Here is a 113,562-nt window from a genome sequence, read left to right as displayed (position 1 = left end):
CGGCGAGCGCCAGTTGGGCAGCCTGGCCACGGTGGCCCGCGAAGGCCTGGGCGGCCCCCGCGCCGACGGCAAGGCCCTGGCCGCAGGCGACAGCCTCGGCTGGCTGGCCGATGGCGCACGGCCACGCACGCTGCCGATGCCCAGCGAACGGATCATGGACTGCACCGGCGAAGCGCGCCTGGAGCTGATCCTCGGCGCGCAGATCGGCGACTTCCCGGCCATGAGCCTGTTCGATGCGTTCAACGGCGACTGGCAGGTGGATACCCGCGCCGACCGCATGGGCGTACGTCTGCTCGGCCCGCGCCTGGAATGCCGGCAGCAATCGATGATCTCCGAAGGCATCGCCCTGGGCGCGGTGCAGGTGCCGCCGGACGGCCAGCCGATCGTCCTGCTCAACGACCGGCAGACCATCGGCGGCTATCCCCGTCTCGGCGCCCTCGCCCCGCTGGCGCTGGCGCGCCTGGCGCAATGCCTGCCAGGCCAGCGGGTACGGCTGCTGCCGACGGTGCAGGAGGCGGCGCACCGCGAGCATCGACGCCTGCTGGCGGCCTGGGACGCATAAGCGGTTTTTTTGAACGGCGCCGTATGGCGAGCGTCCACCGCACACTCGTCCCGTCCGGAGGTCCGCCATGCCCAGTCGCCTGTCACTGATCGCCGTCCTGCTGTTGCCCCTGGTCGTCCAGGCCGAACCCGCTGATACCCGCGCCCTGCTCGCCGACAGCCTGGCCGACAGCCAGGCCCAGGTGGAGGCAGCCGAGCAAGCCATGCGCCGTTCCGAAAACAAGGCGGTGCAGCTCTATGCCAAGCGCGTACTCACCGAACAGCAGGAGTTCGACCATCAGTTGCGCGCCCTGGCCGGGGAAAAGGCCTTGGCGCTGCCCTCGCCGCGCCAGACCGAACGGCAGGCCGCCGCTCCCGGCGGCTTCGACGAGCGCGGTTTCCTCGACGCGCAGATTCGCCAGCAGGACCGTCTGGTCGCACGCTTCGAGGGAATCGCCCGAAACTCCGCCGATCCCGACCTGCGCCGCTTCGCCGACGAATGGCTGGCGCGCTTCTACCACCACCGCGAACTGGCCGACCAGTTGCGTAGCGGCCGCGCCGACTGAGCGCCGCGACCGCCTTGCTCAGTGCCGCGCGAGGACCTGCCGGGCGCTCTGGCGAATCACCCCCCAGCGCTTGGGATCGTCCTGCAGCATGGCGCCAAGCAGGTGCTTGGCCTGCTCGAAACTGATGTGCGGCGGCAGCGGCGGCACGTTCGGGTCGGTGACCACCTCCAGCAACACCGGGCGGTCGGCGGCGAAGGCCTCGGCCCAGGCGGCGTCGATATCCTCCGGGCGATCCACGCGGATGCCCTTGAAGCCGAGCATGTCCGCATAACGCGCGTAGGGGAAATCGATCACTTCCTGCGCCGGGCTGAACTCCGGGTCGCCGGCCAGGGCACGCTGCTCCCAGGTCACCTGGTTGAGATCGCCGTTGTTCAGCACCAGCACGATGAAGGTCGGCGAGTCCCAGCGCTGCCAGTACTGCTGCACGGTGACCAGTTCGGCGTTGCCGTTCATCTGCATGGCGCCGTCGCCGACCATCGCCACCACCGGCCGCTGCGGATAGGCGAGCTTGGCGGCGATGGCGTAGGGCACGCCGCTGCCCATGGTCGCCAGCTTGCCCGACAGCGAGCCGAGCATGCCCGGGCGCATGCGGATGTCGCGGGCGTACCAGTTGGTATGCGAGCCGCTGTCGCCGCAGAGAATCGCATCGTCCGGCAGTTGCTCCGACAAGGAACGGAATACCCGCTGCGGGTTGATCGGGTCGGCTGGCTCTTCGGCCTGGCGCCGGGCTTCCTCGCGACTGGCCGTCACCGCCCGCTCGACCCGGCGGCGCCAGGCGCCGTGCTTTTTCTGCTCGAGCAGCGGCAGCAGGCGCTCCAGGGTTTCCCCTGCATCGCCGAGCAAGGCCTGATCGATCGGATAGCGGATACCGATGTTGCGCGGATACAGGTCGATCTGCACCGCCCGCGCCTGGCCGGCCTTGGGTAGGAACTCGCTGTAGGGGAAAGTGCTGCCGACGATCAGCAGGGTGTCGCAATGCTCCATCAGCATGCTGCTGGCGCGGGTGCCGAGCAGACCGATGGAGCCGGTCACGTACGGCAGGTCGTCGGAAACCGCCGCCTTGCCCAGGAGCGCCTTGGCCACTCCGGCGGCCAGGCGCTCGGCGACCGCTTCCAGTTGCCGGTGCGCGCCCAGGGCCCCGGCACCGGCGAGGATCGCCACGCGCCGGCCGCGATTGAGGATCGCCGCGGCGGCTTCCAGGTCGGCGTCGCGCGCGTAGGGTCGCGGCTGGACGAAGCCCACCGCCGACATCACGTGGCCGTGCTCGTGGGGCTGGCGCTTCGGGGCCGCCATCTGTTGCACGTCGTTGGGCACGATCACCGTCGCCACCTGCCGCTCGCCGACCGCCACGCGCAGGGCTCGGTCCAGCACATGGAGCAGTTGTGCCGGGCTGACCACGGTCTCGACATAGGCGGAAACGTCCTTGAACAAGCTCTGCAGATCGACTTCCTGCTGGTAGTCGCTGCCCAGCGCGGTAGCCGCCTGCTGGCCGACGATGGCCAGCACCGGCTGATGATCCATGCGCGCGTCGTAGAGCCCGTTCAGCAGGTGGATCGCGCCCGGCCCCGAGGTGGCGAGGCACACCCCGACCTCTCCGGTGAACTTGGCGTGGGCGCCGGCCATGAAGGCCGCCATCTCCTCGTGGCGCACGCGGATATAGTCGAATGCCTCGGCGCGCCGGCCCATGGCGCCCATGATCCCGTTGATGCCATCGCCGGGGTAGCCGAAGACGCGCTTCACCCCCCACTGGCTCAAGCGTTCGAGCAATTGATCGGCAACCGTGCTGGACATTCTCGCCTCCTGGTCGTGTCTGGGGTCGTACCAGTGAGGACTGGCGCCGCAGGCGAGGGTTCAAGGCAATCGAGCGGCGGTGCCGACGGCGAAATCGACTGAACTGTCGGCGCGGGCGACCGGCCCAAGGGACAGGGCCCGCATGGGCGCAATCGCCAGGAGGTGCCGCCATGACCCGCGCCATCAACGATCCCGGAAACGAAGACCCCGGTTCCCTGCTGGAAACCGACGCCGACGCCCTGCTCGGCGGTGCCGCCGCCCAGGCGCCGGAAGAGCGCTGCCGGCTCGCAGCCCAGGCCTGCATCCGCGCGTGCGAGCGCTACCTGGCGCTCTGCATCGAGTCCAGCAGGGAACAACGCCAGCACGCCGGCGACTGCGCCGACCTCTGCCGCCTCGCTGCCCTGCTGCTGGAGCGCCGCAGCCCATGGGCGCCGGCCGCCTGCGAGCTGGCGGCGCGCTATGCCCTGGCATGCGCGGAGCGTTGCGATGGCGACGAGCCGCTGGAGCGCGAATGTGCGGGTGCCTGCCGGCGCTTCGTCGAGGCCTGCCGGCCATTGTTGCCGGCCTGAGGCTGGCCATTTCTGCCGTCGTGGTCTTGAGTCTGAATGTGCTGGGCAAGCTGATTTCCTTGCCTGCCCCGGCTTCTCGTTTCGCCTTCCCAGGCGAGCCCCTTTTGCAAGCGTCTGTACGGACCGGAGACATAGCGGACAGGTGTGCGGAGTTGCCGGAGAAAGACCACGAGAGACGCCATGAGCCTGAGAGAGGAGTTCATTTCGAAGTCCTGATCCGTAGGGCGAATAACGCCACGGGCGTTATCCGCCGATGTCGCGGATAAGCGGCGGATAACCGCGAGCGGTTATTCGCCCTACGGAGCTGGAGCGGCAGCCGGCGTTTCCGGAGGCCTGTAGGGCGAATACCGCCACAGGCGGTATCCGCCAATACCCCGGATAAGCGGCGGATAAACGCAAGTGCCTATTCGTCCCGCGACAACCACGCCATCACCGCCCGGTTCACCCACGGCGGAGACAACTGCCCAGCCCAGTACAGCGCCGTGAACAACCCGCCCACCGGCCGGTGTACCCGCCGGCTGTGCGCCTGCCGCCAGGCCGCCTCGGCGATATCCTCGGCGTCCAGTCTCAGCCCCAGGCGACGCAACACCGGCGGTCGGTAGGTCTGCCCGGCGACCATCGGCGTGCGGACGAACGGCGGCATCAGGTCGGCGACGCGAATCCCGTGGCGGCGCCATTCCAGCTCCAGCGCCTCGGTGAGCCCGCGCACGGCGAACTTCGAAGCCGAGTAGACGGCCATCTCCGGTACGCCATAAAGCCCCGATGCCGAGCCCATGTTGAGTACCTGCGCCTGCGGCGTCGCGCGCAGGAACGGAAAGGCCGCGTGACAGCAGTTGAGGACGCCTTGCAGGTTGATCGCCAGCAACCGCGCGTGGTCCTCCAGGGCGACCTCTTCGAAGCGACCGAAACGCAGGATGCCGGCGCAGTTGAACAGCAGGCGCAGGCGGCCATCGGCACAGAACTGCGCAAGCGCCTCGCCGACCGCGTCGGGCTCGCTGACGTCCACGGCACGCTGCCAGGCGCCCGGCAGTTGCGCGGCCAAGCCGCGCAACGCCTCGGCATCGATGTCCAGCAAACCGACCCGCCAGCCCCGGCGGTGGAACAGTCGCGCGCTGGCGGCGCCGATCCCGGAGGCGGCACCGCTGATCAGGATGTTCTGCACTGGCCGCCCTCCGCGCTGCATTCGACGACGAACGCCGCCGCCTCGTCCAACGCCCGGTCGGCGCTGGCCAGCACGCCGGCATGGGCCTGGAACACGTGCCAGCAACCGGCGTAGCGCTGCAATCGCACCGCGACGCCCTGCTCGCCGGCCCGTTGCGCCAGGCGCAGGCTGTCGTCGCGCAGCAGTTCGTCCTCGCCGACCTGTACCAGCAGCGGCGGCAGCCCCGCCAGGTCGGCATGCAGCGGCGACAGGGCGGCCGAGCCTGGCTCCGCGTCGGCCGGCAGCAGCAGGCGCACCGCGCTTTCCAGCCAGGCCCGCGACAGCAGCGGGTCGCCGGCCGCTGGCGTGTGCAGGCGCTGGCAGCTGAGGTCGGTCCAGGGCGAGAACAGCAGCAACCCGGCCGGCAACGGCAAGCCGCGCGCCTTCAGCTCCAGGGCCAGGGACAGCGCCAGGTGGCCGCCCGCCGAGTCACCGGCGAGCAGCAGTCGGCGCGGCGAATGGCCGGCCTCCAGCAATGCCAGGTAGACCGCCAGGGCGTCGTCGCGGGCGGCGGGGAACGGATGTTCCGGGGCACGCCGGTAGTCCACCGCGCAAACCTCGGCGGCGCAGCGCCGGGCCAGGTGCGTGGTGATCGCCCGGTGGGTCGCCGGCGAGCCGATCAGGTAGGCGCCGCCGTGCAGGTAGAGCACCCGGCGCCGCGCCTCCACCCCGCGCGGCCGCAACCACTCGCAGGGCACGCCGGCGAGGCTGCGGCGCTCGCGGACGACGCCGCCGGCGTTCCGCGTCGCCAGGCTCAGCCCACGCAGCACGCCGCGTTGCAGCGCCACTGGCATGGGCGGACGAACCAGCCCGCGGAACAACAGGCGCAGGCAGCCGCGCAGGAGACCGGCGCGCAGGCGTTGCGGCGGCGACATCAGGGGCGCTTCAGCGGGCCAGGTCATAGTCGGCAAGCTCCGGCCGGCGCGTACGCCAGCGATAGACGAAGGTGTAGCCCGGCCAGTTGTTGGTGTTCTTGCCGGCGGCGGTCTTGTACCAACTGTCGCAGCCACGCTCCCAGACGGTGTGGCGCAACCCCTGTTGCACCTCCAGGTTGAAACGCCGCTGGACCTCGGGCTTCACGTCGAGGTAGCGCAGGCCCTGCGCCTGGAGCTGGCGCAGGCAGCCGAGCACGTAGGGGAACTGGCTTTCCAGCATGTAGACGATGGAGTTGTGGCCGAGGTTGGTGTTCGGCCCGTAGAGGATGAACAGGTTGGGGAAGCCGCTGACGCTGATGCCCTTGTAGGCTTCCGCGCCATCCGCCCAGGCCTGCCGCAGGTCGCGTCCGTCGAGGCCGAGGATGCGCATCGGGGCGAGGAATTCGGTGGCGGCGAAGCCGGTGCCGAAGATGATCGCGTCGACCTCGTGCCGGCGGCCGTCACGGCCGACCACGGCGTCTTCGGTGACTTCGCGGATGCCCGTGTCGACCAGTTCGACATTGCTCCTGGCCAGCGCCGGGTAATAGTCGTTGCTGATCAGGATGCGCTTGCAGCCCAGTGGGTAGTCGGGGACCAGCCGCGCGCGCAGTTGCGGATCGGCGATCTGCCGGTGCAGGTGGCGACGGAAGCTCAGCCGCATCACCTTCATCAGCGCCGGGAAGGTCGCGAAGGCGAGCATCCGCGATTCGTGGTGCAGGTACTTGAGCCCCCGATCCAGACGTTGCAGCCACGGCCAGCGCGCCTTCAGGCGGCGTTCCCAGTCGGCGTAGGCGCGATCCGGCTTGGCGATCACGTAAGGCGCGCTGCGCTGGAACAGCGACAGGCGCCGCACCTGCGGGGCGATCCGCGGGACGAACTGGATGGCGCTGGCTCCGGTGCCGATCACCGCGACCCGCTTGCCGGCCAGCTCGACCTCGGCGTCCCAGTTCGCCGAGTGGAACGCCGGACCCTGGAAGCGCTCCAGGCCGGGCAGGCGCGGCAGCAGCGGCCGGCTCAACTGGCCGGTGGCGCAGACCAGGGCCCGTGCGCGCAGCGTCTGGCCATCGCCGCAGCGTACTTGCCATTCGCCGCTGCCGGCGTCGAAGCGGGCCTCCTCCACCTCGCAGTGGAAACGGATCTTCTCGCGCAGACGGTACTTGTCCGCGCAATGCCGCAGGTAGTCGAGGATTTCCGCCTGCGGGGCGAACTTGCGCGACCAGTCGGCCTTCGGCTCGAAGGAAAACGAGTAGAGATGCGAGGGGACGTCGCAGGCGGCGCCCGGGTAGCGGTTTTCCCGCCAGCAACCGCCGACGTCGGCGGCCTTTTCCAGGATCAGGTAATCGTCGATGCCTGCCTGTCGCAGGCGGATCGCCAGGCCGAGACCGGCAAAGCCGGCGCCGACCACCAGCACCCGCAAGGGGGCTTCAAGGCGGGACTCGTTGTGCATTGTTGTGCTCCCGTTTGTTGCTTGCCACGCCGTCCGGCGCGATTCCGCCCAGCGGCAGATGGCAGCATCCTAGTTCGCCGGGGCGACTGGCGTTATGGCCGGGCCGGACATAAAGTTGTGATTTTCGGTCAACCCCGGACGCCGCCATGCCCACTCCGCCCTGGTCTCCCCGCCGCAGCGCCATCAGCGCGCACCTGCTGATCCAGTTCGGCATCGACCGCGGCCTCGGCCTGGAGCAGTGCCTGGCGGGTAGCGGCCTGGATATTCGCCTGCTCGGCGATCCCTCCGGGGAAATCGACGCGGCCCAGGAACTGAGCGTCGTGCGCAACCTGGTCCGGCACCTGGGCGACGCCTGCGCGCCGGGCCTGGCGGCAGGCCTGCGCTATCACCTCAACGCCTATGGCATCTGGGGCTTCGCCCTGCTCAGCAGCCCGACCTTCCTCAGCGCCGCGCAACTGGGCCTGCGCTACCTCGACCTGACCTTCGCCTTCCATGGCATCCGCCTGGAGGTACACGGCGACGAAGCGCACCTGGTGCTCGACGACACCGGCATTCCCGAGGACCTGCGGATTTTCCTCCTCGAACGCGACGCCGGTGGCGTGCTGCGCATCCAGCGCGACCTCACCGGGCAGCGCCTGCCGATCCTCCGCGCCGGCTTCCGCCGCCCGCCGCCCGCCGACCCCACGCCCTACGTGCGCGAGCTGGGCCTGTGCCCGGCGTTCGGCCAGGCGGATAACCGGGTGGTCTTCGAGCGGCATTTCCTCGACCTCCCGCTGCCCGGCGCCAACCTCGAGGTGGCGCGCGCCTGCGAGGAGCAGTGCCGCGCCCTGCTCGCCCGCCGCCAGGTGCGCGGCGGCCTGGCCGGACGCATCCGCGACCGCTTGCTGAGGACGCCCGGCCACTTGCCGGACATGCAGACCCTAGCCATGGAACTGCACCTCACCGTGCGTACCCTGCGTCGCCGCCTGGACGACGAGGGCAGCAGCTACCGCCTGTTGCTCGACGAGGTGCGCCAGGCCCTCGCCGAAGAGCTGCTGGCCACCGGCGCGATCCGCCTGGAGGAGATCGCCGAGCGCCTCGGCTACGGCGAGGTGTCCAACTTCATCCACGCCTTCAGGCGCTGGAAAGGCATGACGCCGCGCCAGTATCGCCAGCGGCGACGACTCGGCGCGATGCCCTGAGCCGCTCCGGGCTTATTCCACGAAGGCAGGACGCCAGCGCTCGATGTTCGTTTCGCCGCCGCCTGCCAGCGGCTAGATTGGCCGTTCACGCGCGGCATCCGGCGGCGCGGCAGCGGAGGCATCTCCGCTGGCAACGGGAGAACGACACATGGGTTGCCAGCAACACGCATGGCCGGCGCACGCGCCGGAGCAGGTCGAGGCCGAGGTCAACTATATCCGCGACAACGGCCAACGGCCGGTCGCCTACACCTATCCGGCCCCCGCCGGGACGCCGCAGCGCAGCGCGCTGTTGCAGCCGACCCGGGTGGCGATCCGCAATGCGCGTCTGCTGGCGCAACCGGCCAGCCTGGAGCGCGAGGGTTTCCAACTGGTGCGCGAGGCGAGCGCGGTGGGCGATTTCGAGGATGAAGCCCAGGTTCGTGAACGCTACTACCCGGAAAGCATCGCCCTGCTCCGCCGCCTGACCGGCGCCGCCGAGGCGGTGATCTTCGACCACACGGTGCGCGTCGACCAGGCCGGGCGCGAAGAACGCGGCCTGCGCGAACCGGTGCGCTACGTGCACAACGACCAGACCCTGCGCTCGGCGCCGCGCCGGGTCCGCGATCACCTGCCGGCGGAACGCGCCGAACGGCGCCTGGCCGGACGCTTCCAGATCGTCAACCTGTGGCGTCCGTTCGGCCACCCGGCGCAGCGCGCGCCGCTGGCGTTGCTGGACGCCCGCAGCCTGGCGTTCGACGACCTGGTGGCCAGTGACCTGGTGTACCGCGACAAGGTGGGCGAAACCTACTCGGTCAAGCCCAACCCGGAGCACCGCTGGTACTACTACCCGCACCTGCTGCCGGAGGAAGCGCTGCTGCTGAAGATCTACGATTCGCGGGAGGACGCGCAGGCCCGCCTCGGCGCGCACACCGCCTTCGACGATCCCTGCACCCCGGCCGATGCGCCGCCGCGGCAGAGTATCGAACTGCGTTGCCTGCTGTTCTTCGACGAATGAGTCAGGCGGGGCGCAGGCTGATCCAGTAGTCGCTGTAGCGCAGCACGCGGATCGGCAGGCTGCGCCCGAGCATGTCCAGGGACGTGTGCATGTCGTCCAGCGGGAACAGACCGCTGACGCGGTTGCCGGCGATCTCCGCGTCGAGCTGGAGGATGCCTGGCAGATAGGGCCGGAAGGCCTCCGCGACCCAGGCCAGGGAACGGTCGTGGACCTCCAGCCAGCCGCTGGCCCAGGCGTCCTCTCCGGCCTGCATCGGGCCCTGTTCGAGCAGGCCGCCGGCATCGAACAGCAGGCTGCGCCGTGCCGCCACCACCAGTTGGCGTCCCTCGCCGGTGGTCAGCCGCGCGCTGCCGCGCAGGGTCACCAGGCGGATCGCCCCGCGCTCCTCGGCAAGCAGCAGGCTGCCGCTGGCGCAGTCCACCCGTCCGGAGGCGCAGTCGAGGGCGAAGGTGCCGCGCGGGTCCTCCTTCACTTCCAGGCGCAACGCGCCGCGCCGCAGTTCCAGGCGTCGCTGGGTGCCGTCGAACAGCGGCCGCGCCTTGCTCCGCGCGTTCAGGCGCAGGCGGCTGCCGTCGGCCAGCAACCAGTCGCGGCGCTCGCCGGTGCCGGTCGCCAGTTCGCCGGGCAGGCCCATGCCGGCCTGGACCCAGCGCTCCAGGCCGGCGCCGCCGGCGAGCAGGACGAACAGCCCGAGGGCGCCGCCGACGAAGCGCCGGCGGCTCGACGGCTGCTCCAGGGCGCGCAGCACGGTAGCGCTCGGCTGGCCGCGCCAGGGCGAGTCCTGTAGCGGCGCGAGGCTGCCAAGCAGTTGCCGGAACACCTCGGCATGCTCGCTCGACAGCGCCTTCCAGCGTTCCAGGGCATCGCCCTCGGCGGCGCTGAAGTCGCCGGATTGCAGGCGCACCATCCATTCGATGGCCTCCTCGACGATGCGTTGCCGTTCCGGCTTCTCGCTCATTCCTGGAATCCCCGGTAGCAGCAGTGCAAGGCATCCTTCATCAACTGGTGGATGCGCCCCAGGGACAATCCGAGGCGTTCGCCGATCTGCACGTAGGTCAGGCCTTCCAGCTGACTCATCAGGAACACTGCGCGGGCCTGCCCGGACAGGCCGTCGAGCAGGCGGTCGATGGCTTGCAGGCTCTCGATCAGCATCCACTGCTCGTGAGGCGACGGCTGCACCGCCTCCGGCGCCTCGGCGAGGATCTGCAGGTAGGCGCGCTCCAGGTCCTTGCGCCGCCAGCTCTCGTACATCAGGCGTTGCGCGATGGTCGCGAGGAACGCCCGCGGCGAGCGGATCGACGCCGGGTCGGGGAGCATCCAGACCTGCAGGAAGGCCTCGGCGGCGAGGTCTTCGGCGCTGTGGCTACAGCCGGTCTGGTAGGACAGCTTCTTGCACAGCCAGTCGTAGTTCTGCTGGAACAACTGGGCGATCAGGGTGTTCTTGATGGAGCCTTGGCTATCCATGGTAAGCGTTCGCTGCTGGCAGGCCACGCCACGGATAGCGGTAGTGAGCCTGGAGGTTGAGGAACGGCGCCCGGGGCTGTTCCCGTGGCGCGCGGTAGGGAATCAATCGAGGCGCTCCCGGCAGTCCGCCGTGCCCGCCGCCGGCCGCTGCGCGGACAGCCAGCCGCAGGCGGCGGCGCCGAGGATCAGCGCGGCGCCCCACCAGGGGAGCGCGCGCACCGCCACCTGGTCCACCAGGATCGCGCCGATGAAGGCGCCCAGGGCCACGCCGAGCTGGATCGCGCTGGTGTTGAGGCTGATCTGGATCGCCGCGGTGTCCGGGCTGAGTTCCACCAGGTATTTCTGGATCGCCGGCCCCGGCGCCATGTTGAACACGCACCAGAACACCACCGCGCCCAGCAGCAGCGGCAGGCCGCCGGTGGCGAACGGCAGCAGGACCAGGGCCAGTGCATGCAGGAGCAGGAAGGCGACGAAGGTGGCCGGCCCCGGCCAGCGGTCGGCGGCACGTCCGCCGAGCAGCGCGCCGAGGATGCCGCCGCCCCCGTAGACCAGCAGGACCAGGCTGATGGTCGGTTTGTCGAGGGCCATGCTGCCGACCAGGAACGGCACGATGTAGGTGTAGACGGTGAACTGGCCGGTCATCTGCAACAGCGATGCCAGGTGGGCGAACGGCACCCGGCCCCGGGCCAGCGCCCGCAGTTGCTCCGCCGGGGCGATGCCGGGCGCGCCGGGGATGGCCGGCAGCAGGCGCAGGAGCAGCGGCAGGCCGAGCAACGCGACCCCGGCGAGCAGCAGGAACAGGCTGCGCCAACCCCAGAACTCGCCGATCAGGGTGCCCAGCGGTACGCCCAGCACCAGTGAGGCGACGATGCCGGCAAACACCAGGCCGATCGCCCGGCCGCGCCGTTCCGGTGCGACGATGGCCACCGCCAGGGTGATCGCCACCACCACAATGACCGAGGCACTGGCCGCCACCAGCAGCCGGCTCGCCAGCAACAGGGCGAAGCTCGGCGCGGCGGCGCTGGCCAGGTTGGCGCCGACGAACGCCAACAGCGCGCCGGCCAGCAGGCGGCGGCGCTCGATGCCGGCGCTGAGGTAGACCAGCAGCGGGCCGAGCAGCGCATAGACCAGCGCGTACAGGCTCATCAGCAACCCGGCCCGGCCCTGGCTGACGGCGAAACTGGCGGCCAGTTCGTCGAGCACCCCGGCCACCACCAGTTCCACCGTGCCGACCACGAAGGCCAGTCCGGCCAGCAGCCAGACGCCGACCTCCGCCCTGCTCCGTTCAGTCTCGCCCATGGCTGCGTGCCTCCCCGTCGATGGCGTAGCGATAGCGCCCGAGCATGACCAGCAGCCCTGCCGCCACGCCGAACGCGCCGAGCAGGACCAGCGTCGAGCCCGCGTAGGAGTCCGCGCGGTCGTAGAAGTAACCCAGCAGCCAGGACCCCAGGCTGATGGCGATGGCGAAGGTGAAGGGCTGGATCGAGCCATAGATCACGCTGAAATGGCGCAGGCCGAAGTAGCGGCTGACGAAGTACTGGGTGGTGCCGGTCTCGCCGCCGGCGCCCAGGCCGATCAGGAACACCGCGCCCCAGAGCAGCGCCGGCGGTCCGCCGAGGAGCAGGAGCAGCAGCCCGATAGCCGCCAGCACGGCGAACGGCAAGGCGATGCGCGGGGTGTCGTAGCGGTCCAGCAGGTAGCCCAGCGCCGGTTGCGAAACGATCATGCCGACCCACAGCGCCGCCAGCACGTCGGTGGCGACCTCCCGCGACAGGCCGTGCTCCTGCAACAGCGGCACGCCATGCACCATCACGCCGGTGACGGCGAACACGCCGAGGATCAGGTTGCCGACGATCAGCCAGAAGTCCGCCGAGCGCCAGGCCTGGCCTGGCGTCGCTCCGGGCAGCGCGCCGGCTGGCGGGCGCCGCGCCTGCGGCAGGTCGCCGGGCCGCTCGCGGAACAACGCGTAGAGCAGCGGCAGCGCCAGCAGGCCTTCGAGCAGGCCATAGACGAGGAAGGTGGCACGCCAGCCGAAGGCGTCGATGCAGGCGCTGCCCAGGTACAGCGCCAGTGGCCCGCCGACGCCGAAGCCGAGTCCGAGGATGCCGTAGGCTGCGCCGCGACGACGCTCGAACCAGCCGCCGAGAATCCGCGCATAGGGAATGTTGCCCGGCGTCAGCAGGCCGAGCAGCGCGAACAGCAGGTATAGCTGCCAGCCGCTGCGCGCCAGCGCCAGGCTGGCCAGGCACAGGGCCAGCGCGGCGGTCAGCGGCAGGACCAGGGCGCGCGCGCCCCAGCGATCCACCAGCCAGCCCTTCAGCGGGCTGCTCAGGGCTACCGCCAGGCCCAGCAGGGTCACCGGCAGTGCCGACTGGCCACGGTCCCAGTCCAGGTCGGCGGCGATCGGCTCGATGAACAGCGAAAAGCTGCTGATCACCAGCCCGGTGGGGCCGAAGATCACCCCCACTACCGAGGCCAGCAGCACCCCACAACTGGCCACGCCGAACTCGCCGACGCCAGGCGCCGCCGGCGCGACGTCCTCCATGGCCTCGCGGGCGACGCCGCTCATGCGTCGCGCCTCAGACGCTCGATCAGTTGGCGGCGCAAGCGGATGTCCTCGGCGTTCTCGGTGGTGGCCTCGAGCTGGACGATCTCGATGCCGGCGCGATGAAAGGCCAGGATCTGTTCCGCCACCTCGCCGACGCTGCCCACCAGCACCCCGGCGAAGCTGCGCTGCACGGTATTCGCCACCCATTCGCGCAAGGCCTCCGGCTCCAGCCGGGCGAGCCGGTCGCGCTCGCCGTCGCGGGCGACCTGCGGCGATGCCGCCAGTTCGTCGAGGGGCCGTGCCAGAAGCAGTTCGAAAGCGGCCTGGCGGTAGTGCTCGGCGATGTCCAGGGCCGCCGCCGGACTGTCGCCGAGGATCACCTGGAAGTGCTTCCAGAACTTCAGCCGCCGGCCCTGCTCCGCCGCCTCCTCGTTCAGCCTGCGCTTGAGCTCCGCGGTCTGCGTGGGGCTGGCGAAGTGGCCGGCGTAGACGTCAGCGAAGCGCACCGCCAGGCGTTGTGCCTGCGCCGAGGAGCCGCCAACGGATAGCGGCGGGCGCGGCCGCTGGATCGGCAGGAAGCCGCTGCCGGCGTCCTCCAGCCGGTAGAACTCGCCGTGGTAGTCGAAGGGGTCGCGGCTTTCCAGGGCGCGGGTGAAGACCTCCAGGTACTCCACGGCGCGCCGGTAGCGTTCGTCCTTGTCGGCGAAGTCGCCGTCGCGGCGCACGTCGGCGTCGCTGGAGCCGATCACCAGATGTACGCCGGCGCGCCCGTTGGACAGGCCGTCGAGAGTGGCCAGGGCGCGCGCGGCAACGGTCGGCTGGGCGCTCCCCGGTCGGTGCGCGACGGTGGCGCGCAGGCGCGGCGCCGCGGCCAAAGCCCAGCCGGCGACCAGCCAGGGGTCGGGCCAGGCAGCGGAAACGGTGAACAGCGCGCCGTCGAGGCCGTCCGCCTCTTCCAGGCGGGCCTTCTGCTGGATGTCGAAGGCACTCACCGCGCGACTGCGGGTGTCCGGCAGGAAACGCGCGGCCTGGCGGGCGAAGGCACTGTCGCCGATGACCGCGGAGGCGCGCACGCCGCCGCGCAGTTCGATGCTCATGGTTCGTCCTCCTTAGAAGGTGTAGGCCGCGCCGAGGTAGTAGAAGACGCCGTTGAAGCTGATCTGCGAGGCATAGGTGTCGTACTGGTTGAAGCCGAGGTAGGCGCTCTCGGCCGGCAGCTTGTCGGGCTTCACGTCGAACAGATTGTTGGCCCCGGCGCTCAGGGTCAGGTTGCGGCTCGCCGCATAGCGCAGGGCGACGTCGGTGATGTACTTGGGCGAGTTCTCGAAGCGGTTGAAGACCGTGGTCGAATAGGCATGCTCGCCGGTGTAGTAGTCCAGTTCGGAAACCGTCTTGCTGTAGCGCGTTTCGCGCAGGGTCAGGCCCCAGCGCCGGTAGCTCCAGTCGGCCTGCAGGCTGACCTGGCTGCGCGGCGTGGAACTGGTGATCCAGGCCTGCTGCTGGTCGTTGAGCAGCGGCTGGCCGTTGCGCCCGCGATGATTCCTGACCAGCTTCGTGCGATTGACGTTGGCGCCCAGGCGCCAGTCGATCCGGCCCCACTCGCCGAGCCGGGTCAGGTAGCTGGCGGTGAGGTCGAGGCCGTGGGTACGGGTGTCGGCGCCGTTGGTCATGTAGTGGGTGCTGACCTGGGTCAGTCCGGCCGGGATGCTGATCCCGCCGGCGCGCAGCGCATCGATCGCCGGCTGTCCGGAATAGGTGGCACCGTCGACGATGCGGTCGCGGATCTCGATGCGATAGGCGTCGATGGCCAGGTTCAGGTCCGGCAAGGGATCGAGCACCAGGCCGAGGTTGTAGCTGATCGACTTTTCCGGCTCCAGGTCCTCGGCGCCGAGCAGCCTGGCCGCCGGCGAGTTGACCGCCAGCAGGCCGCTGGCGATGGTCGGCGAGACGCCCAGGCTGGTGTAGTTCTCCTGGGCCAGCGACGGCGCGCGGAAGCCGCTGCTGATACTGGCCCGCGCCGATACCTCGGGGCTGAAGCGGTAGCGGCTGGCGAGCTTGCCGTTGGTGGTGCTGCCGAAGTCGCTGTAGTGCTCGTAGCGCGCCGCCGTCTCCAGTTGCCAACCCTCGCCGAGGGCGGTGGACAGGTCGAGATAGGCGCCGAGCACGTCGCGGCTCCACTGTCCGGCGCTGGCCGGCGCCTGCCCGGGGAGCGCCTTGGAACCGCCGTTGTAGTAGGACCAGGGATCGCCGGCCTCGACCTCGTAGAGTTCGCGGCGTTGCTCCAGGCCCCAGGAGAAATTCAGCGGCGCAGGCAGCCAGGCGAGGTCGAAGTCGCGGCGCAGGTCGAGATTGTTGGTCCACTGGGTGGCCTTGTAGCGCGCCAGGTCGAAGGAGCGCGGCGAATCGCCGGTCTCGCCGTAGAGGGCGAGGTTGATCGAATGGTCCATGCCGATCTCCGGGCGGTCGGCGCCGTAGGTCGAGCTGAGGTCCCAGTCCCAGGCGCCGAACAGCTCGCCGCCACGGGCGCCGAGGGTCAGCGAATAGTCGTCCTCGTCGCTGGTGATGCGCGGGGTGAAGCCGTTCGGATAGAGCCGCGGCGCCAGGGACGGCAACTGGTAGATCTGCGCCGAGGACACCGAGCGATGGGTATAGGTGGCGAAGCTGTACAGCTCGACGTTGTCGTCCAGCGCCACGCCGGCGTTGTAGGCCAGCGCCTGGCGGTGCAGCGAAGGGTCGCCGATGGACGGGTTGCCGTAGCGCCCGGTGCGCTGGTCGATGCCGGCGCGGATGGTCCGCGCCTGCTCGCGGAACTGCGCGCTGAGGTTGAGGAAACCGCTCTCGCCGAAACGCAGGCCGCCATTCACCCCGCCGTTCTGGGTCAGGCCGTCGCCATCGCCGTAGCGACCATTGTCGTAGGCGAGCCGGCCGCCGTGGTCGGCCGACGTGAGGATGACGTTGATCACCCCGGCGATGGCATCCGAGCCGTACTGCGCCGAGGCGCCGTCGCGCAGCACCTCGATGCGCTCGATGGCGGCGAGCGGGATGGTATCCAGGTCGACCCCGGTGGAGCCGCTCTGCAGCCCGCCGCTGACATTGATGTTGGCGGTCTCGTGACGGCGCTTGCCGTTCACCAGCACCAGCACGTGGTTGGGACTCAGGCCGCGCAGCGACTGCGCGTTGGTCAGCGCCGAAGCGTTGTAGGCCTGGGCCTGGCGCGACAGCGAGGGCAGCAGGCGCACCAGGGCGTCGCGCAGGTCGCCGCTGCCACTGTCGCGCAATTGCTCGGCGCTGACCACATCGATCGGTGCCAGGCTCTCGCCGGCCTTGACATCGGCCTTGCGGGTGCCGGTGACCACCACCGTGGCCAGGGTCCCGGCGGGCTTCGCCGCCGGCAGCGCGGCATCCGGCGCCGTGGCGCGTTGCAGGCTGAGCACGCCGGCGGCGCTGCGGCTGTATTCCAGGCCGCTGCCCCGCAAGGCCCGCTGCAGCGCCTGCTCGACGCTGTAGGAGCCCTGGATCGCCGGTGCCGGCAGGCCCTCCACCAGGTGCTGGTCGAAGGCGATCGGGGTGCGACTCTGGCGGACGATGCTCAGCAGTACCTGGGCCAGTTCGCCGGCCGGGATGTCGAAGCGCTGGATCTCGGCGCGGCTGGTGGCGCGGACCTCCTCTGCCGCCGACTCGCCGGGCTGGCCGAGGCAGGCCAGGCCGACCGCGCAGAGCACGGGGACGAGTCGAAGACGTGGCGAACGCGGGTTGGGCATGGTCGGTTCATCCTTGAGCGGTTGCGGATGCCACCGAGTGCAATTGCCCGTACCGATTTTCAGCCGCGCGGCAGACCGATTGCGCATAAGGTTATGCCTCGCCCTCCCGCGCCCGGCAGCGCCAGACGCTGACCGGGATTTCGCTGACCTGTCCGTCGGCCTGCATGCGCCGCTCGGCGATCCGCCCGAGGCGGACGAAGAATTCCTCCAGGCGCGTCGCCGGCACCAGCGGTGCGAAATAGGTGCCGAAGGTGGCGGCGTGGAAACGCTGGTACTCGGCGGAGTCGGCGACGCGCAGGGCCGCCGGGCGGGAGACGATGGAGTCGACCCGGAAGTGCCGTTCGACGCGTTCGCGCAACGCCTCCCGGCCACGGGTGCGGGTGCCCATCGGCAGCAGCCCGGCTTCCGCGTAGAGCGCCGCCACCCGTTCCGGCGCAGCCAGGCCCATCTCGACCAGGGCCTGGGCGACCAGGTCGTCCTCGCCGCCGAGGCCATCCTCGGCGAACGGATGGTGCGAGGTGAACAGGAATACCCCCTGCGCCTCAAGGTGCCGCGCGACCCACCGGAACAGCCGCTCTTCGTCGGGATACAGCCAGTGCAGCACGGCGGTCATGCTGATCAGCTCGAAGCGTTCCGCCAGCGGCGGCAGGTCGAGCAGGTCGCCCTCCAGCAGACGCGCCTCGACGCCAGCCCCGCGCAACTGCGCGCGCGCCTGCTCCAGGCGCAGCGGCGAACGCTCGATGCCCCACAACCGTTGCAGGCCGGGCCAGCGCCGGGCGCCGCCGAGCAGCAGCGAGCCGATGCCGCAGCCGAGATCGAGCAGGCTGCGCGGCTCGATGCCGGCGCGGTCGAGCACCCAGTCCTGGTCGCGACGTTGCAGCAGTTCGCTGGAATCCTGGTAGCCGTCCAGGCTGCGCGCCTGTTCAATGATCGCGTTCATGTACGCCTGCTCCTTGGTTGAGGCTGTCCGCCGTGATGGTCCATACGCAGCCGTGGCCTTGCGGCTCTTCGTAGAGCCGCCAGTCGGCGCGGCAATCGCTGGCGGCGACGAACGCCGACAGCAGCTTGGTGCAATAGGTGCAGGCCGACTCCAGGGTGATCGGCACGCCTCGGGCGCGGGCGCGCTCGCGGTAGTCCCAGATCGCGCAGTGACGGTTGTGGAATACCGCGCGCCCGTCAGCCTCGGCCTGCACCTCGAAACGCGAACCGTAGAGCGCGGCCTGGCGTGCCAGGCGGTCGGCGGCGCTGGCCGGATCGCCCCGTCCCGCCGGTTCCAGCGCGCGATAGATCCGCGCGGTGGCGCGCGCCCAGTCGTCGAGCCGGTAATCCGCCGGGCGCGCGACGATGAACTGTTCGATCAGCGCCTGGGCGCGGAAGAACACCGCCTGCCAGGCTTCGGCGCGCAGGTCGTCGGTCGCCGGCAGATCGGCGAATATCCGCGCGCTGGTCGCCACCCAGTCCCCCAGGTCTTCACGCCGATGGCGCTCGGCGAGGTAGGCGGACATCGCCGCGTGCACCTCGAACACCCGCTGTCGCCAGAGCGTCGCCTGCGCCGCCGGATCGCGTTCGACGGCGCTCATCGGAGCGCCTCCCGGTGGCTGGCGAGAAACCCCAGCAGGTGCTCCAGCACCGCGTCCGGGGCGTCTTCGGGGAGCATGTGGCTGGCGCCGATGGCGGCGCCCTCGACCTGCCCGGCCCAGGTCTTCCAGATTTCCAGCGGATGCTGCCCGGCGGCGTAGGGGCGTTCCTGCCAGAGCACCTGGACCGGGCATTGCAGGCGCCGGCCGGCGTCGCGATCGGCCTGGTCGGCGTCGGCATCGACGCCCACCGCGGCCCGGTAGTCCTCGCACATCGCATGGCGCACGGCGGGGTCGCGGAACGCCCGGCGGTAGCTTGCCAGCGCCTGCGGGTGGTAGATGTCGCGGCCCTGGGCCATGCGTCGCAGGGTGTAGTCGAGGAAGTGCTCCGGATCGGCGCCGATCAGGCGCTCCGGCAGGTCGTACGGCTGGGCGAGGAGGAACCAGTGGTAGGCGTTGAGGGCGAAGGCCTTGTTCACCGCCGCCCAGTTGTCGAGGATCGGCACCACGGTCAGCGAGACGAAGGCCGCGACCGCCTGCGGATGGTCCAGCGCCAGGCGATAGCCGACCCGCGCGCCGCGATCGTGGCCGATCACCGCGAAGCGTTCGAAGCCGAGCTGGCCCATCGTTTCCAGTTGGTCGCGGGCCAGCGCGGCCTTGGAATAGTCGGCGCCCTCCTCGTCCAGCGCCCGCGATTCGCCATAGCCGCGCAGGTCGGCGAGGACCACGCTGTAGTCCTCGGCCAGGCGCGGAGCGATGCGGTGCCAGGCCAGGTGGGTCTGCGGATAGCCATGCAACAGCAGCAGCGGCGGGCCGCTGCCCTTCACGGCGACGCGGAGGCGCGCGGCGGAGGTGTGCAGGGTCAGGTAGTCGAAGCCGGGCAGCAACGGATCGGTGCTCATGGGCGGCGCCTCACAGGATGATGCTGATGCGCCGCTGGGCGCTGATGGTCTCGTGGTCCAGGCGGATCTCCCGCGAGACGATGCGCAAGCCCTCGGGACCGTCGCGCAGGACATGGCTGGCTTCGCCGACGAAGTTCCAGGCCTCGCGGTTGCGGAACTGATGGACGACGAAGTTGCTGCGGCTGCTGACCAGTTCGCCCTCGACCCGCTTCAGCCGCACGTTGCCCACCAGGCGGCGGGTGCGCGAGCGCGGCTGCTCCATCCAGGTATGCCCGCCGAGGATGCTGTCGACCCGCTCGCGCAGGCGCACGTGGTCGTCGTCGATGATGTACAGGCTGTCCTCCGGCGCCTGGCCGGCCAGTTGCTCCTGCAAGGGCAGCACCCGGTAGCGTGCGGCGCGCTCGAACAGCGCGAACCAGGTATCCAGCAGGCGGTCGTCGAGCAGTTCGGCTTCGGCGACGAGGAAATCGCTGACCCGCGCCAGCAGGTCGCTGTCGGGACGGGACAAGGCAAGGCTCATGAATATCCTCCGGGAAGAAAGTGCCGCTCAGAGGCTGATGTCGACCCCATGGCGGGTCAGCCAGCGGTCCAGGTTCAGCAGGTAGGCCAGGCCGGCGGTCGGGCTCGCCGAGGCACGCGGGCTGGGCAGCGGCGTGCCCTGTTCGAGAGCCTGGCGGACCCGCCCGGCGTCCACCAGTTCGAACAGCGGCGAGCGGCCGTCGTCGAGCAGGCGGCCGACCCGCTCGCGCAGCAGCGCCAGGTAACGTGGGTCGGGGTTGGCCGGGAAACCGCTCTTGCGCCGCTCCAGGATCGCCTGCGGCAGGTGCCCGCGCAGGGCCCGGCGCAACAGGCTCTTGCTTTCCCCGGCGACGCTCTTCAGCGCCCAGGGCAGGTTCCATACGTACTCCACCAGGCGGTGGTCGCAGAACGGCACGCGCACTTCCAGGCCGACCGCCATGCTCATCCGGTCCTTGCGTTCGAGCATCGCCGGCAGCCAGCGGCTCAGCGCCAGGTAGGCGACCTCGCGCTGGCGCCGCTGGGCGGCATCCTCGCCATCCAGTCGCGGCACTTCGGCGAGGGCCTCGCGGTAGCGCGCCCGGATGTATTCCGGCGCCGCCACCCGTTCGGCGACCTCCCGCCGCAGCAGTTGCCAGGGCCCGCTCTTGCCGGCCAGCCAGGGGAAGCCGTCGTGTGCGAGGGCGCCCGGGTCGTGGAAGAACGGGTAGCCGCCGAACACCTCGTCGGCCGACTCGCCCGACAGTGCCACCGTGGTGTGCTCGCGGACCTGGCGGAACAGCAGGTAGAGCGAGGCGTCCAGCTCGCCCCAGCCGGGCAGGTCGCGGGCCTGGAGCACCGCCTCGTCCTGTTCCAGCACCTCTTCCGGGGCGACCAGCACGGTACGGTGCGGCGTACCGAGGAAGTTCGCCGCCAGCTGCGCATAGGGTTCGTCCCAGCTGCTTTGCCAGGGCGTCGGGACGAAGCCGCGGCCTTCGCCGGGGAAGTCCACGGAGAAGGTCGGCAGGCGCCGCGCGTCGCCATCCAGCGCGGCCACCGCGAAGGCGCTGATGGCGCTGGAGTCGAGCCCGCCGGAAAGCAGGCTGCCCAGCGGGACGTCAGCCACCAGTTGCTCGGCCACTGCCTCGCGGAGCAACTGGCCGGCGCGTTCGGCGCTGTCCTCGGCGCCCTCTTCGTGACGTTCCGCGCGCAGCGCCCAGTAGACCAGCTCGCGCACACCATTGCGGTCGAAGCGCAGCGCCTGGCCCGGCCGGACCTGGCGCAGGCCCTTGTACAGGCCGTGGCCGGGAGTCGGCGCGGTGGTCAGGGCGAACAGCTCGGCGATGCCGCTGGCGTCGAGCACCGGGTTGGCCTCGGGGTTGGCGAAGATCGCCTTGGGTTCCGAGGCGAACAGCACGCCTCCGGCGGTCGGGTAGTAGTACAGCGGCTTGACCCCGAAGCGATCGCGCACCAGCCACAGGCTCTGCTCGCGCTCGTCCCACAGGGCGAAGCCGTAGATGCCGCGGAGCCGGGCGAAGGAAGCCTCGCCCCATTGCAGATAGGCGCGCAGCACCACCTCGGTGTCCGAGCGGGTACGGAAGACCTGGCCCAGCGTCTCCAGCTCGGCGCGCAGCTCGCGGAAGTTGTAGACCTCGCCGCTGTAGGTCAGCGCCACCCGCCCGCCCGCCTCGGCAAGCATCGGTTGGGCGCCGTTCTCCAGGTCGATGATCGCCAGGCGCCGATGGCCGAGCAGCGCGTGCCGCGACAGCCACAGGCCTTCGGCGTCCGGCCCGCGCGGGGCCAGGGTACGGGTCATGCGTTCAAGGATGCTGCGCTGCTCGCCGAGGTCGCGGCTCCAGTCGGTCCAGCCGGTGATTCCACACATGGATGACGTTCCTTGCAGTGACCCTTTATTCCCCGCGTAGCCAGGGCGGCGCGCAGGGATCTGCAGGGAGCGATGGTTGAAGACGGCTCAGACGGCCACGGCGAGACGCCGCAGGGCGGCGGGCTGCTGCCCGAGCCGGCGGCTCCATTCGCGCCAGAAGCCGCGGTTCTGTTCCTCGTCGACGTGGCGGCGGGTTGCCGGTCCCATGCCGCGGGAGAAATCGCTGTAGCCGAGGGCGGCGTGGGCGTAGGCGCGCTGACAGGATTCGAGGATCTCGACGTCGTCGGGGGTGCCGAAACCGCCCGGGCCGATGAACGAGATCAACCCATTGATCCGCGCCGCCCGCTCCTCGCGCGTCTCATCGGCGAAGCCGGCGCCCCATACGGTGACGCTGACCTCATCGGCGGCGGTCGGGAAGAACGAGCGGATGTTCAGGCCGAGGATGTCGTTGATCACCAGGTTGGGAAAGATGAACAGGCTTTTGTTGGTGTGGGCGATGTCCTCTGCCCGCGCCTGCCCGAAGCGTTCCACCAGGCGTTCGAACTTGGCGGCGATGGACGGCTTGAGCGCTTCCGGGAACAGCGGGCTCCAGTAGGCGATCGGCCGTCCGGTGGACGGCGGGCCGCTGATGATCAGCGCATGGCCGTTGCCCAGCGCCTCGCCGCGACCGTGGCGCTTGTGCGACTCCGGATCGGTGCCGAGGCTATTCAGGTATTCCAGGTAGCGCTTGTGGGCGAACGGCAGGTGGTAGGCGTCCACGCCGTTTTCCGCGAGCAGCTTCCAGTTGGCCTTGATCGAATGCTCGAAGCCGCCGGGAATGATCTCCAGTTCCGCCTCGGACTGGTCGCAGATCAGGTCGATGTAGTCCTTCGCCTGGCCCAGGTAGGTTTCCAGGGACGCTTGCCGGGCGCCGTAGTGGATGAACAGGAAGTTGCGGTAGACCGCGTGTTTCACCCGTGTCAGGGAAAGCTCCGGATGGCATTGCCCGGCGTGCTGGTAGGCGGCCTTGTCCGGCAGGCCGATCAGGCTGCCGTGGCTGTCGTAGGTCCAGCCATGGTAGGGACAGGTGAAACGCTGGCTGTTGCCCTGGCGCTCGGCGCAGACCTTGGCCCCACGGTGCGCGCAGGCGTTCAGGTAGACCGCCGGCTCGCCATCGACGCGACGCTGGATGATCAGGTTGCGCCCGCCGACGTCGCGGGTGATGAAGTCGCCGGGCTCGCGCAGCTCGCTGAGGTGGGCGGCATACAGCCAGCTGTCGTCGAATATCTCGTGCAGTTCGCGCCGGTGCAGTTCCGCGGAAACATAGGCCTGGCGCCTGACCCGGAAGTAACTTGCGTCGTCGGTCTCGATATATTCACTCACCGCCTAACCTCCGTGTAACGTTGACAACCCGGCAACGGGGACGGAGGAAACCTAGCACGGGGAAAATCAATTCCGGCAGACTATTTATTCATTAGCTAATAACTCGTAACCCCATGAAAAAAGACAAAATAATTATTTCCCTCGGCGACTGAAAATTCGTCCCTCTCATTGCACTCATGCTTTTATGAGGGGTCGCCCCGTTCAACTCTTCAGGTTCACCAGGTCGAGCAGGTCGGCACCGGCCTTGATCTCCTGCAGGACGATTTCCGAGCGGATGTCGGTGACGCCGGCGGCGCGGTTCAGCTTGTTCACGATGAAGTCCGAATAGTGCTTGAGGTTGCGCGCCCGGACCCGTAGCACATAGTTGGTGGCGCCGGTCACCACATAGGCGGTGACCACCTCCGGCCAGTCCCGGACCCTGGCGATGAACGCCTCGTGCCAACCCTCGACGTCCTGGCGCAGCGACACATGGACGATGGCTTCCAGCTCCACGCCCAGTCGCTCGGCATCCAGTTCCACCGAGTAGCCGCGGATGATCCCCTCGCTTTCCAGCAGGCGCAGCCGGCGCAGGCAGGCGGATGGCGAGAGGGAGACCTTCTCCGCCAGGTCCTGGTTGCTCATCCGCCCGTCCTGCTGCAGGTGACGGAGAATGCGCAGATCGATGGCGTCCAGGGACATGTGCAGTTCCTATCAGAATGAATAGCTATCTTCGAATTTTGTGCGAATAGATTGCCATACGACCTTGCATTTCGCACGAAAATTCTCCGAAATCTCGTTCATTATCATTCGCTGGATTTCCGGAGAAAAACAATGACTTCGCTCCGCTACTGGGACATCAGTCCCGCCCTCGACCCGAACACGCCGACCTGGCCCGGCGACACGCCGTTCCAGCAGGAATGGGCGGCGCGGCTGGACGAGCAGTGCCCGGTCAACGTCGGCCGGATCACCCTTTCGCCGCATACCGGCGCCCACGTCGACGGCCCCCTGCACTACCGCGCCGACGGCCTGCCCATCGGCCAGGTGCCGCTGGACGTCTACATGGGACCGTGCCGGGTGATCCACTGTATCGGCGCTAACCCGCTGGTGACCCCCGAACACCTCGCCGGCCAGCTCGACGACCTGCCCTCGCGGGTGCTGCTGCGGACCTTCGAACGGGTCCCGGCGAACTGGCCGGAAGGCTTCTGCGCTATCGCTCCGGCCACCATCGAGTGCCTCGCCGAGCGCGGCGTCAGGCTGGTCGGCATCGACACCCCGTCGCTCGACCCCCAGCACTCCAAGACCCTCGACGCCCACCACGCGGTGGGCCGCCACGGCATGGCGATCCTCGAAGGCGTGGTCCTCGACGACGTGCCCGCCGGCGACTACGAACTGCTCGCCCTGCCGCTGAAATTCACCCACCTCGATGCCAGCCCGGTGCGTGCCGTGCTGCGCGCCCTGCCTACCGCGGAGTAACCGATGACCACTCGTGACGACTGCCTGGCGCTCGACGCCGGCGATCCCCTGGCCGACCTGCGCCAACTGTTCGCCCTGCCCGACGGCGTGATCTACCTCGACGGCAACTCCCTCGGCGCCCGCCCCCGGGCCGCCGTGGAGCGCGCCGCCGAAGTGGTCGCCGCGGAATGGGGCGAGGGCCTCATCCGCAGCTGGAACAGCGCCGACTGGCGCGGCCTGCCGGAGCGCCTCGGCGACAAGCTGGCGCCCCTGATCGGCGCGCGCGCTGGCGAAGTGGTGATCACCGACACCACCTCGATCAACCTGTTCAAGGTGCTCAGCGCCGCCCTGCGGATCCAGGAGGAAGAAGCGCCAGGGCGCAAGGTGATCGTTTCCGAATCGAGCAACTTCCCCACCGACCTGTACATCGCCGAGGGCCTTACCGACATGCTCCAGCGCGGCTACCGGTTGCGCCTGGTGGATGGCCCGGAGCAACTGCCGGCGGCGATCGACGCGGATACCGCGGTGGTGATGCTCAGCCATGTCAACTACAAGACCGGCTACCTGCACGACATGCGCGAGGTCACCCGCCTGGTCCACGAAAACGGCGCCCTGGCGATCTGGGACCTGGCCCACTCGGCTGGCGCGCTGCCGCTGGACCTGCACGCGGCCGAGGCCGACTACGCCATCGGCTGCACCTACAAGTACCTCAACGGCGGCCCCGGCTCGCCGGCCTACGTGTGGGTCGCGCCGCGCCTGCGCGAGCGTGTCTGGCAACCGCTGTCCGGCTGGTTCGGTCATTCTCGCCAGTTCGCCATGGAGCCGCGCTACCAGCCCGGCGAAGGCATCACCCGGTTCCTCTGCGGCACCCAGCCGATCACCTCGCTGGCCCTGGTCGAATGCGGCCTGGATATCTTCGCCCGGACCGACATGCAGCGCCTGCGCGACAAGTCGCTGGCCCTCGCCGATCTGTTCATCGAATTGGTGGAAAGCCGTTGCGAACGCTTCGGCCTGACCCTGGTGACCCCGCGCGAGCATGCCCGGCGCGGCAGCCATGTCAGCTTCGAGCATGCCCAGGGCTACGCCATCGTCCAGGCCCTGATCGACCGCGGGGTAATCGGCGACTACCGCGAGCCGGGCATCCTGCGCTTCGGCTTCACCCCGCTGTACACCCGCTTCGTCGAGGTCTGGGATGCGGTGCAGGCGTTGCTGGAAATCCTCCAGAGCGAAGCCTGGAAAGAGCCGCGTTACCAGGTCCGGCACAAGGTGACCTGAGCCCCGCTCGCGCGGGCCGCGCCGGTATTCCCGGGGCGGCCCACGAACACCCACCGCTCTCGCGCACAGGAGCCCGCGACCGGCACCCGCACATCGCCACCGACGTTCCCTCGGCAATTCATAAGAACCCCAATAAGATTCCAGAGGACATCCAGATGAACGACCCCCAGGGCTTCGAGGCCATCTCGCGCCGCGAACAGGGCCTGCAACGGCGGCTCTCGGCCGCGCAGATGAGCATGATCGCCATCGGCGGCGCCATCGGCACCGGCCTGTTCATGGGCAGCGCCTTCGCCATCGGTTTCGCCGGCCCCAGCGTCCTGCTCAGCTATGCCATCGGCGCGCTGATCACCCTGCTGCTGATGGGCTGCCTGGCGGAAATGACCGTGGCCCATGCCACCCCCGGCTCGTTCGGCGCCTTCGCCGAGCACTACGTCGGCCCGCTGGCCGGGTTCCTGGTGCGCTACGCCTATTGGGCGGCCATCGTCCTGGCGGTGGGCACCGAGGTCACGGCGGTGGCCATGTACATGAAGTACTGGTTCGCCGGTATCCCGGAATGGGTCTGGATCATCTCCTTCTCGACCCTGCTGATCGGCCTGAACGCCAGCAGCGTGAAAGCCTTCGGCAACTTCGAATACTGCTTCTCGACACTGAAGATCGCCGCCATCGTCGCCTTCATCCTGCTCGGCGCCTACCTGGTGTTCGGCTCCGCCAACCCGGCCTACGGCGTGCACAACTACAGCGCCCACGGCGGCTTCTTCCCGCACGGCCTGAAAGGCATGTGGATCGCCGTGGTGGTGTCGATCTTCAGCTATCTCAGCGTGGAGATGATCGCGGTCGCCGCCGCCGAGGCCGAGCATCCGGAACAGGCGGTGAAGTCGGCGTTCCGCTCGACCATCGTGCGCCTGGTGGTGTTCTACCTGCTGACCCTGGCGCTGATGCTCGCCATCGTCCCCTGGGACCAGGCCGGGCAGAGCCAGAGCCCGTTCGTCACGGTGATGCAGGCGATCGGCCTGCCCGGCGCGACCGGCGTGATGAACTTCGTGGTGCTGGTGGCCGCGTTGTCGGCGATGAACAGCCAGCTCTACATCACCACCCGGATGATGTTCAGCCTGTCGCGCGCGGGCCACGCGCCGAAGGGCCTCGGCGAACTGAGCCGCCAGGGCGTGCCGCTGAACGCGCTGCTGCTGTCGAGCGTCGGTATCGCCCTGGCGACCCTGCTCAACCTGGTCTACCCCGAGCAGTCCTTCACCCTGATGATGGCGGTGTCGATGTTCGGCGCCCTCTTCACCTGGCTGATGATCTTCTTCACCCACCTCTGCTTCCGCCGCCACCGCGCCCGCCACGGCGGCGCGCCGCTGGCCTTCCGCATGCGCCTGGCGCCCTGGTCGACATTGCTCGGCCTGGCGCTGATGGCGGCGATCCTGGTCACCACCTTCTTCACCGAGGCGTTCCGCATGACCCTGGTCTTCGGCGTGCCGTTCCTCGCGCTGCTCAGCGCACTCTACCTGGTCTTCGTCCGCAAGCCCGGCAGGGATTGTCCAATAGAACGGGCAACGCCCTAGGCGCTCTCCGCCCTGCGAACCTGGCGCGCACGGCAAACTCCGACCGGCGCGCCCTTTCCGGACCGGGCGGTTCCGTTTCCCATACCTTTTCCGTCGCACAAAAAGCATTACCCGCCGGCCGCCGCGACTCCGTAGCGTAGTGCCCAACCGGACGTTCCGGCCCGCGGCGCGCCGCGGCCGGCGCGCTCCCGTCAGGGACGAAGTGGCGGCACGCCCAGCCATCGAGCGCACTGCATCGCTCTGCCCTGTGGGGACGCAGACGTCGTCAGCCATGAGGGGAACACGATGCATCCGACCTTTTCGCGGATCCTGCTGGCCGCCGCGCTGGCCAGCGCCGGCAGCCCTGCCGTCGCCACCGAAATCCAGCTCGAGCAAGGCTGGAACGCCGAGCAACGCGCCTCCTGGTACGACGCCTCGCTCGGTTCGCGGCTGCTGCCGCTGGCCTGGGCCCAGGCGCTGGAGCGTCCGGACAGCGAGGAGCGCCTGTTCTCCGAAGACAACGCCCGGCGCCTCGGCTTTCCCCTGCGCAACTGGCAAGGCGGCGAACTGCGCCTGCCGCGCGGCTTCGCCCTCGACCAGCAGGACGACAGCCAGTTCTCCGACACCCGCCTGCGCTGGAAAGCCCGCCAGTCGTCCAGCGAACCCTGGGTCGGGCTGAATTGCGCCGGCTGCCACTCCACCGACATCAGTTACCGCGGCAGCGAACTGACCGTCGACGCCGGCGCCACCTTGGCCAACGTCCAGGCGATCTTCGACGAAGTGCTCGCCGCGCTGCGCCGCACCAGCGACGACGGCGACAAGTTCGCGCGCTTCGCCGGCAACGTCCTCGGCAGCGAGGACAGCCCGGCCAACCGCGACCTGCTGAAGGCCGCCCTGGCCAAGCGCGCGGCGCTGATCGACACCCTGCTGAGCATGTCCGCCACCGACCTGCAACCCGGCCCGGGGCGCCTCGACGCCACCGGCCAGTCACTCAACCGCGCGGCGATCAACTCTGGCGCCCGTCACCTGCAAGCGAACCCGACCGACGCGCCGACCAGCTTCCCGGCACTGTGGCACACGTTGCAGATGGACAAGCTGCAATCCAGCGGATTCGTGCCCAACGTCAAGGTCCTCGACCTCAACGGCCAGGTCTTCGACCTCGGCTACCTGGCCGGCGACATCGGCGTGGTCCAGGGCGACTACGGCGACGTGGTCAGCCATCCGCTGTCCGGCCTGGAGGGCTACATCTCGAGCATCCGCGTGGACAACCTGACCCGTGTCGAGGGCCTGATCCACAAGCTCAAGGCGCCGGCCTGGCCGAGCCAGCTGTTCGGCGCCCCGGACAGCGCCAGGCTGGCCCAGGGCAAGCGCCTCTACGAGGAGAACTGCGCGGCCTGCCATGCGAGCATCGGCCGCGACGACCTGCAAACCCCGATCAAGGTCCGCCAGGTGCGCCTGAAGGCCCATGGCGACGACGCGCCGATCGGCACCGACCCGTGGATGGCCTGCAACACCTTCACCTTCAGCAGCCCCAGCGGCAACTACTTCGGCCTGTTCCGACCGTCCCTCGGCACCCCCAGCGGCGTCGGCATCGTCGGGCGGACTTCGAAGATCGCCGACATGCAGGTCCCCGAGGTGTTCCAGATCATGCTCGGCAAGAAAGGCCAGCTGGCCGACGGCATCGCCGAGATCATCCACGCCATCGTCACCGGGCAGCAGACCCTGCCCGGCTCCGACAGCCTGCAAGCGCTTCCCACCGGGCAACTGCTGCTGGCCGGCGGCGACCCGGCCGGCAGCCAGGCGCCGAGCCTCGCCGCCGGCGAAGTCCCCGCCGACAAGAGTGCGCGCAAGGACTACTGCCTGAACACCGAGCATCCGTTCCTCGGCTACATCGCTCGCCCGCTGAACGGCATCTGGGCCACTGCGCCCTACCTGCACAACGGTTCGGTGCCGTCGCTGTACGACCTGCTGCTGCCCCAGGAGCAACGGCCGACCACCTTCTACACGGGCAGCCACGAGTTCGATCCGAGCCGGGTCGGCTACCTCACCGGGCCCGGCCCGGACAACGCCTTCCTCTTCGACACCCACCTGGAAGGCAACTCCAACGCCGGCCACGACTTCGCCCGCGAGTACGACGAAAGCCAGCGCCTGGCGCTGCTCGAATACCTCAAGACCCTGTGAGCCGGCCCCGCCCACATGCCCAATAGAGAGAACCGCCCGATGACCCTATCGCGACTCAGCCTTGCCATCCTTTCCGTCCTCGCCGGTGCCCCGGCATTCGCCGACGACAGCGGCGTCGACCTCGACCAGGGCTGGAACCAGACCCAGAAGACCGCCTGGCTGGAAGCCGGCCAGGGCTCGCGGATGCTGCCGCTGGCCTGGCTGGTGGCGCTGGAGCAGCGCGCCAGCGAAGAACCGCTGATGTCCGACGCGCTGATCCGCCAGTACGGCTATGTCCCGCACACCCTCGGCGGTTCCAGCGTGAAGGTGGTGCAGGGCTACGCGGTCGACCGCAGCGACGACAGCGACCTGACCTTCACCAAGCTGCGCTGGAAAGCCCTGCAGGGCTCCAGGGAACCCTGGGTCGGGCCGACCTGCAGCATGTGCCACACCTCGCACATCAGCTATCAGGGCACCCAGTTGACCGTCTACGGCGGGCAGACCATGGGCGACCTCGCCGGCTTCCAGCTGGAGATCCTCGGCGCCCTGCAGAGCACCCGCGCCGACACCGCCAAGTTCGAGCGCTTCGCCCGCAAGGTGCTCGGCGCCGACGGCCTGGTCAGCGGCTACAACGACGCCAACAAGGCGCGCCTGCAAGCAGCCCTGGACGCCACCATCGTGCGCCTGCGCGACGGCTCGCACTTCAACCTGCCGCACGATCCCGAGTTCGGCCCGGGCCGCCTGGACGCCATCGGTTCGATCTTCAACTCGGTGGGCTACGAACTGCACGCCGACCAGCAGATCTACGGCGCCGAGGACGCCCCCGTGAGCTATCCGTTCCTGTGGAACGTACCGCAGCTGGACCGCGTGCAGTGGACCGGTTTCAACCCGAACCACATCAACGTGGTCGACATCGACAACCGCAAGTTCGACGTCGGCGCCCTGGCGCGCAACGCCGGCGAGGCGGTCGGGGTATTCGCCGACGTCAAGGTGCTCAGCCCGATCCAGTCGGCGCTGCACATCGGCTACCCGTCGAGCATCAACGTCGACAACCTGATCCGCATCGAAGACCAGCTCGGCCAACTGAAGCCGCCGGCCTGGCCGAACCAGCTGTTCGGCGCCCCGGAGCCGACCAGGGTCGCCGAGGGCCGCGAGCTGTACCGGCAACATTGCTCCAGCTGCCACACGCCGCTGGACCGCAACGACCTGCGGACCCCGGTGAAGACCGTGCTCACCCACCTGCAGGCGCGCGGCGAGGTCGCGCCGATCGGCACCGACCCGTGGACCGCCTGCAACAGCATCGCCCAGCTGAAGACCGGCTACGTGCGCGGCAAGCCCTACCTGTCCTTCGTCGGCACCGGCCAGCGCGGTTTCTACGGCAAGCAGGCCTATGCGGTGGACGTGCTCCAGGAAGTGGTGGTCCAGGCCCTGGCCGCGCGCGGCCTGAGCGTCGCCCTGGGTGCCTTCCAGACCGCCGCCCTGGGCATCTTCGACGGGCAGTTACCGCCGCTGATCAGTCCGGTTCCGGACAGTCCCGATGCCGCCAGCGCCGAAGCGCCCGCTGCGAACGCGCCAGGCGCCCTGCTCCTGGCCGAAAACGTCGCGGCCGACAGCGACAAGGCCCGGCGCCTGGAGCAGTGCCTGGCGATGACCAGCGACCTGATGGCCTACAAGGCGCGCCCACTGAACGGTATCTGGGCCAGCCCGCCCTACCTGCACAACGGCTCGGTGGCGACCCTCTACGACCTGCTGCTGCCGCCGGACCTGCGGCCACGGACCTTCTACACCGGCAGCGTCGAGTTCGACCCGGTCAACGTCGGCTACATCACCGATGCCGGCGGCGCCAACCGCTTCCTCTTCGACAGCGGCAAGCCGGGCAACGCCAATGGCGGCCACGACTACGGCAACGCGCAGTTCAACGAGCAGCAGCGCCGCGCCCTGGTCGAGTACATGAAGACCCTCTGAAGCCCCTCGCGCGGCCGGCGCTCCCGGCCGCGTCCCTCAACCGGCGGCGACCCGCCGCGCGGTCTCGACGAAGCATTCGAACTGGGTGTCGCTGGCGCGAAGCCGCGAAGTCGGCGACACCGCCAGCCCCACCGGCAGGCGGAAGCCTTCGTTGACCGCCGCCGGCAGAGCGGTGAAGGCCACCCCCGGATAGGCGAACTTGGTCAGCGACAACGGCAGGAAGGCGAAGCCGTCGCCGCTGGCGACCTGGGCCAGGAGAATGCTCAGGTCGTTCGGCCGCACGCTGCGCCGGGGCGCGAAGGCGGCGGCATCCATCGCATCGTTCATGAACTGGCTGTAGGCGGGAAACAGCGAGTCCTTCGGTACCAGCAGCGGCTCGCCGACCAGGTCGTTCAGCGACCAGTCGGGCGCCAGTCGCCGGTGCAGGGTTTCCGACAGGGCGATGACGTGCTCGTAGCTGCCGATCTCCATCAGCTCGTATTCACGCACCACCTTCGGCGGCGCGCCGATGATCGCCGCGTCCAGGGACGACTCGCGGACCAGGCTGAGCAGGTCCAGCGATGGCGCCCAGGATGGCGAAACGGCGCTGCACACCCGCGCTTCCTTCAGTTGCCGGGCCAGCTCGCCGGACCAGCCGGGATCGAGGTAGCGACTGAAACCGATGTGCAACTGGCGGTCGTCGCCGTCGCCGATGTCGCGGGTCAGCGCCTTGGCCTCGGCGATGATCTTCACCGCGCGGCAATGCACCACCCTGCCCACCTCGGTCAGGCTCACCCCGGCCGGACCGCGGACGAACAGCGCCTCGCCGATGTGCACTTCGAGCGCCTGGATCTGCCGCGACAGCGACGGCTGCGAAACGTGCAGCACCTCGGCGGCCTGGCCGATGCTGCCGTACTCGGCGACACAGGCGAAATACATCAGCTGGCGCAACGAAGGCATCGCCTTCGACCAGTTGATGATTGGGAAACTGGCATCGGTCACGGACATTGCGTACATACCCCTCGCTGGCAACACGGGTCGGATCGGCACGGGCAGGGAAACCCCGGGACGGCGCGACGAACGACCGCCGGCAGCCTGCTTCCGAAAGCCGTTTCGCGGCAGAAGAACGAAAGATAGGTAGCGGAGATGACAGGAAGCGCGACGTTCGGGTCCGGGACGCTCTTCATGGACGGCGTCTTGTTCCCGCGCCGCCAGTATAGCCAGGCGGCATGGGGAACTGGCCATGCGGCGCGCCACCACCGCGGGCCACCCTCGCCGTTCGGATAGGTCCCCTTGCCAGGTCGGTCCGAAGCTGCCAGGGACCGTCGCAAGCACTGCGCCGTGGGCACCGGCCACGAACTCAGGCCACCTCGTCGGCAGCGGCTGAACCGCTTCGTCTTTTCGTGAACCGCTTCCGTGTCGGCGGAGCGCCAGGGGGTCTACGCTGAGTTTTTCAGGATCAGGAGTACCGCCATGCTGGATCACGACCTGACTGTCGCCCTGCTCTGCCGTCTCAACCAGAACCAGAGTGCCCTCGGCATGGCCCTGGAGGAGCTGGCGATCTGGGCGAAGCGCCATGAAGGCGGCGAAACCTACGATGTCGTCATGAACCACCTGCAGACCCTGGAGCGCAATGCCGACTTCGTCGCCGAGGCCATCGTCGTCCTGATGGCGGATCGCTGAAGCGCGCCGCCCCCGTACGAGCGGACGAGCCTGCGCGGTGCCCTGGGAACGGCGCGCAGTAAAATCTTCAAGATTTTTCTTACAAGGCAATAGGACTCGTCCAAGTTACCTCGCCCATAGCTCCCGGTACCCTCGCCCGTTACACCTTTCAAGCACCAACGGGATCTCCAGGGCTTATGCTTCTTCGAACCATCAGTGTGGAAACTGCCGAGCAGACGGAACTGAATGCGGCCTTGTTGTGTGGTTTCGCCATTCCCGCCAGCGACCGCAACTTCATCGCCTACAGCCTCAACGAACAGGTCGACGAAAACGATTCGCGCGTCTACATCGCCTCCCTGTTCAAGACCGACGACGGCTTCCGCCTGGGCCGCCTCGACACCGACGAGGCCTGCGAGGCGGCCATCCAGGTGTTCCGCCAGCTCGTCCGCGAAGCCACCACCGGCAACCGCCGGACCAGCGACCTGGCCTACCACCTCATCGACCTGCAGGACGCGGCCATCGCCCCCTCGCGGCGGGAAGAACACCGCTCCCTGGTGCTCGAGCGCGAGTGGGTGATGAAGCTCGTCACCTTCGAGTCCCCCCATGGCTACGGCCCCGCCCTGGATGGCGAGGAACCCTGCGCGGACGTCCCGCCGCTCGTCCATGAGGCCCTTTTCGAAGACGCCGCTCCCGATGTCCTCGCCGCGGACGATGCGGACGAGGCCTCGGACGGGCCGGCGGAGCCCATCGACGAGCCCGAGGCGGCGGAAGACGAAACCGTCACAGAGGCCGGCTGCGTCGAGCCCGAGCTGCGGCCGGAGGCGGAAACGGCAGTGCCCGAGGGTCGGGCGCCAGCCGAGTTCCCGGCGAATGCGGAGCAGTCCGCCAAGGTAGCGGATGCCGAGGCCATCGGCGCCTTCGTCGACAACGCCAGTCATCTTCGCGAGGAGCTTGCCGACCTGGCGCAGCTGCTCCACCCCGCGCTGCACGCCGCCGACGCCACGGGCAGCGCCAACCTTCCGTCTCCAGACGCCGCCGAGGAATCCTCCATGCCCCCGAGCCCCTCCCCCCTCGCCGCTTCCGCACCCGCGCCGGAACCGGTATCGGCCAGGGTCCCCAGCCTGTCGCTGCGCCTCCGGGTGCCGCCCGCACGCCTGGCCGGCGCCGAGGGCGAGGCCGACGCCAGAGAGGCGCCCACCCAGGCCGCCGCCGTCATTCGCCAACCCGAGGATGAAGCCCACGTGGATACGGATACCGCGCTCGATATCGGCAACGATACCGAGCATCTGCTACAGGACGTGCAGGGCACCCTGGCCGACCTCGCCGGCATGGCCCAGCAACTGAGCCAGCAGAAGCAGGAAGCGCTCAAGCAGCAGGAGTCGCTGGAGTCGCTCCAGACGCAATTGCACGAGAAGGAGCGGCAATTGCAGGAAAAGGAAAAGCAGCTCCGGCAGTGGCACAAGCGCCTGCAGGACGACCGCCAGGCGCTGGAGCGGGAAACCGAGCAGAGCAACCGTCTCCTGGCCGAGCGCAGCGCGGCCCTGCAACAACTCGCGGAAAGCGTCGAAGCCCGCGAGCGCAGCAGCGCGCGGCGAGCCGAAGTACTGCAGATCGAACAGGAACGCCTCGAAGAGTTGCGCAGCCAGCAGAACCTGCGTCAGGCCGAACTGGAAAAGCGCGAAGCCAGCGTCCAGCAGCGCAGCCTGGAACTCGGCGAGCGCTTCAAGAAGCTGGAAAGCGCCCGCGAGAAGCTGGCGCAGATCGTCAAGGGTTTCAACGAGACCGTACAGTTCAATACCGCTCTGCACGCCATCAGTCATACCGGGTTGAAGCGCCAGGAAGAGAGCGCAGCCGAACTGGAATAAGGTTCTCCTCCGGCAAAAGGGCGCGGCGCCGATACTGGCCCGCGCCCTTTTTCATTCGCCCAGCCGCGCCCGGCCGCGCCCGGCCGCTCGCCCTCGGGACGCGGTGCCGCCGGCCAGTTCACCGGTGCGCAGAGCAGTTGTGCGCCGGACAGCGCCGGCAGGCGCACCCATTCGGGAAACTCCAGGTCGTAGCAGACCATCACCGCGATTCGCCCGAAGCGGGTGGCGACCACCGGCGCTGGCCCTGGCACAAGGCCATGGGAAGGACGGAGTGTCGGCAAGCGAAGACGGGAAGGGAATCAGTCAGGTCAAATAATCAGTTGAGCATTCTCTGAACCATACGCAGGGCGTTCGCTGAACCGAGGGCCGCTGAGGCTCCGCGTGGTCTCTTCTGCCCCCGCTCAAGGGCGGCGCGCAGCATGGCCCTCGGCGGAAACCTGTGGCGCCTGGGTCTGCCCCGCCTCGCGCGCCAGCAGGTCGCGCAGGCCGTGCGCATCCAGCGGCCGGCTGAGCAGGAATCCTTGCAGTTCGTGGCATTGCTCGTCGCGCAGGATATGCATCTGCCCTTCGGTCTCCACCCCCTCGGCGGTGACCCGCAGGTTCAGGGCGTTGCCGAGATTGATGATGGCCTGCACGATCGAACGGTCGCGCCCGGTCTTCTCCATGCTGGCGACGAAGCGCTTGTCGATCTTGATGCTGTCGAAGGGATAGGTGCGCAGGTAGCCGAGCGAGGAATAGCCGGTACCGAAGTCGTCCATGTTGAGGCGGACGCCCAGTTCCTTGAGGGCCGTCATGGTCCGCAGCGCGCCGTCGACATCGTTGAGCATGACGTTCTCGGTCACCTCCAGCTCCAGCCGGCGGGCATCCAGGTGGGCCAGGCGCAGCGCCTCGCGCACCTGCCAGACGATATCGCCGGTCATGAACTGCGCCGGCGACACGTTCACCGAGACCATCACCTCGCCCGGCCAGGAGGCGGCGGTGGCGCAGGCCTCGCGCAGCACCCAGTTGCCGATCTGCACGATCAGGTCGCTTTCTTCCGCCAGGCCGATGAACTCGTCCGGGCCGATCAGCCCGCGGTGCGGATGGTTCCAGCGGATCAACGCCTCCGCCGAGGCGATCGTCTGTTCCTGCGCCAGGAAGCGCGGCTGGTAGTACAACTCGAACTCGCCGTTCTGCAAGGCGGCGCGCAACTCGGTCTCGCGCAGCTTCTTCTCGGCGAGATGGGAGTCCATCGCTTCCAAGTAGAAACGCCAGGTATTGCGCCCCGCGGCCTTGGCCTCGTACATCGCCACGTCGGCGCAACGCAGCAGGCCGCGCGGATCGCCGCCGTGCTCCGGCGCCAGGGCCACGCCGATGCTGGCGCCGACATGGAAGCTGTGCCCTTCGTAGGCGATCTCGCGGTTGATCACGTCGATCAGCCGGCTACAGAACTTCTCGATTTCCAGCTTCGACGACACGTGGGTACTGACCACCACGAACTCGTCGCCGCCGAGCCGGGCAACCATGTCCTGGTCGCGGGTCGAGGCGCGCAGCCGTTCGGCGATGGCGTAGAGCACCGCATCGCCGGCGGGATGGCCATGCTGGTCGTTGATCGGCTTGAAGCGGTCGAGGTCGAGCATCAGTACCGCTACCGGCGACTTGCCAGCCTTTTCCGCCAGCAGGCGTTCGAGGAACTGGAACAGCTTGTTGCGGTTCGGCAGGCCGGTCAGGGCATCGTGCAGGGACAGATGCTGGATCTTCGCATGGGCTTCGACTTCGTCGGTGATGTCGGCCGCCGTGCCGCGATAGCCGCTGGCGACGCCGTTGCGGATCGCGCTGGCGCTCAGCTTGCCGACCCGCGCCTGGCCCTGGCTGTCGCGGAAAGCGCAGACCAGGCTGGACGGCGCACCGGCATCGGGCAGCCCTTCCAGCCACTTGACGATGTTCACCGTATCGCTATCCAGCAACTCGTCCAGCCGCCGCCCGATCCAGGCCTCCGGCTGGTAGCCGGTGACGTCGCGGAAGCGCACGGAGAGATAGGTGAAGACGAAATGCCCATCGACTTCCCAGATCCAGTCCGAGGCCGCCTCGGCTATCGACTTGAAACGTTCCTCGCTGGCCAGCAGGGCCTGGTTGCTGCGTTTCAGGACCTTCTGCTGGCGATCCACCGCGCGAGCGTTGAGCACGGCGCTGCGGCTCAGCCAGAACAGCAGCCCGGCGGCGAGCACGAAGATTCCCAGCAGCGGCAACGCGGTCTCCCGCAGCATGGCGCTACCCGGACGCGACGACACCCAGGCCAGGCGATGGGGAGTGCCCTCCAGGGCCAGGCTTTCCTTGTCGCCCGCCGCGCCGCCGGCCAGCAGGTGCAGGTTGGCGATGCCGTAGTCGCCGCCGAGCTTGGCCAGCTTCGCCGGGGTCAGCCGGTCGACGAAGACCATCACCGAGGCCTTGTCCAGGTCGATGGGCGCATGATCGCTGGTGGGCTTGATCGCCGAGGCGACCAGGATCGCCGGTGCGCCGTCGAAGTCGACGTAGCGGCTGATCGCCGCCTCGTCCACCGCGGCGCGGCGGGCGGCGCTGAGGATGTCTCCGGCATCGGCGCCCAGCGAGTCGGCCAGCGAGCGCTCGGACAGCTCGCCCTCGAGCATGGCGTAGCGAGTGCCACGGTCGTCGATGACGAAGACGCCGTCGTAGCCGTTGGTGGTGTAGAGCACCGAGCCGAGGTTGTTCTTGGTAAAGGCCCAGTCCACGTCGACCCGGTTTCCCAGATAGACGTAGGCGTCGGTCCAGAACGAATAGGTGGTGGAGAACTGCTCGGAATTTTCCCGGCGATTCTGCAGCGCCTTTTCCACGTAGAAATGGCTCTGCTCGATGGCGATGTCGTCCTGCTGCCTGGCGATGTGCAGGATCGCCCAGCCGCATGCACCGAGGGCGAGGAAAAGGGCGGCCAGGAACATTAGGAGATGCTTGGAGACCTGGGAGACTGCGGTACCGCTGGCAATCGCTGAAGCAAGCATCGATTCGCCATCCTTGTGACCGTATAGGTGCGGGCCTTGGTCACTGTCTTATAGTTAAGCATCCAGGGGGCGTCAAAAAACCCGCTTGGCAAGCGCATCGGCGCCGGAGATGCGGCTGCCGCTCCCGGAAAGGCGCGCGCCGCCGCTGGCCTCGGCGGCGCGCGGCGGCTCTCAGCGGCCCTGCCTGGCGACGATCGCCTCGGCCACGCTGGCCGGTACCTCGGCATAGCGGACGAACTCCATCGAGTAGCTCGCGCGCCCCTGGGACATCGAGCGCACGTCGGTGGCATAGCCGAACATTTCGCCCAGCGGGACCTCGGCACGGATCACCTTGCCCGCCGGGGTATCCTCCATGCCCTGGATCAGGCCACGCCGGCGGTTGAGGTCGCCCATCACGTCGCCCATGTAGTCCTCCGGGGTCACCACCTCGACCTTCATCACCGGCTCCAGGAGCACCGCTCCGCCCTTCTGCGAGAGTTGCTTGGTGGCCATCGAGGCGGCGATCTTGAACGCCATCTCGCTGGAGTCGACGTCATGGTAGGAGCCGTCGTACACCGTCGCCTTCAGGCCAATCAGCGGGTAGCCGGCGAGCACGCCGTTCTGCATCTGGTCCTCGATGCCCTTCTGGATCGCCGGGATGAACTCTCGGGGAATCACCCCGCCGACCACCTCGTTGTGGAACTCCAAGCCTTCCTGCCCCTCGTCGGCCGGAGCGAAGCGGATCCAGCAATGGCCGAACTGGCCGCGGCCGCCGGACTGGCGGACGAACTTGCCCTCGATCTCGCAGGTGTTGCGGATGGTCTCGCGATAGGCCACCTGCGGCTTGCCGATATTGGCTTCGACGCCGAACTCGCGGCGCATGCGGTCGACGATGATGTCCAGGTGCAACTCGCCCATCCCGGAAATGATGGTTTGCGCGGTCTCTTCGTCGGTCTTCACGCGGAACGACGGGTCTTCCTGGGCCAGCTTGCTCAGGGCGATGCCCATCTTCTCCTGGTCGGCCTTGGTCTTCGGTTCCACCGCCACCGAGATCACCGGATCGGGGAAGTCCATGCGTTCGAGGATGATCGGCTTGTCGATGGCGCACAGGGTGTCGCCGGTGGTCACGTCCTTCATGCCGATCAGCGCGGCGATGTCGCCGGCGCGCACTTCCTTGATCTCGTCGCGCTGGTTGGCGTGCATCTGCACCATCCGCCCGACCCGCTCCTTCTTGCCTTTCACCGAGTTGAGCACCGCATCGCCGGAAGTCAGCACCCCGGAATACACACGGGCGAAGGTCAGGGTGCCGACGAAGGGGTCGGTGGCGATCTTGAACGCCAGCGCCGAGAACGGCTCGTCGTCGTCCGCATGGCGCTCGTCGTGCTTCTCTTCGTCGTCCGGGTCGGTGCCCCTGATCGCCGGGATTTCCGACGGAGCCGGGAGATAGTCGATCACCGCGTCGAGCACCAGAGGCACGCCCTTGTTCTTGAACGAGGAGCCGAGCACCGCCGGTACGATCTGGTTGGCCAGGGTCCGCTGGCGCAGCCCGGCCTTGATCTCCTCGATGCTCAGTTCCTCGCCTTCCAGATACTTGTTCATCAGTTCGTCGTTGGCCTCGGCGGCGGCCTCGACCATGTGCGCCCGCCACTCCTCGGCCAGCGCCCGCAACTCCGCCGGGATCTCCTCCTCGCGGTAGCTGGTGCCCTGGTCGTCATCGTTCCAGTAGATGGCCTTCATCTTCACCAGGTCGATCTGCCCGCTGAAGTTTTCCTCCGCGCCGATCGCCAGCTGGATCGGCACCGGGACATGGCCCAGGCGTTGCTTGATCTGCGCGACCACGCGGAGGAAATCGGCGCCCTGGCGGTCCATCTTGTTCACGTAGGCCAGGCGCGGCACATGGTACTTGTTGGCCTGGCGCCAGACCGTCTCGGACTGCGGCTCGACCCCGTCGGCGCCGCTGAACACCACCACCGCGCCATCGAGCACGCGCAGCGAGCGCTCCACCTCGATGGTGAAGTCGACGTGGCCGGGGGTGTCGATGATGTTGAAGCGATAGCGGTGCGGGAACTGCTTGGTCGAGCCCTGCCAGAAGGCCGTGGTCGCCGCCGAGGTGATGGTGATGCCGCGCTCCTGCTCCTGGACCATCCAGTCCATGGTCGCCGCGCCGTCATGGACCTCGCCCATCTTGTGGTTGACGCCGGTGTAGAAGAGGATCCGCTCGGTCGTCGTGGTCTTGCCGGCGTCGACGTGGGCGACGATGCCGATGTTGCGATAAAGCTCGATGGGAGTGGTGCGAGCCATGATCTGCCCCTTGGGTGCTGCCCTGGATGATGGGAACGACTGCTGAAAGAAAAATGTAGCTGAAGAAAGGACGCCACAGCACCGCCGCGACGCCTGCTTTTCGACCTCGGCAGAGGGAACTGGTTCTGCCGCTCCGGCCCGCCGACGAAAGGCGCGACGGCCGGGCTTGTTCCCAGCGGACATAAACTCATGGCGCAAAGGTCTAAGCCGTCCCTGGAAAATCCCCCGGCTCGACGGACATCCCTGGACACACCGGAACAAGGGATGCCCCGACCATGCACCGATCGCTCCACACCGACCCGCCGCTGGGCGCCGCCCTGCTGCTGGCCCTGCAGCTCGCTCCCGGCAGCGCCGCCGCGGCGGAGGGACAGGCGCCTGTCGACCCGCCCACGGTCCAGTTGCAACGAATCGAGGTGACCGGTAGCGCGATCCGCCGGGTCGATGCGGAAACCGCGGTGCCGATCAGCGTCCTGCGCGCCGAGGAGCTGCGCCAACAGGGCGTGACCAGCACCGAGGAACTGATCGGCCGGCTTTCCGGCAACCAGGGCGTATACAACTCCAGTCGCTCGGTCGGCAGCGCCACCGGCGGCGCCTCGTTCGCCGACCTGCGCGGGATCGGCGCGAACAAGACCCTGGTGCTGCTCAACGGCCGGCGTCTGGCGAACAATGCCATCGACGGCTCCGCCGTGGATCTCAACACCATTCCCTTCGCCGCCATCGACCGGGTCGAGGTGCTGCGCGACGGCGCCTCCGCACTGTACGGCACCGATGCCATCGGCGGGGTGATCAACTTCATCACCCGCAAGAGCCTGAACGAAGGCCGCGTCGACAGCGGCTACGCCTCCCCCACCCAGGACGGCGGCGGCAACCAGCGCAACGTCAGCGCTAGCTGGGGCTTCGGCGAGCTGGAGGAGGATCGCTTCAATGTCTTCGCGGTGGCCAACTACGACAAGCAGGAACGCCTCGGCGCCAAGGACCGCGGCTACACCTACAACTACCAGCCGGGACGCGGCCTCGACTACAGCTCCGGCACCGCCTTCCCCGGCAACTGGAGCCAGGGCGCCAACGCCAGCAATCCGCTGGCCGCCGGCGGTTGCAAGGGCGCCGACCTGATCCCGCGCAACGGCATCTGCCGGCAGAGCCTGTGGCGCTACCTCGACCTGGTGCCGGAAACCGAGAAGACCTCGGTGTTCAGCCGCGCCACCGGCAAGCTGGCCGACGAGCACAACGTCAGCCTGGAGTACTTCTGGTCGCGCAACGACAACGCTACCCAGGTCGGCCCTGGGACCCTCACCGGCCTGCAGATCGATCCCGGCACCGCCTTCTATCCCGGCAACGGCATCACTCCCGGTCCCGGCGGCTTCGTCCTCGACCCGAGCCGGCCGGTGGAGGTCAACTGGCGGCAGAGCGTGCTCGGGCCACGCCTGCAATCCTCGCAGAACACCGGCCAGCGCCTGCTGCTCGGCTTCGACGGCCGGTTCGCCGGCTGGGACTACGATATCGGCGCCTCGTACAACCAGAACAAGGTGGTCGACCATATCCACAGCGGCTACGTCGATGATCGCGCCGCCGCCCTCGGCATCGCCAACGGGACGCTGAACCCGTTCGGGCCGCAGACCGACGCCGGCCTCGCCTACCTCGGCAGCCATGCCCTGAGCGGCGACTTCCGTACCTCGGTCGGCCGCGTCAAGGGCCTGGACGCCCGCGCCAGCCGGGAGATCGGCGACTGGTTCGGCGCCGGGCCGGCGGCCCTGGCGCTGGGCGGCGAGTTCCGCAAGGAAGCGTTCCACCAGGACATCCGGGACTTCGCCGGCAACGTGCAGAGCCTCGGCGTCGATCCCGCCGCCACGGTCAGCGGCGAGCGCAACCTGAAGGCGCAGTACGCCGAACTCAACGTGCCGGTGCTGGACAGCCTGGAACTCAGCGCGGCGATCCGCCACGACAAGTACAGCGACTTCGGCAGCACCAGCAATCCGAAATATTCGTTCCGCTTCCAGCCGTTCCGCCAGTTGGTCCTGCGCGGCGCCTACAGCGAAGGTTTCCGCGCGCCGTCGCTGTACGAACTGTACAACCCGACCTTCACCACCTATACCAGCGCCAACTACGACGACCCGCGCCTGTGCGCCGGCGGCCAGCCGAGCCAGGGCGGCATCGCCAACCGCGACTGCGCCCAGCAGTTCTACAACGCCACCGGCGGCAATACCGACCTGCGACCGGAAACCGCGCGCAACGTTACCCTGGGCCTGGTCTACCAGCCGCTGCGCGACCTTTCCGTCGGCCTGGACTTCTGGTGGATCAGGATCGCCAACCAGATCGCCGAGTTTCCCGAAGCGGCGATCTTCGCCGACCCGCAGGCCTACGCCGGACGCATCGTGCGCAAGACCGACGGCTCGATCGATCACGTCGTCACCGGACTGGCCAACCTCGGCAAGGTGAAGACCAGCGGCGTCGACCTGAGCCTCGATTATCGTTTCCCGGCCAGCCGCTACGGGCAGTTCGGGCTCGACCTGCAAGGCACCTACGTGTCCCGCTACGACTTCCAGCAGCAGATCGGCGGCCAGTACCTGGACAACGTCGGCGACTTCCAGGGCGTCGGCGTGATCGCCCGCTGGAAGCACGTCGCCAACGCCACCTGGAGCCGCGACGCCTGGCAGGCCACCCTGAGCAACCGCTACACCAGCGGCTACAACGACTACGACCGCGCCAGCCACGGCAAGGTCGGCTCGTGGAACCTCTGGGACCTGGCCGGCAGCTACCGCCTCAGCCACGCGCTGGGGCTGACCCTCGGGGTGAAGAACCTGTTCGACCGCGAACCGCCGTTCAGCAACCAGACCTACACCTTCCAGAGCGGCTACGACCCGCGCTACACCGATCCCTACGGGCGCATCCTGTTCGGCCGCCTCAGCTACAGCTTCTGATGCCGGCGCGGGCGCCCGGCCGGTATGGCCGGCAAGCCCGTCGACGGCTGTCCAGCTACCAGATCCGGTAGCCCTGCCAGATTTCGCAGGCGACCAGATCTGGCAGGTTGTTGGGCCCCCGGCGCCATGCAACCTATTACGCCTCTCGCCCCCCACCCGTTCGCGCAAGAGGACACCGCATGATCATTCTCGGGATCACCAACAACGACCTGGCCGGCGCCTGCCTGGTGCGCGACGGCACGATCGTCGCCGCCGCCAGCGAGGAGCGCTTCACCCGCCAGAAGGACCACAAGGCCTGGCCGAGCCGCTCCATCGACTATGTGCTCGGCGAGGCCGGCATCGACCTGGCCGACATCGACCGCATCGCCTACGGCTGGAACGCCGGGTTCGACGCCGGGCGGCACCTCGACCTCTACCTGGACCGGGTCCTCGAGGAAGCCCGCGAGCGTCCCGAAGGCCTGCCGCACCTGCGCAAGCGGATCGCCGACGAGATGGCCAACGACAAGGCCAAGCGCGGCGAATTCGATGCCTTCGTCCGCGCCAACGGCCTGCGCGGCAAGGTCGAGTACATCGACCATCACGAATGCCACGCCCTCGGCGCGTTCGTCTGCTCGCCGTTCGACGAGGCGCTGACCCTCACCTGCGACGGCCGCGGCGACTTCCAGTCGCTCACCGTCACCCACTACCGCGCCGACGGCGGCGAGACGGTCCTGCAACGCGAGACCAGCGTCGACAGCCTGGGCTACTTCTACGGGCGCATCACCCGCCTGCTCGGCTTCAAGCCGAACCGCCACGAAGGCAAGATCACCGGCCTGGCGGCGTTCGGCGACGCGGAAAAGCTGCTGCCGCTGATGAACGACATGATCCGCCTGGAGAACGGCCGCCTGCGCGCCCGCTGCGGCGAACTGTACCTGCCCTCCTACGACGGCTACAGCGATCCGCTGCTGCAACGCTGCGCGGCGGAACGCCCGGCGGATGTCGCCGCCGCCGCGCAACGGCACTCCGAAGACCTGCTGGTGGCCATCGCCCGGCAGCACGTGGCGCGCACCGGTTGCGCCAACCTGTGCCTGGCCGGCGGGGTGTTCGGCAACGTCAAGCTGAACCAGCGCCTGCGCGAGATCCCCGGGGTCCGCGATGTCTACGTGCTGCCCTGCATGGGCGACGGCGGCCTGGCCCTGGCCGCGGCGGTGGCGGTGGCCTATCGCGAGAACGGTACGCGCTTCCCGGCGCCGAGCATGGCCCTCGGGCCGGACGCGCGCAGCGCCGCGCAGAATGCCGAGCTGATCGCCAGCCAGTACCCGCAGCTGGCCTACAGCCGGCCGGCCAACCTGATCGAGACGCTGGTCGAAGCGCTGCGGGAAAACCAGGTGCTGGGCATGTTCAAGGGCCGCATGGAGTTCGGTCCGCGCGCCTTGTGCAACCGCAGCATCGTCTACCATCCCGGCGATGCCAGCGCCAACGACTGGCTCAACCAGCGCATGGAACGCACCGAGTTCATGCCATTCGCCCCGGTCACCGCGGTAGAACACGCCGAGGCTTGCTACGTTGGCTGGCGTGAAGACCAGGTGGCGGCCGACTACATGACCATGACCTACGACTGCCATGCGGATTTCCGCGAGCGCTGCCCGGCGGTGGTGCATGTCGACGGCACCGCGCGGCCACAGATCATCCGGCCGCAGGCCGATCCGTTCATGCACGCCCTGCTGCATGCCTGGCATGCCCGCAGCGGCCAGCCGGCACTGATCAACACCTCCTTCAACCGCCACGAGGAACCGATCGTCTGCGCCCCGCAGGACGCCCTCGGCGCGCTGGAGGACGGCATGGTCGACCTGGTGGTGCTGGGCGAGTCCCTGCTGGTCTGGCGCAAGGGCGAGAACGCCTTCGCCAGGGCGCGCTTCGAGTGAGGCGCAAACCGCAGCGAACCGGCACGGCGACGCGGGAACCGGCATGTACCTGATCTTTTCCGGCTACTTCGCCGCCGAGGGGCTGATCTATCCGTTCTGGCCGACCTGGCTGGCCAGCCTGGGCTTCGGCGCCAGCCAGATCGGCCTGTTGATCGCCGCGGCCTACTGGCCGCAGGTGATCGCCGGGGTGGCGCTGACCTACGTGGCCGACTGGCGCATCGACCAGTTGCGCCTGGCGACCCTGCTGGCGGCCCTGGCCGGCGCCTGCGCCCTGCTGTTCCAGCTGGCCGAGGGCCTGCCGCTGTTCATCGCCCTGAGCGTGCTCTACGGCGCGTTCTGGACCAGCGTGCTGCCGCTCACCGAGTCCTACCTGCTCAAGCGCGACAAGGCCGCCCTGCAGAACTACGGGCGGGTACGCGCGGTCGGTTCGCTGGCCTTCATCCTCACCGCGACCCTGGGCGGCCTGCTGCTCGGTCGGTTCGGCCAGCAACTGGTGCCCGCCCTGGTCGGCCTGACGATGCTGCTCACCGCGCTGGCCTGCCTGTTCCTCCGTCGCCGCAGCCTGCGCCGTCCGGACTCGCCGCTGCCGGGCGCCAGGCGCCGTCCCGACCTGCGCGGGATCCTCCGGCAACGCCGCCTGCTGCTGGCCATCGCCGCGGCGGGAATGATCCAGCTGAGCCACTCGCTGTACTTCACCACCGCCTCGCTGGGCTGGCAGGCGCTGGGCTACTCGTCGTTCTCGGTCGGCGCCTTCTGGGGCCTGGCGGTGATCGCCGAGATCAGCTTCTTCGCCGTCTCCAACCGCATCCTGGACCGCCACCCGGCGCTCCAGGTGATGCTCTTCTCCAGCCTTTGCGCGGCGCTGCGCTGGGGCCTGCTGGCCGGCAGCGAACATCTCGCCGCGATCCTCCTCGGCCAGTGCCTGCACGCCCTCAGCTTCGCCGCCTACCACGCCGCGGTGATGCGCTACATCCGCGACCACGCGCCGGAAAGCGCGCGGGTACTGACCCAGGGGATCTACTACTCTCTGGCGGTAGCGCTGCCCATGGGCCTCGCCAGTCCGGCCGCCGGCTGGCTGTACGAAGGCCTGCCGCAGTGGTCCTATCTGATCATGGCGCTGTTCGCCCTCGGCGGCGCGGTCCTGGTCTGGCTTGCCCTACAGAGTGCCCGAGATGCATCGACTAGCGTTTTCAGCCGTTCTGTTTGACATGGACGGCGTCCTGATCAGCTCCCGCGAAGCCATCGCCGCGGCCTGGAGCCAGGTTGCCGGCGAACAGGGCGTGGCGCTCGGCCCGGACTGCCTGCGCGACCACGTGCACGGTCGCCCGGGCGGCTACACCCTGGACTATCTGTTCGGCCACCTGCCGATGGAGCGCCGGCGGATCCTCAAGCAACGGGTCGATGCGCTGGAGGAAGGCGCCGACTGTCCCCTGCTGCCCGGCGTCGCCGCGGTGATCCGCCAGTTGCGTTGGCTGGACGTGCCCTTGGCGCTGGTCACCAGCAGTTGGCCGGCACGCATCGACCACGTGCTGCGCCAGCACGACCTGCAGGCGGCGTTCCGCACCCTGGTCAGCCGCGACGACGTGGTCCACGGCAAGCCGGCTCCGGATGGCTACCGCCTGGCCGCGGCCAGGCTCGGCGTGGCACCGTCGCGCTGCCTGGTGTTCGAAGACTCCCTCAGCGGCGTGCAGGCCGCCTGCGCCGCCGGCGCGACCTGCGTGGCGATCGGCGAGGAGAGCGGCCTGCTCGCCGCCGGCGCGCGCTGGTCGGTCCGGGATTTCCGCGAGCTGCGGATCGTCCGCGAAGACGACCGGCTGTACTGCCAGCATCGGCACCCCGCCACGACCGACAGCGAGAGGAGCGTTGGCGTCCCATGAGCCCGACCCTGCAAGATGCCCGGCTGCTCTGGGACTTCCTCGGCCAGGGCCGCTGCCATGTGCCCTGCGAACTGCTGGTGGTATGCGGCTCCTACGACCTGCGGGTCTGCGACCACGCCTGCGAACTGCTCGAACGCGGCCTCGCCGAACGCCTGCTGTTCACCGGCAACACCGGGCACTGGACGCGCCATCTCTGGGTCGAGCCGGAAGCCGAGCTGTTCGCCCGCCACGCCAGGGCACGCGGGGTAAGCGACAGCCTCATCGTGATCGAGCCGCGGGCGACCAACTTCGCCGAGAACATCGCCTTCGCCCGCGAGCTGTTCCCCGACCTGCGCCGCGCGACCTTCGTCACCAAGCCCAACTCGATCCGCCGCGTGGCGCTGACCCTGCCGGTCCGCTGGCCGGGGCTGGAGGGACACGTGGATGCGCCCGACTACGCATTTCCCGACGGCATCTCGAACCTGGTCGGCGTACTCGGGGTGATCGACGAGATGGTTGGCGACCTCGACCGCATCATGCGTTACCCGGCGCTGGGCTTCCAGGTCGCCTGCCCGATCCCGGCGCAGGTCATGGACGCCTGGGAACGCCTGGTGGCGCGGGGTTTCGACCGCCACCTGGTGAACCCGCCGCGCTGAGCTGACAGCTCTGTAATCTTCCCCACAGCTTGCCGACAGGCGCGCGCCGCTAGGGTGTCCGCATCGCCGCACCGCCCTGGCGGGGCCGCGACCTCCCGGCTGCGCAGGCTCGCGCAGTCCGTCCTGCCACCTGCGTGGAAACCAGCGGATGCACAGAACTTCGCGACGCACCTTCGTCAAAGGCCTCGCCGCCACCGGTCTGCTCGGCGGACTGGGTCTCTGGCGCGCCCCGGCCTGGGCCCTGGCCGGGCCGGGCCAGCAGAACCTGCTCGCCGGCGACAGTTTCGACCTGTTCATCGGCGAGACCCCGGTGAACCTCAGCGGCTCGCCGGCCACCGCCATGACCATCAACGGTTCGCTGCCCGGCCCGACCCTGCGCTGGCGCGAAGGCGACAGCGTGACCCTGCGGGTGCGCAACCGCCTCGCCGAGGACACCTCGATCCACTGGCACGGCATCATTCTGCCGGCCAACATGGATGGCGTGCCGGGCCTCAGCTTCGAGGGCATCGCTCCCGGCGGTCTCTACGAATACCGCTTCAAGGTCCGGCAGAACGGCACCTACTGGTACCACAGCCACTCGGGGCTACAGGAGCAGGCCGGGGTCTACGGCGCCCTGGTGATCGACGCCCGCGAGCCGGAACCGTTCAGCTACGACCGCGACTACGTGGTGCTGCTCAGCGACTGGTCGGACGAGAAGCCGCAGCGCATCCTCGCCAAGCTGAAGAAGCAGTCCGACTACTACAACTTCCACAAGCGCACCGTCGGCGACTTCATCGACGACGTCAGCGCCAACGGCTGGGCCGCGACCCTGGCCGACCGCAAGATGTGGGCCGAGATGAAGATGAGTCCCACCGATCTCGCCGACGTCAGCGGCTACACCTATACCTACCTGCTCAACGGACAGCCGCCGGACGGCAACTGGACCGGCCTGTTCCGCCCCGGCGAAAAGCTCCGCCTGCGCTTCGTCAACGCCTCGGCGATGAGCTATTTCGACGTCCGCATTCCCGGCCTGAAGATGACCGTGGTGGCCGCCGACGGACAGCACGTCGAGCCGGTCAGCGTCGACGAGTTGCGCATCGCCGTGGCCGAGACCTACGACGTGATCGTCGAGCCGGGCGGCGAGCGCGCCTATACCCTCTTCGCCCAGTCCATGGACCGCAGCGGCTACGCCCGCGGCACCCTGGCGCTGGCCGAAGGGCTTAGCGCGCCGGTGCCGACGCCCGATCCGCGCCCGCTGATCGGCATGGACGACATGGGCATGGGCGGCATGGACCACGGCGCCATGGGGCATGGCGCGGCGACGAGGCCCGCCAGCGAGATGGACCATTCGAAGATGTCGGGCATGGACATGAACGGCATGGACCACTCGAAGATGGCCGGCATGGACATGAATGGCATGGACCATTCGAAGATGGCCGGCATGGACATGAACGGCATGGACCATTCCAGGATGGGCATGGGCGCCATGCCGATGCAGTCCCATCCGGCTTCGGAGGACGGCAACCCGCTGGTCGACATGCAGACCATGACGCCGACACCGAAGCTCGCCGACCCCGGCCTCGGCCTGCGCGACAACGGGCGGCGGGTGCTGACCTACGCCGACCTGCGCAGCCGCTTCGCCGACCCGGACGGCCGCGAGCCGGGGCGCACCATCGAGCTGCACCTGACCGGGCACATGGAGAAGTTCGCCTGGTCCTTCGACGGCATCAAGTTCTCCGACGCCGAGCCGCTACGCCTGACCTACGGCGAGCGCCTGCGGATCGTCCTGGTCAACGACACCATGATGACCCACCCGATCCACCTGCACGGCATGTGGAGCGACCTGGAGGACGAGCAAGGCAATTTCCTAGTGCGCAAGCACACCATCGACATGCCGCCGGGCACCCGCCGCAGCTACCGGGTCACCGCCGACGCCCTGGGACGCTGGGCCTATCACTGCCACCTGCTGTTCCACATGGAGATGGGCATGTTCCGCGAAGTGCGGGTAGACGAAGGAGACAACGCATGAGCCGCCAGCCGAAACCCGCCCGCCTGGCCGGCGGTGCCCTCGCCCTGGGTCTGCTGCTGGGCCTGCCGAATCCCGTCGAGGCCGCGCAGGACAATGGCATGGACCACTCGGCCATGGACCACGGCGCGATGCCTGGCATGGACCACGGCCAGAGGACCTCCGCCCCGGCGAAACCCATGGACCACCAGGGGATGGGGCATGGCCGGATGCCGGGGATGGACCACGGCACCGCATCGCCCGCCCCGGCACAGCCCATGGAGCACCAGGGAATGGACCATGGCCGGATGCCGGGGATGAGCCGCGCTGCGCGGCAACCTCCGGCGCAGGCCGCGCCCAGCCAGAGCCGTACGCCGATCCCGGTGCCGACCGAGGCCGACCGCCGTGCCGCCTTTCCGCCGCTGGAGGGGCACAAGGTGCACGACAGCGCGCTGAACAGCTTCTTCCTGCTCGACCAGTTGGAATACCAGGACGCCGACGACGGCAGCGCGCTGGCCTGGGACGCCAGCGGCTGGATCGGCGGCGACATCAACCGCCTGTGGCTGCGCAGCGAAGGCGAACGGCTCGACGGCAAGACCGAGGACGCCGAGGTCCAGGCGCTGTTCGGGCACGCCATCGGTCCCTGGTGGGACCTGGTCGCCGGCGTGCGCCAGGATTTCAAGCCCGGCTCGCCGCAGACCTGGGCGGCGTTCGGCGTGCAGGGCCTGGCGCTCTACGACTTCGAGGCGGAAGTCACCGCCTTCCTCGGCGAGAACGGCCAGAGCGCGCTGCGCCTGGAGGGCGAGTACGACATCCTGTTGACCAACCGGCTGATCCTCCAGCCCAGCGCCGAGGTCAACCTGTACGGCAGGAACGATCCCGCCCGCGGCATCGGTTCGGGCCTTGCCGATAGCGAGCTGGGCCTGCGCCTGCGCTATGAGATCCGTCGCGAGTTCGCGCCCTACATCGGGGTGACCTGGAACCGCTCCTACGGCAACAGCGCCGACCTGGCCCGCGCCGAGGGCGAGGACGACGACGAGGCGCGCTTCGTCGCCGGTATCCGCATGTGGTTCTGAACGCGATCGCGGCCAGCCGCTAGCGGTAGCCGTCGAGCAACGGCGAATCGTCGATGAGGTCGCAGCGTTCCAGCGCTGGCAGGTTGCACGGCCGGTAGTCGGGGCATTCGTCCAGCCGCCGCTGCACCGAACGGTGCAGCTTGACCCGGGTTTCCTGCCCGACCGGTTCCAGCGGCCGCGAGCGCGGCCGGCCACGCGACCAGCGCCAGGCGCGGTTGCCGCTGCGGCGGTCCCAGACCAGCAGCGGCAGCCACTCGGCCAGGCGCCAGGGCCGGGTCATCACCGGCAGGATCGGCGCGGTCGGGTCCGGGCCCTGCTTCGAACGTGCGCGCAACTGGTCGCGGCTGCGCGCCGGGTCGACATGCAGGCCGGCCTCCAGCGCCTCGCCGAGCATCCAGGTAAAGGCCACCAGAGCCAGCCGCGAGTCCTTCGGCGCATAGCCACCGCCGACATCGGAGTGCATGCCGGGGAACCACACCTGCAACACGTCGGACTTGCGGTCCTTCTCGCCGAACCAGAGGTTCTGCCGGAAGAAGCAGCGGCATTCGTCGATGGCCAGGGCCTGGCGGACCACGTCGACCATTTCGTTGTTCGAGGAATACGGCACGGTCAGCGGGTCGTAGACCCAGCCCACCGAGGTCACGGTGTCGAACAGGCCGAGGAAGTGCACCTTCACCTGCCGGCCGAAGACCTTGCGGAAGCGTCCCAGCAGGCCGAAGTCCGGTCCGCGGCGACGCGTGCCGGCCCGCTTGTCTTCGTCGCGGGGCGGCATGCGGGTGGTGAGCAGGGTCCAGGCGTAGTCGAAGAGGTGCGGCTGGTGCGCATCGATCAGGCCCACCGCGCGCAGCATCGCGGCCAGCACCCGCACCGCGTAGGCCCCGCGGGAAAAGCCGAAGAGGAATATCTGGTCGCCGGGCCGGTAGTGCTCGGCGAGGAAGCGATAGGCGCCCTCGACGTTGCGCTTGAGCCCCCAGCCGAAGGCCAGGCCGGCGATCCGCGAGGGAAACTTCTGCCACTCGAACAGGGTTTCCTTCAGGCCGAAGGTGCCGACGCCCTGGTCGTAGTAGGCCAGCACCCTGCGCGGATCGCGCGACAGCGAGCGGTACAGGCGCACCACGTTGGTCGGCTGGTCGCCGAAGCGGTTCGAGGTTCCGTCGATGCAGACCACCAACTGGCGCGGCGCGTCGTTGTCCTGGGCGCTGCCGGCAGGCGGCAAGGCGGAATCGGGGGAGAGATCGTCCATTGGGCTCACGCAGGCAAAGCCTGACTTCCGTCGGCGGTGGATGGGAATGGCGACGCATGATACCCAACCTGGATAATCCGCCAAGCGCACATTGCCGGGAAATGGCGGCAAAGACGAAAAGCCCCTGGAGCCGCAGGGCGAATAACCGCTTCGCGGTTATCCGCAGCCCCTGGCTTCGGCGAGGGCGGGTCGAGCCGGCCGCTCAGCCTGCCCTGGATACCCCGAGGAACGGCTGCCACGCCGGCGCGCCACTATCCGCCGCGGCCTTGAGGGCGGCCACCGCCGCGTCGACGTCGGCCTCGCGGGTGTAGCGACCGAGGCTCAGGCGCACGCTGCGGCCAGCGCTGGCGGCATCGTGGCCGAGGGCGAGAAGCACGTGGGACGGCGCCGGCCGCGCCGAGTTGCAGGCCGAGGTGCTGGACACCGCCAGGCTGGACTCCAGTGCCTGGGGGACAAAGGCCGGGTTGTCGAAGGTCAGGTTCAGGGTATGCGCGATGCGTGCGTCGGCGCTGCCGTTCAGGCGCCAGCCGTCGATCTGCGCCAGCCCCTCCAGCAGACGCCGCTGGAGTCCGGCGATGCGCCTGCCCTCCTCCTCGAAAAGCTCGCCGGCGAGGGCGAAGGCCTCGCCCATACCGACGATCTGGTGGGTCGCCAGGGTCCCGGAACGCAGGCCCTGCTCGTGTCCGCCGCCGTGGATCTGCGCCTTCAGCCGCCGCTCGGCGCGCGGCCCGACGTACAACGCGCCGATGCCCTTGGGCCCGTAGGTCTTGTGTGCGGAGAACGACATCAGGTCCACCGCCAGGCGGCCCAGGTCGATCGCCACCTTGCCGCTGGCCTGCGCCGCGTCGACGTGGAACAGCGCGCCGCGCTCGCGCACCCGTTCGCCGATGGCGGCGATGTCGGTCAGGGTGCCGAGTTCGTTGTTGACCCGCATCAGCGACACCAGACGGGTATCGGCGCGCCAGGCCGCCTCCACCTGTTCCGGCCGGATCAGGCCATCGGTGCCGGGCGCCAGCCAGGTCACGCTCCAGCCGTCATCGGCGAGTTGCTGCACGGTGTCCAGCACCGCCTTGTGCTCCAGGCGACTGGTGATCAGGTGGCCGGGTGCGTCCAGCGCCTGGGCCACGCCCTTGAGGGCCAGGTTGTTGGATTCGGTGGCGCCGGAAGTCCAGACGATCTGCCCGGCGCTGGCGCCGACCAGCGCGGCCACCTGCTCCCTGGCCCGCTCCACTGCCCGCCGCGCCTGGCGGCCGTAGGCATGGGAATTCGACGCGGGATTGCCAAAACACGCCTGGTAGCCGAGACACTCCACCATGGCCCGGATCACGCGCTCGTCCACGGGCGTGGTGGCGGCGTAATCGAAGTACAACGGTAACGAACTCATCGCATTCCCCCAATCGATCGGACGGACCCGGAAGCCGACATGGCTCCTTGTCCCTGACGGGCCCGCAGGCCGATCTTAAGAAAAGCGCCGGGGCGTCTGGAAAGAACCTTTCGGAACATCCTTAGAGTCAGCATGGTTTCCCGCCTCAGATTCCCAGCCCGGCCACCCGCAGGTGCTCTTCCAGGCGCAGCGCGGGTATCGCTCCGAGCAACTCGCGGGTATAGGGGTGGCGCGGCTGGCTGAACAGCGCAGCGGCGCTGCCCTGCTCCACCACCCGGCCGTCCTTGAGCACCAGGATGTCGTGGGCCAGGGCGCGTACCACGGCCAGGTCGTGGCTGATGAACAGGTAGCTCAGCCCGTGGCGACGCTGCAACCGACGCAGCAGCTCGACCACCTGGCACTGCACGCTGCGGTCGAGCGCCGAGGTCGGTTCGTCGAGCAGGATCAGCGCCGGCTTCAGCACCAGCGCGCGGGCGATGGCGATGCGCTGGCGCTGGCCGCCGGAAAACTCGTGGGGATAGCGTTCCAGGCAAGGCTCGTCGAGACCGACCTCGCGCAGTGCCTCCAGCACCCGCGCGCGGCGTTCGCCGGCATCGCCGATGCCATGGATACGCAGGCCTTCGCCGACGATCTGTTCCACGCTAAGGCGCGGGTTGAGGCTGCCGTAGGGGTCCTGGAACACCGCCTGGAACTGCCGGCGCAATGGCAACAGGCGCTTGCCGTGCAGCCGGTCGAGGCGCTCGCCCTGGAACAGGATCTGCCCTTCGGCCGGCAACAGGCGCAGCAGCGCCTGGCCGAGGGAGGACTTGCCCGAACCGCTTTCGCCGACGATCCCCAGGGTGCTGCCACGGCGCAGCCGCAGGCTGACCTCGTGCACCGCGCGCAGTCCCGCGCGCCGGCGCAGCCAGCCGCCGGGCGCGGGGTAGTCGAGGCTCAGCGCGCGCACCTCCAGGCAGGTCTCGCGGCACGCTACCGGCTCCGCCAGGCCACCCGGCTCGGCCTCGATCAGCAAGCGCGTGTAGGGATGCCGGGGCGAACGGAACAGCGTCTCGCAGGCGTTCTCCTCGACGATCTGGCCATCGCGCATCACGCAGACCCGATCGGCGACCCGGCGCACCAGGTTGAGGTCGTGGCTGATCAGCAGGATCGCCATGCCCAGCCGTCGCTGCAAGCTTTGCAGCAGCTCCAGGAGGCGTTTCTGCACGGTGACGTCGAGAGCCGTGGTCGGTTCGTCGGCGATCAGCAGTTGCGGCTCGCAGGCCAGCGCCATGGCCAGCATCACCCGCTGCCGCTGGCCGCCGGAGAGCTGGTGCGGATAGGCCTCGAGCAGGCGTCGCGGCTGCTCGAGGCCGGCCAGTTCGAGCAGTTCCAGTACCCGCCCGCGCAGCGCGGCGCCACGCAGGCGGCGATGCAGGCGCAGGCCCTCGCCGACCTGGCGGCCGATGCGCTGCAATGGATTGAGCGAGGTCATCGGCTCCTGGAACACCATGCCGATGCGCTGCCCACGAATCGTCAGCAATGCCTGCGGCGACAGCGCGAGCAGTTCCTCGCCGTCCAGGCGCACGCTGCCGCCCAGGCGCGCCGCGCCCGGCAGCAGGCGCAGCAGGGCGTGGGCGGTCTGCGACTTGCCGGAGCCGGACTCGCCGACCAGGGCCAGGGTCTCGCCGGCGCGCAGGCTGAAGTCGATCCCCTTCACGACCTGCGTGTCGCCATAGGCGACGCTCAGGTTTTCCACTCGCAACAGTTCCCGGTTCATCTCATGTCCTCGGATCGAAGGCGTCGCGCACCGCTTCGCCGATGAACACCAGCAGGCTGAGCAAGGTCGCCAGGACCACGAACACGGTCAGCCCGAGCCAGGGCGCCTGGAGGTTGTCGCGGCCCTGCCCGACCAGTTCGCCAAGGCTCGGCGAGCCGGGCGGCAGGCCGAAACCGAGGAAGTCCAGGGCGGTCAGGGTGGTCACCGCGCCACAGAGCAGGAACGGCAGGAAGGTCAGGGTCGCGACCATGGCGTTGGGCAGGATGTGCCGGAACATCACCCCGGCGTCGCCGAGGCCGAGGGTCCGCGCCGCCTTGACGTACTCCAGGTGACGACCGCGCAGGAACTCGGCGCGAACCACGTCGACCAGGCTGGTCCAGGAGAACAGCAGCATGATCGCCAGCAGCCAGCCGACCCCGGGCTGCACCAGGCTGGCGAGGATGATCAGCAGGTAAAGCATCGGCAGACCCGACCAGACCTCGATGAAGCGCTGGCCGAACAGGTCGATCCAGCCGCCGTAGTAGCCCTGCACCGCGCCTGCGCAGATTCCCAGCAACGACGAGGCCAGGGTCAGGCCGAGGGCGAAGAGAATCGACAGGCGCAGGCCGTAGATCACCCGCGCGAGCACGTCGCGGCCCTGGTCGTCGGTACCCAGCCAGTTCTCCGCCGAGGGCGGCGCCGGCGCCGGGCGCGCGTAGTTGATGCTGCGCGCGTCGAAGCGGATCGGCGGCCACAGCGCCCAGCCGTCGCGGGCGATGCGTTCGCTCATGAAGCGGCCGCGGTAGTCCGGCGGGAACGGCAGCTCGCCGCCGAAGGCGGTTTCCGGATAGTCCCGCAGCACCGGCAGGAACCACTGGCCACGGTATTCCAGCAGCAGCGGGCGGTCGTTGGCGATCAGCTCGGCGAACAGGCAGGTGACGAACAGCACGAGGAACAGCAGCAGGGCCAGGCGCCCGCGGCGGTTGGCGCGGAACGCGGCGAGGCGGCGGCGGTGCAGCGGGGAAAGGACGATGGCCATCTCACTGTTTCCTCGCGGCGAAGTCGATGCGCGGGTCGACCAGGCTGTAGGCCAGGTCGCCGGCCAGCTTCACCAGCAACCCGAGCAGGGTGAAGATGAACAGGCTGCCGAACACCACCGGGTAGTCGCGGCCGAGCGCCGCTTCGTAGCCCATCAGGCCGAGGCCGTCGAGGGAGAACAGCACCTCGATCAGCAGCGACCCGGTGAAGAACACCGAGACCAGCGCCGCCGGCAGCCCGGCCACCACCAGCAACATGGCGTTGCGGAACACATGGCCGTAGAGCACCCGGCGCTCGCTGAGGCCCTTGGCGCGAGCGGTGGCGACGTACTGCCTGGATATCTCGTCGAGGAAGCTGTTCTTGGTCAGCAGGGTCAGGCTGGCGAAGCCGCCGACCACCAGCGAACCCACCGGCAGCGCCAGGTGCCAGAGGTAATCGGCGAAGCGCGCCAGCGCGCCGAGGCGCTCGGCGCCCTCGGAAGCCAGGCCGCGCAGGGGGAACCAGTCCAGGTAGCTGCCGCCGGCGAACAGCACGATCAGGACGATGGCGAAGAGGAAGCCGGGCACCGCATAGCCGACCACCACCAACGCGCTGCTCCACAGGTCGAAGGCGCTGCCGTGGCGCACCGCCTTGGCCACCCCTAGAGGAATCGACACCAAGTAGGTGATCAACGTCGCCCACAAGCCCAGGGACAGCGAGACCGGCAGCTTCTCGGCGATCAGGTCGACGACCCGTGCGTCGCGGTAGAAGCTCTCGCCGAAATCCAGCCGGGCGTAGCTCGACAGCATCAGCCAGAGCCGTTGCAGCGGCGGCTTGTCGAAGCCGTACTGGCGCTCCAGGGCGGCCACCAGCTGCGGGTCGATGCCGGTCTCGCCGTGGCGCTGCGGCTCCAGAGCGCCATGCCCACCCTCCCCGCCACGCCCCAGCGGGCCACCGCCGTCGACGCCCTGCAGGCGCGCGATGGCCTGATCCACCGGCCCGCCGGGTGCGGCCTGGACGATGGCGAAGTTGATCAGCAGGATGCCCAGCAGGGTCGGCAGGATCAGCGCCAGACGGCGCAACAGGTAGCCGCCCATGTCACTGCGCCTCCCGGCTCGGCACGGCCCGCTCGCGGACTTCCCACCAGGTGTTCAGCCCCAGGCTGTAGCGCGGCGCCTGCGGCGGTCGGCCGAAGCGATTCCAGCTGGCGATCCAGACCTCGTCGGAATACCAGGTCGGGATCAGGTAGTAGCCCCATTGCAGCACCCGGTCGAGGGCGCGCACGGCGGTTTCCAGGGCGGCCCGCGAGTCGGCCTCGACCACCGCCTGCACCAGCCGGTCGATGGCCGGGTCCTTCAGGCCGATGCGGTTGTAGCCGCCGGGATCGGCGTAGCTGGAGGAATGCCAGAAGCTGTACTGCTCATTGCCCGGCGAATTGGACTGGGAGAAGCTCGAAACGATCATGTCGTAGTCCCGCGCACGTATGCGCTCGATGTATTGCGAAGCGTCCACCTGGCGCAGGCGCATATCGATGCCGATCCGCGCCAGGTTGCGCTGGAACGGCAGCAGCGCGCGCTCCAGGCCCTTGCCCTGGAGCAGGAGTTCGAAGCGCAGCGGCCGTCCGGCGGTATCCAGCAGGCGTCCGTCGACGGCATGCCAGCCGGCCTCGCCGAGCAGGCGGTAGGCCTGCACCAGGCGCTCATGGATATCGCCGCTGCCGTCGTTCACCGGCGGAGCGTAGGCCTGGCCGAAGACCTCCTCGGGGATCTGCCCACGCAGCGGCTCCAGCAAGGCCAGTTCGTCGGCACCGGGCAGGCCGCGAGCGGCCATCTCCGAGTTGTCGAAATAGCTGCGCAGGCGCTTGTAGCGACCGCCGAAGAGCTGCCGGTTGGTCCATTCGAAGTCGAACAACAGGCTCAGCGCCTGGCGTACCCGGCGGTCCTCGAACAGCGGCCGGCGCAGGTTGAACACCAGGCCCTGGAGGCTGGCCGGGTACGGGTAGGGAAAGCTCTCCTGGCGCAACCGGCCATCGCGCAGGGCCGGCGAGTCGTAGCCGCTGCTCCAGGCCTTGACGCTGGTCTCGACATTGATGTCGGCCTGCCCGGCCTTGAACGCCTGCAAGGCCACGCCGCTGTCGCGGTAGTAGTCGAAACGGATCCGCTCGAAGTTGTACAGGCCACGCCCGACCGGCAGGTCGCGAGCCCACCAGTCGGGGTTGCGCCGGTAGCTCACCGAACGCCCCGCCTCGGCCTTCTCCAGCCGGTAAGGTCCGCTGCCCAGCGGCGGCTGCATGCTGCTGCGGTTGAAGTCGCGTCCCTGCCACCAATGCCTGGGCAGCACGTAGAGCTGGGCCAGCACCAGCGGCAGTTCGCGGTTGCCGGCATGACGGAAGTCGAAGCGGATGCGCAGGCGGTCCTCCACCACCGGCTCGAGGACCTCCTTGTAGTAGGCGCGCCAGAACGGGCTGCCCTGCTCGACCAGGCTGTCGAAGGAAAACTTCACGTCCTCGGCGGTGACCGCCACGCCGTCGCTGAAGCGCGCCCGCGGATCGATATGGAAACGCACCCAGCTGTTGTCCGGGGCTTTCTCGATGTAGCGCGCCAGGTAGCCGTATTCGGTGAACGGCTCGTCCAGTGACTGGAAGCCGAGGGTTTCGTAGATCAGCGCGGCCTGGGTCATGCTGATCGGCGTGCCGCGGTTGGCGAAGGGGTTCAGCGTGTCGAAGCTGCCGCTTTCCATCCGCCGTAGGCTGCCGCCCTTGGGCGCCTGCGGGTCGACGAAGTCGAAGTGCTGGAAACCCGGCGGGTATTTCGCCGACTCGTCGTAGAGCGTGATGGCATGGCGCGGTTCGCTGCGGGCCAGGCTGGCGAGCAGGCAGCAGGCGAAGACAAGGATGCGTCCGGGCATGGCTCAACCACCGAAGTGATAGCTGAAGTCCAGCCACCATTGGCGGCCCATGGCGTCGTAGTTGCCGGTGGGATAGTACGGCCAGCCATCGGAGTCGTCCTCCTTGATCTGGTCGAGCAGGTTGTTCACCGTCAGGCCGACGCTGGCGCGTTCGTTGAGCCGGTAGCGGGCGCTGGCGTTGAACACCGTCCACGGGCTCAGGCGCCCGCTGCCAGCGGCGTTGGTAACGCTGCCGTAGCGCACCGCGAAGAGCGTCGAGGTGAACTGTGCGTAGTCCCAGGTCAGGCTGGCGTTGAGTTTGCTGCGCCAGTCGTGGGAGTCGAGGCTGTCGCGCTGGTTCTCGCTGGGGTAGTCGTCGGACTGCTGGTAGTCGTGGGACAACACCAGGGTGTAGCCGAGGGTCGAGGAGAAGGCGCCGTAGTCGCCGGCGCCCCAGCGGATGTTGCTGCGCAGGTCGATGCCGCTGGTGCGCTCCTTGGCCGCGTTGATGGCATTGACGTAGACCTTGTTCAGGCGATTCGGATCGACGCTGGCGTCGCCGGCGTTGCGCTCGACCCGCGCCAGGGTGTCGCGGCACTGCGCCGAGTCCGGATCGAGCCCGCCGCTGCGGCAGGCCGCCTCGTCGCGCAGCAGTTTGTCCGGATCGAGGGTGGTCAGCAGGTCGTCGATCTGGATGTGGTAGTAGTCGGCGGAAAAGTCGAACCTGCTCGACGGCGACCAGACGAAGCCGTAGCTCCAGTAGCGCCCGCGCTCGGACTTCAGGTCGGGCGTGCCGCTCTGCACGTAGTCGACCCGACCGTTCTTGCAAGCGCCGTCGACGCCTTTCTCGCAACCGTAGTAGTCCTTCTGCGCCGGGTAGTAGCCGTTGGCGTCGGCCTGGTAGATGTAGTTCAGGTCCGGCGCGCGGAAGCTGGTGCCGTAGCTGCCGCGGAGCAGCAGGCTGGTCAGCGGGCGCCATTCCAGCCCCAGGTTGTAGGTGGTCTGCTCCTCGGTGCGACCGCTGAACCTGTACTGGTCCCAGCGGCCGGCGGCGGACACCAGCAGCGTGTCGTGCAGCGGGATGCTGAATTCGCCGCCGGCGGCGTAACGGTCGCGCGAGCCGCCGGAGCTGCTGGCCTTGGAGACGTTGTAGAGAGAGCCGTCGTTGTATTGCGAGTCGGGACGGATCCTGTAGCCCTGCTTGCCCACCTCCAGCACGCCGGCGAAGGCCACCGGGCCGGCCGGCAGGTCGAACAGCTCGCCGTTGCCGGTGAAGCTGTAGGTCTGCGAGTAGGACTCGCTGTGCTGGGTCACGTTGCGCCGCAGGCTGCGCCACTCTTCCTCGCTCAGCGGACGTCCGAGGCGCGCCGGATCGGGATCGTAGACCGGGTAGCCGTCGCGTTCGCCGAGCTTGCGGCCCAGGTACAGGTCGAGGATCCCGGCCGCCGGGGTGTAGCGGGTAGTGCGGTCGCTGCGGTACTCGGAGCGGGTCGCGGCCAGTTCGTATTCCCAGGAAGTATTGGCGACGCGGTCGCTGTAGCCGAGGGTGCCGGTCCAGGACACCTCGCGCCACTTGCTGTTGTTGCTGCTCTTGCCGCCGATCTCCTCGGGCGAGAACAGCCGGTACCAGCGCTCCAGGTCGCCGCTGGAGGCATTGATGAAGTCCGGCGAGGTGAAGGACGGCCCGCGGGTATTGTTCTGCAGGTGGTCGAAGCCGAACAGCAGGTCGGCGAACAGCTTGCCGCTGTCGCTCAGGTGCCAGGTGCCGCCGGCGTAGCCGTCGTAGTTTTCCTTCTTGGTCTGCAGGGTCCAGTAGTTGTTGTAGTACTGGTCGGTCATGCAGCGATAGCCACCCCTGGCGCCCGGCACCGGCGCCACGTTGCCGCCGAACAGGCCGCCGAGGCCGGCGCAGGAGGCGTCGCCGAGGTAGCGTCCGCTCTGCGGGTTCAGCCGGTAACCGACGTTGTTGCCGTCCGGGTAGCTGTCCATGAAACCGCGCTGGTTGGCCCAGACCGGCTGGCGCTGCTCGACCTGCAGGCCGAACAGGCCTTCGAAGTCGCCCGTCGCACCGCCGCCGACCAGTTGCAGGCGCTGGTTGTCGCCGCCGCCGCGCTCGGTGGTGCCGGCGCGCAGGTTGACGTCGACGCCATCGAATTTCTTCTTCAGGACGATATTGACCACCCCGGCGATGGCATCCGAGCCATAGATCGCCGAGGCGCCACCGCTGAGGATCTCGATGCGGTCGATCATGACCGCCGGGATGTTCGCCAGGTTGGTGAAGTTCACCGAGCCGCCATAGGCGGTCGGGTAGTCGGCGACGCGCCGGCCGTTGATCAGCACCAGCGTGTGGTTGGGGCCGAGATCGCGCAGGTTGAGGGCGTTGGCCGCCGGTTGCCAGGTGTTGCCGTAGTCCTCGCCCTGGGTCATGCCGGTGTTCTGGGTCTGCGTCTGCAAGGCCTCGAAGACGTTGCGGTAGCCACGGTTCTGGATTTCCTCGCTGCTGATCACCGTGACCGGCGACGGCCCTTCCTGCTGGGCGCGGGGAATCCGCGAGCCGGTCACCACCACCCGCTCCAGGGTCTGCTCCGCTTTCGCCGCCAGCGACTGCACCTTCGCCGCCGGTACGGCCGCGCGCAGCGGCGCGGCGGAAATCACCGCGCCGCGCTCGGAACGGCGGAACTGCAGGCCGCTACCGCGCAGGGCCTGTTCCAGGGCCTGGTCGACACTCAGCGGACCGCGCACCGCCGGCGCCTGCCGGCCGCGCACCAGCGACTGCTCGAAGGAGATCAGCAAGCCGCTCTGCCGCGAGATGCCTAGCAGCACCTGGTCCAGCGGGCCGGCGGCGACGTCGAAGGTGAGCGCCTCGGCGGCGGGCGCGGGCGTCTCCGCACGTGCCTCCGGCGGCGCGGCGTAGGCCGCCGCGAGCAGCGCGGCCAGGGCCAGGCTGGAAGGCAGGCGTGTGGATGGAGCATGGTGCGGCATCGTTCGGTTCCCCCCGAAAACATGGTTTCCAGGGGATGAGCGATGAGCGCGGGAGATTTGCAGGGCCAGCTTGGAACGCTTTGTTCTGAGCTTATAAACGCAGGCGAATAGGCGTATCGGCGGATAACGCCTCCGGCGTTATTCGCCCTACCCGACAATCTTCCCCAGCTCCGCTACCGGCCTTGCCCCGCGTAGGGCGAATAGCCGCCTGCGGCTATCCGCCGGTCCGAACACGGCGTTATCCGCCCTGCCGCCCTCGGGTCAGTACGTCAGCGCCCCGCACCAGTGCGCGCTCTTCAGTTCCTCGTAGAGCGCGCCGATCTTCAGCGAGCACTGCCGCGACGGCGGGTAGATCAGCGACACCGGGCACAGCGGCGGTTCGAACGGCTGGAGGATGCGTACCAGTCGACGCCGGCGGATCGCCTCCTCGGCCATGAAGCCCATCACTTGGACGATGCCCTGGCCGACCAGCGCCGCGTCGACCAGCGCGTCGGCCACGTCCAGCACCAGGTCGCCGCGCACCGCCAGGCTCAGCGGCTGGCCGTCGCGCTGGAACTGCCATTCCAGCAGCTTGCCGGTATGCAGGTCGCGCACCGTCGGGCAGTTGTGCCCGGCGAGTTGCTCCAGGCGCTCCGGCGTGCCGTGGCTACGCAGGTATTCCGGCGACGCCACCGTGACCCAGCGCAACGCCGCCAATGGCCGGGCGATCAGGCGCACGTCGCCGACCCGACCGAGACGCACGGCGGCGTCGAAGCCTTCCTCGGTGAGGTCGACCAGGCGATCGGTCATCGCCGCCTCGATCTGCAATTGCGGGTAGCGCCGCGTCAGTTCGCGCAGCACCGGCATGATCACGATCCGCCCGAGCGCCTGCGGGGTGGTGATCTTCAGCGGACCGCTCGGCGCGCACTGGCGGTCCACCAGCAACTTCTCGACTTCCTCCAGTTCCGCCAGCAAGGGTGCGCAGCGCTCGTAGAACAGCTGGCCGTCCGGGGTCAGGCTGACGCTGCGGGTGGTGCGGTGCAGCAGACGCACGCCGAGTTCGGCTTCCAGCCGGCCGATGGCGCGCGACAGGCCGGACTGGGTCAGACCGAGGGAAACGGCGGCCTGGGTGAAGCTACGGGTCTCGGCCACGCGGGCGAGCAACTTGACGGCATTCAGGTCCATGGCGATCTCATCGATGATTATTTTCATCAGTGAAAGGACGGAGAGGCTATTTATCACGATTCCAGCATGAGAAACACTGGCCGCGCCCAACCCAGACCAGGAGTCCCACCGTGACGGACCGTGCCGCCCCTTCCAACTGGATGCTCGCCCTGCTCGCCTGCGCGCAACTGATCATCGCCCTCGACGCCACCATCGTGTTCGTCGCTCTGCCGGAAATCAGCCGGGCGCTGGATTTTTCGGCGCAACGCCTGCAATGGGTGGTGAGCGCCTATACGGTGGCCTTCGGCGGCTTCCTCCTGCTCGGCGGGCGCGCCACCGACCTGCTCGGCCGGCGCCGCATGTACGTCCTCGGGCAAAGCCTGTACGCCCTCGCGTCCCTCGCGGGCGGCCTGGCCCAGAGCGAGTTGCCGTTGATCCTCGCCCGCGCCGTGCAGGGCCTGGGTGGCGCGCTGCTGTTCCCGGCGACCCTGGCGCTGATCGGCAATCACTTCGCCGAGGGCCCGGCGCGCAATCGTGCCCTGGCGATCTGGAGCATCGCCTCGGCGTTCGGCCTGGCCCTCGGCTCGGCGCTCGGCGGCGCGCTCACCGAGCTGTTCGGCTGGGCCTCGATCTTCCTGGTCAACGTGCCGCTGGCCGGCGCCGCGGCGCTGCTCGCCCTGCGCCTGATCCCGGCCGACGCCCGGCGCCAGCGCGGTCGGCGCTTCGACCTGGCCGGCGCGCTGACGGTCACCGCCGGCGCCACCCTGCTGGTCTTCGCCCTGGTCCAGGGCCCCGAGTCGGGCTGGGATGCGCCCTCGGTACGTTTCGGACTTTACCTTTCCGTCCCGCTGCTACTGGCGTTCCTCGCCATCGAACACTACAGCCGCGACCCGCTGATGCCGCTGCGCCTGCTGGGCAACCGCAACCTGCAGGTAGCGATGCTGCTGACCGCGATCTTCATGAGCAGCTACGGCGTGCAGTACTACTTCCTGGCCATCTACTTCCAGTCGGTGTACGGCTACAGCGTGTTGCAGACCGGCCTGGCGTTCCTCCCGGCGACTCTGCTCTGCACCCTCGGTATCCGCGTCGCCGAGCGCCTGCTGGCCCGCCACGGGGCACGCGCGACGCTGGTCGCCGGCCTGCTGCTGGGCGCACTCGGGCTCGGCCTGCTGGCAGCGTGCCTGCCGCTGGGGCGCGGCTTCCTGGCGCTGCTGCCGGCCATCGTGATCCTCAGCGTCGGCCAGGGCATGACCTGGACCGCCATGTGGGTGAGCGCCGCCAGCGGCGTCGATCCCGCCGAACAGGGCGTCGCCTCGGGGATGGCCTCGATGACCCAGCAGATCGGCGGCGCGCTCGGCCTGGCCCTGCTGGTGGCGCTGGCCAACGCCCAGGTACGCGGCGCCGATGCCGCCAGCCTGCTGGCCAGCCAGGCGCGCGGCATCGAATGGGTGACCGCGCTCAGCGCCCTGCTCGCCCTGTGCGGCGCCGCCCTGGCCCTGCGCCTGCGCCGCGAGGAGCCCGCGGCGTTGCAGCCGAGTCGCGGCTGATCCCGCTCAGGCGTCGCCCAGCTCGGCGCCGAGCTCCAGCGCCAGGGCCTGGAAGGCCAGGCGCGCGGCACCGGGGTGGCTGCCCTGGCGCCAGAACAGCGCTACCTGACGGGTCGGCAACGCCGGCCGCAGCGCCACGCAGCGCAACCCGGCCTGCTGGCGCGCCACCGCCTCCGGCAGGATGCTGGCCAGTCTTCCGCGGCGAACCACATCGACGATGGCGCTGATCGAGTTCGCCTCCAGCGCAACCCGCGCCGTCACCCCTTGCTGGCGCAGGTAAGCGTCGATGTGCCGGCGCGTGGCGAAGTCGTCGCGCAACAACGCCAACGGCAACTCCGCCAGCGCTGCGGCGGCCAGCGGCGCGTTCGCCGCCGGGTGTTCCGCCCCCAGCACCAGGCCCAGGCGCTCCAGGTAGAGCGGCTGGCTGTCGATCTCCACCGAACCCGGCTCGCTGAAGGCCACGCCAAGGTCCAGGCGATCGTCGATCAGCGCCGCCTCCAGGGCGTCCTGGGGCAACTCCTCGAGGCTCAACTCGATGCCCGGATAGCGCTGATTGAACGGATCCACCAGGGCGCCCACCAGATAGCAGGTGAAGGTCGGCGTCATGCCCAGGCGCAGGCGGCCGCGACTGAGGTCGCGCACCTCGTGGATCGCCCGTTGCGCCGCTTCCAGCTCGCGCAAGGCACGCCGCGCATGAAGCAGGTACAGCTCGCCGGCATCGGTGGGACGCACGCTCCTGCCGGAGCGGTCGAGCAATTGCACGCGCAGTTGCTCTTCCAGTTGCCGCACCTGCTGCGACAGGGTCGGCTGCGAAACGTGCAGCGCCTCGGCGGCGCGGGTGAAGTTGCGATGCTCGGCGACAGCGAGCAGGTAGCGCAGGTGGCGAAGCAGCATGGAAACATCCAACTATAGGTCAGACCAATGATTGGAATAATAAACCGGTCTTGGACCCTATGGCTCAATCCGCGCATCCTGGCCCCACCATTCGACGGCCAGGAGCCCAGCGCCATGCGTGACATCATCGACGGCTTTCTCCGCTTCCAGCGCGACGCCTACCCGGCGCGCTCGCAACTGTTCAAGTCCCTGGCCACCCGGCAAGCCCCCAAGGCGCTGTTCATCGCCTGCTCGGACAGCCGGGTGGTCCCCGAGCTGCTGACCCAGCGCGAGCCCGGCGAACTCTTCGTGGTCCGTAATGCCGGCAACATCGTCCCCGGCTACGGGCCGCAGCCCGGCGGGGTCAGCGCCTCGGTGGAATACGCGGTGGCGGTGCTCGGGGTCGGCGACATCGTGGTCTGCGGCCACTCGGACTGCGGCGCGATGGGCGCCATCGCATCCTGCGCCTGTCTCGACCAGTTGCCGGCGGTGGCCGGCTGGTTGCACCACGCCGAGGCCGCACGGGCGATGAACAGCGCCCACGAACACGCCTCCGAGGCGGCGCGGCTGGACGCCCTGGTGCGGCACAACGTGATCGCCCAACTGGCCAACCTGCGCACCCACCCCTGCGTCGCCCGCGCCCTGGAACAGGGTCGGCTGAACCTGCACGGCTGGGTCTACGACATCGAAAGCGGCCGCATCGACGCCCTCGACGGCGCCAGCCGGCGCTTCGTCTCCCTCGCCGAGCATCCCGAAGTGCGCGCGGTAGGCGGCGCACCCGGGCAGGCGGTCACCTGAATCCCTTCCCTCACAACCACCCGCAAGGAGAGTCATCCCATGCAACACAGCCAAGTGTCCCCCAACGCGCGCCAGCAACTGGCCGAGACCGTGGTCCTGAACAAGGCCCGCCTGGGCCTGTCCTGGCAGGACCTGGCCGACGGCACCGGTCTCGCCCTGACCTTCGTCACCGCCGCCCTGCTCGGCCAGCATGCCCTGCCAGAGGCGGCGGCGCGCAAGGTCGCCGCCCAACTCGGCCTGGACGACGACGCGGTGCTCCTGCTGCAAAGCATCCCGCTGCGCGGCAGCATTCCCGGCGGCATTCCCAGCGACCCGACCATCTACCGCTTCTACGAGATGCTGCAAGTCTACGGCAGCACCCTGAAGGCGCTGGTCCACGAACAGTTCGGCGACGGCATCATCAGCGCGATCAACTTCAAGCTGGACATCAAGAAGGTCGAGGACCCGGAAGGCGGCTCGCGGGCGGTGATCACCCTCGACGGCAAGTACCTGCCGACCAAGCCGTTCTGAAGCGTCGCGCCGCCCGGCTCGCCGCCGGGCGCGCGCCTCAGCGGCTGGCGATGCTGACCCAGTAGGGCCCGTGGTAGTCGATCCGGATCGGCAGGCTCTGCTCCAGCAATGCCAGCGCCACGCCGCTGTCGTCCAGCGGGTAGATACCACTGACGCGCAGCGCCGCCGCGTCGTCGGCGACGCTGACGATGCCGCGGCGATAGGCGCGCAACGCCTCCAGCACCTCCCCCAGCGGACGGTCGCGGACCTCCAGCCGGCCATCCAGCCAGGCGCTCTCGCCGCCTTCGGCAGGACCTCGGGCGAGAATCGCCGAGGCGTCGAAACGCGCACTCTGGCCACGTTCCAGCAGGCATTGCCGTCCGTCGGCCGTGGTGATCCGCACCCGCGACTCGAGCACCACCACCCGCGAGCTGGCACCGTCATCGCTGACCTGGAAGCGGGTTCCCTGCGCCTCGACCTGGCCGCGCCCGGTGTCGACGACGAACGGCCGCGCCGGATCCCGTGCCACGTCAACCAGCAGGCGCCCCTCGCGTAAGCGCAGGCGACGCCGGTAGCCATCGAATTCGGGGCGTACCCGGCTGCGCGCGTCCAGCACCAGTTGGCTGCCATCCTCCAGGCGGAAGCTCTGGCGTTGTCCGGTGCCGGTATACAGGTCGCCGGGCCAGGGGAAGCCGACGATGCCGATCCGCCCCAGCGCCAGCGTCGCCACGCCGAACGCCGCCAGGGCGAGGCTGCGCTGGAGAAACCGGCGACGGGCGGACGGCGCCTCGAGGGCTCCGATCAATTGCTCGGCGCGCAAGCCGTGCAAGGGCTCGTCGCGAAACGACTGCAAGCCCAGGCTGAGCCGGTCGAACACCGCACCGTGCTCGGCGTCGGCCTGGCGCCACTGCTGGAACGCCAGGCGCTCCTCGGCGCCGGCATGGCCGGATTGCAGCAGCGCCATCCACTGCGCCGCTTCGTCGAGGATGCGTTCGCGCCTTCCCTGGCTCATTCGGCAAGCACCTGGTAGCACTGCTTGAAGCCCTCGACCATGTACTGGTGGATGCGGCTGACGGAAACCTCCAGCAAGCCGGCGATCTCCACGTAGGTCAGTCCGCCGATCTGGCTATGGATGAAGGCGGCGCGGGCCTTCGGCGACAGCCCGGCGAGCATGCGCTCCAGGCGCAGCAGGGTTTCCACCACCTGGGCCTGCTCCTCGGCGGACGGCGCGAGGGCCTCCGGAAGCCCGGCCAGGCTTTCCAGGTAGGCGCGTTCCAGGTCCTGGCGCCGCCAGCCGTCGTACATCAACCGGCGGGCGATGGTGGTGAGCAGCGCGCGCGGCTCGCGGATGCTTGCCGGGTCCGGCAGGGCGAGGACCTTGAGGAAGGTTTCCGAGGCGATGTCCTCGGCGCTGTGGGGGCAGCCGAGGTAGCGCCGCAGGCGCCCGCTCAGCCAGGAATAATCGTTCTGGAACATCAGGCCGACGAGGCGATTGCGTGTCTGATCCATGCCCATTCCGCACTCTCGTGCTACGGGCCTGCGCCACCGGGCGTCGGGGTGGCAGGCGAAACCTTGATCGGCGGGAGGCGGCGCCGACGTCGGATTGCACGTGTCCCTCCCGCAAACAGCGATGGCAGACCGCCGGGGCCTGCGCGGAAGGCAATATGCCGCAGAAGCCAGAACGCAAAAAAGAATATTAATTAAGGTGTACTTAACTTTTTGGCATTAGAAGATCGTCGTCCGCCGACGACTGTCGTCATTCCTTACGAAATGGCAACGCCGCGAGCCGCGGAAAGCGGCATACTCGTCAGCTTGTTTCGCCGCGTCGACAGCGCCCGCACCAATGTCCGCCTCGCTCCCCAACGACACCCCGCCCAACGACACCCTGCCCCTGGTCCTGGCCGGCCCCCTGCTGCGCCGCGCAGAGCCCGAGCGCCTGGTGTTCTGGCTGGCCACGTCATGCCCGACGGCCATCGAGCTGGTCCTCGCCAGCGAAGGCGAGGCGGAGCGTCGGATCCGCCTCGCGGAAGGAACCCACTCGGCCATCCGCATCGGCACCCATGCCTGGCTGCACCTGCTGGATGTCGCGCTCGACCCGCCGTTGCCCTGCGCCCGCCTGGTCGACTACGACCTGCGCCTGGCCGCCGACGGCCGGGAGCCCGCGGGAATCGCCGAATGGGCGCCGCATCTGCTCTACCCCGGTCGCCAGCGCGCCAGCCTGGTGCTCAAGCCACGTCTCGACCAGTTGCTCCACGGCTCCTGCCGCAAGCCGCATCACCCGGCGGCCGATGGCCTGCTGCAGGTCGACCGGCTGCTGGAGGAAAACCTGCTGCAGGCCGAAAGCCGCCCGGCGTTGCTGATGATGAGCGGCGACCAGGTCTACGCCGACGACGTCGCCGGGCCGATGCTGGTGGCCATCCATGGGCTGATCCGCCGCCTCGGCCTGTACGGCGAACACCTGGAAGGCGCGCTGGTGGACGACAGCGAGGCGCTCTACGCACACCCGGCCACCTACTACCGGCGCGAGGACCTGCTGCCCGCCTTCAAGTCCAACGAAGCCCTGCGCGAGCGCTTCTTCGGCGGGGTGAAGAAGCCGATCTTCACCTCGGCCAACGCCCACAACCATCTGGTCGGCCTGGCCGAGGTGCTGGCGATGTACCTGCTGGTCTGGTCGCCGGCGCCCTGGCGCCTGGTCAGGCTGGAACCGCCGCCGGGGCTGGATGCGCGGCACGCGCAGCGCTTCGCCGACGAGCGCCGGCACATCGAAGCCTTCCGCGATGGCCTGCCCGGCGTGGCGCGGGCACTGGCGCATATCTCGTCGCTGATGATCTTCGACGACCACGACATCACCGACGACTGGAACCTTTCCGCGCGCTGGGAGCTGACCGCCTACGGCCATCCGTTCTCCCGGCGGATCATCGGCAACGCCCTGCTCGCCTACCTGCTCTGCCAGGGCTGGGGCAACGACCCGCAGCATTGCGGCGAATGGCTGGCGCCGGTCGCGGCCCTGATGGAGGGCGCCGCGGCAGACGGCCGGCTGCCCTGCGCCGAGCAGGACCGCCTGCTCGATGCCCTGCTCGACTTCCAGCACTGGCACTACCGGCTGCCTGGCAGCCCGACCCTGATCGTCCTCGACACGCGCACCCGCCGCTGGCGCAGCGAGCGCAACCTGGGCCGGCCCTCCGGGCTGATGGACTGGGAGGCGCTGAGTGAACTCCAGCAGGACCTGCTCGGCGAAAAGGCGGCGATCATCGTGTCGCCGGCGCCGATGTTCGGGGTCAAGCTGATCGAGGGCGTACAGAAGCTCTTCAGCTGGATCGGCCAGCCGCTGCTGGTCGATGCGGAAAACTGGATGGCCCATCGCGGCGCGGCCTCGGTGATGATGAACATCTTCCGCCACTCGCGCACGCCGGGTAACTACCTGATCCTTTCCGGCGACGTGCATTACTCCTTCGTCTACGACATCCGGATTCGCCACCGCGAGCGCGGGCCCCGGCTCTGGCAGATCACCAGCAGCGGGATCAAGAACGAATTCCCGCGACGCCTGCTGGACTGGTTCGACCGCCTCAACCGCTGGCTCTATGCGCCCTGGTCGCCACTGAACTGGCTGACCCAGCGGCGCAGCCTGGAAATCCGCCCGCGCGTTCCGCAGCACAGCCAGGCCGGCGAGCGCCTGTGGAACAGCGCCGGGATCGGCCAGGTATACATTGGCGAGGACGGCCGTCCGCGCGCGGTGTTGCAGGTCAATGCCGATGGCTCGCCGGCGACCGCCTTCGAGCGACATCGCGACGTCGAAGACGAACGAGCGGACCAGTCGTCGGTCGCGCCGGATCGCTGAGACGCCAGAACAAGGGGGGCGGGCGGACGCCGCGCCGCGTCATCCGCCCGCCCGGTTTCAGAACGGCCGCTCCTGCACGTCCAGGGTCGCCGCCAGCGCTTGCCAGAGCACCTCGGCGAAGACCCGCTGGGCGTCGCCGGACAGGTACGCCTGCATGGCCGCTTCATCGCTCCACTCGCTGTGCAACAGCCACAGGTCGGCGTCCCCGTCCGCCTGGCGCAGTTCGTAGCGCAGGCAACCGGGCGCGGCCTGGCCCGCCTGCGCCAGCTCTTGCAGGCGCAGGCCGAGGCGGTGCGACTGGCCGCTGCGGGCGCGAATGCTGACCAGGTGACTGGCTCGATTGAACGCTGGCATGCTCTCTGCCTCCTCGACATGGATTCGCCGCTGCGCAAGCGGCACCAGGAGTGGAAGGGCCGGCGGCGCCGAGACGCCGGCCGGCCGCTGTGGGGTGTAAGGGTGACGCATGTGCCCTGCCTCCGATTACCAGTTGCCGGGATGGGTCCGCGCCAGCGTGCCGCCCGCGGCGGGGCCGGCAGGCGAACGGGAAGGCGTGTCGGGGACCAGAGCGCCGTCGCGCGACCGCGAACGGGAGGCGCCCGGCGCGCGCTCCGGCGGCACGCCGCCCGATGACAGTCTGGCCTGTTGATTTGACATAGGTGTGTCCCCCTGCAGGTATTTCCCATCGGCATGACGGAGATTCCGCCATGCCAGTCAGATTAGGGGGATGGCGCGGGGAATCGGTAGACGGATACTGTCGGGTTCTTGCCTGAAACTGCCGCGTTCCGGTTTTTTCTCATCCGCTTGCGCCCGGTGAAACGAGCTGGCTTGCCTGTTCCTGGCGAATGCTTGCCTGATCCTGCCATCGCGCAGCGCGATGGATGCCTGTCGCCGCGACGCGCGCTAGTCTTGGGAAGGTTTCCCCCGCGAGTCCCCGCATGAGCGAAAACACCCCGCTTCTTTCCGTCGATCTCCCCGCCGAATTGCGCCAGCGCCAGAGCGAACTGGCGCAGTCGCTGCTCAGGCATTGCCCCCGCGACGGTATCTACGGCACCGCCGTCGAACCCCTCGCCCTGATCCGCGCCGACGGCCCCACCCTGCCGGCGCGCGGCATGCACAAACCTGCCCTGTGCATCATCGCCCAGGGCCGCAAGGAGGTGCAGTTGGCCGAGGAACGCTATATCTACGATCCGTTGCACTACCTGGTGGTCTCGGTCACCCTGCCGCTGGCCGGCCAGGTGATCGACGCCTCGCCGGACGCGCCCTACCTCTGCGTCCGGCTGGATATCGACCCGGCGGAAATCACCCAGTTGATCTCCGACGCCGGGCCCATGGAAGTGGCCAGCCGGCGCGGCGACCGCGGCCTCTACGTCGACCGTATCGACGCCAGCCTGCTGGATGCGGTGCTGCGCCTGATCCATCTGCTGGACAGCCCGCGCGACATCCCGATGCTGGCGCCGCTGATCCTCCGCGAGATTTTCTACCGGCTGCTGCGCAGCGGCCAGGGCCAGCGCCTGCACGAGATCGCCATCGCCGACAGCCAGGCCCACCGCATCACCCGCGCCATCGACTGGATCAACCAGAACTACGGCAAGCCGCTGCGCATCGAGCAACTGGCCCAGGTGGTCAACCTCAGCCCCTCGACCCTGCACCACCGCTTCAAGGCCGTGACCGCGATGAGCCCGTTGCAGTACCAGAAGCAGCTGCGCTTGCAGGAAGCACGCCGGCTGATCTTCAGCGAGGGCCTGGAAGTGGCCGCCGCCGGCTACCGGGTCGGCTACGAAAGCCCGTCGCAGTTCAGCCGCGAGTACAGCCGGCTGTTCGGCGCCCCGCCGCTGCGCGACCTGGCGCGGGCGCGCAACACCGCCTAGGGGAACGCGGCAGCGGCCGCGACGGTCAATCGGGAAGCGGCGGGATACCTTCGTCGCCCCGACCGACCTTGCGCAACCGTACCCGCCATGACCCGAGCCCTGCCCCTGCTCCTGCTTGCCCTGTCCCTTCCCGCCGCGGCGACGGACAGCGAGTCGTTCGCCCGCCGCTACCTGGCCTATGCCCATGCCGTCGGCCAGCACAGCGAACGACTCTGGCCCGGCTGGCGGATGGCCGACAAGGCCTTCCTCTACAGCGATGGCCGCAGTACCTGGGTCGCCGATGCCGAAGGCCGCGCGCAGCGCACCACGGCGGCGGGCGACAGCGACCCGGATCTCGACCTGAGCTATGCCTTTCCGCGTTACCGGGGCCGTCCGGCGGTGCTGCTGCAGATCAGCGCCGCGCACCTGCGGAGCAATACCGGCAATAGCGAGACGCTGGCCGCCATCGGCCCGCACGAAGCCTTCCATCGCTACGCCCAGGAAGACTGGCCGGGCCTGCGCAAGCCCGGTGGCTATCGCGGCGACCTGGCCACGCTCGACCCGCGCCCGCGGGAATACCGCTATGCCCTGTTCCAGTCGCTGCTCCAGGCCCTGCGCACGCCCGGGCAGCGCGACAGCTACCTGAGCGACGCCCAGGGCTGGCTGCGCCGCTGGCGCGAAGCTGCTCCCGAGGAAAGCCGGCTGGCGGCGCAGGTCGATCTCAGCGAAGGCACCGCGCGCTACATCGAGATGGCCGCCGCCGCGCGCTACCGCACCGATTTCGCCGAGGATCCGCAACGCTATCGACAGGCGCTGCGGGAGTACGCGCTGGCCTTCTACGATGCCAACGAGATCGGCGTCGGCGTCGACAGCGAAGCCTACGAGATCGGCGCGCTGGCCGGAGTGCTGCTGGACCTGCGCGACGACGACGCGGACTGGAAGGAAGCCGCGATAGCCGGCACCTGGCCGCTGGACTACCTGCTGCGCGACCAGCCTCCGGCCTGGAGCGAACTTCCCGACGACGCGCGGGCGCGCGGCGAGCGCTACCGGCGCGAGATGGGCGCCACCCGCCAGCGCCTGGTCGAGTTGCAGGAGGCCTTCGCCGACCCACGGCGACCGCTGCTGGTGATCCCGCAACCGCGCCGCACCATCGGCTTCGCTACGGCGGCCAGCGAGGTGCGCGGGGGCTTCTACGTCCTTGCCGACGGGCCGTTTCGCCAGGCCTACCTCGGCGCGCGCTGGAATGTCGGCGAGCTGACCCTGGACGGCGTCGACTACCTGGAGGGCGACGCCGAGGCGTACTGCCCGGGCTACGGCCGTTCGGCGCTGATTCCGTTGCGCGGAGGCGCTTGGCGCGAGGGCACGCTGGCGCCGGAAGAACCCGGCCTGCGCGGCCGCCTGGCGACTGCTCGCAGCCTCGTCGACGGGCGGACCCTCTATTGCGCGGCGGAGAATGCTCCTTGAGGACCGACAACGGCGCTACAATGCCCGCTCGCCGCCGCAACCCCGCCGAGGGCTCGCCATGAAGTTCCTGCTGATCGGGCTGATCCGCTTCTACCAGTACGCAATCAGCCCGCTGATCGGTCCCCGCTGCCGCTTCTACCCCAGTTGCTCGCACTACACCCTGGAAGCCATCCGCGTACATGGCGCGCTGCGAGGCGGCTACCTCGGCGCGCGCCGGCTGCTGCGCTGCCACCCCTGGCACCCGGGCGGCTACGACCCGGTTCCGGAGCGCCAGGAACAGGCGTGCGCCTGCCACAGAACGGCAAAGCCCGGCGAATGAAGCCGGTGAAAAGGTCGCAACGGCGACATCCCGCACATAACCGGACCCGCCGGTCGACATGCGGAATTGATAAAACCTATCATTCAGGGTCCATCTCCCCGGCTATCACCCGGCGCCCCCTTGCGCCCGGCTACGCCGGGGAGTTCCGCTCAAACGTTTCATCCTGAGGCTCCGATGCCCCGTCATCCCTTCTCCCCTTCCTTCCTCGCCGCCAGCGTCTTCTGCGCCGCCACCCCGGCCCTCGCCGCGCTGCAACCGATCGCCGAAGCGCCGCTGGCCGGCGAAACCGAGTTCCGCTGCCAGTTCAACGCCGACAACAGCACCGATTGCGTGAGCACCTACAGCTTCACCATCCTCAAGCCGAGCGGCCGCGAGATGCTCTCGCGCATCGATCGCAGCTACGCGGAGACCGACAGCCTGATCGTGGAGAAGGCCGAGCTGACCCAGCCCGGCGGCAAGCCGGTGCCGCTGGACCAGTCGCAGATCGATACGCGCACCGCGCCGAACCCGGACCAGGGCTTCCTGCGCGAACGCCAGACCTCCCTGGCGTTCCCCAACCTGCGCGTCGGCACCCGCATCAGCTACACCCTGCGCGAGCACTTCACCGCCAAGCCGCTGAGCACCCAGTTCCACTACATCCTCAGCCGCCCGCCGATGCCGGTGCGCGACGACCGCTTCGTCGCCGAGTTCAAGGCCGAGCGGCCGATCTTCGTGCGCAGCGAGTTGATGGACGCCTATCGCATCGAACAGAGCGCCGACAAGAAGACCCTCAAGGTCAGCCTGAAAAAGCCGCAATACACCAACTACATCAACGAAGCCGGCAACGCCTACCTGCGCCATACCCCGCGCCTGGAGCTGGGCAGTTCGCTGGACCTGCAGGACAACTTCGGCCCGTTCGCCGCGCGCTACAACGAGATCCTCGCCGCGGAGCTGCCCAAGGGCGCCGCGGCGGCCGTCGCCGCGGTGAAGGGCAAGCCGGCCCGCGAGCAGGTCGCCGGCCTGATGCAGTACATCAACGACACCTACCGCTACCTGGGCGACTGGCGCGCCAGCGAGCGCGGCTACGTGCCCTTCTCCCTGGCGGAGATCGAGCGCAATGGCTACGGCGACTGCAAGGACCTGGCGATCCTCCTCGCCGCCATGCTCAAGGCCGCCGGGATCAAGGCCGAACCGACCCTGGTCAGCCGCGGCGACGTGGTCTGGGACCTGCTGGTGCCCGGCATGTACGCGCCGAACCATGCCATCGTCCGCGCCGAGGTGGACGGCAAGACCTGGTGGCTGGACCCGACCAACCCGGTGTTCGCTCCCGGCCGCACCATGCCCGACATCCAGCAGCGCTGGGCGCTGGTGCTGGGCGCCGACGGCAAGGTGCGGCGCGACGAGATTCCCCTGGAAGCGCCCGGCGACACCCTGCGCGTGACCCGCAGCGAGCATTACACCCATGACGGCGAAGCCCGGGTCGAGTCGCGCGTGGAGCTTTCCAATGCGCCGCTGATGCAGCTCAGCGTCGCCGATCGCCAACGCGGCCGCACCAGCACCGACCAGGACCTGTGCCGCAACTTCGCCAAGGAAGGCAGCGACTGCGTGCTGGAGCGCGACGACAGCCAGTTCGTGCTGCCGCCCAGCTATACGATCAGTGCCAGGCTTACCGACCGCCGCGCCCTCGACCGGCTCGGCGGAGAGTATTTCTACAACCGCCAGGACCTGGCCAGCCAGTGGGACGCGTTCGCCAAGTACCGCAGCGAAGGCCAGTTGGCCGAGCTGTACCTGGGCGAACCGCAGATCACCTCCTACGACATCAGCCTGTCCGGCGGCAAGACCGACGAGCCGGCGCACAGTTGCGAGATCCGCAGCCCCTGGTTCGACATCGACCTGCAGGCCGAACCGGCCAAGGACGGCGGCTACCACTATCGCTACCGGGAAGTGCAGAAGACCAGTTGGCTCAACCACGACGAGATCAACAGCGCCGAGTTCGGCAAGCTGATCGAGCAGAGCCGCGGTTGCGTCGAGCAACTGCGCCTGGTGGTCAAGCTGGACAAGCGTCCCTGAGCGACGCGCGCCCGCTCCGGCGGGCGCGTCCAGCCGCACAGCGGGCGATTCTTCTACTCGCCCGCGCAGCCCTCCAGGCCGAGCGCCTGCTCATAGAAACGCGCCATGCGCTCCGGGTCGGCGACGTACGCCAGCATTCCGCTGGCGAGCCTGTCGCCTACACCTGCCAATCGAGCCGCAGCCCGGATTCGAACATACGCCTCTCCCCGCTCAGCGGGTCGTCGAAGCGCAGCCCCCTGGCCAGCAGCTTGAGCGGCCGCCGGTAATCGTCGGGGCTGTCCTCGGCGTCCAGCAGCTCGGGATAGAACCCGTCGTTCTGGATACCCGCGCCGAGTGCCGCGAGGTGCACGCGCAGCTGGTGCTTCTTGCCGGTCACCGGATACAGCCGGTAGCGCCACCAGCGGCCGTTGCGCTCGGCGACCTCGATGCGCGTCTCGCTGTTCGGCTCGCCCTCGCCTTCGCGCATGCGAAAGAACGGCTCGCCGGGCACCAGGCGGGTCCTGCGCAGCAACGGGAAGTCCAGTCGCGGCAAGGCCGGAGCGATCGCTTCGTAGTACTTGTCGATACGCCGCTCGCGGAACAGCGCCTGGTAGCGCCCGCGGCTGCCGGGATTGGTCGAGAACAGCACCAGCCCGGCGGTATGCCGGTCGATCCGATGCAGCGGCACCAGGTCGCGATTGCCGGTGCTGCGGGCCAGCCGCGCCAGGAGCGTCTGCTCGACATAGCCGCCGGCCGGCATCACCGGCAGGAAGTGCGGCTTGTCCGCCACCAGCAGATGCTCGTCGCGGTACAGGATGCGCGCCTCGAAAGGGATCGGCGCCTCCGCCGGCAACTCGCGGAAGTAGTGCACACGCAGGCCTTCGCGATACGCCGCCTGCGGGCCCAGCGCACGCCCCTCGGCGTCCAGCACCCGGCCCCGCTGCATGCGCGCCAGCCAGGTGTCGCGGTCGATGGCCGGGAAACGCGCGCAGAGACAATCGAGCACGGTGCTCCAGGGGCCGGCCGGCAGATGCAGGGTGCTGGCGCGGAGACTGGCGTCGGGCAAGGAAGGAGACGACATGCGGCAACTCGGGAAGGACGGGCGAACATTAGGCCGCAGCGCGGCGCACAGGTCAAAGCGCGCCGGAGCGAAACGAAGAAACCGCCCGAGGGCGGTTTCTTCCGTGATCCAGGGATCGAATCAGGCGGCGCTCGCCTTGCGCTCCTCCGCCAGGCAGGCGGCGGCGGTGAACAGCACGTCGGTCGAGGAGTTCAGCGCCGTCTCCGCGGAGTCCTGGAGAATCGCGATGATGAAGCCTACCGCTACCACCTGCATCGCCACCTCGCTGGGAATCCCGAACAGGCTGCAGGCCAGCGGGATCAACAGCAGCGAGCCGCCGGCCACGCCGGATGCGCCGCAGGCGCAGACCGACGCCACCACGCTGAGCAGGATCGCGGTCGGTACGTCCACGGCGATGCCCAGGGTATGCACCGCTGCCAGGGTCAGCACGGTGATGGTGATCGCTGCGCCGGCCATGTTGATGGTCGCGCCCAGCGGGATCGATACCGAATAGGTGTCTTCGTGCAGGCCCAGGCGCTCGCAGAGCTGCAGGTTGACCGGGATATTGGCTGCCGAGCTGCGGGTGAAGAACGCGGTCATGCCGCTTTCGCGCAGGCAGGTCAGCACCAGCGGATAGGGATTGCGGCGGATCTTCAGGAACACGATCAGCGGGTTGACCACGAAGGCCACGAACAGCATGCAGCCGAGCAGCACCACCAGCAGGTGGGCGTAGCCTTTCAGGGCCTCGACGCCGGACTCGGCGAAGGTCGAGGCGACCAGGCCGAAGATGCCCAGCGGGGCGAAGCGGATCACCACCTTGACGATCAGCGAGACGCCGTTGGACAGCTCGGAGAGCAGGTTGCGGGTGGTATCGCTGGCGTGGCGGAAGGCGATGCCGAGGCCGATGGCCCAGGCCAGGATGCCGATGAAGTTGGCCGAGATCAGGGCGTTGACCGGGTTGTCCACCACGCTCAGCAGCAGGGACTGGAGCACCTCGGCGATGCCGCCCGGAGGCGACATCTCGCCCGGATGGCTGGCCAGCACCAGGCTCGAGGGGAAGGCGAAGCTGGCGATCACCGCCACCACCGCGGCGCTGAAGGTGCCGACCAGGTACAGCAGCAGGATCGGCCGGATATGGGTCTGCTGGCCTTGCCTGTGGTTGGCGATGGATGCCATCACCAGGACGAACACCAGTACCGGCGCGACGGCCTTCAGCGCGGAAACGAAGACCTTGCCGATGAAGCCGACCTTGAGCGCGGCGGCCGGGAAGAAGCTGGCGAGCAGCAGGCCGGCGATCAGGCCGACGATGATCTGGCCCACCAGGCTGGTACGCGTCAGCAGATGAAGCAGGGGACGTTCAGGGTATGTCATGCAGATTTCTACTCTTATAGGTGTGTCGAAGGCCGGCCCAGGCAGCTTCCATGCCGAACGACCCTGTGCCGTTCCGCCCCCGCGAAGGGATGGTTCGAGCGAGCCGGGTAGTCTAGGGAAGGACGCGCAGCACCACAGGAAACACCGACCAGCGGATACCGGGCTCCCCCGCCACGGCCATCGAACCGGATCGGGACGGCGTGGATTCTAGCCGTGTCTGCGCTTTTTGGGGGCGTCCAATTCTGTCTGGATTCGGACATGTCGTCGCAGGTGCATTGCCAGCCGGGAGGCCGGAAACCCCTGTGAAAAGGAGGGAAAACGCGGAATTCGCTGTCTGCAGATAGCCAAAGCCCGCCGTGAGGCGGGCTTCAGATGGGGGGCTAGTCCGTTAGCCATGGGTCCATGATTGACCCGTCACCGTGAAAATTTCGTGAAGATTACCAATCTTTTTCCTTCACTTTTTCGCTGAATCCATTCACCGCTCGCCTCACTGGGTCGGACTCAGTTCGCTCTCCTGGAAGCGCGGCGGCGGACGGCTGAAGCTGCGGGTCAGGTAGAACAGGTAGCCGAAGCCCAGCCCGGCCCAGATCAGCCCCATCACCAGCGAGGTGCTTTCCAGGTTGAGCCAGAGCACCGCGACGATGGCCGCGCCGAGCAGCGGCAGGACCAGGTAGTGGAAATGCTCCTTGAGGCTGCGGTTGCGCCCGCCGCGCACATAGAAATGCACGATCACCGAGAGATTGACGAAGGTGAAGGCCACCAGGGCGCCGAAATTGATCAGCGCGGTCGCCGTCACCAGATCGAAGGAGATCGCCGAGAGCGCCACCATGCCCACGATCAGCACGTTGATCGACGGCGTACGCCATTTCGGATGGACGAAGCCGAAGATCCGCTCCGGCAGCACGTTGTCCCGCCCCATCACGTACAGCAGGCGCGACACGCTGGCCTGGGAGGCCAGGCCAGACGCCAGGGTATTGATGAAGGTGGCGCAGAGGAAGATCGACTGGAACAGCTTACCGCCGACGTACAGGGCGATTTCCGGCAACGCCGCGTCAGGCTCCTTGAAGCGGACGTTGGTCGGGAAATAGGACTGCAGGAAATACGACACGGTGATGAAGATCACCCCGCCGTACAGCGCGGTGAGGAAGATCGCCCGCGGGATCACCTTGGCGGCGTCGCGGGTTTCCTCGGACAGCGTGGTCACCGCGTCGAAACCGAGGAAGGAAAAGCAGAGGATCGTCGCCCCAGCCACCATCGCCGAGAGATGCGCGTGCTCGGAGAAGAACGGCTGGGTGCTGAGCACCGTGGCGGTCCCCTCCCCGTTGTTCAGGCCATGGATCACCAGGCCGATGAAGACCACGATGATCGCCAGCTGGACCAGCACGAAGACGGTGTTGAAATTGGCGACCAGGTTCACGCTCTTGATGTTGATGAGGGTCATGATCAGCACGAACATCACCACCCAGACCCATGGCGCGACCTCGGGGAACAGTGCGGTCAGGTAGATCTTCGCCAGCAGCGCGTTGATCATCGGCAGGAACAGGTAGTCCAGCAGCGACGACCAGCCGACCATGAAGCCGACATGGGGATTGATCGCCCGTTGCGCGTAGGTATAGGCCGAGCCTGCGGTGGGGAACTGGCGGACCAGCTTGCCGTAGCTGATCGCGGTGAACAGCACGCCGGCGAGGGCCAGCAGGTAGGCGGTGGGCACGTGTCCCTGGGAAATCCCGGAAACGATGCCGAAGGTGTCGAAGACGGTCATCGGGGTCAGGTAGGCCAACCCGATCATGACGATCTGCCACAGCTTGAGGGACTTGCGAAGCTGGGTTCGTTCTGCGGTGGGGGGAGGATTCGACATGGGTATGCTTGCCTCGATTTCTTCTTTTTCTAATGCACAGCAAAGGAAGGCGGACGGGCGGAAACCGCAGGCTTGCCGCCGTCTACCTTCAGCAAGGGTGGGAACCTCGACGGAAGAACGGGCGGGCGGCGCCGGACCGGAGCCACCCGCCCATGCTCACACGGTGTGCAGGTACCAGTTGTACTCGAGGTCGGAGATCGAGTACTCGAACTCCTCCAGCTCGCTTTCCTTGCAGGCGACGAAGATGTCGATGTACTTCGGATCGATGTACTTCGCCAGGATCTCGCTGTCGTCCAGTTCGCGCAGGGCGTCGCGCAGGTTGTTCGGCAGGCTCGGCTCCAACTGCTCGTAGGAGTTGCCTTCGATCGGGGCACCCGGCTCGACCTGGTTGGTCAGCCCGTGGTGCACCCCGGCAAGCACCGAGGCCAGCAGCAGGTAGGGGTTGGCGTCGGCGCCGGCGACGCGATGTTCCAGGCGTACCGCGTCCGGGCTGCCGGTGGGCACGCGCAGGGCCACGGTGCGGTTGTCCAGGCCCCAGCTCGGCGCGTTCGGCACGTAGAACTGCGAACCGAAGCGGCGGTAGGAGTTGACGTTCGGGCAGAGGAAGGCCATGGAGGCCGGCAGGGTCTCGAGCACGCCGCCGATCGCATGGCGCAATGCGGCGTTCTGCTCGGGATCCTCGCTGGTGAAGATGTTGTTGCCGTGCTTGTCGAGCAGCGAGATGTGTACGTGCAGTCCGTTCCCGGCCTGGCCCGGATAGGGCTTGGCCATGAAAGTGGTGTCCATCTCGTGGTCGTAGGCGATGTTCTTGATCAGGCGCTTGAGCAGCACCGCATAGTCGCAGGCCTTCATCGGGTCGGCGACGTGATGCAGGTTGACCTCGAACTGCGCCGGTGCGGATTCGGCGACGATGGCGTCGGCCGGGATGCCCTGGGCGCGGGCGCCGTCGATGATGTCCTGGAGGCACTCGACGTATTCGTCGAGGTCGTCGATGGAGTACACCTGCACCGACTGCGGACGCTTGCCGGAGATCGGCGAGCGCGGAGGCTGCGGCCGGCCGTTCACGTTCTCCTGGTCGATCAGGTAGAACTCCAGCTCGAAGGCGGCGACGATGGTCAGTTCCATCTCGGTGAACCTGGCCACCACCTGGCGCAGGACTTCGCGGGGGTCGGCGAAGAAGGGATCACCTTCCAGCTCATGCATGGTCATCAGCAGTTGCGCGGTCGGGCGCTTCTGCCAGGGTTCCATGGAGAGGGTGCCGGGGATCGGGTAGCAGATCCGGTCGGCGTCGCCGATGTCGAGACCCAGGCCGGTACTCTCTACGGTGGAGCCGGTGATATCGAGGGCGAACAGGGAAGCGGGAAGGTTGATACCTTTTTCGAAGACTTTGGGCAGACTGTTGCGTTCGATTCGCTTGCCGCGAACCACGCCATTCATGTCTGAAATCAGAAGGTCGACGAACTGGACCTCGGGATGTTCCTGAAGGAACAGGCTCGGCTCAGTGAGCTGAACGGCACGCAGGGGTACCGACATGATGCAACACCTTTTTTGTTAAAAATTTCAATCATGCGGGGGCTGGAGCCAGAGTCAATCGGAAAGCCAATTTGTTGTCAATAGCCCTCTCGTCGCCCTCGCGGACGGCGGAATGGCCGTAGACAGGGCCTTCCAGAGCATCAAGAAAGCGGCCAAAGCCAGGCCAGGCAAGGTGTTCAACCTGGTGCAGCAGATATTTTACAGGCTCCGTTGTACGAAAAATTGAACAAGGCTAAGCTGTGCCAACCCTACAACAGCAATAAACCGGGTGTTCCATGTCCTACCAGCCGTCCCTCGGCGCCAAGTTCCGCGGCCACAAGATCGGTCAGCATCCGCGTTAGCTCCGCTCCGGTTCTTCTCTCCCTCGATTCTTCGCAGCGCCCTCGAGCGGCCCTCGCTCGTCCGCCGCCTGCCCTGCCCGTCCTCCTTATATAAGGAAGGACACCGGCCGCTTTCGCCCGCGTGGATAACGGATACGAAGAGCAAGATCGTTCAAGCCAGCCCGATGCGCCTGCTGGCATGCTGGACCGACGTTCACCACCGCCATGCCCCCATGACTGCCCACGACCTGCCCCGCCAAGCCTTTCTCCGCGGCGCCGTCGCCATCCTCCCATTGTCCCTGGCCGTCGCGCCCTGGGGGCTGCTGGCGGGATCGATGGCCATCGAAGCCAACCTCACCCCGGCCGAGGGCCAGGGCCTGTCCGCCATCGTCTTCGCCGGCGCTGCCCAGTTGGTGGCGATCGGCATGCTCAAGGGCGGTGCCGGGTTCTTTTCGATCATCTTCACCACCCTCCTCCTGACCTCGCAGCACCTGCTCTACGGCATGAGCTTGCGGCCGGTCCTGTCGCCTCTGCCGGGACGCTGGCGGATCGGCCTGGGCTTCCTGCTCACCGACGAGTTCTTCGCCCTCGCCAGCCAGCACGACCGGCGCAACTTCAACCGCTGGTACGCCCTCGGCGTCGGCCTGACCTTCTATATCGCCTGGAACCTGTTCACCCTCGCCGGCATCCTGCTTGGCCGCAGCATTCCCGGTCTCGAACACCTGGGCCTGGATTTCTCCATCGCCGCCACCTTCATCGCGCTGGTCGCGCCGCTGGTGCGCAACGTACCGACGCTGGTCTGCGTGGCCACTTCGCTATTCTGCTCGGTGCTGTTCAGCCACTGGCAATGGAGTTCGGCGCTGGTCCTCGCCGGCCTCGCCGGGATGGCCGCCGGTTTCGTCTGCAACAAGCTGTATCGGGAGGCGCCATGGTCTGGGCAGTGATCTTCGGCATGGGCGCGATCGTCTTCCTCAACCGCTACCTGTTCCTCGAACCACGCCTGCCGATCCGCCTCGGCAGCAACCTGCGGCAGTTCCTCGGTTTCGCCGTGCCCGGCATGCTCACCGCGATCTGCGGCCCGATCGTGTTCATGCCAGAGGGCCGCATCGACCTCGGCTACGACAATCCCTACCTGGTCAGCGGCGCAGTCACCGTGGCGCTGGTGCTCTATACCCGCAATACCCTGGCGAGCATGCTGCTGGGCATGGCGTTCTTCTTCCTGTTCAAGTGGTGGCTGATTTGATCGATGTCAGTCGCTGACGGCATGACCTCTGCATGCAGCCCCTTGCAGGGTTCATACAAACTCGCGGCGGGCGGCTATATGGCCCACCAGATGCTCCGGAGCAGCCGCTATCCGGCTGACAGCCAGGCTACTATCGATGCAGTACCTGATAGCAACCAGCTCCCTTCTATCTAGCCTGGATAAACACGCGTAAACCTGGCGCCCGCCCAGGCAAAGCAATTGACGGGGAGCACTTTAGAAAATCACCCGAAAATAATGACGATAGTCACAGTGAACGCCATCCTCCCGCTCGACGGCTTTCACCTTGAACTGCTTTGCCCCCAGCAACTCCAAGACACGAACCAGTTGATCATGGCTGAATATCTGTGTATGCCCGATTGCTGGAACTCCGCGAGAGTCAGTCACCAACAGTAGCTCACCGCCCGTCCTCAACCTGCCCACACAGTCAATCAGGAACTGGATCCAGTCGGCCGTATGGTCAAGCACATTTGAGCAAACGACGAAATCGAAAGCACTCTCTATATCGGCAACACCATCCCTTATATAACAAGAAGAACCTCTTTCCCCGAGAATCGAGAATGGAAGGTTCTCTGCATACAGCCCCATCAATGAGTCCTGGGCAGTCACTGTCACGCCTTCGACCTTCTCGAAAAAGCCGATCGGCCCACTACCTACTTCCAAAACCTTACCTTCAAAACCTTCGTAGCGATAATGCGAGGAGCCGTACGTGAACCCCATCTTCCCAAGAAACCACATTGCATCCTTATGCCGGGCCTCTTGTAGTTCCTCGACAGACAGATGGCGATAGGGCCATTTATCCTTCCAGAAAGAAAGCTCGTACTCCTGGGAATGTATCCACTGCTCCGGATCTGCAGACGCAACGCTACGTACGTCAGGAGCAGTTTCAACCCTACGGGACACCGACGAGAATTCGCCTGCACCACTGCCACGCTCTTCGATACACACTAGAGGAGTGCCACTCGAACGACGGCGTTCCCAGAAACCGGATAAAAATTTCACCCTAAAAACCTCCCTGCTCATTGATACCCTTGCCCATCGGACTAAAAGATAAAAAGCCGAAACTTACCGACGACCAAACAACAACTCGCCCTCTATCTCAGCGCCCCAGCAAAGATCTTCCCCTCAGGAAGCAGCCAAACAGCACGGCGCGAGGAAAAACTAACAAAGAAAATTTATAAATAATGTAAGAACAATCCTTTTTGCTAGAGGAAATAGTTACATAGACATAGTTGAGGAGAAGATGGAGAAACGAACGGAAAACCGCGCTCTCCGATCCGCCTAGGGGAGATCCGTTGCGATGACGCTCCAGGCCCATCCCTTCCAGATGAAGTGCTGAAAGGGGCCTCCCCCGGAACGAAGAACGAGGGTTCATGCGCCACGGGAATGAACTCGCGAAGAAAGGTCGCTTGGCGCTGGCGCGCTTTGGGCCGAAGATCGGGGCAACCACAACGTGCGCAGCGAGGCCCTCATGTCCGACTCCCTTCCCCAGCGCAACGGCGGGCAGATCCTGGTAGAGGCATTGCGGCGCAATGCCGTCGATACCGTCTACTGCATCCCCGGGGAAAGCTACCTGCCGGTGCTCGACGCGCTGTACGACGCCGACGGCATCCGCACCGTCGTCACCCGCCACGAGGGTGCCGCCTCGAACATGGCCGATGCCTACGGCAAGCTGACCGGCCGACCAGGCATCTGCTTCGTCACCCGCGGCCCCGGTGCCACCCATGCGGCGAATGGCGTGCACACGGCGCAGCAGGACTCGACGCCGATGATCCTGTTCGTCGGCCAGGTGGAAAGCGCCTTCAAGGGCCGCGAGGCGTTCCAGGAAGTCGACTACGTGCAGATGTTCTCGGGCCTGGCGAAGTGGGCCGTGGAAATCGACCGTATCGAACGCATCCCGGAGATCGTCGGCCGCGCCTTCAGCGTCGCCACCTCGGGCCGACCGGGCCCGGTCGTGGTCGCCCTGCCCGAGGAAATCCTCTTCGGTTCCGCGCAGGTCGCCGATGCGCCGGTGCCAAGGGTGCTTCCGGGGCGGCCGGGCGCCACGGCGATGGCAGAACTGCGCGAACTGCTGGCGAACGCCAGGCGGCCCCTGCTGGTACTTGGCGGCAGCGGCTGGGACGGCGCCGCCAGGAAACGGCTAGGCGCCTTCGTCGAGGCCAATGGCCTACCGGTGGCCACCTCGTTCCGTCGCCAGGACCTGTTCGACAACCGTGACCCGCACTACGCCGGGCAACTGGGCTTCGGCGCGGCGCCGGCACTATTGGAGCGGCTGCGCCAGGCCGACCTGCTGCTGGTGGTCGGGGCGCGCCTGGGCGAAACGCCGAGCGCCGGCTACAACCTGGTGCGTAGTCCGGCCCCCGCGCAGACGCTGGTCCACGTGCATCCGGACAGCGCGGAACTGAACCGCGTCTACCTGGCGCGACTGCCGATCCAGGCCACCCCGTGTGCCTTCGCCGAGGCCCTGGCCGACCTCGCGCCGTTGCCCTCGAGCACCTGGCAGGACTGGCGCGAAGCCGCCCATGCCGATTACCTGGCCTACTCGACCCCGGCCGCGAGCGACCCCGCCGTCCAGGGCGTCGACCTGGCGTCCGTGGTCGCGTACCTCAGCGAAAACCTGCCGGACGACGCGGTGATCGCCAACGGTGCCGGCAACTATGCCGTCTGGGTGCATCGCTTCTACCGCTATCGCCAAGCCCGCACGCAGTTGGCGCCGACCAATGGCGCCATGGGCTACGGCCTGCCCGCCGCGATCGCCGCCAGCCTGCGCGATCCGCAGCGCAGCGTGGTGTGCTTCGCCGGCGACGGCTGTTTCATGATGTATCCGCAGGAGCTGGCGACCGCCGCGCAGTTCGGCGCGACGCCGGTGGTGATCGTAGTCAACAACGGCATGCTCGGCACCATCCGCATGCATCAGGAACGCGAATATCCCGGGCGGGTATCCGCCACCCGCCTGGACAACCCCGACTTCGTCGCCCTGGCGCGAGCCTTCGGCGCCCACGCCGAACGAGTGGAGTGCAGCGCCGACTTCCCCGCCGCGTTCCGCCGCGCCCGCGAAAGCGGACGCCCGGCGCTGCTGGAGCTGCTGACCGACCCACGCCAGATCACGCCGCAGGCGCGCCTCGCCTGAGGCATCCTCAGCCGGCGCGGAAGGCGATCCAGGCCTGGTAGCCCACGGCCTGGAAATAGCGGCTGGGCAGGACGAAGCCGGTGTCTTCCAGCAGTTCGCCGAGGCGCTGCTCGGACAACGGATCGAAATCCTCGCGCAAGCGTTGCAGCATGCCGTCGCTGTCCTCCGGGGAAAGCCCGGCCAAGCGGCAGGCCTCGGCCTGCACCGGGCGTTCGAAGGCGTCCCGGGCTTCCATCAGGTTGGCCAGCAGCAACGGCGCCGCTGGCGCCAGACGCTCGGCGACCGCCTCGAGGAAGCGCCGCTTGGCCTGGTCGCCGCGCAGGAAATGCAGCACCAGCAGGACCAGCGCCGCATCGCAAGGCGGCGCAGGCGGTAGCCCGGCGAAGTCGCCGCAGTGCAGCTCGATCCGCTCCAGCAGGCCGAGCCTGGCGCAGCGCTGGCGGGCCAGGGCGAGCATGTCGGCCGACAGGTCCGCCGCGACGAAACGCCAGCCTGGACGCAACCCGGCCAGCTCCGCCAGTTCGCCGCCGGCGCCGCAGCCGACGCTGAGCAGGCGCGCCCGTTCCGGCAGACGGGCCAGCAACTGCGCGCGACTGAGCAGGTGCAGCAACTCGTAACCCGGCAACAGGCGGCCGATCCGCGTCTCGTAGCCGTCCGCCTGTTTCCCGACGAAGCGGCCCATCAGTCGAACACCTTGCCCAGGCGCCAATAGCCCATCAGGGTCAGATGACGCTTGTCGATACCGCGCTCCTGCACCAGGTAGCGCCGGATCGCCATCACCGCCGCCGACTCGCCGGCGACCCAGGCGTAGAAACTGCCGCTCTCGGGGCTCGCCAGTTCCCAGAGGATCTCCTCGTCGATATCGATGTCCTCCAGCTCCTGGGCCGCACCACCCGCCACCTCGCGCTCCGGCAGCCGCGCCTGGCGCGCCGCCTCGATCATCCGCTCGCCGTTGCGCGAATGGATGCCGGCCTGGTGGCGCGGCAGCCAGTGCAGGCGCGCACCGGGAATCGCCGGCAGGTCGAGGATATCGGCTTCTCCCGGCACTTCGAGAAAGGCCTCGACCACCGGCGGCTCGGCTTCGCCGGCCAGCTCCTCGAGAATTCCCGCCACCGCGGGCAAGGCGGTTTCGTCGGCGATCAGCAGGATATGGCGGACGCCAGCCGGCGGCTTCCATTCGTAGCCGCCGGGGTCATCGCCGTATTGCCGGTTGGGCGCGGCCAGTTGCAGGCGGTCGCCGATCCGCGCGTGGGTCGCCCAGGCCGAGGCCGGGCCGTTCTCGCCGTGGAGGACGAACTCCACGTCGACCTCCTCCTGCTCGGCGCGCAGCGCACGGATGGTGTAGGTACGCATCGGCGGCCGGCGAGCCGGCTCGACGCTGCGATAGGCCTGGTACCACTCGCTGCCACCGGGCAGGCTGGGCGGCTGGCCGCTGGCATCGGGGAAGAAGATCTTGATCCGCTGGTCGGCGGCCAGGGTCTTCATCTCGGCGACCTCCGGGCCGCCGAAGACGAAGCGGGTCAGCGCCGGGCTGAGTTGCTCGCGGCGCTTGAGTTCGACATTGAACAGACGATAGGCGGGTTGCGACATGACGATGGTCTCCTGGTGACCGGCGCCCAGCGGCGCCGGCGGATGCATGCATCAGGCAACTCTAGCAAACAATGCGAATGATTAGCATTTGCTATTTGTGCAATCGTCGACTGCGTCGAAAGCACGACTGCCGCTCAGGCCTCGCAAGGCTCCAGCAGCTCGCAAGCGCTCTCCCCTACTCGCCTGACCGCCTGCTCGATGGCCGGGGTCGGCAACGCCGCGTAGTTCATCCGCAGGCAGTTCCGGTACTTGCCGGAAGCGGAGAAGATGCAGCCCACCGCGACTTGTACGCCGCGGTTGCGCAAGGCCTTGTCCAGGCGCAGGGTGTCGAACGCCTCGTCCAGTTCGACCCAGAGCAGGAAACCGCCCTGGGGCCGGCTGGCGCGGGTGCCCTCCGGGAAATAGCGCGCCACCCAGTCGATCATCAGGTCGCGTCCGCGCTGGTACTGGGCGCGCATGCGCCGCAAGTGCGGCTCGTAGTGGCCGTTGCCGATGAATTCGGCGATCGCCAGTTGCGGTTGCAGGGCGCTGGCGCCGGTACTGATGTACTTCATGTGCAGCACGCGGTCGGCGTAGCGCCCGGGTACCATCCAGCCGATCCGCAGGCCCGGCGCCAGGACCTTGGAGAACGACCCGCAGAGCAGCACCCGGCCATCGTCGTCGTACGACTTGATGGTGCGCGGGCGCGGATAGGTGTAGGCCAGGTCGCCATAGACATCGTCCTCGATGATCGCCACGTCGTAGCGCTGGGCCAGGGCCAGCAGCGCCCGCTTGCGCGACTCGGGCATGATGTAGCCGAGCGGGTTGTTGCAGTTCGGGGTCACCTGGATGGCCTTGATCGGCCACTGTTCCAGCGCCAGTTCGAGGGCTTCCAGGCTGATGCCGTTGACCGGATCGGTGGGGATCTCCAGGGCCTTCATGCCGAGGCCTTTCAGCGATTGCATGGCGCCATGGAAGCTCGGCGACTCCACCGCGACGATGTCGCCCGGTTCGCACACCGCGCGGATGCTCACCGACAGGGCCTCGTGGCAGCCGGTGGTGATCACCACGTCGCTGGCGGTGGCCCGACAGCCGGAGTCCACCAACAGGCGGGCGACTTCCTCGCGCAGCAACGGCGAGCCGTGGATCCCGTCGTAGGCCAGCGCACGGGCGTCGGCGTGGCGGTTGAGCCGGGCCAGGCTGCGGGTCAGCGGTTTCAGCGAAGGGCTGGAGATGTCCGGCATGCCTCGGCCGAGCTGGACCACGTCCGGTCGCGGCACCGTGCTGACCAGGGCCAGCACCTGCTCCCATTGCGAGATTTCCACCGGCCGCTGGGCCAGGCGGGCGATCGCCGGCAGCGGCGGCATCTGTCGCGCGGCCGGGACGAAATAGCCGGACTTCGGCCGCGGTTCGGCCAGCCCGCGATCTTCCAGCAGCCTGTATGCCTGTTGCACGGTGCTCAGGCTGACGCCGTGCTCGATGCTCATGGCCCGCACCGAGGGCAGCCGGTCGCCCGGACGGTAGAGGCCCTGTTCGATGCGCGAACCGAGGGTCTCGGCGAGTTGCAGATAAAGGGTCATGAGCGGGACTCCAGGGTGAGCGAAAGCGGGACCGGTACAGATGGTGGCGAAAACCACCATTCAGGCCGGGGAGCGCTTGATCTGTATGCAGTCAACCCACCTTTTCTGGACCTGTACGGAACAGCGCGCGATGGCCATTCTATCTCCGTCGTCCAGCCGATCAATATGGAGTACGCAGCATGACGCGACTCAGTGCGAAATCCGAGCGCCGCCAACGCCTCGATGGCCCCTTCCCACTCGCCGCGATGGACAACCTGGCGCAGGCCCTGCGTCGCGGCTATCGCCTGGCCCGGCAACGCCAGCTGACCCGGCGCGCGCTGCTGGACCTGGAAGCGGCGGAACTGAAGGATATCGGCCTGAGCGCCGAGCAGGCACGCGAGGAAGCCTCGCTGGCGTTCTGGCAGGCGGGAAGGTCCGGCGGGAGAAAGGCATGATCCGCTGTCGCAACTGTGGCGAACACCCAGCCAGCGAAGGGCATATCTGTATGGTCTGCAAGCGCCGATCCGACATCGACCCATACAAGGCGCTGATCGCCATGGCCCTGCTGGTCTACTGCGGCGTCAGCCTGGCGGCCTACCTCAAGCCGCATATGCCGTCACCGCCGCCTACCGCCGGCAGCAGCGTCCAGCCCGCCGAGGAGCTGGCCCAGCGCGCCCGCCAGGCCACCCTGGAACAGCGCGGCATCTGAAGAACGCATGCTCGGGAGGGGAGGCAGTTTGAGCCCCTCCTTCTTTTATATGCATGTGGCCGCCAGCGCGTGGCTCATTGCGCCGGATACTCCAGCGCCGCCGCGATTCGCCGATGCTGCTCGACCACCCACTCCCGCCGTACCGCCCCCCAGTCGCGGATGACATAGCCGCCCTGGTGGTTGCGCGCGCCCTCCCGCTGCTCGAACTCGCAGACGATGTCCAGTTCCTCCAGCGCGGCGATGGTGTCCTGGGCGGTACGCCGGGGCATGCCGGTGGCGGCCATGATCTCCGGCACGCTGGCGATGCCGCTGTCGATCAGGTAGGCGACGTAGAGGCGGCGGTAGAAGCTGGACTTGGTCTTGCTGATGGTCATGGGCAGGCGTTCTCCGGGAAGGCTCAGGGAGCGAGCAGGGGCAAGGTAGTGGTGGATTTGATTTCCGACAAGGCGACGATGGAGTTCACTTCCTGGATGCCCGGCACCGCCGACAGTTTCTCGAAGAAAAAGCGTTCGTAGGATTCGATATCGCGGGTGACGATACGCAGCATGAAGTCCACCGCGCCCATCAGTACGTGGCACTCCAGCACCTCGGGAAACTGGTGCATCGCCTCGGCGAAGTCGGTGAGGTTCTTGCGCCCATGGGCGTTGAGCTTGATCTGGGCGAATACCTGGGTATTCAGGCCGATCTTCTTGCGGTCGAGCAGGGTCACCTGCTTGCGGATCACCCCCTCCTCCTTCAGGCGTTGGATGCGCCGCCAGCAGGGCGATTGGGAAAGTCCGATGCGCTCGGCAATCTCGGCGGTGGAAAGCGAGGATTCCTCCTGCAGCAAAGCGAGAATACGCTGATCGTACATATCCAGTGGAATGGACATAAATATTCCCTACAAAGAAAAACATAGGGATCAAGTATGCACGGATAGCGCAAAATCACGCAAAAACAGGAGAAAAAATCCGGCACGCCTCTGGGAGAATTTCTCTCGTCGAAACACTGCCTGGAGCGTCACATGTCAACCCTCGCCCCCCTTTTCCTGGCCAAACACCCTGACGGCGAAGAACGCCAGGTGATCCGCCCGAACGTCTGGGAAACCTCCTGCGCAGATACCGAGACCCTGTCGATCTTCCATATCGAGGGCATGGCCGACCCGGACCTGCTGTGCCGGGTGCTCAACCTGTTCGCCGTGCAGTCCTTCACCCCGGAGCGGGTTCGTGCCGACCGCGAGGACCACAAGATCCGCCTGCTGCTGACCTTCCCCGGCCTCAGCCAGCACCGCGCCAGCGTGATCGCGGAGAAACTGCGCTCGCTGGTCACCGTGCTCGCCGTCCGCCTGGAGTTCTCTCCCCATGCCGGCAAGGTCCGTCCCAGCGTCAGCGAGCCGCTGCTGGCCAGCGTCGTCTGAGCCCCTCGGGGCGGCGCGGCGGCCGCCCTGTCCACTCAGCGTCATCGGCTGGCCTTCTGGCGTTAGCCGGTCGCCCAGCCCATGGCTACAGTGCAGGTTCGCCAGGCAGCCAGAAGACTGCCATGTGTTCCCCCGATCCTGCAGAGCGTGCCCATGTCCCGACCGCGTTTCCTTCCGGATAACTTCACCCTGGCGCTGATCGTCACCGTCCTTCTCGCCACTTTCCTGCCCTGCAGCGGCCAGACCGCCGTGGTCTTCGAATGGGTGACCAACATCGGCATCGGCCTGCTGTTCTTCCTCCACGGCGCCAAGCTGTCGCGCCAGGCGATCGTCGCCGGCATGACCCACTGGCGCCTGCACCTGCTGGTGTTCGCCTGCACCTTCGTGATGTTCCCGCTGCTCGGCCTGGCGCTGAAACCGGCGCTGTCGCCGATGGTCACCCCGGAGCTGTACCTCGGCATCCTGTTCCTCTGCGCCCTGCCGGCCACGGTGCAATCCTCCATCGCCTTCACCTCGCTGGCGCGCGGCAACGTGCCGGCAGCGGTATGCAGCGCTTCCGTGTCGAGCCTGCTCGGCGTATTCCTCACCCCGCTGCTGGTCAAGCTGCTGCTCGGCGCCGAAGGCGAGACCGGCAACGCGCTGGACGCCATCGGCAAGATCACCCTGCAACTGCTGGTACCCTTCATCGCCGGCCAGGTCCTGCGGCGCTGGATCGGCGCCTGGGTGGAGCGCAACAAGCCGGTGCTACGCTATGTCGACCAGGGCTCGATCCTGCTGGTGGTCTACACCGCCTTCAGCGCCGCGGTGATCCAGGGTCTGTGGCACGAAGTACCCTGGCTGGCGCTGCTCGGCCTGACCGTCGCCTGCTGCGTGATCCTCGCCCTGGCCCTGGTGCTGACCACAGTGCTGGCGCGACGCCTGGGCTTCAGCAAGGAAGACGAGATCACCATCGTCTTCTGCGGTTCGAAGAAGAGCCTGGCCACCGGCGTGCCCATGGCCAAGGTGCTGTTCGCCACCAGTGCGGTGGGACCGATGGTGTTGCCGCTGATGCTGTTCCACCAGATCCAGCTGATGGTCTGCGCGGTGCTCGCGCAACGCTACGCCAGGCGCCGCGACGACGCAGCGGCGGCGCTGGCCGAGGCCCCCTCGCGCTGAGCGCGAAAATGAAAGAAGCCGGCCCTGGGGCCGGCTTCTTCGTTCAGACGCGGCTCAGCGCGTCGGCGTGCGCAGGGTGACGAACTCTTCCGCCGCGGTCGGGTGGATGCCGATGGTCTCGTCGAACGCCTGCTTGGTCGCCCCGGCCTTCATCGCCACCGCGATACCCTGGAGGATCTCGCCGGCCTCGGCGCCGACCATGTGGCAGCCCAGCACCCTGTCGTCGTGGGCATCCACGACCAGCTTCATCAGGGTCTTTTCCTGGTCGTCGGTAAGGGTCAGCTTCATCGGCCGGAAGCGGCTCTCGAAGATCTTCACCTTGTGCCCGGCGCTCAGCGCCTCCTCCTCGGTCAGGCCGACGGTGCCGATGTTGGGCAGGCTGAACACCGCGGTGGGAATCAACTTGTAGTCCACCGGACGGTACTCCTCCGGCTTGAACAGCCGCCGCGCCACCGCCATGCCCTCGGCCAGCGCCACGGGGGTCAACTGGACGCGACCGATCACGTCGCCCAGGGCGAGGATCGACGGCTCGCTGGTCTGGTAATGCTCGTCGACCGCGATGAAGCCCTTGTCGGTCAGCTTCACAGCTGTGTTTTCCAGGCCCAGGTCGTCCAGCATCGGCCGCCGCCCGGTGGCGTAGAACACGCAGTCCGCCTCTAGCACCCGGCCGTCCTTGAGGGTCGCGGCCAGGCTACCATCGGCCTGTTTGTCGATACGGGCGATGTCGCTGTTGAACTGCAGGTCCAGGCCCTTCTTGCCCAATTCGTCGCGCAGATGCTCGCGGACGCTGCGGTCGAAGCCGCGCAGGAACAGGTCGCGACGGTAGAGCAAGGTGGTCTCGGCGCCGAGCCCGTTGAAGATCGAGGCGAACTCGACGGCGATGTAGCCGCCGCCGACCACCAGCACGCGGCGCGGCAGGCGCTCGAGGAAGAACGCTTCGTTGGAGGTGATCGCGTGTTCCTTGCCGGGAATGTCCGGCACCTGCGGCCAGCCACCGGTGGCGATGAGAATGTGCTTGGCGCTGAAACGCTGGCCGTCCACCTCGACGTTGTGCGCATCGAGCAGACGGGCGTGACCTTCGAGCAAGGTCACCCCGCTGTTCACCAGCAGGTTGCGGTAGATCCCGTTGAGCCGCTGGATCTCGCGGTTCTTGTTGCCGATCAGGGTCGCCCAGTCGAACTGCGCCTCGCCGGCGCTCCAACCATAGGCCCGGGCCTGCTCGAAGTCCTCGCTGAAATGCGCGCCATAGACCAGCAGCTTCTTCGGCACGCAGCCGACGTTGACGCAGGTGCCACCCAGGTAGCGACTCTCCGCCACCGCGACACGGGCACCGAAGCCGGCGGCGAAGCGGGCGGCGCGTACGCCCCCGGAGCCGGCGCCGATGACGAACAGATCGAAATCGAAAGACATGTTCCTACTCCTGGATCAGATGCGTTCCAGCATAACCCATTCACCAGCGTCGGCTCCCGCCGGATCGACGCAGAAACCTGTCGAAACGGCTCAGCGTAGGGCCTGGCAGGCGATGGGCTATGCTTGTCCGTGGAGGTAAGCGCGATGTCCCCCACCCTCACCCACCTGGCGCTGCACGTCCCCGACCTCGACGCCTGCATCGCCTTCTACGAAACCTTCTGCGGCATGCGGGTGATCCACCGGCGCCCCGGCAAAGGCTCGCAGATCGTCTGGATGGCCGAACCCGGCCAGGAACAACGCTTCATCTTCGTCATCATGCCCGGCGGCCAGCCGCGCAACCTGGCCAGCGACGATTACAGTCATTTCGGCTTCGCCCTCTCCAGCCGCGCCGCGGTAGACGATCTGGCGCGCCGCGCCGAGGCCGCCGGCTGCCTGGTCTGGGCGCCGCGCGACGAGCCCTATCCGGTCGGCTACTACTGCGGCCTGCGCGACCCGGCGGGCAACTACGTGGAGTTCAGCTACGGCCAGCCGCTGGGCCCGGGTTCCGAGGCGCTGTCGATTCCCTGACCGGGCGCGGAGGCGCCGCGTGGCCCAGGCCAGGCTGGCGGGGTTATTCGCCCGACGCCAACAACGCCACGCCCGCCGACAGCTCGGGTAGAGCGGATAACCCCCCATGGTCGTTCGCCCCATACGAAAAACGCCGCGCCCCCATCGGGGACGCGGCGTTTTTCATCGGGAACGGCGAGGCTCAGTGAGCCTTGCCGGTCTTGTAGAGGTTTTCGTAGCAGAAGTTGGTCGCCTCGATGTAACCCTCGGCGCTGCCGCAGTCGAAACGCTTGCCCTTGAACTTGTAGGCCAGCACGCAGCCGTCCTGGGCCTGCTTCATCAGGGCATCGGTGATCTGGATCTCGCCGCCCTTGCCCGGTTCGGTCTGCTCGATCAGGTCGAAGATGTCCGGGGTCAGGATGTAGCGGCCGATGATCGCCAGGTTCGACGGCGCCTCTTCCGGCTTCGGCTTCTCGACCATGGTGTTCACCCGGAAGATATCGTCGCGGATCATCTCGCCGGCGATCACGCCGTACTTGTTGGTCTCTTCCGGCGGCACTTCCTGGATCGCCACGATGGAGCAGCGGAACTGGTTGTACAGCTTGACCATCTGCTTCAGCACGCTGTCGCCTTCGAGGTTCAGGCACAGGTCGTCGGCCAGGACCACGGCGAACGGCTCGTCGCCGATCAGCGGACGACCGGTGAGGATGGCGTGGCCGAGGCCCTTCATCTCCACCTGGCGGGTGTAGGCGAAGGTGCACTCGTCGATCAGCCGACGGATGCCGACCAGGTACTTTTCCTTGTCGGTGTTGCGGATCTGGTGTTCCAGCTCGTAGCTGATGTCGAAGTGGTCTTCCAGCGAACGCTTGCCGCGGCCGGTGACGATGCCGATCTCGGAAAGGCCGGCTTCCAGCGCCTCCTCCACCGCGTACTGGATCAGCGGCTTGTTCACCACCGGCAGCATTTCCTTGGGCATGGCCTTGGTGGCCGGGAGGAAACGAGTGCCGTAACCGGCGGCCGGGAAAAGACATTTCTTGATCATGAGAATCCTTCGACATGGACGAAGTATGCGGATGGCGCGCAGTCTAATCAGGCTGCGCTCGCCTTACAATGCCCGGCCCTTGGACGTCCTATGCCCTGGTAGATGAAGCCCAGTTCCGCCATCCGCGCCGGTGCGTAGAGATTCCGACCGTCGACCAACAGGGGAGTTCGCATGGATCCACGGATTTTCTGGAAGTCCGGCTGGCGGAACTGTTTCCACTCGGTCACCAGCACCAGGGCATCGGCGCCCTCGACGGCGGCGTAGGGCGAGTCGTGGAGCGTCAACTGGGCGCACGCCAGCGCGTCCGGATAGCGTGCCGCGACCCCGGCGTTGGCCACCGGGTCATGGGCCCTGACCCGCACCCCGTGGCGCAGCAGTGCCTCCAGCAGGACCAGGCTCGGCGCCTCGCGCAGGTCGTCGGTACCCGGCTTGAAGGCCAGCCCCCAGAGCGCCACCGTGCGCCCTTGCCAGCGTCCCTGGAACAGTTCGCCGAGGGTCTCGAAGAGCAGTTCCTTCTGCCGCGCGTTGCGCGCTTCCACCGCACGCAGTATCTGGCTGTCGAAGCCCTGTTGCTCGGCGCTGCGGATCAGCGCGCGGACGTCCTTGGGAAAGCACGAGCCGCCGTAGCCGCAGCCGGCGTAGATGAAATGGGTGCCGATGCGCTTGTCGCTGCCCATGCCGCGGCGCACGTCCTCGATGTCGACGCCGGTGAGGGCGCACAGCCCGGCCATCTCGTTCATGAAGGAAATCTTGGTGGCGAGGAAGGCATTGGCCGCGTACTTGCTGAACTCGGCCTCGCGACGCCCCATCAGCAGGACCCGCTCGTGATTGCGCAGGAACGGCGCGTAGAGCTGGCGCAGGGTTTCCCCGGCCTGCGCCTCGGCGCTGCCGATGATGACCCGGTCTGGGCGCCTGAAGTCGTCCACCGCCGAGCCTTCCTTGAGGAACTCCGGATTGCTCGCCACCGCCACCCGGAAGCGCTTGCGCCGGCGCGCCAGGCCCAGGCGGATGATCTCTTCGACCCGTTCGGCGGTGCCCACCGGCACGGTCGATTTGTTGACCACGATGCAGGCCTGGCGCAGTTGCGCGCCAAGTTGCTCGGCGACCGCCATCACGTGGCTGAGGTCGGCCGAGCCATCCTCGCCGCACGGCGTGCCGACGGCGATGAACACCACTTCGGCGTCGGCCAGGCCTTCCGCCAGGCTGGCGGTGAAGGTCAGGCGGGCGGCGTCCAGTTGATCGCGCAGGATGCTTTCCAGGCCCGGTTCGTAGATCGGCATCTCGCCGCGTCTCAGCCGCGCGACCCGCTCGCGGTCACGCTCCACGCAACGCACCTGGTTGCCCATCTCGGCGAAACAGGCCGCCGTCACCAGTCCCACATAGCCCGCACCAATCACGCATAGCCGCATGGCGTCGTCCTCCGCTGGCCTCGCCCTCTCTCTGCGGACGATTGCAGCCAAGCGCGGTGGCAGGCGCGTGACGCTGGCGTGAAGCTACCGTGACAGAACCCGCGCGGATGCCCGGGGTCCACCCAAGGTAGGCGGAGAAAACGGGAGGTTCCCATGTCCATCGAAATCGATTCGGAACAAGGCATCTGCAGCGTGGAGATCGAAGGCAGCCGGCATCGCGCGCCGGTCGACAGCCTGCGCATCGGTACCGACGCCGAGGCGCGCCTGTCGGTGCTCTACATCGACGGCAAGCGCCTGCACATCAGCGAGGAAGACGCCCAGCGGCTGGTGGTCGCCGGCGCCGAGGACCAGCGCAGGCACCTGATGGCGGACGATTGACGCCCTCAGGCGTCCGCCAGCAACAGGTAGGGAGAACTGCGCAGGCTGTCGAGGCCGGCGCGGAACATGCGTTCGGCGCGGTTCCAGGGATCGTCGCGCAGGCGCTCGGTCCAGGCCAGGGTGCCGCAGATGCCGTCCCAGAGCGATTGCAGATAGATGCTGGCCAGCTCGACGTCCAGCCGCGCCGGCAGTTCGCCGCGCTCCACCGCCCGGCGGATCTGCCGGAGGCCGAAGCGTTGCCCCTGCTTCTCGAGCAGCTCGCGGCGGCGCAGCAGCGGCTCGTTCTCGTCGCTGCGTTCGCACTTGAGGTAGAGGATCTCCAGCACCCGCTGCACCGAACCGGGCTCGCAGCACTGGCGGAGAAAGCCCATGCCGGCGCGCAGGAGGATATCCAGCGCCGGCACCCTGGCGTTTTCGTCGGGTACCTCAATCTGGCCGAAGGCGCGGTCGCACATCGCCAGGCAGACCTCGATCTTGTTCTTGTAGTAGCCGTAGACCGCACCGCGAGAAACCCCGGCGGCGTCCGCCAGGTCGGCCATGGCAGTAGTGCCCACGCCCTTTTCCAGGAAAACCCGCTCGGCGGCATCGAGTATGCCGTCGCGGGTTTTCTGGGATTCCTCTTTGGTTTTCCTGGCCACTGAACGTCCTCACAAGGGAAAGGCGCCGCAGATCATAAGGATATGTTACAGAAACGCCAATTAATTAATCACTCATGATTGATTATATGCTACTGTCGCGCCGCTCGTGAGTTGCGGTGCCCTTTCCCGGGCAAGCTCGCGAGTTCACGAATCGAGGGACACCCATGCACATCCAATGGACCGGCTCGCTGCGCGGGCTGCTGGCGGCCCTGGTCGCCCTATTCCTGCTGGGCTGCGAAGAAGCAGCGGACACCGGGAAGACTGCGGAGGCCCCCGCCGAGGTCGGCGTGATCGTCGCCAGGCCGGCGCCTATCGGCATCACCAGCGAGCTGCCCGGACGCCTGGAAGCGTACCGCCAGGCCGAGGTGCGGGCGCGCGTCGCCGGCATCGTCACCCGTCGCCTGTACGAGGAAGGCCAGGACGTCCGCGCCGGCACCGTGCTGTTCCAGATCGACCCTGCGCCCTTGAAGGCGGCCCTGGACATCAGCCGCGGCGCCCTGGCCCGGGCCGAGGCCAGCCACGCGGCGGCGGCCGACAAGCTCAAGCGCTACGCCGACCTGATCAAGGACCGCGCCATCAGCGAACGCGAGTACACCGAAGCGCAGACCGACGCGCGCCAGGCCCTGGCGCAGATTGCCTCGGCCAAGGCCGAACTGGAGCAGGCCCGCCTGCGCCTGGGCTACGCCACGGTCACCGCGCCGATCGACGGCCGCGCGCGGCGTGCGCTGGTCACCGAAGGCGCGCTGGTCGGCGAGGACTCGCCGACACCGCTGACCCGCGTCGAGCAGATCGATCCGATCTACGTGAACTTCTCCCAGCCGGCCGGCGAAGTCGCCGCCATGCAGCGGGCGATCCGCGAAGGCCAGGTGAAGGGTGTCGCCGACAAGGACATCGCCGTGCGCCTGGTCCTGGCCGACGGCAGCGAGTACCCGCTGGCCGGCGAGCTGCTGTTCTCCGACCTGGCGGTCGACCCCGGCACCGACACCATCGCCATGCGTGCCCTGTTCCGCAATCCGCATCGCGAATTGCTGCCCGGCGGCTACGTGCAGGTGCGCCTGCAGCGCGCGGTGAACCCGCAGGCGATCACCGTCCCGCGCGACGCGCTGATCCGTACCGCCCAGTCCGCCGTGGTCAAGGTGGTCAACCCACAGGGCGTGGTGGAAGACGTGGAGGTCCGCGCCGACACCCTGCAGGGCCGCGACTGGATCATCAGCCGCGGGCTCAAGGGCGGCGAGCGGGTGATCGTCGAGAACGCCGCCCAGCATGCCGCCGGCTCCAGCGTCCAGGCGGTGGTCCGCCAGCCGGCCAGCGCCGACGCCCCCTCACCGCTGGCCGCCTCGCCGGCGGGCCAGTGACGGAGAACGCTACGAATGGCTCGTTTCTTCATTGACCGGCCGGTCTTCGCCTGGGTGATCTCCCTGCTGATCGTGCTCGCCGGGGTCCTGGCGATCCGCTTCCTGCCGGTCGCCCAGTACCCGGACATCGCGCCGCCGGTGGTCAACGTCAGCGCCAGCTATCCCGGCGCCTCGGCCAAGGTGGTCGAGGAAGCGGTGACCGCGATCATTGAGCGCGAGATGAACGGCGCGCCCGGCCTGCTCTACACCAAGGCCACCAGCAGCACCGGCCAGGCTTCGCTGACCCTGACCTTCCGCCAGGGCGTGAACGCCGACCTCGCCGCGGTGGAAGTGCAGAACCGCCTGAAGATCGTCGAGTCGCGCCTGCCCGAGTCGGTGCGGCGCGACGGCATCTATGTGGAGAAGGCGGCGGACAGCATCCAGCTGATCGTCACCCTCACCTCCTCCAGCGGCCGCTACGACGCCATGGAACTGGGCGAGATCGCCTCGTCCAACGTGTTGCAGGCGCTGCGCCGGGTGGAGGGCGTGGGCAAGGTCGAGACCTGGGGCGCCGAGTACGCCATGCGCATCTGGCCCGACCCGGCCAAGCTGACCTCGATGAACCTCAGCGCCAGCGACCTGGTCAACGCCGTGCGCCGGCACAACGCCCGCCTCACCGTGGGCGACATCGGCAACCTCGGGGTCCCCGACTCGGCGCCGATCAGCGCCACGGTGAAGGTCGACGACACCCTGGTGACGCCCGAGCAGTTCGGCGAGATTCCGCTGCGCATCCGCGCCGACGGCGGCGCGATCCGCCTGCGCGACGTGGCCCGCGTCGAGTTCGGCCAGAGCGAGTACGGCTTCGTCTCGCGGGTCAACCAGATGACCGCCACCGGCCTGGCGGTGAAGATGGCGCCCGGCTCCAACGCGGTGGCCACCGCCAAGCGCATCCGCGCCACCCTCGACGAGCTGTCGCGCTACTTCCCGGAGGGCGTGAGCTACAACATCCCCTATGACACCTCGGCGTTCGTCGAGATCTCGATCAGGAAGGTGGTCAGCACCCTGCTCGAGGCGATGCTGCTGGTGTTCGCCGTGATGTACCTGTTCATGCAGAACTTCCGCGCCACCCTGATCCCGACGCTGGTGGTGCCGGTGGCCCTGCTCGGCACCTTCACGGTGATGCTCGGCCTGGGCTTCTCGATCAACGTGCTGACCATGTTCGGCATGGTCCTGGCGATCGGCATCCTGGTGGACGACGCGATCATCGTAGTGGAGAACGTCGAGCGGCTGATGGCCGAGGAAGGCCTGTCGCCGCACGACGCCACGGTCAAGGCGATGCGCCAGATCAGCGGTGCCATCGTCGGCATCACCGTGGTGCTGGTCTCGGTATTCGTGCCGATGGCGTTCTTCAGCGGCGCGGTGGGCAACATCTACCGCCAGTTCGCGGTGACCCTGGCGGTCTCCATCGGCTTCTCGGCGTTCCTCGCGCTGTCGCTGACCCCGGCCCTGTGCGCCACCCTGCTGCGCCCGATCGACGCCGACCACCATGAGAAGCGCGGCTTCTTCGGCTGGTTCAACCGCGCCTTCCTGCGCCTGACCGGACGCTACCGCAACGCGGTGGCCGGCATCCTCGCCCGGCCGATCCGCTGGATGCTGGTCTACGCCCTGGTCATCGGCGTGGTCGCCCTGCTCTTCGTGCGCCTGCCGCAGGCGTTCCTGCCGGAAGAGGACCAGGGCGACTTCATGATCATGGTGATGCAGCCCGAAGGTACGCCGATGGCGGAGACCATGGCCAACGTCGGCGACGTCGAGCGCTACCTGGCGGAGCACGAACCGGTGGCCTACGCCTATGCGGTCGGCGGCTTCAGCCTGTACGGCGACGGCACCAGCTCGGCGATGATCTTCGCCACCCTGAAGGACTGGTCGGAACGCCGGGAGGCCAGCCAGCACGTCGGCGCCATCGTCGAGCGCATCAACCAGCGCTTCGCCGGCCTGCCCAACCGTACGGTGTATGCGATGAACTCGCCGCCGCTGCCGGACCTGGGTTCCACCAGCGGCTTCGACTTCCGCCTGCAGGACCGTGGCGGGGTTGGCTACGAGGCCCTGGTCAAGGCCCGCGACCAGTTGCTGGCGCGCGCCGCCGAGGACCCGCGCCTGGCCAACGTGATGTTCGCCGGCCAGGGCGAGGCGCCGCAGATCCGCCTGGACATCGACCGACGCAAGGCGGAGACCCTCGGCGTGAGCATGGACGAGATCAACACCACCCTGGCGGTGATGTTCGGCTCGGACTACATCGGCGACTTCATGCACGGCAGCCAGGTGCGCAAGGTGGTGGTCCAGGCCGACGGCGCCAAGCGCCTGGGCATCGACGACATCGGCCGGCTTCACGTGCGCAACGAGCAGGGCGAGATGGTCCCGCTGGCGACGTTCGCCAAGGCCGCCTGGACCCTCGGCCCGCCGCAACTGACCCGCTACAACGGCTATCCCTCGTTCAACCTCGAGGGCCAGGCCGCGCCGGGCTACAGCAGCGGCGAAGCCATGCAGGCGATGGAGCAATTGATGCAGGGCCTGCCCGAGGGCATCGCCCACGAGTGGTCCGGCCAGTCCTTCGAAGAACGCCTGTCCGGCGCCCAGGCGCCGGCGCTGTTCGCCCTCTCGGTGCTGATCGTGTTCCTCGCCCTGGCCGCCCTCTACGAAAGCTGGTCGATCCCGCTGGCGGTGATCCTGGTGGTGCCGCTGGGCGTGCTCGGCGCACTGCTCGGGGTGAGCCTGCGCGGTCTGCCCAACGACATCTACTTCAAGGTCGGCCTGATCACCATCATCGGCCTCTCGGCGAAGAACGCCATCCTCATCATCGAGGTGGCCAAGGACCATTACCAGGAAGGCATGAGCCTGCTGCAGGCGACCCTGGAGGCCGCGCGCCTGCGCCTGCGACCGATCGTCATGACCTCGCTGGCGTTCGGTTTCGGCGTGGTCCCGCTGGCGCTCTCCAGCGGCGCCGGTTCCGGCGCCCAGGTCGCCATCGGCACCGGGGTGCTCGGCGGGATCGTCACCGCCACGGTACTCGCGGTGTTCCTGGTACCGCTGTTCTTCCTGGTGGTCGGGCGCCTGTTCCGGTTGCGCAAGGCGCCGCGCACCGGCAACTCGCCCCAGATCCCCACGGAGCAAGCCTGATGCCCCTAGCGAAACTCTCGCTCCCCACCCTGGCACTGTGCGTCGGGCTGCTCGGCGCCTGCCCGCCGACGTCTCGCCAGCCGCGCGCGGCCCCCATCGTTCCGGCCAACGGCCCCGACCTTCGGGGCAAGCTGGACGACTGGCAACAGCAGTTCACCGACCCGCTGCTGCGACAGATGATCGGCTACGCGCCGGCGCTATCCGGCGCGCAAGCCTGAATTCCGCCGTCCTTTTCCCACCCTAGTCGGCCGCCGGCAGCGCTCGGCTGAAGCGGTAGAACAGGTTCGGCTCGCTGACCACGTACAGGCTGCCCCGGTCGTCCATCGCCAACCCTTCGGCCTGCGGCACGTCGTCCGTCAGGCCATGGTTGCCACCACGCAGGGTCAGGCTGCCGAGCGGATCCCCGGCGCGATCCAGTTCGATGACCACCCGCGACTCGTCGGAAAGCACCAGCAGGTGATCGCTGGCCTTGTCGTAGTAGAGGCTCGACAGATCGGTGAGGAACAACCCGCGATCGCGCTGCGGGTCGCCGCCGACGCTCAGGTCGAGCGCCTCGCCGCGGTCGTTGAAGAAGCCGTTTACCTCGATGATGCCCACCGGCGCCTTTTCCCGGGCCACGAACAGGCGCTCGCGCAGCGGGTCGTAGGCCAACCCCTCGAAGCCCTTGTTGCGCTTGTTTGCACTGCCCAGGGAGAACTTCCGGGCGTTGCGCGGATCGTCGATGTCGATCACCCGGGTGTCGGCGTCGACATGGATCTCTACCAGGCGTTGGCGACGCTCCTCGGCGACCACGTAGACGCCGGGCCGGATGTACTCGATAGCCTCCGGATCCTGGAAACCGCGCAGGGGGATGCGTCGCAGCAATTCGCCGTCCAGCGACAGCTCGAGGAAATGCGGGTCCTGGTTGGTCACGCTGACCAGGCTGCGCCGGCTGGGGTCGAAGGACAGCGCCGAGACGTTGGACTCCGCGCCCAGCACGCGGGCTTCGATATCGACCCGATAGTCGGCCAGGCGCAGGGCGTTCTCGCGCGCAACATCGCCGCCGTAGCGCTGCTCCAGCTTGAACCAGATGCGCTCGAACGCGCGCTGCTGCTGACCCGCCACCAGCAGCGCAAGCAACGCGGCGAGCAGGCAAGCCAGCAGCGTCCTGTAGGTCATCAGCCGACTCATCGTTACGACTCCTCCGAGAAACACAGTGTTCGGCGAAGCAGAACAGAGCCATCCGTGCCCTTTCATGAGGCGCCGATTAAATCTTTCTGACAAGTATCTTTCACGGCTGTCATTTTTTCCCCGTTCCAGGCGTTGACAGGATTTCGGTGCAGCTTTACGTTAACGTAAAGGTAAACAAGCAGGTGCCTGCGCATGTCCACCACCTACACCATCTCCGATCTCGCCCGCGAACTGGACATCACCACCCGCGCCATCCGCTTCTACGAGGAGCAAGGCCTGCTCTCCCCCGAGCGACGCGGCCAGGAACGCATCTATTCGCCGCGCGACAAGGTCAGCCTGAAGCTGATCCTGCGCGGCAAGCGCATCGGTTTTTCCCTCGCCGAATGCCGCGAACTGATCGAGCTCTACGACCCGGACCCGAGCAGCGGCAACCAGAAGCAGTTGAACACCATGCTGGAGAAGATCGCCGAGCGCCGCGCCCAGCTGGAACAACAGTTGCTGGACATCGAACAGATGCAGCTGGAACTGGATACTGCCGAGGAGCGCTGTCGAGCGGCGCTGATCAAAAGCTATAACAAACAAACAGTTGCAACATAAACCTAATTCGAAGCTTTAAACCGGACAAGCACAATTACAGGTGAAAGCATGACCTATCCCAGCCTCAACTTCGCCCTCGGCGAAACCATCGACATGCTCCGCGACCAGGTCCGCGGCTTCGTCACCGCCGAACTGCAGCCGCGCGCCGCGCAGATCGACCAGGACAACCAGTTCCCCATGGACATGTGGCGCAAGTTCGGCGAGATGGGCCTGCTCGGCATCACCGTCGACGAGGAGTACGGCGGTTCGGCGCTGGGCTACCTGGCCCACGCCGTGGTCATGGAAGAGATCAGCCGGGCCTCGGCCTCGGTGGCGCTCTCCTATGGCGCGCATTCCAACCTCTGCGTCAACCAGATCAAGCGCAACGGCAACGCCGAACAGAAGGCCCGCTACCTGCCGGCCCTGGTGTCCGGCGAACACATCGGTGCGCTGGCGATGAGCGAACCCAACGCCGGCTCCGACGTGGTTTCGATGAAGCTGCGCGCGGACCGGGTCGGCGACCGCTTCGTTCTCAACGGCAGCAAGATGTGGATCACCAACGGTCCCGACGCCCATACCTATGTGATCTACGCCAAGACCGACGCGGACAAGGGCGCGCACGGGATCACCGCGTTCATCGTCGAACGCGACTGGAAAGGCTTCAGCCGCGGGCCGAAGCTGGACAAACTGGGCATGCGCGGCTCGAACACCTGCGAACTGATCTTCCAGGACGTCGAGGTGCCCGAGGAGAACGTCCTCGGCGCGGTCAACGGCGGGGTCAAGGTACTGATGAGCGGCCTTGACTACGAGCGCGTGGTGCTTTCCGGCGGCCCGGTGGGAATCATGCAGGCGTGCATGGACGTGGTGGTGCCGTACATCCATGACCGCCGCCAGTTCGGCCAGAGCATCGGCGAATTCCAGCTGGTCCAGGGCAAGGTGGCCGACATGTACACCGCCCTCAACGCCAGCCGCGCCTACCTATACGCCGTGGCCGCCGCCTGCGACCGCGGCGAGACGACCCGCAAGGACGCCGCCGGGGTGATCCTCTACAGCGCCGAGCGCGCCACCCAGATGGCCCTGGACGCGATCCAGATCCTCGGCGGCAACGGCTACATCAACGAGTTTCCCACCGGCCGCCTGTTGCGCGACGCCAAGCTCTACGAGATCGGCGCCGGCACCAGCGAGATCCGCCGCATGCTGATCGGCCGCGAGCTGTTCAACGAAACCCGCTGAAGCCTCGCTCTCCCCGGCCCTTTTCCGCCAGGGAGAGGGCATTCCATTGCATCGACAGGCGCATCGCCAGGTCGGGAGCGGGCGCCAACCGCTTCCGCCCACCTCGACACGGAGCCACCGCCATGGCCATCCTGCACACCCAGATCAATCCACGCTCCGCCGAGTTCGCGGCCAACGCCGCGACCATGCTGGAACAGGTCAACGCCCTGCGCACCCTCCTCGGCCGCATCCACGAAGGCGGCGGTAGCGCCGCCCAGGCCCGGCACAGCGCGCGCGGCAAGCTGCTGGTGCGCGAACGCATCAACCGCCTGCTCGACCCCGGCTCGCCGTTCCTCGAGCTTTCCGCCCTCGCCGCCCATGAGGTCTACGGCGAAGAGGTCGCCGCCGCCGGCATCGTCGCCGGGATCGGCCGGGTCGAAGGGGTGGAATGCATGATCGTCGGCAATGATGCCACGGTGAAGGGCGGCACCTACTATCCGCTGAGCGTGAAGAAACACCTGCGGGCCCAGGCCATCGCCCTGGAAAACCGCCTGCCATGCATCTACCTGGTGGACTCCGGCGGCGCCAACCTGCCGCGCCAGGACGAGGTGTTCCCCGACCGCGAGCACTTCGGCCGGATCTTCTTCAACCAGGCCAACATGAGTGCCCGCGGCATCCCGCAGATCGCCGTGGTGATGGGCTCCTGCACCGCCGGCGGAGCCTATGTGCCGGCGATGTCCGACGAGACCGTGATGGTGCGCGAACAGGCCACCATCTTCCTCGCCGGGCCGCCGCTGGTGAAGGCCGCCACCGGCGAGGTGGTCAGCGCCGAGGAGCTTGGCGGCGCCGACGTGCACTGCAAGGTCTCAGGGGTCGCCGACCACTATGCCGAGGACGATGACCATGCCCTGGCCATCGCCCGCCGCTGCGTCGCCAACCTCAACTGGCGCAAGCAGGGCCAGCTGCAATGCCGTGCACCGCGCGCGCCGCTATACCCCGCCGAGGAGCTGTACGGGGTGATTCCCGCCGACAGCAAGCAGCCCTACGACGTGCGCGAAGTGATCGCACGGCTGGTGGACGGCTCCGAGTTCGACGAGTTCAAGGCGCTGTTCGGCACCACCCTGGTCTGCGGCTTCGCCCACCTGCACGGCTATCCGATCGCCATCCTGGCCAACAACGGGATCCTCTTCGCCGAGGCTGCGCAGAAAGGCGCGCACTTCATCGAGTTGGCCTGCCAGCGTGGCATCCCGCTGCTGTTCCTGCAGAACATCACCGGTTTCATGGTCGGCCAGAAGTACGAGGCTGGCGGCATCGCCAAGCACGGCGCCAAGCTGGTGACCGCGGTGGCCTGCGCGCGGGTGCCGAAGTTCACCGTGCTGATCGGCGGCAGCTTCGGCGCCGGCAACTACGGCATGTGCGGACGCGCCTACGACCCGCGCTTCCTGTGGATGTGGCCGAACGCGAGGATCGGCGTGATGGGCGGCGAACAGGCCGCCGGGGTGCTCGCCCAGGTCAAGCGCGAGCAGGCCGAGCGCGCCGGCCAGCAGCTCGGCGCCGAAGAGGAGGCGAAGATCAAGGCGCCGATCCTCGAGCAGTACGAGCACCAGGGCCATCCCTACTACTCCAGCGCGCGACTGTGGGACGACGGCGTGATCGATCCGGCGCAGACCCGCGAGGTGCTCGCCCTGGCGCTTTCCGCCGCCCTCAACGCCCCCATCGAGCCGACCGCCTTCGGCGTGTTCCGCATGTGACGAGCAGACCAGCATGAGCGAATTCCAGACCATCCAGCTTGAGATCGACCCGCGCGGCGTAGCCACCCTGTGGCTGGACCGGGCGGAAAAGAACAACGCCTTCAATGCCGTCGTGATCGACGAACTGTTGCAGGCCATCGATCGCGTCGGCAGCGACCCGCAGGTCCGCCTGCTGGTGCTGCGCGGCCGTGGCCGGCACTTCTGCGGCGGTGCCGACCTGGCCTGGATGCAGCAGTCGGTGGACCTCGACTACCAGGGCAACCTGGCCGACGCCCAGCGCATCGCCGAACTCATGACCCATCTCTACAACCTGCCCAAGCCGACCTTGGCGGTGGTCCAGGGCGCGGTGTTCGGCGGCGGGGTCGGCCTGGTCAGTTGCTGCGATATGGCCATCGGCAGCGACGACGCGACCTTCTGCCTGTCCGAGGTACGCATCGGCCTGATCCCGGCGACCATCGCCCCGTTCGTGGTCAAGGCCATCGGCCAGCGCGCCGCGCGGCGCTATTCGCTGACCGCCGAGCGCTTCGACGGACGCCGCGCCAGCGAACTGGGCCTGCTCAGCGAAAGCTGTCCCGCCGCCGAACTGGAAAGCCAGGCCGAGGCCTGGATCGCCAACCTGCTGCAAAACAGCCCGCGCGCCCTGGTGGCCTGCAAGGCGCTCTACCATGAGGTCGAGGCCGCCGAGCTGAGCCCGGCGCTGCGCCGCTACACCGAGGCGGCCATCGCCCGCATCCGCATCAGCCCGGAAGGCCAGGAAGGCCTGCGCGCCTTCCTGGAGAAACGCACGCCCGCCTGGAGAAACGACGCATGAACCCGGACTACCGCAGCATCCAGCGCCTCCTGGTCGCCAACCGCGGCGAGATCGCCTGCCGGGTGATGCGCAGCGCGCGCGCCCTCGGCATCGGCAGCGTCGCCGTGCACAGCGACATCGACCGCCACGCCCGCCACGTCGCCGAAGCCGACATCGCCGTCGACCTGGGCGGCGCCAAGCCCGCCGACAGCTACCTGCGCGGCGACAGGATCATCGCCGCCGCCCTCGCCAGCGGCGCCCAGGCGATCCACCCCGGCTACGGCTTCCTCTCGGAGAACGCCGACTTCGCCCGCGCCTGCGAGGAAGCCGGCCTGCTCTTCCTCGGACCGCCGGCGGCGGCCATCGACGCCATGGGCAGCAAGTCGGCGGCCAAGGCGCTGATGGAAGAAGCCGGCGTGCCGCTGGTGCCCGGCTACCACGGCGAAGCCCAGGATGCCGAGACCTTCCGCCGGGAAGCCGGAAGGATCGGCTACCCGGTGCTGCTCAAGGCCGCCGCTGGCGGCGGCGGCAAGGGCATGAAGGTGGTGGAGCACGAGGCCGAGCTGGCCGAGGCCCTTTCCTCCGCCCAGCGCGAGGCCAAGGCCGCCTTCGGCGACGCGCGGATGCTGGTGGAGAAATACCTGCTGAAGCCGCGCCACGTGGAGATCCAGGTATTCGCCGACCGCCATGGCCACTGCCTGTACCTCAACGAACGCGACTGTTCGATCCAGCGCCGCCACCAGAAGGTCGTCGAGGAAGCCCCCGCCCCCGGTCTCGGTGCGGAACTGCGCCGGGCCATGGGCGAGGCCGCGGTACGCGCGGCGCAGGCGATCGGCTACGTCGGCGCCGGTACCGTCGAATTCCTCCTCGACGAACGCGGCCAGTTCTTCTTCATGGAAATGAACACCCGCCTGCAGGTGGAACACCCGGTCACCGAGGCCATCACCGGCCTCGACCTGGTCGCCTGGCAGATCCGCGTCGCTCGCGGCGAGGCGCTGCCGCTGACACAGGAACAGGTGCCGCTGAACGGCCACGCCATCGAAGTGCGGCTCTACGCGGAAGACCCCGAGGGCGGCTTCCTCCCCGCCAGCGGCCGCCTGGCGCTGTACCGCGAAGCGCCCGCCGGCCCCGGCCGGCGGGTCGACAGCGGGGTACGCGAAGGCGACGAGGTCTCGCCGTTCTACGACCCGATGCTGGCCAAGCTGATCGCCTGGGGCGAAACCCGCGAGGAAGCCCGCCAGCGCCTGCTGGCGATGCTGGCGGAAACCTCGGTCGGCGGCCTGCGCACCAACCTGGCATTCCTCCGCCGCATCCTCGGCCATCCGGCGTTCGCCGCCGCCGAACTGGACACCGGTTTCATCGCGCGCCACCAAGACGACCTGCTGCCGGCGCCGCAAGCGCTGCCGGAGCATTTCTGGCAGGCCGCCGCCGATGCCTGGCTGCAGAGCGAAGCGGGCTACCGTCGCGACGACGACCCGTATTCGCCGTGGAGTCGCAACGACGGCTGGCGCAGCGCCCTGGCGCGGGAGTCCGACCTGATGCTGCGCTGCCGCGACGAACGCCGCTGCGTCCGCCTGCGCCACGCCAGCCCCAGCCAGTATCGCCTGGACGGCGACGACCTGGTCAGCCGGGTGGACGGTGTCACCCGTCGCTCGGCGGCGTTGCGCCGCGGACGCCAGTTGTTCCTCGAATGGGAGGGCGAACTGCTGGCCATCGAAGCCGTCGACCCGATCGCCGAGGCCGAGGCCGCCCATGCCCACCAGGGCGGTTTGAGCGCGCCGATGAACGGCAGTATCGTGCGGGTCCTGGTCGAGCCCGGCCAGACGGTCGAAGCCGGCGCCACCCTGGTGGTGCTGGAGGCGATGAAGATGGAGCACAGCATCCGCGCGCCCCACGCCGGGGTAGTGAAGGCGCTGTATTGCAGCGAGGGCGAACTGGTCGAGGAAGGCACGCCGCTGGTGGAGCTGGACGAGAACCAGGCCTGACAGCCAAGACGAGGAACAGCATGAACCTGCCGAAGAAGGTCCGCCTGGTGGAGGTCGGTCCGCGCGACGGACTGCAGAACGAGAAACAGCCGATCGAGGTGGCCGACAAGATCCGCCTGGTCGATGACCTGAGCGCCGCCGGCCTGGACTACATCGAAGTGGGCAGCTTCGTCTCGCCCAAGTGGGTGCCGCAGATGGCCGGCTCGGCCGAGGTATTCGCCGGCATCCGCCAGCGTCCCGGCGTGACCTACGCGGCGCTGGCGCCGAACCTGAAAGGCTTCGAGGCGGCGCTGGAGTCGGGAGTGAAGGAAGTGGCGGTGTTCGCCGCCGCGTCGGAAGCCTTCTCCCAGCGCAACATCAACTGCTCGATCAAGGACAGCCTGGAGCGCTTCGTACCGGTGCTGGAGGCGGCGCGCCAGCACCAGGTGCGGGTGCGCGGCTACATTTCCTGCGTGCTCGGCTGTCCCTACGACGGCGATGTCGATCCGCGCCAGGTCGCCTGGGTCGCCCGCGAACTCCAGCAGATGGGCTGCTACGAGGTGTCCCTGGGCGACACCATCGGCGTCGGCACCGCCGGCGCCACCCGCCGGCTGATCGAGGCGGTGGCCAGCGAGGTTCCCCGCGAGCGCCTCGCCGGGCACTTCCACGACACCTACGGGCAAGCCCTGGCGAACATCTACGCCAGCCTGCTGGAAGGCATCGCGGTATTCGACAGCTCGGTGGCCGGCCTCGGCGGTTGTCCCTACGCCAAGGGCGCCACCGGCAACGTCGCCAGCGAAGACGTCCTCTACCTGCTGAACGGCCTGGAGATCCATACCGGGGTCGACATGCACGCCCTGGTCGACGCCGGCCAGCGTATCTGCGCGGTGCTCGGCAAGAGCAACGGGTCGCGAGCGGCGAAAGCGTTGCTGGCCAAGGCCTGAGAAGCGGCGGATAACCGCGAGCGGTTATCCGCCCTACCCGACGTCGCGCCCAGGCTCGGAGACTGCGTCATCCACCCTGGGTGCCGTCATACCCCATCCGCCAACTGATAGCCCGAGTCGTCGCAAGCAGCCGTTCCGCCGCTGGCCCCTGCTCCTCGGCCTGGAAGATGCTCGCCGGGCCGACCACCGTGAGCACCGCCGCCACCCGCCCGCGGGCGTCGAACACCGGCGCCGAGAGCGCTTCCACCCCAGGCATCAGCAGCCCATGGATCGCATGCAGGCCGCGCGCGCGGATGCCCTCCAGCAGCACCGCGTAGGCCGCCGGGTCGGCCAGCGGATGGTCGGCACGCCCGGCCAACTCTTCCTCGCGCAGCTCGGCCACCTCGCGTTCCGGCAGGAACGCGGCGAACACCAGGCCGGTGGACGAACCGAGCAGCGGCAGCACCGAGCCGACCTGGGTGACCACCGTCACCGCGCGCACCGCCTGTTCCACCTGTACCACGGTGGCGCCACGGTTGCCCCAGACGGCGAGGAAGCAGGTCTCGTTGAGCACGTCGCGCAGCTCGGCCAGCGGCGCGGCGGCGCTCTTCAGCACGTCCATGCTGTCCAGCGCCGCCAGGCCCACGCGCAGCGCCTCGCGCCCCAGCGAGTAATGATTGGTGGAGGCGTCCTGGACCGCGAAGCCGCTGGCGATCAATGCCTGCAGGTAGCGATGGACCTTGCTCGCCGGCATCCCCACATGCTCCGCCAGGCGCGACAGCGAGGTCGCCGGGGAGAGTTCGGCGAGGGCCTTGAGGATATCGGTACCGACTTCGGCGGAGCGGACCTTCTGCTTGCCGGAGGTTCCGGCGGGACTGCTGTTCTTTTCCATGGACGCGGGTTCCTGCGGGCGGGGCCGACGTTATAGCTTGACGCTGCCTTCCACTCAAATTACGTTATGCGTAATTGAATTACGATAAAAATAACGCAGCCAGCGTGCCAGGTCCCCGGCGGATCGGCGGCAAGCTGCCCCCACTCCCCGGAGGCCTCAGATGAACCTCGACTCCACTGCCCTCGCCTATCAATCGGGCTTCGGCAACGAATTCAGCAGCGAAGCGCTCCCCGGCGCCCTGCCGGTCGGCCAGAACTCCCCGCAGAAAGCGCCCTACGGCCTGTACGCCGAACTGCTCTCCGGCACCGCCTTCACCATGGCTCGCAGCGAGGCCCGGCGCACCTGGCTGTACCGCATCACGCCGTCGGCCAAGCATCCGCCGTTCCGCCGCCTGGAACGACAGATCGCCGGTGCCGAACTGGATGCGCCGACCCCCAACCGCCTGCGCTGGGACCCGCTGGCACTGCCCGAGCAGCCCACCGACTTCCTCGACGGCCTGCTGCGCATGGCCGCCAACGCGCCCGGCGACAAGCCCGCCGGCGTGAGCATCTACCAGTACCTGGCCAACCGCTCGATGGAGCGTTGCTTCTACGACGCCGACGGCGAACTGCTGCTGGTCCCGCAGTTGGGCCGCCTGCGCCTGTGCACCGAACTCGGCGCGCTGCAGGTCGAACCGCTGGAGATCGCGGTGATCCCGCGCGGGATGAAGTTCCGCGTCGAGCTGCTCGACGGCGAGGCACGCGGCTATATCGCCGAGAACCACGGCGCGCCGCTGCGCCTGCCCGACCTCGGCCCGATCGGCAGCAATGGCCTGGCCAATCCGCGCGACTTCCTGGCCCCGGTGGCGCGCTACGAAGACAGCCGCCAGCCGCTGCAACTGGTGCAGAAATACCTCGGCGAGCTGTGGGCCTGCGAGCTTGACCACTCGCCGCTGGACGTGGTCGCCTGGCACGGCAACAACGTGCCCTACAAGTACGACCTGCGCCGCTTCAACACCATCGGCACGGTCAGCTTCGACCACCCGGACCCGTCGATCTTCACCGTGCTGACCTCCCCCACCAGCGTCCATGGCCTGGCCAACATCGACTTCGTGA

The 113,562-nt window shown here is 68.1% G+C and carries 94 protein-coding genes and 1 pseudogene (2 of these 95 running past the window's edge); 46 read left to right on the top strand and 49 right to left on the bottom strand.

Translation table 11 applies throughout. The annotated features are described in order from the left end of the window. Both VQ065_RS16070 and VQ065_RS16065 read left to right on the top strand, forming a co-directional pair. Nucleotides 1-562 carry the 3' portion of a 5-oxoprolinase subunit C family protein gene (locus VQ065_RS16070; protein WP_010794134.1) on the top strand. The gene continues 380 nt to the left of window position 1, outside the view, so 562 of the gene's 942 nt are visible here — the last part of the coding sequence; the start codon falls outside the window, past its left edge; its stop codon occupies nt 560-562. A gap of 67 nt (nt 563-629) precedes the next feature. Continuing rightward, nucleotides 630-1,106 carry a DUF4142 domain-containing protein gene (locus tag VQ065_RS16065; protein WP_003088824.1) on the top strand — a complete coding sequence of 159 codons (477 nt, stop codon included), beginning with the start codon at nt 630-632 and terminating at the stop codon, nt 1,104-1,106. A gap of 18 nt (nt 1,107-1,124) precedes the next feature. On the opposite strand, the gene VQ065_RS16060 is transcribed toward VQ065_RS16065, so the two are convergent. Next, on the bottom strand, nt 1,125-2,897 hold the full coding sequence (locus VQ065_RS16060) for a thiamine pyrophosphate-requiring protein (protein ID WP_003088823.1): 1,773 nt from the start codon (nt 2,895-2,897) through the stop codon (nt 1,125-1,127). A 170-nt stretch (nt 2,898-3,067) separates the two neighbouring features. On the opposite strand from VQ065_RS16060, the gene VQ065_RS16055 reads away from it, so the two are divergent. Next, nucleotides 3,068-3,466: a four-helix bundle copper-binding protein gene (locus tag VQ065_RS16055; protein ID WP_003088822.1), complete on the top strand. Its 399-nt coding sequence runs from the start codon at nt 3,068-3,070 to the stop codon at nt 3,464-3,466. Nucleotides 3,467-3,869: 403 nt separating this feature from the next. Here VQ065_RS16055 and VQ065_RS16050 read toward each other — a convergent pair whose 3' ends face one another. From VQ065_RS16050 to VQ065_RS16040, 3 genes are read right to left on the bottom strand one after another with little or no spacing between them, the layout of a single operon-like run. After that, nucleotides 3,870-4,628, bottom strand: a complete 759-nt coding sequence (locus VQ065_RS16050) for an SDR family oxidoreductase (protein ID WP_003088821.1) — start codon at nt 4,626-4,628, stop codon at nt 3,870-3,872. Then, nucleotides 4,613-5,542: an alpha/beta hydrolase gene (locus VQ065_RS16045; protein ID WP_073660191.1), complete on the bottom strand. Its 930-nt coding sequence runs from the start codon at nt 5,540-5,542 to the stop codon at nt 4,613-4,615. Before VQ065_RS16045 ends, VQ065_RS16050 begins: the two co-directional genes overlap by 16 nt. 10 nt (nt 5,543-5,552) lie before the next feature. After that, nucleotides 5,553-7,028 (bottom strand): flavin-containing monooxygenase, encoded by a 1,476-nt coding sequence (locus VQ065_RS16040; protein WP_003088819.1) that lies wholly within the window; start codon nt 7,026-7,028, stop codon nt 5,553-5,555. Nucleotides 7,029-7,174: 146 nt separating this feature from the next. Between VQ065_RS16040 and VQ065_RS16035 the strand changes: the two genes are divergently transcribed. After that, nucleotides 7,175-8,209, top strand: a complete 1,035-nt coding sequence (locus tag VQ065_RS16035; RefSeq protein WP_014603796.1) for an AraC family transcriptional regulator — start codon at nt 7,175-7,177, stop codon at nt 8,207-8,209. 148 nt (nt 8,210-8,357) lie between these two features. After that, nucleotides 8,358-9,203 carry a CmcJ/NvfI family oxidoreductase gene (locus tag VQ065_RS16030; protein WP_003088816.1) on the top strand — a complete coding sequence of 282 codons (846 nt, stop codon included), beginning with the start codon at nt 8,358-8,360 and terminating at the stop codon, nt 9,201-9,203. A gap of 1 nt (nt 9,204) precedes the next feature. Here VQ065_RS16030 and VQ065_RS16025 read toward each other — a convergent pair whose 3' ends face one another. The 13 genes from VQ065_RS16025 to kynR all read right to left on the bottom strand — a co-directional run bounded on the left by VQ065_RS16025 (nt 9,205) and on the right by kynR (nt 23,875). Then, nucleotides 9,205-10,161 carry a FecR family protein gene (locus VQ065_RS16025; RefSeq protein WP_014603795.1) on the bottom strand — a complete coding sequence of 319 codons (957 nt, stop codon included), beginning with the start codon at nt 10,159-10,161 and terminating at the stop codon, nt 9,205-9,207. Next, entirely contained in the window at nt 10,158-10,667 is a 510-nt protein-coding gene (locus tag VQ065_RS16020) for a sigma-70 family RNA polymerase sigma factor (RefSeq protein WP_003107976.1), read from the bottom strand. Before VQ065_RS16020 ends, VQ065_RS16025 begins: the two co-directional genes overlap by 4 nt. A gap of 102 nt (nt 10,668-10,769) precedes the next feature. Then, complete coding sequence (locus VQ065_RS16015; protein ID WP_009315678.1) at nt 10,770-11,966, bottom strand: MFS transporter; 1,197 nt, start codon at nt 11,964-11,966, stop codon at nt 10,770-10,772. Continuing rightward, a complete protein-coding gene (locus tag VQ065_RS16010) occupies nt 11,953-13,236 on the bottom strand; it encodes an MFS transporter (protein ID WP_003088803.1) in 1,284 nt (427 codons plus the stop codon). Before VQ065_RS16010 ends, VQ065_RS16015 begins: the two co-directional genes overlap by 14 nt. Then, the gene (locus VQ065_RS16005; RefSeq protein WP_014603793.1) at nt 13,233-14,312 is read right to left on the bottom strand and encodes an LLM class flavin-dependent oxidoreductase; all 1,080 of its coding nucleotides are present in this window, start codon (nt 14,310-14,312) and stop codon (nt 13,233-13,235) included. The genes VQ065_RS16010 and VQ065_RS16005 overlap by 4 nt, the downstream gene beginning before the upstream one ends. Nucleotides 14,313-14,324: 12 nt before the next feature. Further along, on the bottom strand, nt 14,325-16,976 hold the full coding sequence (locus VQ065_RS16000) for a TonB-dependent receptor (protein ID WP_003088795.1): 2,652 nt from the start codon (nt 16,974-16,976) through the stop codon (nt 14,325-14,327). Between the two features lie 91 nt (nt 16,977-17,067). Next, the gene (locus VQ065_RS15995; RefSeq protein ID WP_003088792.1) at nt 17,068-17,916 is read right to left on the bottom strand and encodes a class I SAM-dependent methyltransferase; all 849 of its coding nucleotides are present in this window, start codon (nt 17,914-17,916) and stop codon (nt 17,068-17,070) included. After that, a complete protein-coding gene (locus tag VQ065_RS15990) occupies nt 17,900-18,556 on the bottom strand; it encodes a hypothetical protein (RefSeq protein WP_003088789.1) in 657 nt (218 codons plus the stop codon). The genes VQ065_RS15995 and VQ065_RS15990 overlap by 17 nt, the downstream gene beginning before the upstream one ends. After that, a complete protein-coding gene (locus VQ065_RS15985; RefSeq protein ID WP_003088786.1) occupies nt 18,553-19,455 on the bottom strand; it encodes an alpha/beta fold hydrolase in 903 nt (300 codons plus the stop codon). The genes VQ065_RS15990 and VQ065_RS15985 overlap by 4 nt, the downstream gene beginning before the upstream one ends. Nucleotides 19,456-19,465: 10 nt before the next feature. Further along, a complete protein-coding gene (locus tag VQ065_RS15980; protein WP_003088783.1) occupies nt 19,466-19,975 on the bottom strand; it encodes an aromatic-ring-hydroxylating dioxygenase subunit beta in 510 nt (169 codons plus the stop codon). A gap of 27 nt (nt 19,976-20,002) precedes the next feature. Next, nucleotides 20,003-21,835 (bottom strand): asparagine synthase (glutamine-hydrolyzing), encoded by a 1,833-nt coding sequence (gene asnB / locus VQ065_RS15975; RefSeq protein WP_003088781.1) that lies wholly within the window; start codon nt 21,833-21,835, stop codon nt 20,003-20,005. Between the two features lie 87 nt (nt 21,836-21,922). Continuing rightward, entirely contained in the window at nt 21,923-23,197 is a 1,275-nt protein-coding gene (locus tag VQ065_RS15970) for an aromatic ring-hydroxylating oxygenase subunit alpha (RefSeq protein WP_003088779.1), read from the bottom strand. Between the two features lie 201 nt (nt 23,198-23,398). Continuing rightward, entirely contained in the window at nt 23,399-23,875 is a 477-nt protein-coding gene (gene kynR, locus VQ065_RS15965; RefSeq protein WP_003088777.1) for a kynurenine pathway transcriptional regulator KynR, read from the bottom strand. A 132-nt stretch (nt 23,876-24,007) separates the two neighbouring features. Between kynR and kynB the strand changes: the two genes are divergently transcribed. The 5 genes from kynB (at nt 24,008) to VQ065_RS15940 (ending at nt 31,569) form a co-directional block, all read left to right on the top strand. Further along, nucleotides 24,008-24,649 (top strand): kynurenine formamidase KynB, encoded by a 642-nt coding sequence (kynB, locus tag VQ065_RS15960; protein WP_003088775.1) that lies wholly within the window; start codon nt 24,008-24,010, stop codon nt 24,647-24,649. Between the two features lie 3 nt (nt 24,650-24,652). Continuing rightward, a complete protein-coding gene (gene kynU, locus VQ065_RS15955) occupies nt 24,653-25,903 on the top strand; it encodes a kynureninase (RefSeq protein WP_003088773.1) in 1,251 nt (416 codons plus the stop codon). A gap of 155 nt (nt 25,904-26,058) precedes the next feature. Then, nucleotides 26,059-27,465: an amino acid permease gene (locus VQ065_RS15950; protein WP_003088769.1), complete on the top strand. Its 1,407-nt coding sequence runs from the start codon at nt 26,059-26,061 to the stop codon at nt 27,463-27,465. Between the two features lie 285 nt (nt 27,466-27,750). Then, on the top strand, nt 27,751-29,625 hold the full coding sequence (locus VQ065_RS15945; RefSeq protein WP_003088765.1) for a (7S,10S)-hydroperoxide diol synthase: 1,875 nt from the start codon (nt 27,751-27,753) through the stop codon (nt 29,623-29,625). 39 nt (nt 29,626-29,664) lie between these two features. After that, nucleotides 29,665-31,569, top strand: a complete 1,905-nt coding sequence (locus VQ065_RS15940; protein WP_003088763.1) for a 10S-dioxygenase — start codon at nt 29,665-29,667, stop codon at nt 31,567-31,569. Between the two features lie 36 nt (nt 31,570-31,605). Here VQ065_RS15940 and VQ065_RS15935 read toward each other — a convergent pair whose 3' ends face one another. Further along, nucleotides 31,606-32,508 (bottom strand): LysR family transcriptional regulator, encoded by a 903-nt coding sequence (locus VQ065_RS15935; RefSeq protein ID WP_004349593.1) that lies wholly within the window; start codon nt 32,506-32,508, stop codon nt 31,606-31,608. A 513-nt stretch (nt 32,509-33,021) separates the two neighbouring features. Between VQ065_RS15935 and VQ065_RS15930 the strand changes: the two genes are divergently transcribed. Together VQ065_RS15930 and VQ065_RS15925 are read left to right on the top strand one after the other, a co-directional pair. Further along, nucleotides 33,022-33,231 carry a hypothetical protein gene (locus VQ065_RS15930; protein WP_003088759.1) on the top strand — a complete coding sequence of 70 codons (210 nt, stop codon included), beginning with the start codon at nt 33,022-33,024 and terminating at the stop codon, nt 33,229-33,231. Between the two features lie 176 nt (nt 33,232-33,407). After that, nucleotides 33,408-35,075 carry a hypothetical protein gene (locus VQ065_RS15925; RefSeq protein ID WP_003088755.1) on the top strand — a complete coding sequence of 556 codons (1,668 nt, stop codon included), beginning with the start codon at nt 33,408-33,410 and terminating at the stop codon, nt 35,073-35,075. A gap of 53 nt (nt 35,076-35,128) precedes the next feature. Here the strand turns inward: VQ065_RS15925 and VQ065_RS15920 are convergent. The 3 genes and pseudogenes from VQ065_RS15920 to fusA all read right to left on the bottom strand — a co-directional run. Beyond that, nucleotides 35,129-35,317, bottom strand: a pseudogene (locus VQ065_RS15920) (nitrilase-related carbon-nitrogen hydrolase); the annotation flags it as partial. A 159-nt stretch (nt 35,318-35,476) separates the two neighbouring features. Next, on the bottom strand, nt 35,477-38,071 hold the full coding sequence (locus VQ065_RS15915) for a bifunctional diguanylate cyclase/phosphodiesterase (protein WP_003088752.1): 2,595 nt from the start codon (nt 38,069-38,071) through the stop codon (nt 35,477-35,479). A 171-nt stretch (nt 38,072-38,242) separates the two neighbouring features. Continuing rightward, on the bottom strand, nt 38,243-40,351 hold the full coding sequence (gene fusA, locus VQ065_RS15910) for an elongation factor G (RefSeq protein WP_003088751.1): 2,109 nt from the start codon (nt 40,349-40,351) through the stop codon (nt 38,243-38,245). Nucleotides 40,352-40,626: 275 nt separating this feature from the next. Between fusA and VQ065_RS15905 the strand changes: the two genes are divergently transcribed. The 7 genes from VQ065_RS15905 to VQ065_RS15875 all read left to right on the top strand — a co-directional run bounded on the left by VQ065_RS15905 (nt 40,627) and on the right by VQ065_RS15875 (nt 50,745). Next, nucleotides 40,627-43,269, top strand: a complete 2,643-nt coding sequence (locus VQ065_RS15905) for a TonB-dependent receptor (RefSeq protein ID WP_003088750.1) — start codon at nt 40,627-40,629, stop codon at nt 43,267-43,269. A 179-nt stretch (nt 43,270-43,448) separates the two neighbouring features. Further along, nucleotides 43,449-45,173 (top strand): carbamoyltransferase family protein, encoded by a 1,725-nt coding sequence (locus tag VQ065_RS15900; RefSeq protein WP_003088748.1) that lies wholly within the window; start codon nt 43,449-43,451, stop codon nt 45,171-45,173. A gap of 43 nt (nt 45,174-45,216) precedes the next feature. Further along, a complete protein-coding gene (locus VQ065_RS15895; RefSeq protein WP_003088747.1) occupies nt 45,217-46,380 on the top strand; it encodes an MFS transporter in 1,164 nt (387 codons plus the stop codon). Between the two features lies 1 nt (nt 46,381). Then, nucleotides 46,382-47,050 carry an HAD family hydrolase gene (locus tag VQ065_RS15890; protein WP_014603792.1) on the top strand — a complete coding sequence of 223 codons (669 nt, stop codon included), beginning with the start codon at nt 46,382-46,384 and terminating at the stop codon, nt 47,048-47,050. Then, entirely contained in the window at nt 47,047-47,685 is a 639-nt protein-coding gene (locus VQ065_RS15885) for a YdcF family protein (protein WP_003088740.1), read from the top strand. Before VQ065_RS15890 ends, VQ065_RS15885 begins: the two co-directional genes overlap by 4 nt. A 148-nt stretch (nt 47,686-47,833) precedes the next feature. Continuing rightward, entirely contained in the window at nt 47,834-49,693 is a 1,860-nt protein-coding gene (locus tag VQ065_RS15880; protein WP_003088739.1) for a copper resistance system multicopper oxidase, read from the top strand. Next, nucleotides 49,690-50,745 (top strand): copper resistance protein B, encoded by a 1,056-nt coding sequence (locus VQ065_RS15875; RefSeq protein WP_003088738.1) that lies wholly within the window; start codon nt 49,690-49,692, stop codon nt 50,743-50,745. The genes VQ065_RS15880 and VQ065_RS15875 overlap by 4 nt, the downstream gene beginning before the upstream one ends. A 19-nt stretch (nt 50,746-50,764) precedes the next feature. On the opposite strand, the gene VQ065_RS15870 is transcribed toward VQ065_RS15875, so the two are convergent. The 8 genes from VQ065_RS15870 to VQ065_RS15835 form a co-directional block, all read right to left on the bottom strand. Continuing rightward, nucleotides 50,765-51,988, bottom strand: a complete 1,224-nt coding sequence (locus VQ065_RS15870) for a DUF2235 domain-containing protein (protein WP_003088736.1) — start codon at nt 51,986-51,988, stop codon at nt 50,765-50,767. A gap of 202 nt (nt 51,989-52,190) precedes the next feature. Beyond that, nucleotides 52,191-53,372, bottom strand: a complete 1,182-nt coding sequence (locus VQ065_RS15865) for an aminotransferase class V-fold PLP-dependent enzyme (RefSeq protein WP_003120247.1) — start codon at nt 53,370-53,372, stop codon at nt 52,191-52,193. A gap of 145 nt (nt 53,373-53,517) precedes the next feature. Beyond that, nucleotides 53,518-55,128, bottom strand: coding sequence for an ABC transporter ATP-binding protein (locus tag VQ065_RS15860; protein ID WP_014603791.1), 1,611 nt, complete (start codon nt 55,126-55,128; stop codon nt 53,518-53,520). Nucleotide 55,129: 1 nt separating this feature from the next. Next, nucleotides 55,130-56,146, bottom strand: coding sequence for an ABC transporter permease (locus tag VQ065_RS15855; protein ID WP_003088731.1), 1,017 nt, complete (start codon nt 56,144-56,146; stop codon nt 55,130-55,132). 1 nt (nt 56,147) lies between these two features. Further along, nucleotides 56,148-57,221, bottom strand: a complete 1,074-nt coding sequence (locus VQ065_RS15850) for a microcin C ABC transporter permease YejB (protein ID WP_003088729.1) — start codon at nt 57,219-57,221, stop codon at nt 56,148-56,150. A gap of 1 nt (nt 57,222) precedes the next feature. Then, nucleotides 57,223-59,031: an extracellular solute-binding protein gene (locus VQ065_RS15845; RefSeq protein WP_003088727.1), complete on the bottom strand. Its 1,809-nt coding sequence runs from the start codon at nt 59,029-59,031 to the stop codon at nt 57,223-57,225. 3 nt (nt 59,032-59,034) lie between these two features. Further along, on the bottom strand, nt 59,035-61,992 hold the full coding sequence (locus VQ065_RS15840) for a TonB-dependent receptor (RefSeq protein WP_003088725.1): 2,958 nt from the start codon (nt 61,990-61,992) through the stop codon (nt 59,035-59,037). A gap of 261 nt (nt 61,993-62,253) precedes the next feature. Next, the gene (locus VQ065_RS15835; protein ID WP_003107805.1) at nt 62,254-63,156 is read right to left on the bottom strand and encodes a LysR family transcriptional regulator; all 903 of its coding nucleotides are present in this window, start codon (nt 63,154-63,156) and stop codon (nt 62,254-62,256) included. Between the two features lie 140 nt (nt 63,157-63,296). On the opposite strand from VQ065_RS15835, the gene VQ065_RS15830 reads away from it, so the two are divergent. Then, a complete protein-coding gene (locus tag VQ065_RS15830) occupies nt 63,297-64,682 on the top strand; it encodes an MFS transporter (protein WP_044059441.1) in 1,386 nt (461 codons plus the stop codon). A 6-nt stretch (nt 64,683-64,688) separates the two neighbouring features. Here VQ065_RS15830 and cynR read toward each other — a convergent pair whose 3' ends face one another. Continuing rightward, on the bottom strand, nt 64,689-65,576 hold the full coding sequence (cynR, locus tag VQ065_RS15825; protein ID WP_003088709.1) for a transcriptional regulator CynR: 888 nt from the start codon (nt 65,574-65,576) through the stop codon (nt 64,689-64,691). A gap of 114 nt (nt 65,577-65,690) precedes the next feature. Between cynR and cynT the strand changes: the two genes are divergently transcribed. Both cynT and cynS read left to right on the top strand, forming a co-directional pair. After that, nucleotides 65,691-66,353: a carbonic anhydrase CynT gene (gene cynT / locus VQ065_RS15820; protein WP_014603789.1), complete on the top strand. Its 663-nt coding sequence runs from the start codon at nt 65,691-65,693 to the stop codon at nt 66,351-66,353. A 39-nt stretch (nt 66,354-66,392) separates the two neighbouring features. Then, on the top strand, nt 66,393-66,863 hold the full coding sequence (cynS, locus tag VQ065_RS15815) for a cyanase (protein WP_003088707.1): 471 nt from the start codon (nt 66,393-66,395) through the stop codon (nt 66,861-66,863). A gap of 37 nt (nt 66,864-66,900) precedes the next feature. On the opposite strand, the gene VQ065_RS15810 is transcribed toward cynS, so the two are convergent. Continuing rightward, entirely contained in the window at nt 66,901-67,854 is a 954-nt protein-coding gene (locus VQ065_RS15810; protein WP_003088702.1) for a FecR family protein, read from the bottom strand. Then, a complete protein-coding gene (locus VQ065_RS15805) occupies nt 67,851-68,357 on the bottom strand; it encodes a sigma-70 family RNA polymerase sigma factor (protein WP_003088700.1) in 507 nt (168 codons plus the stop codon). The genes VQ065_RS15810 and VQ065_RS15805 overlap by 4 nt, the downstream gene beginning before the upstream one ends. A gap of 328 nt (nt 68,358-68,685) precedes the next feature. Here VQ065_RS15805 and VQ065_RS15800 point away from each other — a divergent pair, with 328 nt between their 5' ends. Further along, nucleotides 68,686-70,680 (top strand): alkaline phosphatase D family protein, encoded by a 1,995-nt coding sequence (locus VQ065_RS15800; RefSeq protein ID WP_003088698.1) that lies wholly within the window; start codon nt 68,686-68,688, stop codon nt 70,678-70,680. A gap of 57 nt (nt 70,681-70,737) precedes the next feature. Here VQ065_RS15800 and VQ065_RS15795 read toward each other — a convergent pair whose 3' ends face one another. Next, on the bottom strand, nt 70,738-71,034 hold the full coding sequence (locus VQ065_RS15795; RefSeq protein WP_003088696.1) for an antibiotic biosynthesis monooxygenase family protein: 297 nt from the start codon (nt 71,032-71,034) through the stop codon (nt 70,738-70,740). Between the two features lie 581 nt (nt 71,035-71,615). On the opposite strand from VQ065_RS15795, the gene cmrA reads away from it, so the two are divergent. The 4 genes from cmrA (at nt 71,616) to VQ065_RS15775 (ending at nt 76,359) form a co-directional block, all read left to right on the top strand. Next, nucleotides 71,616-72,548: an AraC family transcriptional regulator CmrA gene (gene cmrA / locus VQ065_RS15790; RefSeq protein ID WP_003088694.1), complete on the top strand. Its 933-nt coding sequence runs from the start codon at nt 71,616-71,618 to the stop codon at nt 72,546-72,548. 87 nt (nt 72,549-72,635) lie between these two features. Beyond that, complete coding sequence (locus tag VQ065_RS15785; RefSeq protein WP_003088693.1) at nt 72,636-73,991, top strand: hypothetical protein; 1,356 nt, start codon at nt 72,636-72,638, stop codon at nt 73,989-73,991. Nucleotides 73,992-74,049: 58 nt separating this feature from the next. Continuing rightward, nucleotides 74,050-74,310 (top strand): membrane protein insertion efficiency factor YidD, encoded by a 261-nt coding sequence (yidD, locus tag VQ065_RS15780; protein ID WP_003088692.1) that lies wholly within the window; start codon nt 74,050-74,052, stop codon nt 74,308-74,310. A gap of 174 nt (nt 74,311-74,484) precedes the next feature. Continuing rightward, nucleotides 74,485-76,359: a DUF3857 domain-containing transglutaminase family protein gene (locus tag VQ065_RS15775; RefSeq protein WP_003088690.1), complete on the top strand. Its 1,875-nt coding sequence runs from the start codon at nt 74,485-74,487 to the stop codon at nt 76,357-76,359. A gap of 157 nt (nt 76,360-76,516) precedes the next feature. Here the strand turns inward: VQ065_RS15775 and VQ065_RS15770 are convergent, their stop codons facing one another. From VQ065_RS15770 to VQ065_RS15755, 4 genes are all read right to left on the bottom strand, one after another. Beyond that, on the bottom strand, nt 76,517-77,419 hold the full coding sequence (locus VQ065_RS15770; RefSeq protein ID WP_014603788.1) for an RluA family pseudouridine synthase: 903 nt from the start codon (nt 77,417-77,419) through the stop codon (nt 76,517-76,519). A gap of 120 nt (nt 77,420-77,539) precedes the next feature. Then, complete coding sequence (sstT, locus tag VQ065_RS15765; RefSeq protein WP_003088680.1) at nt 77,540-78,769, bottom strand: serine/threonine transporter SstT; 1,230 nt, start codon at nt 78,767-78,769, stop codon at nt 77,540-77,542. A 487-nt stretch (nt 78,770-79,256) separates the two neighbouring features. Further along, nucleotides 79,257-80,627: an APC family permease gene (locus VQ065_RS15760; RefSeq protein WP_003088677.1), complete on the bottom strand. Its 1,371-nt coding sequence runs from the start codon at nt 80,625-80,627 to the stop codon at nt 79,257-79,259. 156 nt (nt 80,628-80,783) lie between these two features. Then, complete coding sequence (locus VQ065_RS15755) at nt 80,784-82,160, bottom strand: glutamine synthetase family protein (protein ID WP_014603787.1); 1,377 nt, start codon at nt 82,158-82,160, stop codon at nt 80,784-80,786. Nucleotides 82,161-82,713: 553 nt separating this feature from the next. Here VQ065_RS15755 and VQ065_RS15750 point away from each other — a divergent pair. Then, a complete protein-coding gene (locus VQ065_RS15750; protein ID WP_009315631.1) occupies nt 82,714-83,424 on the top strand; it encodes an AzlC family ABC transporter permease in 711 nt (236 codons plus the stop codon). Beyond that, a complete protein-coding gene (locus tag VQ065_RS15745; protein WP_003088669.1) occupies nt 83,409-83,723 on the top strand; it encodes an AzlD domain-containing protein in 315 nt (104 codons plus the stop codon). The genes VQ065_RS15750 and VQ065_RS15745 overlap by 16 nt, the downstream gene beginning before the upstream one ends. 234 nt (nt 83,724-83,957) lie before the next feature. On the opposite strand, the gene VQ065_RS15740 is transcribed toward VQ065_RS15745, so the two are convergent. Beyond that, nucleotides 83,958-84,479 (bottom strand): class I SAM-dependent methyltransferase, encoded by a 522-nt coding sequence (locus VQ065_RS15740; protein ID WP_019484668.1) that lies wholly within the window; start codon nt 84,477-84,479, stop codon nt 83,958-83,960. 733 nt (nt 84,480-85,212) lie between these two features. Between VQ065_RS15740 and VQ065_RS15735 the strand changes: the two genes are divergently transcribed. Beyond that, on the top strand, nt 85,213-86,871 hold the full coding sequence (locus VQ065_RS15735; RefSeq protein WP_014603786.1) for a thiamine pyrophosphate-binding protein: 1,659 nt from the start codon (nt 85,213-85,215) through the stop codon (nt 86,869-86,871). Nucleotides 86,872-86,878: 7 nt separating this feature from the next. Here the strand turns inward: VQ065_RS15735 and VQ065_RS15730 are convergent, their stop codons facing one another. From VQ065_RS15730 to VQ065_RS15720, 3 genes are all read right to left on the bottom strand, one after another. Continuing rightward, nucleotides 86,879-87,553 (bottom strand): class I SAM-dependent methyltransferase, encoded by a 675-nt coding sequence (locus VQ065_RS15730; RefSeq protein ID WP_003088663.1) that lies wholly within the window; start codon nt 87,551-87,553, stop codon nt 86,879-86,881. Further along, on the bottom strand, nt 87,553-88,461 hold the full coding sequence (locus VQ065_RS15725; protein WP_003139694.1) for a siderophore-interacting protein: 909 nt from the start codon (nt 88,459-88,461) through the stop codon (nt 87,553-87,555). The genes VQ065_RS15730 and VQ065_RS15725 overlap by 1 nt, the downstream gene beginning before the upstream one ends. Before the next feature lie 134 nt (nt 88,462-88,595). Beyond that, on the bottom strand, nt 88,596-90,020 hold the full coding sequence (locus tag VQ065_RS15720; RefSeq protein WP_003088661.1) for an aminotransferase-like domain-containing protein: 1,425 nt from the start codon (nt 90,018-90,020) through the stop codon (nt 88,596-88,598). Nucleotides 90,021-90,199: 179 nt separating this feature from the next. Here VQ065_RS15720 and VQ065_RS15715 point away from each other — a divergent pair, with 179 nt between their 5' ends. Both VQ065_RS15715 and VQ065_RS15710 read left to right on the top strand, forming a co-directional pair. Further along, nucleotides 90,200-90,454 (top strand): DUF1127 domain-containing protein, encoded by a 255-nt coding sequence (locus tag VQ065_RS15715; RefSeq protein WP_003088655.1) that lies wholly within the window; start codon nt 90,200-90,202, stop codon nt 90,452-90,454. Continuing rightward, nucleotides 90,451-90,708, top strand: coding sequence for a hypothetical protein (locus tag VQ065_RS15710; protein WP_003088653.1), 258 nt, complete (start codon nt 90,451-90,453; stop codon nt 90,706-90,708). Before VQ065_RS15715 ends, VQ065_RS15710 begins: the two co-directional genes overlap by 4 nt. A gap of 74 nt (nt 90,709-90,782) precedes the next feature. On the opposite strand, the gene VQ065_RS15705 is transcribed toward VQ065_RS15710, so the two are convergent. Next, the gene (locus VQ065_RS15705) at nt 90,783-91,082 is read right to left on the bottom strand and encodes a winged helix-turn-helix domain-containing protein (protein ID WP_003088651.1); all 300 of its coding nucleotides are present in this window, start codon (nt 91,080-91,082) and stop codon (nt 90,783-90,785) included. Between the two features lie 23 nt (nt 91,083-91,105). Then, the gene (locus VQ065_RS15700; RefSeq protein WP_003088649.1) at nt 91,106-91,579 is read right to left on the bottom strand and encodes an Lrp/AsnC family transcriptional regulator; all 474 of its coding nucleotides are present in this window, start codon (nt 91,577-91,579) and stop codon (nt 91,106-91,108) included. 132 nt (nt 91,580-91,711) lie between these two features. Between VQ065_RS15700 and VQ065_RS15695 the strand changes: the two genes are divergently transcribed. Then, a complete protein-coding gene (locus VQ065_RS15695; protein WP_003088646.1) occupies nt 91,712-92,104 on the top strand; it encodes a hypothetical protein in 393 nt (130 codons plus the stop codon). A gap of 153 nt (nt 92,105-92,257) precedes the next feature. After that, complete coding sequence (locus VQ065_RS15690; protein ID WP_003088644.1) at nt 92,258-93,259, top strand: bile acid:sodium symporter family protein; 1,002 nt, start codon at nt 92,258-92,260, stop codon at nt 93,257-93,259. Nucleotides 93,260-93,313: 54 nt separating this feature from the next. Here VQ065_RS15690 and gorA read toward each other — a convergent pair whose 3' ends face one another. Next, nucleotides 93,314-94,669, bottom strand: coding sequence for a glutathione-disulfide reductase (gene gorA, locus VQ065_RS15685; protein ID WP_003088643.1), 1,356 nt, complete (start codon nt 94,667-94,669; stop codon nt 93,314-93,316). Between the two features lie 144 nt (nt 94,670-94,813). On the opposite strand from gorA, the gene VQ065_RS15680 reads away from it, so the two are divergent. Further along, entirely contained in the window at nt 94,814-95,236 is a 423-nt protein-coding gene (locus VQ065_RS15680) for a VOC family protein (protein ID WP_003088641.1), read from the top strand. Between the two features lie 181 nt (nt 95,237-95,417). Here the strand turns inward: VQ065_RS15680 and galU are convergent, their stop codons facing one another. Beyond that, nucleotides 95,418-96,257, bottom strand: coding sequence for a UTP--glucose-1-phosphate uridylyltransferase GalU (gene galU / locus VQ065_RS15675; RefSeq protein WP_003088639.1), 840 nt, complete (start codon nt 96,255-96,257; stop codon nt 95,418-95,420). A 47-nt stretch (nt 96,258-96,304) separates the two neighbouring features. Further along, nucleotides 96,305-97,666, bottom strand: coding sequence for a UDP-glucose 6-dehydrogenase (locus VQ065_RS15670; RefSeq protein WP_003088636.1), 1,362 nt, complete (start codon nt 97,664-97,666; stop codon nt 96,305-96,307). A 153-nt stretch (nt 97,667-97,819) separates the two neighbouring features. Between VQ065_RS15670 and VQ065_RS15665 the strand changes: the two genes are divergently transcribed. After that, on the top strand, nt 97,820-98,044 hold the full coding sequence (locus VQ065_RS15665; RefSeq protein WP_003088627.1) for a DUF3203 family protein: 225 nt from the start codon (nt 97,820-97,822) through the stop codon (nt 98,042-98,044). Nucleotides 98,045-98,049: 5 nt separating this feature from the next. On the opposite strand, the gene mexZ is transcribed toward VQ065_RS15665, so the two are convergent. Then, a complete protein-coding gene (gene mexZ, locus VQ065_RS15660) occupies nt 98,050-98,682 on the bottom strand; it encodes an efflux pump transcriptional repressor MexZ (protein ID WP_125034990.1) in 633 nt (210 codons plus the stop codon). A gap of 164 nt (nt 98,683-98,846) precedes the next feature. Between mexZ and mexX the strand changes: the two genes are divergently transcribed. The 3 genes from mexX to VQ065_RS15645 are packed head-to-tail and all read left to right on the top strand — an operon-like array spanning nt 98,847 to nt 103,408. Next, entirely contained in the window at nt 98,847-100,037 is a 1,191-nt protein-coding gene (mexX, locus tag VQ065_RS15655; RefSeq protein ID WP_003088624.1) for a multidrug efflux RND transporter periplasmic adaptor subunit MexX, read from the top strand. 15 nt (nt 100,038-100,052) lie between these two features. Then, nucleotides 100,053-103,190, top strand: coding sequence for a multidrug efflux RND transporter permease subunit MexY (mexY, locus tag VQ065_RS15650; protein ID WP_003088621.1), 3,138 nt, complete (start codon nt 100,053-100,055; stop codon nt 103,188-103,190). After that, on the top strand, nt 103,190-103,408 hold the full coding sequence (locus tag VQ065_RS15645) for a hypothetical protein (RefSeq protein WP_003088607.1): 219 nt from the start codon (nt 103,190-103,192) through the stop codon (nt 103,406-103,408). The genes mexY and VQ065_RS15645 overlap by 1 nt, the downstream gene beginning before the upstream one ends. Before the next feature lie 22 nt (nt 103,409-103,430). On the opposite strand, the gene VQ065_RS15640 is transcribed toward VQ065_RS15645, so the two are convergent. Then, nucleotides 103,431-104,360 (bottom strand): SdiA-regulated domain-containing protein, encoded by a 930-nt coding sequence (locus VQ065_RS15640; protein WP_003088602.1) that lies wholly within the window; start codon nt 104,358-104,360, stop codon nt 103,431-103,433. Between the two features lie 192 nt (nt 104,361-104,552). Between VQ065_RS15640 and liuR the strand changes: the two genes are divergently transcribed. The 6 genes from liuR (at nt 104,553) to liuE (ending at nt 111,597) form a co-directional block, all read left to right on the top strand. After that, nucleotides 104,553-104,957: a liu genes transcriptional regulator LiuR gene (gene liuR, locus VQ065_RS15635; protein WP_003088601.1), complete on the top strand. Its 405-nt coding sequence runs from the start codon at nt 104,553-104,555 to the stop codon at nt 104,955-104,957. A gap of 48 nt (nt 104,958-105,005) precedes the next feature. Next, nucleotides 105,006-106,169 (top strand): isovaleryl-CoA dehydrogenase, encoded by a 1,164-nt coding sequence (gene liuA, locus VQ065_RS15630; protein ID WP_003088600.1) that lies wholly within the window; start codon nt 105,006-105,008, stop codon nt 106,167-106,169. A gap of 122 nt (nt 106,170-106,291) precedes the next feature. Next, nucleotides 106,292-107,899, top strand: a complete 1,608-nt coding sequence (gene liuB, locus VQ065_RS15625; protein ID WP_003088599.1) for a methylcrotonyl-CoA carboxylase subunit beta — start codon at nt 106,292-106,294, stop codon at nt 107,897-107,899. 13 nt (nt 107,900-107,912) lie between these two features. Next, nucleotides 107,913-108,710 carry a gamma-carboxygeranoyl-CoA hydratase gene (locus tag VQ065_RS15620; protein ID WP_003088598.1) on the top strand — a complete coding sequence of 266 codons (798 nt, stop codon included), beginning with the start codon at nt 107,913-107,915 and terminating at the stop codon, nt 108,708-108,710. After that, the gene (gene liuD / locus VQ065_RS15615) at nt 108,707-110,674 is read left to right on the top strand and encodes a methylcrotonyl-CoA carboxylase subunit alpha (protein ID WP_003088595.1); all 1,968 of its coding nucleotides are present in this window, start codon (nt 108,707-108,709) and stop codon (nt 110,672-110,674) included. The genes VQ065_RS15620 and liuD overlap by 4 nt, the downstream gene beginning before the upstream one ends. 20 nt (nt 110,675-110,694) lie before the next feature. Continuing rightward, on the top strand, nt 110,695-111,597 hold the full coding sequence (gene liuE / locus VQ065_RS15610) for a bifunctional 3-hydroxy-3-isohexenylglutaryl-CoA lyase/hydroxymethylglutaryl-CoA lyase (protein WP_003088593.1): 903 nt from the start codon (nt 110,695-110,697) through the stop codon (nt 111,595-111,597). 67 nt (nt 111,598-111,664) lie between these two features. Here liuE and VQ065_RS15605 read toward each other — a convergent pair whose 3' ends face one another. After that, nucleotides 111,665-112,468, bottom strand: a complete 804-nt coding sequence (locus VQ065_RS15605) for an IclR family transcriptional regulator (RefSeq protein WP_003088591.1) — start codon at nt 112,466-112,468, stop codon at nt 111,665-111,667. Nucleotides 112,469-112,628: 160 nt separating this feature from the next. Here VQ065_RS15605 and hmgA point away from each other — a divergent pair, with 160 nt between their 5' ends. Continuing rightward, a protein-coding gene (gene hmgA / locus VQ065_RS15600) for a homogentisate 1,2-dioxygenase (RefSeq protein ID WP_003088587.1) crosses the window boundary here: on the top strand, nt 112,629-113,562 show its 5' portion. Its footprint extends 365 nt past the window's final position; 934 of the gene's 1,299 nt are visible here — the first part of the coding sequence; its start codon is at nt 112,629-112,631; its stop codon lies off the right edge, out of view.

The organism is Pseudomonas sp. KBN10P06128, assembly GCF_037574945.1.
Classification (GTDB): domain Bacteria; phylum Pseudomonadota; class Gammaproteobacteria; order Pseudomonadales; family Pseudomonadaceae; genus Pseudomonas; species Pseudomonas aeruginosa.
This window is presented reverse-complemented; position numbering and strand designations above follow the sequence as displayed.

What these genes read in the sequence shown, in the direction of transcription:
- VQ065_RS16065 (WP_003088824.1), top strand. Translation starts at nt 630, where the DNA reads ATGCCCAGTCGCCTGTCACTGATCGCCGTCCTGCTGTTGCCCCTGGTC.
- VQ065_RS16060 (WP_003088823.1), bottom strand. Translation starts at nt 2,897, where the DNA reads ATGTCCAGCACGGTTGCCGATCAATTGCTCGAACGCTTGAGCCAGTGG.
- VQ065_RS16055 (WP_003088822.1), top strand. Translation starts at nt 3,068, where the DNA reads ATGACCCGCGCCATCAACGATCCCGGAAACGAAGACCCCGGTTCCCTG.
- VQ065_RS16045 (WP_073660191.1), bottom strand. Translation starts at nt 5,542, where the DNA reads ATGTCGCCGCCGCAACGCCTGCGCGCCGGTCTCCTGCGCGGCTGCCTG.
- VQ065_RS16040 (WP_003088819.1), bottom strand. Translation starts at nt 7,028, where the DNA reads ATGCACAACGAGTCCCGCCTTGAAGCCCCCTTGCGGGTGCTGGTGGTC.
- VQ065_RS16035 (WP_014603796.1), top strand. Translation starts at nt 7,175, where the DNA reads ATGCCCACTCCGCCCTGGTCTCCCCGCCGCAGCGCCATCAGCGCGCAC.
- VQ065_RS16030 (WP_003088816.1), top strand. Translation starts at nt 8,358, where the DNA reads ATGGGTTGCCAGCAACACGCATGGCCGGCGCACGCGCCGGAGCAGGTC.
- VQ065_RS16025 (WP_014603795.1), bottom strand. Translation starts at nt 10,161, where the DNA reads ATGAGCGAGAAGCCGGAACGGCAACGCATCGTCGAGGAGGCCATCGAA.
- VQ065_RS16020 (WP_003107976.1), bottom strand. Translation starts at nt 10,667, where the DNA reads ATGGATAGCCAAGGCTCCATCAAGAACACCCTGATCGCCCAGTTGTTC.
- VQ065_RS16015 (WP_009315678.1), bottom strand. Translation starts at nt 11,966, where the DNA reads ATGGGCGAGACTGAACGGAGCAGGGCGGAGGTCGGCGTCTGGCTGCTG.
- VQ065_RS16010 (WP_003088803.1), bottom strand. Translation starts at nt 13,236, where the DNA reads ATGAGCGGCGTCGCCCGCGAGGCCATGGAGGACGTCGCGCCGGCGGCG.
- VQ065_RS16005 (WP_014603793.1), bottom strand. Translation starts at nt 14,312, where the DNA reads ATGAGCATCGAACTGCGCGGCGGCGTGCGCGCCTCCGCGGTCATCGGC.
- VQ065_RS16000 (WP_003088795.1), bottom strand. Translation starts at nt 16,976, where the DNA reads ATGCCCAACCCGCGTTCGCCACGTCTTCGACTCGTCCCCGTGCTCTGC.
- VQ065_RS15995 (WP_003088792.1), bottom strand. Translation starts at nt 17,916, where the DNA reads ATGAACGCGATCATTGAACAGGCGCGCAGCCTGGACGGCTACCAGGAT.
- VQ065_RS15990 (WP_003088789.1), bottom strand. Translation starts at nt 18,556, where the DNA reads ATGAGCGCCGTCGAACGCGATCCGGCGGCGCAGGCGACGCTCTGGCGA.
- VQ065_RS15985 (WP_003088786.1), bottom strand. Translation starts at nt 19,455, where the DNA reads ATGAGCACCGATCCGTTGCTGCCCGGCTTCGACTACCTGACCCTGCAC.
- VQ065_RS15980 (WP_003088783.1), bottom strand. Translation starts at nt 19,975, where the DNA reads ATGAGCCTTGCCTTGTCCCGTCCCGACAGCGACCTGCTGGCGCGGGTC.
- asnB (WP_003088781.1), bottom strand. Translation starts at nt 21,835, where the DNA reads ATGTGTGGAATCACCGGCTGGACCGACTGGAGCCGCGACCTCGGCGAG.
- kynR (WP_003088777.1), bottom strand. Translation starts at nt 23,875, where the DNA reads ATGTCCCTGGACGCCATCGATCTGCGCATTCTCCGTCACCTGCAGCAG.
- kynB (WP_003088775.1), top strand. Translation starts at nt 24,008, where the DNA reads ATGACTTCGCTCCGCTACTGGGACATCAGTCCCGCCCTCGACCCGAAC.
- kynU (WP_003088773.1), top strand. Translation starts at nt 24,653, where the DNA reads ATGACCACTCGTGACGACTGCCTGGCGCTCGACGCCGGCGATCCCCTG.
- VQ065_RS15950 (WP_003088769.1), top strand. Translation starts at nt 26,059, where the DNA reads ATGAACGACCCCCAGGGCTTCGAGGCCATCTCGCGCCGCGAACAGGGC.
- VQ065_RS15945 (WP_003088765.1), top strand. Translation starts at nt 27,751, where the DNA reads ATGCATCCGACCTTTTCGCGGATCCTGCTGGCCGCCGCGCTGGCCAGC.
- VQ065_RS15940 (WP_003088763.1), top strand. Translation starts at nt 29,665, where the DNA reads ATGACCCTATCGCGACTCAGCCTTGCCATCCTTTCCGTCCTCGCCGGT.
- VQ065_RS15935 (WP_004349593.1), bottom strand. Translation starts at nt 32,508, where the DNA reads ATGCCTTCGTTGCGCCAGCTGATGTATTTCGCCTGTGTCGCCGAGTAC.
- VQ065_RS15930 (WP_003088759.1), top strand. Translation starts at nt 33,022, where the DNA reads ATGCTGGATCACGACCTGACTGTCGCCCTGCTCTGCCGTCTCAACCAG.
- VQ065_RS15925 (WP_003088755.1), top strand. Translation starts at nt 33,408, where the DNA reads ATGCTTCTTCGAACCATCAGTGTGGAAACTGCCGAGCAGACGGAACTG.
- VQ065_RS15915 (WP_003088752.1), bottom strand. Translation starts at nt 38,071, where the DNA reads ATGCTTGCTTCAGCGATTGCCAGCGGTACCGCAGTCTCCCAGGTCTCC.
- fusA (WP_003088751.1), bottom strand. Translation starts at nt 40,351, where the DNA reads ATGGCTCGCACCACTCCCATCGAGCTTTATCGCAACATCGGCATCGTC.
- VQ065_RS15905 (WP_003088750.1), top strand. Translation starts at nt 40,627, where the DNA reads ATGCACCGATCGCTCCACACCGACCCGCCGCTGGGCGCCGCCCTGCTG.
- VQ065_RS15900 (WP_003088748.1), top strand. Translation starts at nt 43,449, where the DNA reads ATGATCATTCTCGGGATCACCAACAACGACCTGGCCGGCGCCTGCCTG.
- VQ065_RS15895 (WP_003088747.1), top strand. Translation starts at nt 45,217, where the DNA reads ATGTACCTGATCTTTTCCGGCTACTTCGCCGCCGAGGGGCTGATCTAT.
- VQ065_RS15890 (WP_014603792.1), top strand. Translation starts at nt 46,382, where the DNA reads ATGGACGGCGTCCTGATCAGCTCCCGCGAAGCCATCGCCGCGGCCTGG.
- VQ065_RS15885 (WP_003088740.1), top strand. Translation starts at nt 47,047, where the DNA reads ATGAGCCCGACCCTGCAAGATGCCCGGCTGCTCTGGGACTTCCTCGGC.
- VQ065_RS15880 (WP_003088739.1), top strand. Translation starts at nt 47,834, where the DNA reads ATGCACAGAACTTCGCGACGCACCTTCGTCAAAGGCCTCGCCGCCACC.
- VQ065_RS15875 (WP_003088738.1), top strand. Translation starts at nt 49,690, where the DNA reads ATGAGCCGCCAGCCGAAACCCGCCCGCCTGGCCGGCGGTGCCCTCGCC.
- VQ065_RS15870 (WP_003088736.1), bottom strand. Translation starts at nt 51,988, where the DNA reads ATGGACGATCTCTCCCCCGATTCCGCCTTGCCGCCTGCCGGCAGCGCC.
- VQ065_RS15865 (WP_003120247.1), bottom strand. Translation starts at nt 53,372, where the DNA reads ATGAGTTCGTTACCGTTGTACTTCGATTACGCCGCCACCACGCCCGTG.
- VQ065_RS15860 (WP_014603791.1), bottom strand. Translation starts at nt 55,128, where the DNA reads ATGAACCGGGAACTGTTGCGAGTGGAAAACCTGAGCGTCGCCTATGGC.
- VQ065_RS15855 (WP_003088731.1), bottom strand. Translation starts at nt 56,146, where the DNA reads ATGGCCATCGTCCTTTCCCCGCTGCACCGCCGCCGCCTCGCCGCGTTC.
- VQ065_RS15850 (WP_003088729.1), bottom strand. Translation starts at nt 57,221, where the DNA reads ATGGGCGGCTACCTGTTGCGCCGTCTGGCGCTGATCCTGCCGACCCTG.
- VQ065_RS15845 (WP_003088727.1), bottom strand. Translation starts at nt 59,031, where the DNA reads ATGCCCGGACGCATCCTTGTCTTCGCCTGCTGCCTGCTCGCCAGCCTG.
- VQ065_RS15840 (WP_003088725.1), bottom strand. Translation starts at nt 61,992, where the DNA reads ATGCCGCACCATGCTCCATCCACACGCCTGCCTTCCAGCCTGGCCCTG.
- VQ065_RS15835 (WP_003107805.1), bottom strand. Translation starts at nt 63,156, where the DNA reads ATGGACCTGAATGCCGTCAAGTTGCTCGCCCGCGTGGCCGAGACCCGT.
- VQ065_RS15830 (WP_044059441.1), top strand. Translation starts at nt 63,297, where the DNA reads ATGCTCGCCCTGCTCGCCTGCGCGCAACTGATCATCGCCCTCGACGCC.
- cynR (WP_003088709.1), bottom strand. Translation starts at nt 65,576, where the DNA reads ATGCTGCTTCGCCACCTGCGCTACCTGCTCGCTGTCGCCGAGCATCGC.
- cynT (WP_014603789.1), top strand. Translation starts at nt 65,691, where the DNA reads ATGCGTGACATCATCGACGGCTTTCTCCGCTTCCAGCGCGACGCCTAC.
- cynS (WP_003088707.1), top strand. Translation starts at nt 66,393, where the DNA reads ATGCAACACAGCCAAGTGTCCCCCAACGCGCGCCAGCAACTGGCCGAG.
- VQ065_RS15810 (WP_003088702.1), bottom strand. Translation starts at nt 67,854, where the DNA reads ATGAGCCAGGGAAGGCGCGAACGCATCCTCGACGAAGCGGCGCAGTGG.
- VQ065_RS15805 (WP_003088700.1), bottom strand. Translation starts at nt 68,357, where the DNA reads ATGGGCATGGATCAGACACGCAATCGCCTCGTCGGCCTGATGTTCCAG.
- VQ065_RS15800 (WP_003088698.1), top strand. Translation starts at nt 68,686, where the DNA reads ATGTCCGCCTCGCTCCCCAACGACACCCCGCCCAACGACACCCTGCCC.
- VQ065_RS15795 (WP_003088696.1), bottom strand. Translation starts at nt 71,034, where the DNA reads ATGCCAGCGTTCAATCGAGCCAGTCACCTGGTCAGCATTCGCGCCCGC.
- cmrA (WP_003088694.1), top strand. Translation starts at nt 71,616, where the DNA reads ATGAGCGAAAACACCCCGCTTCTTTCCGTCGATCTCCCCGCCGAATTG.
- VQ065_RS15785 (WP_003088693.1), top strand. Translation starts at nt 72,636, where the DNA reads ATGACCCGAGCCCTGCCCCTGCTCCTGCTTGCCCTGTCCCTTCCCGCC.
- yidD (WP_003088692.1), top strand. Translation starts at nt 74,050, where the DNA reads ATGAAGTTCCTGCTGATCGGGCTGATCCGCTTCTACCAGTACGCAATC.
- VQ065_RS15775 (WP_003088690.1), top strand. Translation starts at nt 74,485, where the DNA reads ATGCCCCGTCATCCCTTCTCCCCTTCCTTCCTCGCCGCCAGCGTCTTC.
- VQ065_RS15770 (WP_014603788.1), bottom strand. Translation starts at nt 77,419, where the DNA reads ATGTCGTCTCCTTCCTTGCCCGACGCCAGTCTCCGCGCCAGCACCCTG.
- sstT (WP_003088680.1), bottom strand. Translation starts at nt 78,769, where the DNA reads ATGACATACCCTGAACGTCCCCTGCTTCATCTGCTGACGCGTACCAGC.
- VQ065_RS15760 (WP_003088677.1), bottom strand. Translation starts at nt 80,627, where the DNA reads ATGTCGAATCCTCCCCCCACCGCAGAACGAACCCAGCTTCGCAAGTCC.
- VQ065_RS15755 (WP_014603787.1), bottom strand. Translation starts at nt 82,160, where the DNA reads ATGTCGGTACCCCTGCGTGCCGTTCAGCTCACTGAGCCGAGCCTGTTC.
- VQ065_RS15750 (WP_009315631.1), top strand. Translation starts at nt 82,714, where the DNA reads ATGACTGCCCACGACCTGCCCCGCCAAGCCTTTCTCCGCGGCGCCGTC.
- VQ065_RS15745 (WP_003088669.1), top strand. Translation starts at nt 83,409, where the DNA reads ATGGTCTGGGCAGTGATCTTCGGCATGGGCGCGATCGTCTTCCTCAAC.
- VQ065_RS15740 (WP_019484668.1), bottom strand. Translation starts at nt 84,479, where the DNA reads ATGTGGTTTCTTGGGAAGATGGGGTTCACGTACGGCTCCTCGCATTAT.
- VQ065_RS15735 (WP_014603786.1), top strand. Translation starts at nt 85,213, where the DNA reads ATGTCCGACTCCCTTCCCCAGCGCAACGGCGGGCAGATCCTGGTAGAG.
- VQ065_RS15730 (WP_003088663.1), bottom strand. Translation starts at nt 87,553, where the DNA reads ATGGGCCGCTTCGTCGGGAAACAGGCGGACGGCTACGAGACGCGGATC.
- VQ065_RS15725 (WP_003139694.1), bottom strand. Translation starts at nt 88,461, where the DNA reads ATGTCGCAACCCGCCTATCGTCTGTTCAATGTCGAACTCAAGCGCCGC.
- VQ065_RS15720 (WP_003088661.1), bottom strand. Translation starts at nt 90,020, where the DNA reads ATGACCCTTTATCTGCAACTCGCCGAGACCCTCGGTTCGCGCATCGAA.
- VQ065_RS15715 (WP_003088655.1), top strand. Translation starts at nt 90,200, where the DNA reads ATGACGCGACTCAGTGCGAAATCCGAGCGCCGCCAACGCCTCGATGGC.
- VQ065_RS15710 (WP_003088653.1), top strand. Translation starts at nt 90,451, where the DNA reads ATGATCCGCTGTCGCAACTGTGGCGAACACCCAGCCAGCGAAGGGCAT.
- VQ065_RS15705 (WP_003088651.1), bottom strand. Translation starts at nt 91,082, where the DNA reads ATGACCATCAGCAAGACCAAGTCCAGCTTCTACCGCCGCCTCTACGTC.
- VQ065_RS15700 (WP_003088649.1), bottom strand. Translation starts at nt 91,579, where the DNA reads ATGTCCATTCCACTGGATATGTACGATCAGCGTATTCTCGCTTTGCTG.
- VQ065_RS15695 (WP_003088646.1), top strand. Translation starts at nt 91,712, where the DNA reads ATGTCAACCCTCGCCCCCCTTTTCCTGGCCAAACACCCTGACGGCGAA.
- VQ065_RS15690 (WP_003088644.1), top strand. Translation starts at nt 92,258, where the DNA reads ATGTCCCGACCGCGTTTCCTTCCGGATAACTTCACCCTGGCGCTGATC.
- gorA (WP_003088643.1), bottom strand. Translation starts at nt 94,669, where the DNA reads ATGTCTTTCGATTTCGATCTGTTCGTCATCGGCGCCGGCTCCGGGGGC.
- VQ065_RS15680 (WP_003088641.1), top strand. Translation starts at nt 94,814, where the DNA reads ATGTCCCCCACCCTCACCCACCTGGCGCTGCACGTCCCCGACCTCGAC.
- galU (WP_003088639.1), bottom strand. Translation starts at nt 96,257, where the DNA reads ATGATCAAGAAATGTCTTTTCCCGGCCGCCGGTTACGGCACTCGTTTC.
- VQ065_RS15670 (WP_003088636.1), bottom strand. Translation starts at nt 97,666, where the DNA reads ATGCGGCTATGCGTGATTGGTGCGGGCTATGTGGGACTGGTGACGGCG.
- VQ065_RS15665 (WP_003088627.1), top strand. Translation starts at nt 97,820, where the DNA reads ATGTCCATCGAAATCGATTCGGAACAAGGCATCTGCAGCGTGGAGATC.
- mexX (WP_003088624.1), top strand. Translation starts at nt 98,847, where the DNA reads ATGCACATCCAATGGACCGGCTCGCTGCGCGGGCTGCTGGCGGCCCTG.
- mexY (WP_003088621.1), top strand. Translation starts at nt 100,053, where the DNA reads ATGGCTCGTTTCTTCATTGACCGGCCGGTCTTCGCCTGGGTGATCTCC.
- VQ065_RS15645 (WP_003088607.1), top strand. Translation starts at nt 103,190, where the DNA reads ATGCCCCTAGCGAAACTCTCGCTCCCCACCCTGGCACTGTGCGTCGGG.
- VQ065_RS15640 (WP_003088602.1), bottom strand. Translation starts at nt 104,360, where the DNA reads ATGAGTCGGCTGATGACCTACAGGACGCTGCTGGCTTGCCTGCTCGCC.
- liuR (WP_003088601.1), top strand. Translation starts at nt 104,553, where the DNA reads ATGTCCACCACCTACACCATCTCCGATCTCGCCCGCGAACTGGACATC.
- liuA (WP_003088600.1), top strand. Translation starts at nt 105,006, where the DNA reads ATGACCTATCCCAGCCTCAACTTCGCCCTCGGCGAAACCATCGACATG.
- liuB (WP_003088599.1), top strand. Translation starts at nt 106,292, where the DNA reads ATGGCCATCCTGCACACCCAGATCAATCCACGCTCCGCCGAGTTCGCG.
- VQ065_RS15620 (WP_003088598.1), top strand. Translation starts at nt 107,913, where the DNA reads ATGAGCGAATTCCAGACCATCCAGCTTGAGATCGACCCGCGCGGCGTA.
- liuD (WP_003088595.1), top strand. Translation starts at nt 108,707, where the DNA reads ATGAACCCGGACTACCGCAGCATCCAGCGCCTCCTGGTCGCCAACCGC.
- liuE (WP_003088593.1), top strand. Translation starts at nt 110,695, where the DNA reads ATGAACCTGCCGAAGAAGGTCCGCCTGGTGGAGGTCGGTCCGCGCGAC.
- VQ065_RS15605 (WP_003088591.1), bottom strand. Translation starts at nt 112,468, where the DNA reads ATGGAAAAGAACAGCAGTCCCGCCGGAACCTCCGGCAAGCAGAAGGTC.